Origin of the sequence: Streptomyces sp. NPDC093546, assembly GCF_044765045.1 — a bacterium.
In the GTDB taxonomy this organism is placed as follows: domain Bacteria; phylum Actinomycetota; class Actinomycetes; order Streptomycetales; family Streptomycetaceae; genus Streptomyces.
Window position 1 is genome coordinate 505131 of sequence record NZ_JBIWJG010000002.1, and the last position, 112563, is coordinate 617693.

105 protein-coding genes and 2 tRNA genes (2 of these 107 running past the window's edge) are annotated in these 112563 nt (G+C 72.8%); 69 read left to right on the top strand and 38 right to left on the bottom strand.

The window, feature by feature from the left end:
* From ACIRNI_RS05480 to ACIRNI_RS05500, 5 genes are all read left to right on the top strand, one after another.
* A protein-coding gene (locus ACIRNI_RS05480; RefSeq protein WP_403548538.1) for a YncE family protein crosses the window boundary here: on the top strand, nt 1-330 show its 3' end. Its footprint begins 702 nt before the window's first position; 330 of the gene's 1032 nt are visible here — the last part of the coding sequence; the start codon falls outside the window, past its left edge; its stop codon occupies nt 328-330.
* 183 nt (nt 331-513) lie between these two features.
* The gene (locus tag ACIRNI_RS05485; protein ID WP_031077638.1) at nt 514-1785 is read left to right on the top strand and encodes an aspartate kinase; all 1272 of its coding nucleotides are present in this window, start codon (nt 514-516) and stop codon (nt 1783-1785) included.
* A gap of 50 nt (nt 1786-1835) precedes the next feature.
* Nucleotides 1836-2897, top strand: a complete 1062-nt coding sequence (locus ACIRNI_RS05490; RefSeq protein ID WP_403548540.1) for an aspartate-semialdehyde dehydrogenase — start codon at nt 1836-1838, stop codon at nt 2895-2897.
* Nucleotides 2898-3174: 277 nt separating this feature from the next.
* On the top strand, nt 3175-3930 hold the full coding sequence (locus ACIRNI_RS05495) for a SigE family RNA polymerase sigma factor (protein ID WP_403548542.1): 756 nt from the start codon (nt 3175-3177) through the stop codon (nt 3928-3930).
* On the top strand, nt 3927-5129 hold the full coding sequence (locus tag ACIRNI_RS05500) for a hypothetical protein (RefSeq protein ID WP_403548543.1): 1203 nt from the start codon (nt 3927-3929) through the stop codon (nt 5127-5129). Before ACIRNI_RS05495 ends, ACIRNI_RS05500 begins: the two co-directional genes overlap by 4 nt.
* Nucleotides 5130-5139: 10 nt before the next feature.
* On the opposite strand, the gene ACIRNI_RS05505 is transcribed toward ACIRNI_RS05500, so the two are convergent.
* From ACIRNI_RS05505 to ACIRNI_RS05515, 3 genes are read right to left on the bottom strand one after another with little or no spacing between them, the layout of a single operon-like run.
* Nucleotides 5140-5958: an SURF1 family protein gene (locus ACIRNI_RS05505; protein WP_403548545.1), complete on the bottom strand. Its 819-nt coding sequence runs from the start codon at nt 5956-5958 to the stop codon at nt 5140-5142.
* A 22-nt stretch (nt 5959-5980) separates the two neighbouring features.
* Nucleotides 5981-7813, bottom strand: coding sequence for a prolyl oligopeptidase family serine peptidase (locus ACIRNI_RS05510; RefSeq protein ID WP_403548547.1), 1833 nt, complete (start codon nt 7811-7813; stop codon nt 5981-5983).
* Nucleotides 7814-7862: 49 nt separating this feature from the next.
* Nucleotides 7863-8219, bottom strand: coding sequence for a hypothetical protein (locus tag ACIRNI_RS05515; protein ID WP_403548549.1), 357 nt, complete (start codon nt 8217-8219; stop codon nt 7863-7865).
* A gap of 372 nt (nt 8220-8591) precedes the next feature.
* Between ACIRNI_RS05515 and ACIRNI_RS05520 the strand changes: the two genes are divergently transcribed.
* The gene (locus ACIRNI_RS05520; protein ID WP_403548551.1) at nt 8592-9455 is read left to right on the top strand and encodes an LLM class flavin-dependent oxidoreductase; all 864 of its coding nucleotides are present in this window, start codon (nt 8592-8594) and stop codon (nt 9453-9455) included.
* 397 nt (nt 9456-9852) lie between these two features.
* Here the strand turns inward: ACIRNI_RS05520 and ACIRNI_RS05525 are convergent.
* The 3 genes from ACIRNI_RS05525 to ACIRNI_RS05535 form a co-directional block, all read right to left on the bottom strand.
* Nucleotides 9853-9926 (bottom strand) — tRNA-Pro (locus ACIRNI_RS05525).
* A gap of 28 nt (nt 9927-9954) precedes the next feature.
* The gene (locus tag ACIRNI_RS05530; protein ID WP_403548552.1) at nt 9955-10548 is read right to left on the bottom strand and encodes a Pr6Pr family membrane protein; all 594 of its coding nucleotides are present in this window, start codon (nt 10546-10548) and stop codon (nt 9955-9957) included.
* A 243-nt stretch (nt 10549-10791) separates the two neighbouring features.
* Nucleotides 10792-11730: a metallophosphoesterase gene (locus ACIRNI_RS05535; RefSeq protein WP_403548554.1), complete on the bottom strand. Its 939-nt coding sequence runs from the start codon at nt 11728-11730 to the stop codon at nt 10792-10794.
* A 77-nt stretch (nt 11731-11807) separates the two neighbouring features.
* Between ACIRNI_RS05535 and ACIRNI_RS05540 the strand changes: the two genes are divergently transcribed.
* Complete coding sequence (locus tag ACIRNI_RS05540; protein ID WP_403548555.1) at nt 11808-12272, top strand: GatB/YqeY domain-containing protein; 465 nt, start codon at nt 11808-11810, stop codon at nt 12270-12272.
* An 88-nt stretch (nt 12273-12360) separates the two neighbouring features.
* Here the strand turns inward: ACIRNI_RS05540 and ACIRNI_RS05545 are convergent, their stop codons facing one another.
* Nucleotides 12361-14613 (bottom strand): transglycosylase domain-containing protein, encoded by a 2253-nt coding sequence (locus ACIRNI_RS05545; protein WP_403548556.1) that lies wholly within the window; start codon nt 14611-14613, stop codon nt 12361-12363.
* Nucleotides 14614-15020: 407 nt separating this feature from the next.
* Here ACIRNI_RS05545 and ACIRNI_RS05550 point away from each other — a divergent pair, with 407 nt between their 5' ends.
* On the top strand, nt 15021-15365 hold the full coding sequence (locus ACIRNI_RS05550; protein WP_355361744.1) for a WhiB family transcriptional regulator: 345 nt from the start codon (nt 15021-15023) through the stop codon (nt 15363-15365).
* An 81-nt stretch (nt 15366-15446) separates the two neighbouring features.
* On the opposite strand, the gene ACIRNI_RS05555 is transcribed toward ACIRNI_RS05550, so the two are convergent.
* Nucleotides 15447-16778 (bottom strand): ArsA family ATPase, encoded by a 1332-nt coding sequence (locus tag ACIRNI_RS05555; protein WP_403548558.1) that lies wholly within the window; start codon nt 16776-16778, stop codon nt 15447-15449.
* A complete protein-coding gene (locus tag ACIRNI_RS05560) occupies nt 16775-17740 on the bottom strand; it encodes an ArsA family ATPase (protein ID WP_403548559.1) in 966 nt (321 codons plus the stop codon). Before ACIRNI_RS05560 ends, ACIRNI_RS05555 begins: the two co-directional genes overlap by 4 nt.
* A 90-nt stretch (nt 17741-17830) precedes the next feature.
* Here ACIRNI_RS05560 and ACIRNI_RS05565 point away from each other — a divergent pair, with 90 nt between their 5' ends.
* From ACIRNI_RS05565 to ACIRNI_RS05585, 5 genes are all read left to right on the top strand, one after another.
* On the top strand, nt 17831-17989 hold the full coding sequence (locus tag ACIRNI_RS05565) for a DUF4177 domain-containing protein (RefSeq protein ID WP_003967454.1): 159 nt from the start codon (nt 17831-17833) through the stop codon (nt 17987-17989).
* The gene (locus ACIRNI_RS05570) at nt 17986-18468 is read left to right on the top strand and encodes a RidA family protein (protein WP_403548561.1); all 483 of its coding nucleotides are present in this window, start codon (nt 17986-17988) and stop codon (nt 18466-18468) included. The genes ACIRNI_RS05565 and ACIRNI_RS05570 overlap by 4 nt, the downstream gene beginning before the upstream one ends.
* Nucleotides 18469-18595: 127 nt before the next feature.
* On the top strand, nt 18596-19516 hold the full coding sequence (locus ACIRNI_RS05575; RefSeq protein WP_403548563.1) for an NUDIX hydrolase: 921 nt from the start codon (nt 18596-18598) through the stop codon (nt 19514-19516).
* Entirely contained in the window at nt 19513-20343 is an 831-nt protein-coding gene (locus ACIRNI_RS05580) for an MBL fold metallo-hydrolase (RefSeq protein WP_403548565.1), read from the top strand. Before ACIRNI_RS05575 ends, ACIRNI_RS05580 begins: the two co-directional genes overlap by 4 nt.
* Nucleotides 20344-20446: 103 nt before the next feature.
* Nucleotides 20447-21331 carry a prohibitin family protein gene (locus tag ACIRNI_RS05585; RefSeq protein WP_403548566.1) on the top strand — a complete coding sequence of 295 codons (885 nt, stop codon included), beginning with the start codon at nt 20447-20449 and terminating at the stop codon, nt 21329-21331.
* Nucleotides 21332-21435: 104 nt separating this feature from the next.
* On the opposite strand, the gene ACIRNI_RS05590 is transcribed toward ACIRNI_RS05585, so the two are convergent.
* Nucleotides 21436-22110, bottom strand: coding sequence for a Crp/Fnr family transcriptional regulator (locus ACIRNI_RS05590; RefSeq protein ID WP_010473292.1), 675 nt, complete (start codon nt 22108-22110; stop codon nt 21436-21438).
* Between the two features lie 183 nt (nt 22111-22293).
* Here ACIRNI_RS05590 and nth point away from each other — a divergent pair, with 183 nt between their 5' ends.
* The 3 genes from nth (at nt 22294) to ACIRNI_RS05605 (ending at nt 25479) form a co-directional block, all read left to right on the top strand.
* A complete protein-coding gene (gene nth / locus ACIRNI_RS05595; protein ID WP_403548568.1) occupies nt 22294-23346 on the top strand; it encodes an endonuclease III in 1053 nt (350 codons plus the stop codon).
* Nucleotides 23347-23451: 105 nt separating this feature from the next.
* Nucleotides 23452-24213, top strand: coding sequence for an NUDIX hydrolase (locus ACIRNI_RS05600; RefSeq protein ID WP_403548569.1), 762 nt, complete (start codon nt 23452-23454; stop codon nt 24211-24213).
* 66 nt (nt 24214-24279) lie between these two features.
* A complete protein-coding gene (locus tag ACIRNI_RS05605; protein ID WP_403548571.1) occupies nt 24280-25479 on the top strand; it encodes a MarP family serine protease in 1200 nt (399 codons plus the stop codon).
* Nucleotides 25480-25560: 81 nt separating this feature from the next.
* On the opposite strand, the gene ACIRNI_RS05610 is transcribed toward ACIRNI_RS05605, so the two are convergent.
* From ACIRNI_RS05610 to ACIRNI_RS05635, 6 genes are all read right to left on the bottom strand, one after another.
* Nucleotides 25561-25749 carry a hypothetical protein gene (locus ACIRNI_RS05610; protein WP_403548573.1) on the bottom strand — a complete coding sequence of 63 codons (189 nt, stop codon included), beginning with the start codon at nt 25747-25749 and terminating at the stop codon, nt 25561-25563.
* A gap of 121 nt (nt 25750-25870) precedes the next feature.
* Nucleotides 25871-26872, bottom strand: coding sequence for an alpha/beta fold hydrolase (locus ACIRNI_RS05615; protein ID WP_403548574.1), 1002 nt, complete (start codon nt 26870-26872; stop codon nt 25871-25873).
* Nucleotides 26869-27357, bottom strand: a complete 489-nt coding sequence (locus tag ACIRNI_RS05620) for a phage holin family protein (protein WP_355361721.1) — start codon at nt 27355-27357, stop codon at nt 26869-26871. The genes ACIRNI_RS05615 and ACIRNI_RS05620 overlap by 4 nt, the downstream gene beginning before the upstream one ends.
* A 39-nt stretch (nt 27358-27396) precedes the next feature.
* Nucleotides 27397-28836: a Na+/H+ antiporter NhaA gene (gene nhaA, locus ACIRNI_RS05625; protein WP_403548576.1), complete on the bottom strand. Its 1440-nt coding sequence runs from the start codon at nt 28834-28836 to the stop codon at nt 27397-27399.
* A gap of 194 nt (nt 28837-29030) precedes the next feature.
* Nucleotides 29031-30986 carry an acetate--CoA ligase gene (acs, locus tag ACIRNI_RS05630; protein ID WP_403548578.1) on the bottom strand — a complete coding sequence of 652 codons (1956 nt, stop codon included), beginning with the start codon at nt 30984-30986 and terminating at the stop codon, nt 29031-29033.
* Between the two features lie 330 nt (nt 30987-31316).
* Nucleotides 31317-33782, bottom strand: a complete 2466-nt coding sequence (locus tag ACIRNI_RS05635; RefSeq protein WP_403548580.1) for a SulP family inorganic anion transporter — start codon at nt 33780-33782, stop codon at nt 31317-31319.
* Between the two features lie 337 nt (nt 33783-34119).
* Between ACIRNI_RS05635 and ACIRNI_RS05640 the strand changes: the two genes are divergently transcribed.
* On the top strand, nt 34120-35397 hold the full coding sequence (locus ACIRNI_RS05640) for a hypothetical protein (protein ID WP_403548582.1): 1278 nt from the start codon (nt 34120-34122) through the stop codon (nt 35395-35397).
* Here the strand turns inward: ACIRNI_RS05640 and ACIRNI_RS05645 are convergent.
* Nucleotides 35385-36371, bottom strand: a complete 987-nt coding sequence (locus ACIRNI_RS05645; protein ID WP_403548583.1) for an ATP-binding protein — start codon at nt 36369-36371, stop codon at nt 35385-35387. The two genes, ACIRNI_RS05640 and ACIRNI_RS05645, sit on opposite strands and share 13 nt — an antisense overlap.
* Before the next feature lie 112 nt (nt 36372-36483).
* Here ACIRNI_RS05645 and ACIRNI_RS05650 point away from each other — a divergent pair, with 112 nt between their 5' ends.
* Nucleotides 36484-37338 (top strand): oxidoreductase, encoded by an 855-nt coding sequence (locus tag ACIRNI_RS05650; protein WP_403548585.1) that lies wholly within the window; start codon nt 36484-36486, stop codon nt 37336-37338.
* Nucleotides 37339-37703: 365 nt separating this feature from the next.
* Here ACIRNI_RS05650 and ACIRNI_RS05655 read toward each other — a convergent pair whose 3' ends face one another.
* Nucleotides 37704-38534, bottom strand: coding sequence for an HAD family hydrolase (locus ACIRNI_RS05655; RefSeq protein WP_403548587.1), 831 nt, complete (start codon nt 38532-38534; stop codon nt 37704-37706).
* Nucleotides 38535-39135: 601 nt separating this feature from the next.
* Here ACIRNI_RS05655 and ssd point away from each other — a divergent pair.
* From ssd to ACIRNI_RS05690, 7 genes are read left to right on the top strand one after another with little or no spacing between them, the layout of a single operon-like run.
* Complete coding sequence (gene ssd / locus ACIRNI_RS05660; protein WP_403548589.1) at nt 39136-40239, top strand: septum site-determining protein Ssd; 1104 nt, start codon at nt 39136-39138, stop codon at nt 40237-40239.
* Nucleotides 40236-41387: a TadA family conjugal transfer-associated ATPase gene (locus tag ACIRNI_RS05665; protein ID WP_403548591.1), complete on the top strand. Its 1152-nt coding sequence runs from the start codon at nt 40236-40238 to the stop codon at nt 41385-41387. The genes ssd and ACIRNI_RS05665 overlap by 4 nt, the downstream gene beginning before the upstream one ends.
* The gene (locus ACIRNI_RS05670) at nt 41384-42232 is read left to right on the top strand and encodes a type II secretion system F family protein (RefSeq protein WP_403548593.1); all 849 of its coding nucleotides are present in this window, start codon (nt 41384-41386) and stop codon (nt 42230-42232) included. Before ACIRNI_RS05665 ends, ACIRNI_RS05670 begins: the two co-directional genes overlap by 4 nt.
* Nucleotides 42229-42987 (top strand): type II secretion system F family protein, encoded by a 759-nt coding sequence (locus tag ACIRNI_RS05675; RefSeq protein WP_403548595.1) that lies wholly within the window; start codon nt 42229-42231, stop codon nt 42985-42987. Before ACIRNI_RS05670 ends, ACIRNI_RS05675 begins: the two co-directional genes overlap by 4 nt.
* A gap of 35 nt (nt 42988-43022) precedes the next feature.
* Nucleotides 43023-43211, top strand: coding sequence for a DUF4244 domain-containing protein (locus tag ACIRNI_RS05680; RefSeq protein ID WP_403548597.1), 189 nt, complete (start codon nt 43023-43025; stop codon nt 43209-43211).
* 31 nt (nt 43212-43242) lie between these two features.
* A complete protein-coding gene (locus tag ACIRNI_RS05685; RefSeq protein ID WP_403548834.1) occupies nt 43243-43572 on the top strand; it encodes a TadE family type IV pilus minor pilin in 330 nt (109 codons plus the stop codon).
* A gap of 38 nt (nt 43573-43610) precedes the next feature.
* Nucleotides 43611-44015 (top strand): Rv3654c family TadE-like protein, encoded by a 405-nt coding sequence (locus tag ACIRNI_RS05690; protein ID WP_403548599.1) that lies wholly within the window; start codon nt 43611-43613, stop codon nt 44013-44015.
* On the opposite strand, the gene ACIRNI_RS05695 is transcribed toward ACIRNI_RS05690, so the two are convergent.
* The gene (locus ACIRNI_RS05695) at nt 43957-46434 is read right to left on the bottom strand and encodes a DEAD/DEAH box helicase (protein WP_403548601.1); all 2478 of its coding nucleotides are present in this window, start codon (nt 46432-46434) and stop codon (nt 43957-43959) included. The two genes, ACIRNI_RS05690 and ACIRNI_RS05695, sit on opposite strands and share 59 nt — an antisense overlap.
* A gap of 79 nt (nt 46435-46513) precedes the next feature.
* Here ACIRNI_RS05695 and bldG point away from each other — a divergent pair, with 79 nt between their 5' ends.
* The 11 genes from bldG to ACIRNI_RS05750 all read left to right on the top strand — a co-directional run bounded on the left by bldG (nt 46514) and on the right by ACIRNI_RS05750 (nt 62642).
* Nucleotides 46514-46867 (top strand): anti-sigma factor antagonist BldG, encoded by a 354-nt coding sequence (bldG, locus tag ACIRNI_RS05700; RefSeq protein WP_403548603.1) that lies wholly within the window; start codon nt 46514-46516, stop codon nt 46865-46867.
* A 226-nt stretch (nt 46868-47093) separates the two neighbouring features.
* Nucleotides 47094-47555 carry an ATP-binding protein gene (locus ACIRNI_RS05705; protein WP_356646459.1) on the top strand — a complete coding sequence of 154 codons (462 nt, stop codon included), beginning with the start codon at nt 47094-47096 and terminating at the stop codon, nt 47553-47555.
* 282 nt (nt 47556-47837) lie between these two features.
* Complete coding sequence (locus tag ACIRNI_RS05710) at nt 47838-50228, top strand: sodium-translocating pyrophosphatase (RefSeq protein ID WP_403548605.1); 2391 nt, start codon at nt 47838-47840, stop codon at nt 50226-50228.
* Between the two features lie 186 nt (nt 50229-50414).
* Nucleotides 50415-51098 (top strand): small secreted protein, encoded by a 684-nt coding sequence (locus tag ACIRNI_RS05715; protein WP_403548607.1) that lies wholly within the window; start codon nt 50415-50417, stop codon nt 51096-51098.
* Nucleotides 51099-51211: 113 nt separating this feature from the next.
* Nucleotides 51212-52726 (top strand): methyltransferase, encoded by a 1515-nt coding sequence (locus ACIRNI_RS05720; RefSeq protein ID WP_403548609.1) that lies wholly within the window; start codon nt 51212-51214, stop codon nt 52724-52726.
* A gap of 211 nt (nt 52727-52937) precedes the next feature.
* The gene (locus tag ACIRNI_RS05725; RefSeq protein WP_361425937.1) at nt 52938-53135 is read left to right on the top strand and encodes a hypothetical protein; all 198 of its coding nucleotides are present in this window, start codon (nt 52938-52940) and stop codon (nt 53133-53135) included.
* Nucleotides 53136-53499: 364 nt separating this feature from the next.
* Nucleotides 53500-56364: a type I DNA topoisomerase gene (gene topA, locus ACIRNI_RS05730; RefSeq protein WP_403548611.1), complete on the top strand. Its 2865-nt coding sequence runs from the start codon at nt 53500-53502 to the stop codon at nt 56362-56364.
* 96 nt (nt 56365-56460) lie between these two features.
* Nucleotides 56461-59580: a dTMP kinase gene (tmk, locus tag ACIRNI_RS05735; RefSeq protein WP_403548613.1), complete on the top strand. Its 3120-nt coding sequence runs from the start codon at nt 56461-56463 to the stop codon at nt 59578-59580.
* 95 nt (nt 59581-59675) lie between these two features.
* A complete protein-coding gene (locus ACIRNI_RS05740) occupies nt 59676-60881 on the top strand; it encodes a DNA polymerase III subunit delta' (RefSeq protein WP_403548614.1) in 1206 nt (401 codons plus the stop codon).
* Between the two features lie 56 nt (nt 60882-60937).
* Nucleotides 60938-62476 (top strand): alpha/beta hydrolase, encoded by a 1539-nt coding sequence (locus tag ACIRNI_RS05745; protein ID WP_403548616.1) that lies wholly within the window; start codon nt 60938-60940, stop codon nt 62474-62476.
* A gap of 92 nt (nt 62477-62568) precedes the next feature.
* Nucleotides 62569-62642 (top strand) — tRNA-Thr (locus ACIRNI_RS05750).
* Nucleotides 62643-62726: 84 nt separating this feature from the next.
* Here the strand turns inward: ACIRNI_RS05750 and ACIRNI_RS05755 are convergent.
* Nucleotides 62727-63305: a vitamin K epoxide reductase family protein gene (locus ACIRNI_RS05755; protein WP_403548836.1), complete on the bottom strand. Its 579-nt coding sequence runs from the start codon at nt 63303-63305 to the stop codon at nt 62727-62729.
* A 68-nt stretch (nt 63306-63373) separates the two neighbouring features.
* Nucleotides 63374-63883, bottom strand: coding sequence for a DUF5949 family protein (locus ACIRNI_RS05760; protein ID WP_403548618.1), 510 nt, complete (start codon nt 63881-63883; stop codon nt 63374-63376).
* Between the two features lie 148 nt (nt 63884-64031).
* Between ACIRNI_RS05760 and ACIRNI_RS05765 the strand changes: the two genes are divergently transcribed.
* Together ACIRNI_RS05765 and ACIRNI_RS05770 are read left to right on the top strand one after the other, a co-directional pair.
* Nucleotides 64032-64379 carry a tyrosinase family oxidase copper chaperone gene (locus ACIRNI_RS05765; protein WP_403548621.1) on the top strand — a complete coding sequence of 116 codons (348 nt, stop codon included), beginning with the start codon at nt 64032-64034 and terminating at the stop codon, nt 64377-64379.
* Entirely contained in the window at nt 64363-65229 is an 867-nt protein-coding gene (locus tag ACIRNI_RS05770; protein WP_403548623.1) for a tyrosinase family protein, read from the top strand. Before ACIRNI_RS05765 ends, ACIRNI_RS05770 begins: the two co-directional genes overlap by 17 nt.
* Nucleotides 65230-65331: 102 nt before the next feature.
* Here ACIRNI_RS05770 and ACIRNI_RS05775 read toward each other — a convergent pair whose 3' ends face one another.
* The 5 genes from ACIRNI_RS05775 to ACIRNI_RS05795 all read right to left on the bottom strand — a co-directional run bounded on the left by ACIRNI_RS05775 (nt 65332) and on the right by ACIRNI_RS05795 (nt 68422).
* Nucleotides 65332-65679 carry a chaplin gene (locus ACIRNI_RS05775; RefSeq protein WP_403548625.1) on the bottom strand — a complete coding sequence of 116 codons (348 nt, stop codon included), beginning with the start codon at nt 65677-65679 and terminating at the stop codon, nt 65332-65334.
* 153 nt (nt 65680-65832) lie between these two features.
* On the bottom strand, nt 65833-66369 hold the full coding sequence (locus ACIRNI_RS05780; protein WP_403548627.1) for a hypothetical protein: 537 nt from the start codon (nt 66367-66369) through the stop codon (nt 65833-65835).
* A gap of 204 nt (nt 66370-66573) precedes the next feature.
* Complete coding sequence (locus tag ACIRNI_RS05785) at nt 66574-66846, bottom strand: hypothetical protein (protein WP_403548629.1); 273 nt, start codon at nt 66844-66846, stop codon at nt 66574-66576.
* Nucleotides 66847-67114: 268 nt separating this feature from the next.
* On the bottom strand, nt 67115-67795 hold the full coding sequence (locus ACIRNI_RS05790; protein WP_403548630.1) for a hypothetical protein: 681 nt from the start codon (nt 67793-67795) through the stop codon (nt 67115-67117).
* Between the two features lie 387 nt (nt 67796-68182).
* Nucleotides 68183-68422 carry a chaplin gene (locus tag ACIRNI_RS05795; RefSeq protein ID WP_403548632.1) on the bottom strand — a complete coding sequence of 80 codons (240 nt, stop codon included), beginning with the start codon at nt 68420-68422 and terminating at the stop codon, nt 68183-68185.
* A gap of 375 nt (nt 68423-68797) precedes the next feature.
* On the opposite strand from ACIRNI_RS05795, the gene ACIRNI_RS05800 reads away from it, so the two are divergent.
* The 8 genes from ACIRNI_RS05800 to ACIRNI_RS05835 are packed head-to-tail and all read left to right on the top strand — an operon-like array spanning nt 68798 to nt 78093.
* Nucleotides 68798-69979 (top strand): glycosyltransferase, encoded by a 1182-nt coding sequence (locus ACIRNI_RS05800; protein WP_403548634.1) that lies wholly within the window; start codon nt 68798-68800, stop codon nt 69977-69979.
* On the top strand, nt 69976-71448 hold the full coding sequence (locus tag ACIRNI_RS05805) for an exopolysaccharide biosynthesis polyprenyl glycosylphosphotransferase (RefSeq protein WP_403548636.1): 1473 nt from the start codon (nt 69976-69978) through the stop codon (nt 71446-71448). Before ACIRNI_RS05800 ends, ACIRNI_RS05805 begins: the two co-directional genes overlap by 4 nt.
* The gene (locus ACIRNI_RS05810; protein WP_403548638.1) at nt 71448-72737 is read left to right on the top strand and encodes an O-antigen ligase family protein; all 1290 of its coding nucleotides are present in this window, start codon (nt 71448-71450) and stop codon (nt 72735-72737) included. The genes ACIRNI_RS05805 and ACIRNI_RS05810 overlap by 1 nt, the downstream gene beginning before the upstream one ends.
* The gene (locus ACIRNI_RS05815; RefSeq protein ID WP_403548640.1) at nt 72730-74484 is read left to right on the top strand and encodes a lipid II flippase MurJ; all 1755 of its coding nucleotides are present in this window, start codon (nt 72730-72732) and stop codon (nt 74482-74484) included. Before ACIRNI_RS05810 ends, ACIRNI_RS05815 begins: the two co-directional genes overlap by 8 nt.
* On the top strand, nt 74453-75175 hold the full coding sequence (locus ACIRNI_RS05820) for a polysaccharide deacetylase family protein (protein WP_403548641.1): 723 nt from the start codon (nt 74453-74455) through the stop codon (nt 75173-75175). Before ACIRNI_RS05815 ends, ACIRNI_RS05820 begins: the two co-directional genes overlap by 32 nt.
* Complete coding sequence (locus ACIRNI_RS05825) at nt 75172-76305, top strand: glycosyltransferase (protein WP_403548643.1); 1134 nt, start codon at nt 75172-75174, stop codon at nt 76303-76305. The genes ACIRNI_RS05820 and ACIRNI_RS05825 overlap by 4 nt, the downstream gene beginning before the upstream one ends.
* Nucleotides 76306-76312: 7 nt before the next feature.
* Nucleotides 76313-77014 carry a lipopolysaccharide biosynthesis protein gene (locus ACIRNI_RS05830; protein ID WP_403548645.1) on the top strand — a complete coding sequence of 234 codons (702 nt, stop codon included), beginning with the start codon at nt 76313-76315 and terminating at the stop codon, nt 77012-77014.
* Nucleotides 77011-78093: a GNAT family N-acetyltransferase gene (locus ACIRNI_RS05835; protein ID WP_403548647.1), complete on the top strand. Its 1083-nt coding sequence runs from the start codon at nt 77011-77013 to the stop codon at nt 78091-78093. The genes ACIRNI_RS05830 and ACIRNI_RS05835 overlap by 4 nt, the downstream gene beginning before the upstream one ends.
* 7 nt (nt 78094-78100) lie before the next feature.
* Here the strand turns inward: ACIRNI_RS05835 and ACIRNI_RS05840 are convergent, their stop codons facing one another.
* The 4 genes from ACIRNI_RS05840 to ACIRNI_RS05855 all read right to left on the bottom strand — a co-directional run bounded on the left by ACIRNI_RS05840 (nt 78101) and on the right by ACIRNI_RS05855 (nt 82102).
* Complete coding sequence (locus ACIRNI_RS05840; RefSeq protein ID WP_403548649.1) at nt 78101-79297, bottom strand: glycoside hydrolase family 26 protein; 1197 nt, start codon at nt 79295-79297, stop codon at nt 78101-78103.
* 240 nt (nt 79298-79537) lie between these two features.
* The gene (locus ACIRNI_RS05845) at nt 79538-79798 is read right to left on the bottom strand and encodes a chaplin (RefSeq protein ID WP_403548650.1); all 261 of its coding nucleotides are present in this window, start codon (nt 79796-79798) and stop codon (nt 79538-79540) included.
* Between the two features lie 416 nt (nt 79799-80214).
* The gene (locus tag ACIRNI_RS05850; RefSeq protein ID WP_403548652.1) at nt 80215-81642 is read right to left on the bottom strand and encodes a cytochrome P450; all 1428 of its coding nucleotides are present in this window, start codon (nt 81640-81642) and stop codon (nt 80215-80217) included.
* Between the two features lie 79 nt (nt 81643-81721).
* On the bottom strand, nt 81722-82102 hold the full coding sequence (locus ACIRNI_RS05855) for a DUF6479 family protein (protein WP_403548654.1): 381 nt from the start codon (nt 82100-82102) through the stop codon (nt 81722-81724).
* 176 nt (nt 82103-82278) lie between these two features.
* On the opposite strand from ACIRNI_RS05855, the gene ACIRNI_RS05860 reads away from it, so the two are divergent.
* Both ACIRNI_RS05860 and ACIRNI_RS05865 read left to right on the top strand, forming a co-directional pair.
* Nucleotides 82279-82665 (top strand): rodlin, encoded by a 387-nt coding sequence (locus tag ACIRNI_RS05860; protein ID WP_403548656.1) that lies wholly within the window; start codon nt 82279-82281, stop codon nt 82663-82665.
* 160 nt (nt 82666-82825) lie between these two features.
* On the top strand, nt 82826-83212 hold the full coding sequence (locus ACIRNI_RS05865) for a rodlin (protein WP_403548658.1): 387 nt from the start codon (nt 82826-82828) through the stop codon (nt 83210-83212).
* Between the two features lie 83 nt (nt 83213-83295).
* Here ACIRNI_RS05865 and ACIRNI_RS05870 read toward each other — a convergent pair whose 3' ends face one another.
* Nucleotides 83296-84984: a bifunctional 3'-5' exonuclease/DNA polymerase gene (locus ACIRNI_RS05870; RefSeq protein ID WP_403548660.1), complete on the bottom strand. Its 1689-nt coding sequence runs from the start codon at nt 84982-84984 to the stop codon at nt 83296-83298.
* A 92-nt stretch (nt 84985-85076) separates the two neighbouring features.
* Between ACIRNI_RS05870 and ACIRNI_RS05875 the strand changes: the two genes are divergently transcribed.
* The 3 genes from ACIRNI_RS05875 to ACIRNI_RS05885 all read left to right on the top strand — a co-directional run bounded on the left by ACIRNI_RS05875 (nt 85077) and on the right by ACIRNI_RS05885 (nt 89063).
* On the top strand, nt 85077-85652 hold the full coding sequence (locus ACIRNI_RS05875; RefSeq protein WP_403548661.1) for a TetR/AcrR family transcriptional regulator: 576 nt from the start codon (nt 85077-85079) through the stop codon (nt 85650-85652).
* A gap of 168 nt (nt 85653-85820) precedes the next feature.
* A complete protein-coding gene (locus tag ACIRNI_RS05880; RefSeq protein ID WP_403548663.1) occupies nt 85821-86948 on the top strand; it encodes a DUF2786 domain-containing protein in 1128 nt (375 codons plus the stop codon).
* 69 nt (nt 86949-87017) lie between these two features.
* Nucleotides 87018-89063 carry an FUSC family protein gene (locus ACIRNI_RS05885; protein ID WP_403548665.1) on the top strand — a complete coding sequence of 682 codons (2046 nt, stop codon included), beginning with the start codon at nt 87018-87020 and terminating at the stop codon, nt 89061-89063.
* On the opposite strand, the gene ACIRNI_RS05890 is transcribed toward ACIRNI_RS05885, so the two are convergent.
* From ACIRNI_RS05890 to rpmB, 3 genes are read right to left on the bottom strand one after another with little or no spacing between them, the layout of a single operon-like run.
* Nucleotides 89060-89578 (bottom strand): hypothetical protein, encoded by a 519-nt coding sequence (locus ACIRNI_RS05890; protein WP_403548667.1) that lies wholly within the window; start codon nt 89576-89578, stop codon nt 89060-89062. The genes ACIRNI_RS05885 and ACIRNI_RS05890 overlap by 4 nt on opposite strands.
* Nucleotides 89579-89624: 46 nt before the next feature.
* Nucleotides 89625-89930 carry a 30S ribosomal protein S14 gene (gene rpsN, locus ACIRNI_RS05895; protein WP_355363119.1) on the bottom strand — a complete coding sequence of 102 codons (306 nt, stop codon included), beginning with the start codon at nt 89928-89930 and terminating at the stop codon, nt 89625-89627.
* A complete protein-coding gene (gene rpmB, locus ACIRNI_RS05900; RefSeq protein ID WP_344356933.1) occupies nt 89930-90166 on the bottom strand; it encodes a 50S ribosomal protein L28 in 237 nt (78 codons plus the stop codon). The genes rpsN and rpmB overlap by 1 nt, the downstream gene beginning before the upstream one ends.
* 73 nt (nt 90167-90239) lie before the next feature.
* On the opposite strand from rpmB, the gene rpmG reads away from it, so the two are divergent.
* The 5 genes from rpmG to ACIRNI_RS05925 all read left to right on the top strand — a co-directional run bounded on the left by rpmG (nt 90240) and on the right by ACIRNI_RS05925 (nt 92535).
* Nucleotides 90240-90404: a 50S ribosomal protein L33 gene (gene rpmG, locus ACIRNI_RS05905; protein ID WP_003999141.1), complete on the top strand. Its 165-nt coding sequence runs from the start codon at nt 90240-90242 to the stop codon at nt 90402-90404.
* An 8-nt stretch (nt 90405-90412) separates the two neighbouring features.
* Complete coding sequence (locus ACIRNI_RS05910; protein WP_355363116.1) at nt 90413-90676, top strand: type B 50S ribosomal protein L31; 264 nt, start codon at nt 90413-90415, stop codon at nt 90674-90676.
* Nucleotides 90676-91809: a CobW family GTP-binding protein gene (locus ACIRNI_RS05915; protein WP_403548670.1), complete on the top strand. Its 1134-nt coding sequence runs from the start codon at nt 90676-90678 to the stop codon at nt 91807-91809. Before ACIRNI_RS05910 ends, ACIRNI_RS05915 begins: the two co-directional genes overlap by 1 nt.
* A 4-nt stretch (nt 91810-91813) precedes the next feature.
* On the top strand, nt 91814-92062 hold the full coding sequence (rpsR, locus tag ACIRNI_RS05920) for a 30S ribosomal protein S18 (protein WP_355363112.1): 249 nt from the start codon (nt 91814-91816) through the stop codon (nt 92060-92062).
* Between the two features lie 233 nt (nt 92063-92295).
* Nucleotides 92296-92535, top strand: coding sequence for a DUF397 domain-containing protein (locus tag ACIRNI_RS05925; RefSeq protein WP_355363110.1), 240 nt, complete (start codon nt 92296-92298; stop codon nt 92533-92535).
* 79 nt (nt 92536-92614) lie between these two features.
* Here the strand turns inward: ACIRNI_RS05925 and ACIRNI_RS05930 are convergent, their stop codons facing one another.
* Nucleotides 92615-93157 (bottom strand): ATP-binding protein, encoded by a 543-nt coding sequence (locus tag ACIRNI_RS05930; protein WP_403548673.1) that lies wholly within the window; start codon nt 93155-93157, stop codon nt 92615-92617.
* 309 nt (nt 93158-93466) lie between these two features.
* On the opposite strand from ACIRNI_RS05930, the gene ACIRNI_RS05935 reads away from it, so the two are divergent.
* The 7 genes from ACIRNI_RS05935 to ACIRNI_RS05965 all read left to right on the top strand — a co-directional run bounded on the left by ACIRNI_RS05935 (nt 93467) and on the right by ACIRNI_RS05965 (nt 99225).
* Nucleotides 93467-94348, top strand: coding sequence for a helix-turn-helix transcriptional regulator (locus ACIRNI_RS05935; RefSeq protein WP_355363106.1), 882 nt, complete (start codon nt 93467-93469; stop codon nt 94346-94348).
* Nucleotides 94349-94451: 103 nt separating this feature from the next.
* Entirely contained in the window at nt 94452-95909 is a 1458-nt protein-coding gene (locus ACIRNI_RS05940; protein WP_403548675.1) for an aldehyde dehydrogenase family protein, read from the top strand.
* A 117-nt stretch (nt 95910-96026) separates the two neighbouring features.
* Nucleotides 96027-96566, top strand: coding sequence for a DinB family protein (locus ACIRNI_RS05945; protein WP_403548677.1), 540 nt, complete (start codon nt 96027-96029; stop codon nt 96564-96566).
* A 57-nt stretch (nt 96567-96623) separates the two neighbouring features.
* The gene (locus ACIRNI_RS05950; RefSeq protein WP_403548679.1) at nt 96624-97238 is read left to right on the top strand and encodes a PadR family transcriptional regulator; all 615 of its coding nucleotides are present in this window, start codon (nt 96624-96626) and stop codon (nt 97236-97238) included.
* A 45-nt stretch (nt 97239-97283) separates the two neighbouring features.
* Nucleotides 97284-98042, top strand: a complete 759-nt coding sequence (locus ACIRNI_RS05955; protein ID WP_403548681.1) for a MerR family transcriptional regulator — start codon at nt 97284-97286, stop codon at nt 98040-98042.
* A gap of 117 nt (nt 98043-98159) precedes the next feature.
* Complete coding sequence (locus ACIRNI_RS05960) at nt 98160-98429, top strand: hypothetical protein (RefSeq protein ID WP_403548683.1); 270 nt, start codon at nt 98160-98162, stop codon at nt 98427-98429.
* A 103-nt stretch (nt 98430-98532) separates the two neighbouring features.
* On the top strand, nt 98533-99225 hold the full coding sequence (locus tag ACIRNI_RS05965; protein ID WP_355363094.1) for a VTT domain-containing protein: 693 nt from the start codon (nt 98533-98535) through the stop codon (nt 99223-99225).
* A 54-nt stretch (nt 99226-99279) separates the two neighbouring features.
* Here the strand turns inward: ACIRNI_RS05965 and ACIRNI_RS05970 are convergent, their stop codons facing one another.
* Nucleotides 99280-103692 (bottom strand): HAD-IC family P-type ATPase, encoded by a 4413-nt coding sequence (locus ACIRNI_RS05970; RefSeq protein ID WP_403548685.1) that lies wholly within the window; start codon nt 103690-103692, stop codon nt 99280-99282.
* Between the two features lie 103 nt (nt 103693-103795).
* On the opposite strand from ACIRNI_RS05970, the gene ACIRNI_RS05975 reads away from it, so the two are divergent.
* The gene (locus tag ACIRNI_RS05975; RefSeq protein ID WP_403548687.1) at nt 103796-104317 is read left to right on the top strand and encodes a hypothetical protein; all 522 of its coding nucleotides are present in this window, start codon (nt 103796-103798) and stop codon (nt 104315-104317) included.
* A gap of 35 nt (nt 104318-104352) precedes the next feature.
* On the opposite strand, the gene ACIRNI_RS05980 is transcribed toward ACIRNI_RS05975, so the two are convergent.
* The gene (locus tag ACIRNI_RS05980; protein ID WP_403548689.1) at nt 104353-106005 is read right to left on the bottom strand and encodes a threonine/serine exporter ThrE family protein; all 1653 of its coding nucleotides are present in this window, start codon (nt 106003-106005) and stop codon (nt 104353-104355) included.
* 149 nt (nt 106006-106154) lie between these two features.
* Complete coding sequence (locus tag ACIRNI_RS05985) at nt 106155-106649, bottom strand: inorganic diphosphatase (protein WP_031077398.1); 495 nt, start codon at nt 106647-106649, stop codon at nt 106155-106157.
* Between the two features lie 110 nt (nt 106650-106759).
* Here ACIRNI_RS05985 and dacB point away from each other — a divergent pair, with 110 nt between their 5' ends.
* The 5 genes from dacB to ftsH form a co-directional block, all read left to right on the top strand.
* Entirely contained in the window at nt 106760-108211 is a 1452-nt protein-coding gene (gene dacB / locus ACIRNI_RS05990; protein WP_403548691.1) for a D-alanyl-D-alanine carboxypeptidase/D-alanyl-D-alanine-endopeptidase, read from the top strand.
* Between the two features lie 87 nt (nt 108212-108298).
* Nucleotides 108299-109432 (top strand): zinc-dependent metalloprotease, encoded by a 1134-nt coding sequence (locus ACIRNI_RS05995; protein ID WP_403548693.1) that lies wholly within the window; start codon nt 108299-108301, stop codon nt 109430-109432.
* Between the two features lie 209 nt (nt 109433-109641).
* Nucleotides 109642-110730, top strand: a complete 1089-nt coding sequence (tilS, locus tag ACIRNI_RS06000) for a tRNA lysidine(34) synthetase TilS (RefSeq protein ID WP_403548695.1) — start codon at nt 109642-109644, stop codon at nt 110728-110730.
* A 41-nt stretch (nt 110731-110771) separates the two neighbouring features.
* Nucleotides 110772-111311 carry a hypoxanthine phosphoribosyltransferase gene (gene hpt, locus ACIRNI_RS06005; protein ID WP_031077393.1) on the top strand — a complete coding sequence of 180 codons (540 nt, stop codon included), beginning with the start codon at nt 110772-110774 and terminating at the stop codon, nt 111309-111311.
* Between the two features lie 177 nt (nt 111312-111488).
* On the top strand, nt 111489-112563 hold the 5' portion of the coding sequence (gene ftsH, locus ACIRNI_RS06010) for an ATP-dependent zinc metalloprotease FtsH (protein ID WP_403548696.1). Its footprint extends 968 nt past the window's final position; the window shows 1075 of its 2043 coding nt (coding positions 1-1075); its start codon is at nt 111489-111491; its stop codon lies beyond the right edge, outside the window.

Sequence of the window (112563 nt, forward strand, 5' to 3'; positions counted from 1 at the left end):
CCGGTGCACACGACCTCCACCGGGCTGGTCCTGGCGGGCGAACTGCGCGTGACGGCGGGCGGATCGGCGCTGGGCGCCCAGGGCCCGGGGCTGCTGCACGTGTACGACGGCTTCGAGGAGCGCGCGCGGCTGGAGGTGGGCGCCTTCCCGTTGACGATCACCTCGTCGCCGGACGGCCGGTACGGATACGTCGCCGCGGTCACGTCGTCCACGGTGACGGTGGTGGACCTGGAGGCGCGGGCGGTCGTCACGATGCTGGAGGTCGGCAGGCCCGGCGAACCCGGGGCGCACGGCCTCGCGTACGTACCCTCCGTGTGCCCCTCCGCGTGACCCGCCCCACATTGCGCGTACGGCCGCTCGGGAGGGGCAGGTGCCAGCCCGAGCGGCCGTGGGGCCGTCCCCGGGTGCTGATCGCAAGCTGAGCGGGACATCTCACCATGTGATATCGGAGGGGCGAATCCCGGCCGCTCGTTAGACTGAGCTGACCGCAAACGGACTGAGCGAGGAGCGCACGTGGGCCTTGTCGTGCAGAAGTACGGAGGCTCCTCCGTTGCCGATGCCGAGGGCATCAAGCGCGTCGCCAAGCGAATCGTCGATGCCAAGAAGAACGGCCACCAGGTGGTCGTCGTGGTTTCGGCGATGGGCGACACGACGGACGAGTTGATCGATCTCGCCGAGCAGGTATCTCCGATCCCTGCCGGGCGTGAGTTCGACATGCTGCTGACCGCCGGGGAGCGCATCTCCATGGCCCTGCTGGCCATGGCGATCAAAAACCTGGGCCACGAGGCCCAGTCGTTCACCGGCAGCCAGGCGGGCGTCATCACCGACTCGGTCCACAACAAGGCGCGCATCATCGATGTCACGCCGGGCCGGATCCGTACGGCGCTGGACGAGGGCAACATCGCCATCGTCGCAGGCTTCCAGGGCGTGTCCCAGGACAAGAAGGACATCACCACCCTCGGCCGCGGCGGGTCGGACACGACCGCCGTCGCGCTCGCCGCGGCGCTGGACGCCGAGGTGTGCGAGATCTACACCGACGTCGACGGTGTCTTCACCGCCGACCCCCGGGTCGTGAAGAAGGCCCGGAAGATCGACTGGATCTCCTTCGAGGACATGCTGGAGCTCGCCAGCTCCGGCTCCAAGGTGCTGCTGCACCGCTGCGTCGAGTACGCACGCCGTTACAACATCCCGATCCACGTCCGGTCGTCCTTCTCGGGCCTCCAGGGCACGTGGGTCAGCAACGAACCGCGAGGGGACCGCAAGGTGGAGCAGGCCATCATCTCCGGTGTCGCCCACGACACCTCCGAGGCGAAGATCACCGTCGTCGGGGTGCCGGACAAGCCGGGCGAGGCCGCCGCGATCTTCCGCACCATCGCGGACAACGAGATCAACATCGACATGGTGGTGCAGAACGTCTCCGCCGCGTCGACCGGGCTGACGGACATCTCCTTCACGCTGCCGAAGGCGGAGGGCCGCAAGGCCATCGACGCCCTGGAGAAGCGCAAGGACGTCATCGGCTTCGACTCGCTGCGCTACGACGACCAGATCGCCAAGATCTCGCTGGTCGGCGCGGGCATGAAGACCAACCCGGGCGTCACGGCCGGCTTCTTCGAGGCGCTGTCCGACGCGGGCGTGAACATCGAGCTGATCTCGACGTCCGAGATCCGCATCTCGGTCGTGACCCGCGCCGACGACGTGAACGAGGCCGTCCGCGCCGTCCACACCGCCTTCGGGCTGGACAGCGACTCCGACGAGGCCGTCGTCTACGGAGGCACGGGCCGGTGACGGTCCTGGCGGCGTGGTGACGGCGCGGGCGACCGCGTGGTGACGGCGCGATGACGCACCGCAAGCCGGCGCTCGCGGTCGTGGGAGCGACCGGGGCCGCCGGCGCCGTCATGCTCCAGATCCTGTCGCAGCACGCCGACGTCTGGGGCGACATCCGCCTGGTCGCCTCCCCCCGCTCGGTCGGCCGCAAGCTGGCCGTGCGCGGGGCGGAGACCGAGGTGCTCGCGCTCGGCGACGAGGCGCTGGACGGCGTCGACGTGGCGGTGTTCCTGGCGCCGGAGGAGGTCGCCGCCCGGTGGGCGCCGGTCGCCGTGGCCAAGGGCGCGGTCGTGGTGGACGCCTCGCCGGCCTTCCGGGCGGACCCGGACGTGCCGCTGGTGGTCCCCGAGATCAACCCGCACTGCGTCCGCTCGCGGCCGCGCGGGATCGTCGCCTGCCCCGGCGACACCACGCTGGCGCTGATCGTGGCGGTGGGCGCGCTGCACGCCGAGTTCGGCGTCGACGAGCTCGTCGTCTCCACCTACCAGGCCGCCAGCGGCGCCGGGCACGCGGGCGTCGAGACGCTGCGCGCGCAGACGGTGCGGGTCGCCGGCGCGGAGCTGGGGACCGCCCCCGGAGACGTACGCCGGACCGTCGGCGACGACACCGGGCCCTTCCCCGCCCCGCTCGCGCTCAACGTGGTGCCCTGGGCCGGCTCGCTCCAGGAGGGCGGCTGGTCCTCCGAGGAGCTGCGCCTGCGCGACGAGACCCGCAAGATCCTCGACCTGCCGGAGCTTCGGGTGACGGCCACCTGCGTGCGCGTGCCCGTCGTGACCACGCACTCCGTCTCCGTCCACGCGCGCTTCGAGCGCGAGGTGACGGTCGCCCGGGCGCACGAGATCCTCGCCACCTCGCCGGGCGTGGTGCTGTACGACGATCCGGCCGCCGGGGACTTCCCGACCCCCGCCGACGTCGTGGGGACCGATCCCACGTGGGTGGGGCGGGTGCGGCGGTCCCTGGACGACCCGCGGGCCCTGGAGCTGTTCGTGTGCGGCGACAACCTCCGCAAGGGTGCCGCGCTGAACACCGCGCAGGTCGCGGAGATCATCGCCGCGGAATTGTCGGTGGTCTGACCACCGGCCTTTATAGGATCTGTGAACGCCCTGTGAGCAAGTCTTCGGACCGTACCGCTTGAACTGGGGCGATGGCATGTTCGACGATGCTTGTCCCCCTTGCTGCAACCGGTGGTCGGGCGGGAAGCGTCTACGCGGTCGCCCCTTGCGCGCTGCCGCGCGAAACGGGCAAAGGGGAAGAGCGAGTACGCATGAGGGTAATCGACGCACCGTCCGCACGGTCAAAACCGGTGACGTGCGCGTACAACCCTGACGGGGGGAAGCGTGTCCAACAGGCGTGGCACAGGTACTCGACATCACAGCGGTGGTCCCGCTCCGCGGCGCGGCCGTGGCCCCGCCGCGCCTCGGTGGCGGGCCGGCGCAGCCGCTCCGGCGGCCCCGTCAGCGCCGTTCGCCCGGCGGCATGCCGGTGATCGCGCCGATGCCCGCTGCTAGGCGTACCACCCGCATACCGTCCCCGCGCGGCGCCTCCGAGGCCGCCGACACCGCCGGCGTACCGGGTGCCGCCGGGAACACGGCCGCGGCCGCGACCGCGGCGGCCGGGACGACCGTCGACCACCTCACCGAGACCTACCGCGCCCACTACCGGTCGCTGCTGGGTCTCGCCGCGCTGCTGCTGGACGACACGGCCTCGTGCGAGGACGTCGTCCAGGAGGCGTTCATCCGCGTCCACTCGGCCCGCCGGCGCGTCCGCGACCCCGAGAAGACCCTCGCGTACCTGCGGCAGACCGTGGTCAACCTCTCCCGGTCCGCCCTGCGCCGCCGCATACTCGGGCTGAAGCTGCTCTCCAAGCCGATGCCGGACATGGCGAGCGCCGAGGAAGGCGCGTACGACCAGCTGGAGCGCGACGCGCTGATCAAGGCGATGCGCGGGCTGCAGCGCCGACAGCGCGAGGTGCTGGTGCTGCGGTACTTCGCGGACATGACGGAGGCGCAGGTCGCCGAGACCCTGGGCATATCGCTCGGGTCGGTGAAGGCGTACGGCTCACGTGGCATCGCGGCGCTGCGCGTCGCCATGGAGGCCAACGCATGAGCGAGCCGCACAAGGGCCCGGACGCCAAGGGCGAGGACGGGTTCGAGCTGTACGGGCCGGACGGACCGTTGCACGTGAACGACCACCGGACTGGGAACGGAATTGTGAACGAGGGTGACCGCCTGAACGGTCTGGACGGGCCGAGCGCTGTCGGGGACGACGCGTTCGGCGACGACGAGCTGGCCCTGCGCCGGATGCTCCAGGGCGCGGTGGAGGACCTGCGGCCCTCCGACGGCGCCCTCGACCACCTGCGCAAGGCCGTGCCGGCGCGGCGGGCCCGCAAGCGGCAGGCCCTCGTCGGCATGGCGGCCGCGGCGCTGCTGTTCGGTACGGCGGTGCCCGCGTTCGTGCACGTCGCGGGCTCCGGCGGCACCTCCGACGACCGCCCGGTCAACGCCGGGCACGGCGAACAGGTCCAGGGCGGCACGGGCGAGGAGACCGGCGGCGAGGGCGGCGAGACCGGCCCCGGCGGCGGTGTCACGGGCGGCGGCGAGGGCCCGGGCGGGCCCGGCGGCAGCGGCCGCGGCGACGCCCAGAAGCCGCCGGAGTCCGTCTCCGGCGCCTCGGACGGCACGGTCGGCGGCAGCGCGGCCGACCCGACCCGCCCCGTGCCGCCGAGTACACCGGTGTGCGCGGCGGACCAGCTGGCCGTGACCACGGCGCAGGCCGGGGAGCCGGACGCGGAGGGCAAGGTGTACGGCACCTTCCGCATCGCCAACGTCTCCGGCGCGGACTGCGCGATCGCGGGCGACGGCACCATCGGCGTCCGGACGAGCGGCGCGGCCGACAGCGCGAAGGTCACCCGCGTCCGCCACACGCCGGGCGACGCGGCGACGGGCCTCCCGGACGCCTCGGGCACGGCGGACGGGGCGCTGCTGCTGAAGCCCTCGGGGGCGTACGAGGTCAGGTTCGCCTGGGTGCCGAGCGAGACATGCCCGACGACGACGCCGGACGGCGACCCGTCCCCGGACCCGAGCCCCTCGACGGACGGCGGCACGGCCTCGACCGGCTCGACCGGCACGACCGGCACGGCCCCGGAGGGGACGCAGCCCCAGCTCGCCACGGAGGAGGGCACCCCGGCGGACGGCAGCGTCACGATCACCCACACCCCGGCCGCGGGCTCCCCGACCGCGGAGACCACGATCCCGAAGGCCTGCGCGGGCACGGTGTACTACACGGCGCCGATGGGCGCGGAGTAGCAGCGGCGCGTCAGCCCCGCGTCGCCGGGGCGGCCGGGGTGTGCGGGGCGGCGGCCTGGTCCTCCGGAGCCTGGTCCTCCGGAGCGAGGCCGAGGGCCGCGTCCCGCGCCGCCTCCGCCTCGCGGCGGAACAGACGGAACCACATGAAGAGCACGAAGCCCACGAAGGCGAACCACTCGCCCGTGTAGCCCAGGTTCTGGAACGCCTTCAGGTCCAGCCCGCTGCCCTGCGCCGCCGTCGCCGGCACCGGCTTCAGACCCGACGGCGACGTGGTGAGCGTGACCCACGCGTCGTACACGTCGTCCGGCACCAGGTTCACCAGCGACGCCGCGCTGATCATGCCGACCTGCCCCGCCGGCAGCCCGCCCGCCGCGTGCACGCCCTTGGTGCCGGTGTTCTCCGACGCCTGGAGCGCCCCGGTCACCGTGACCTCACCGGCCGGCGGCGCCGGGGCCTTGCGCCCCTCCGGGAGCCAGCCGCGGACCACCGGCAGCGTCTTGCCGCCGTCCGTACGCAGCAGCGTCAGCACGTACGCACCGGTGCGGCCGTCCAGCTCGCGCCCCGGCACCAGGAACTGCGGCCCGTACCGACCGGTCGCCGTCGCCTGGCGGCCCGACGTCTCCTTGGTGACCGGCAGCAGCTCGTCCAGCGGCTCGGCGGCCTGCGCCGCCGAGCCCGGATCGGGCCACCGCTCCGCCTCCTGGTGGGACTCGACGCGGTCCTCGAACCTGCCGAGCTGCCAGGTCCCCATGAAGATGCAGAAGGGGATCGCCAGCAGGACGAAGACGTTGATCCCCCACCAGCGGGGTGTCGTCAGGAACCGGTACACCCCTCCACGGTACGGAACGCCGTCACTTCCCCGGCGCCGGGGTCCCCGGCACAGGCGTCCCCGGCGCGGTCGTCCCCAGGTGCCTGGCGGCGAAGTCCAGCTCCAGCCGCACCTGCTTGATCCGCTCCTCCACCACCAGCGAGCCGTGCCCGGCGTCGTACCGGTACACCTCGTGCACCGCGCCCCGCGCCGCGAGCCGGTCGACGTAGTTGTCGATCTGCCGGATCGGGCAGCGCGGGTCGTTGACGCCCGCCGAGATGTAGACCGGCGCCCTGACCTCGTCCACGTACGTCAGCGGCGACGACACCCGGTACCGCTCCGGCACCTCCTGCGGAGACCCGCCGAACAGCGTGCGATCCAGCGCCTTCAGCGCCTCCATCTCGTCCTCGTACGCCGTGACGTAGTCCGCCACCGGCACGGCGGCCAGGCCCAGCGCCCACGCCTCCGGCTGCGTACCGAGCCCGAGCAGCGTCAGGTACCCGCCCCACGAGCCGCCCGCCAGCACCAGCTTCGCGGGGTCGGCGAGGCCGGAGGCCACCGCCCACTCCCGTACCGCCGCGATGTCCTCCAGCTCGATCAGCCCGATGCGGTGCTTGAGCGCGTCCGTCCACTCCCGCCCGTAGCCCGTCGAGCCCCGGTAGTTGACCCGGACGACCGCGTACCCGTGGTCCACCCAGGCGGCGGGCGCCGCGGCGAACGCGTCGCTGTCGTGCCACGCGGGGCCGCCGTGGACCTCGAACACCGTCGGCAGCGGGCCGTCGGCACCCGCCGGGCGCTGCACGAGCGCGTGGACGCGACCGCCGGGGCCGTCCACCCACACGTCCTCCACGGCCACCGACGCGGGCGCCTTCGCGCCCGGGGGCTCCAGCACGACACCGCCCGCGGTGGACCGCACCACCGGGGGCCGCTCGGCGGACGACCACAGGTACTCCACGGTCCCGTCCGGCCGCGCCGTCGCGCTGGACACCGACCCCGCGGGGGTCTCCACCCGCACCAGCTCGCGCGTGCCGATCTCGTACCGCCACAGGTCGCTGCGCGCCTCGAAGCCGTGCACGATCAGCAGCCCGGACCCGTCCGGATACCACTCCGCCGACACGTCGCCGGGCAGGTCGAGCCCCAGCTCGGTCTCGGTGCCGGTGGCCACGTCCCACAGCATCGGCTCCCAGCGCCCGCGCCGCTGGTGCCCGACCAGCAGCCGGGTGTCCCCGTCCACCGGCGCGAAGCCCAGCACCGCGAGCCCGAGCTCCTCCGTGCCGCCCTTGGTGTCGTCCAGCTCCGCCACGACCGCGCCGTCGAGCCGGACCACGCGCAGCGCCGCGTGCATGGCGTCGCCGTGCTCGGTGTGCTCGATCGCGAGCAGCGTCCCGTCGTGGGACAGGTCGCCGACCCCGGCGGACTCCCGGTGCCGGTAGATCTCCACGGGCGGCCGCCCGGGCCGTACGACGTGGATCGTCGAGCCCTCCTCGTCCGTGGAGCACCCGATCACCGCCGTCCCGTCCCGCCCGATCGCCAGGCCCGCCGGGTACGACGCCGCCAGCCCCGGCGCGGCCGGCTCGTCGTCGCCGCCCCCGAACGGTTGGCGCATCCAGCGCCCGAACTCGTCGCCGTCGGTGTCGGCGAACCACCAGATCCATGCGCCGTCCGGCGACAGCACGCCGTCGGTCGTACCGTTCGGCCGGTCCGTGACCTGCCGCTGCGCTCCGGTCGCCCGGTCCCAGGCGTACAGCTCGTACGTGCCGGTCGCGTTCGACGTGAACAGCGCGCGGTCGGGGGCGTCCTCGGCCCAGTCGGGCAGGGAGACGCGCGGGGCGCGGAACCGCAGCTCCCAGTCGGGCGTGGCGTGTGCATCCGTCATGCCCCTATCCAACCCGACGCCACGGGCCCGGGGACATGGAGCCCGGAGGTCAGCGCACGGCGGGCGGGGTGTCCTCCACGCACAGCGCCCAGATGACGAAGACGCCGATCGCGATCGAGATCACCGCCCAGACGGGCTGGTACGGCAACCAGACGAAGTTCGCGATCACGGCGAGCGAGGCGAGCGCGACACCGCTCGCCTTGGCCCATGTCGCCCCGCTGAGGATCCCGGCCCCGATGAGGGCGACGAGGATCCCGAGGACGAGGTGGATCCACCCCCACGCGCTGACGCTGAACTCGAAGACGTACTCGCCGATCCGCCCGTACACGTCGTCCTGGGCGATACCCGCGATGCCCTGCAGCATCCCGAGCACCCCCTCCACCAGCAACAACACCCCAGCAAACATCGCCCCGGCGGACCCCCACCCACTCCGCCGCGGCCCCTGGCCCCCGCCCGGCGGCCCGGCGTGATGCGCATACGCATGCTGCTCGGTCCCCCCGACACCATGCCCGTGCCCTCCGCCGGCCTGGCTCATGGCCGCCCCTCTCTGTCCGGTGATTCCCCTCCGAGCGTGCGGGGGGTGGGGCTGCACGTCGACCGGGGGCGTCTGACCGGGTGAGGGGCCGCGGGGTGGGGGCCGACGTGCGGTCCGGTGCGGGACCGGCGCCGCTCCAACGGGGTAGTGCACCACGGCGGTGGACGCGCAGCCCGCGGCAGTCGGTGCCGCCTGGCCAGGAATGTGATTGTCCCTTCACGGCTGGCTGCGCATCCTGCTGGGATGCGCTTCTCCATCAACATTCCCAACTTCGGTGACTTCGCCGACCCCCGTAACGTCGCAACCGTGGCGGCCGCCGCCGAACAGGCCGGCTGGGACGGGCTCTTCGTCTGGGACCATGTACTGCACCGACAACACCAAGGGCGTCCCTTCGGAGACCCCTGGATCCTGCTGACAGCGGCCGCGCTGGCGACCTCCCGGATCCGACTGGGCACCCTGCTGACGCCGGTCCCCCGTTACCGTCCGCAGCAACTCGCCCGTCAAGTGGCCACCCTGGACCACCTCAGCGGCGGCAGAGTGATCTTCGCTGCCGGCCTGGGCGGTCCGATCGAGGACGAGTACCGCAGTTTCGGCGACACCGCCGAGCCGCGCCTCCTCGCTGAGCGGCTGGACGAGGGCCTGGAGCTGTTGAGGCGTTTCTGGTCCGGCGACTCGGTGAACCACCACGGGCGGCACTATGAGGTCCGGGACGTGACGCTGCTGCCTGCCACGGTGCAGCGGCCCTGTCCGCCCGTATGGATCGGTGGATTCTGGCCGCGTCGCCCGCCCATGCGGCGGGCAGCGCGGTGGGATGGCGCGGTGCCGCTCTTCGAGACGGCCCGGCATGGTCATCTGCCGGATGTGGCCGAAGTGCGCGATCTGGTCGGATACGTGCGTAAACACCGTCCGGCCGGGGCCGAGCACCCCTTCGAGTTCGTACTCGGCGGAGCCACGCCCTCTGACGCAGCCAAGGCCAAGGACGTGATCGGTCCGCTGCACGACGCCGGCGTCACCTGGTGGGACGAGCGGCAGATCCAGACCGGCCCCGACCTGGACCGCCTGCCTCCAGTGCTGCGCCGCATCGAGGCAGGGCCGCCGCTGGTCTGATGTCTTGGCTCAACGTGCTGTCGGCTCCAGCCGCGACTCGTGGATCACGTGATCGCCCATGGTGGCCCTCACCGCTTCGGCACAGTGATGCTCAAGGAACTTCCTTCCAAGCGTGGTAGGTGACCACGTAGCCAACCAATCATCAAATCAGCTCGGTATCCGCAGGCTTGGGCACGTGGTGCATGTTCATCTGGTGAAAAGTAGACGTAACGACGCCCAGGGTGCCTGCATCCTGCACGTCAGCCTCCGGCGTCGTGATCTATTCGAGGAGCGCACCGAGCTGATCAGCGGGATGTTCGGGAGCTGGATTTCTGAATCCGGCTCCTGCGATGACAGAAAGCAGTCAGGGGCCTGACCCGCTCTTGCGGATCAGGCCCCTGACCTGGTGTTTCAGCTGTCGGGGTGGCGGGATTTGAACCCACGACCTCTTCGTCCCGAACGAAGCGCGCTGCCAAGCTGCGCTACACCCCGATGTCGTCCGGTGTCCCGGCGACGTCGTTTACTTTAGCCCACCGGCGCCCGGAGACGAAATCCGGTTTTCGCGGAGCCGTGGCGTGGGCCTGATCCGGTCCAGGCCGACGAGCGCGAAGGCCAGGGCGGCGAAGGGCAGGCCCAGCATCGCCGCGTCCGTCAGGGTGGCGGCGTAGCCGTGGGCGGCGACGTCGAGGAAGGGGTACGGGTAGCGGGCCGGGGTGTCGGGGGAGAGGAGGGCGCCGCGGGGGAGGGCGAAGGCGAGGTACGCCAGGGGGTAGAGCAGCCACAGGGCGGCGTGACGGGGGCGCAGGCCGTCCGGGCGGGTGAGGAGCAGCCAGTCGGGGGCCGCCGCGATCGGCGGCACCGTGTGGAGGAGGTGGTTGGCGAGGAGGTGCCAGCCGGTGGCGGTCGACGGGCCGCCGTCGGTCATCGAGAAGTGTGCCGCGTCGTCCGCCAGGAGCAGGTGGTGGACGGCGCCGGTGATGGTGATGAAGAGCAGGGTGCCTCCGGTGATCACCGGCGGCAGCGGCGGGCGGCGGCGCGACCAGGCGCGGTGGGCCGATGGGGCGAAGACCGCCGCGACCAGGAGGTTGCTCTGGATGGTGAAGTAGCTGAGCACCCGGCCCGGACTGCCGAGGGCCAGGTCGATGGCGATCCGGTGAGCGCGGCCAGCGCGATCAGGGCGCGGAAGGCGGCCGCGTACGGGCGGCGGACGGGAGGGACGACCGCCGATGCGGGCACATGCGTCGAAAAGGGGCAGTCATTCCTCCACCGTAGGGGGTCCTTGATCAGAACCTGGTGCCCCAGGGGGCTTGATCAACCCGCCCAGCCCGGGGCGCCCGGGCGCCCCGGGAGCCCGTGATCAGTCCCGGGCCGTCAGCGTCAGCAGCGTCGCCTCCGGCGGGCAGGCGAACCGCACCGGCGTGTAGCGGTTGGTGCCGCAGCCCGCCGAGACGTGGAGGTACGCGGTGTTCCCGCCGGCGCGGTGCGTGGAGAGGCCCTTCACGCGGTCCGTGTCCAGGTCGCAGTTGGTGACCAGCGCCCCGTAGAAGGGGATGCACAGCTGGCCGCCGTGCGTGTGGCCCGCCAGGATCAGCGGGTAGCCGTCCGCGGTGAAGGCGTCCAGGGAGCGCAGGTACGGCGCGTGGACGACGGCCAGGGAGAGGTCCGCGTCCGGCTCCGGGCCGCCGGCGACCAGGTCGTAGCGGTCCCGCTTGATGTGCGGGTCGTCCAGGCCCGTGAACGCCAGCTCCATGCCCTCCAGCTTGAGGCGGCCGCGCGTGTTGGTGAGGTTCAGCCAGCCCGCCTCGTCGAAGGCGTCGCGCAGCCCCTCCCAGGGGTTGTGTACGGCGCCGACGGCGGGCGGATTGCCGTTGAGGCCGTGGCGGCCCTGGGCCTTCTCGAGCAGGTAGCGGGCCGGGTTGCGCAGCTTGGGCCCGTAGTAGTCGTTGGAGCCGAAGACGTACACGCCGGGGAATTCGAGGAGCGGCCCGAGCGCGTCCAGGGCCTCCGGTACGCCGTCGGGGTCGGAGAGGTTGTCGCCGGTGTTGACGACGAGGTCCGGGCGCAGCCCGGCGAGGGACTGGAGCCAGGCCCGCTTCTTGCGCTGGCCGCTCACCATGTGGATGTCGGACACCTGGAGGACGCGCAGGTCGCGCATGCCGGGAGGCAGTACGGGGACGGTGACCCGGCGGAGCCGGAACGAGCGGACCTCGAAGCCGGCGGCGTAGACCAGGCCGGCCGCGCCGACCGCTGCGATTCCTGCGGTGACTTTCAGGGGGACTCCGTATCGCGCGCGCATGAGGCCATCGTCCCAGACGGAGCAGCGCGCGGAAATCAGCGGGCGTGCAGGTCATCGCACCTGCCACACTTGTGCGCATGACCACGCTCAAGTCCACGCTGCAGGAAGACCTCAACGCCGCGATCAAGGAGCGCGACGAGCTGCGCTCCTCGACCCTCCGGCTCACCCTCTCCGCCATCACCAAGGAGGAGGTCTCGGGCAAGGAGAAGCGCGAGCTCTCCGACGACGAGGTGCAGAAGGTGATCGCCAAGGAGGCGAAGAAGCGGCGCGAGGCCGCCGAGGCCTTCGCGCAGGGCGGCCGCGCCGAGCAGGCCGAGCGCGAGAAGGCGGAGGGCGCCATCCTCGACGCCTACCTGCCGCAGCAGCTGAGCGACGACGAGCTCCGCTCGATCGTGTCCCAGGCCATCGACGAGGCCAGGGCCGCCGGCGCCGAGGGCCCGCGCGCGATGGGCGCCGTCATGAAGATCGTCAACCCGAAGGTGTCCGGCCGCGCCGAGGGCGGCCGCGTCGCCGCGGTGGTCAAGCAGCTGCTCGCCGGCTGAGAGCCACTGCCGACCACGCGTCACGGCACAGGGGCGCCCACCGGTTTGTCGCCGGTGGGCGCCCCTTTGTCCGCAGACGATCAGCCGCTCAGCGGTCCCGGTCCCAACCGCCGTTGCCGCCGCCGTTGTTCCCCTGACCGCCGCGTCCGTTGCCGCCGCCGATCAGGTCCGGCGGGAGGGAGATGCCCGGCCACGGCGACTGGACTCCGCCGCCTCCGCCACCCGGCTTGGAGTCGTCGCCCGGCTTGCCCTTCCCCTTGTCGTCGGGCTTCGGCGCGTCCGGGATGTCGACGCTGACGAACTGCGGGGAGTCCTTGCCCTCCAGCGCGCCCGTCATCGCGTCCTTCCAGATCGGGCCGGGGACCTGACCACCGAAGACCTTCTCGTGGTACTGCCCGCCGATGGTGATGTACTCCATCTCCACCTGCTGGCTGGCGCTGCCGACCCACACCGCGCCGCTCAGGTTCGGCGTGTACCCGACGAACCAGGCGTTCTTCCGGAAGTCCGTCGTACCCGTCTTACCGGCGTTGTCGCGGTCACCGAGGCCCGCCGCCCGGCCCGTACCGGAGTCGACGACTCCGCGCAGCAGGTGGTTGATGGAGTCGGCCGTCCGCTCCGACATGGCCTTGGTGCACGAGCTCTTCGGCACCTCCAGGCTCTTGCCGTCCGCCGTCTTGATGGACTCGATGGCGATCGGCGTGCAGTACGTGCCCCGGTTGGCGAAGGTCGCGTACGCCGACGCCATCGTCAGCGGCGAGATGCCGGTGGAGCCGAGGGTGAGCGGCGAGGGCTCCTCGGGCAGCTTCTGGCCGTTGCCCTGCACCACACCCAGCTTGTTCGTCATCTCGACGACCGGGCACAGGCCGATGTCCTCGATCATCTGCACGAAGTACGTGTTGACCGACTTCGCCATCGCTTCCTTGAGCGCGTACGGGCCGACCTCGGTCTCGTTCTCGTTCTCCAGCCGCTGCTTGTCCCCGTAGTTCACCCACGGCTTGCCGCTGCACGTCGAAATCGAGCTCGGGTACGGCATCTCGTACGGCGCCGAGTACGTCTGCGTCGGCGGCCTGCCCTGCTCCAGGGCCGCCGCCGCGACGAACGGCTTGAACGTCGAACCGACCGGGAAGCCGTAGTTCGAGCCGCCCATGCGCTTGTCGACCGAGTAGTTGATCTGCGTCTCGTCCTTGCCGAAGCCGTACGGCTTGGACTGGCCCATCGCGAGGATCTTGCCGGTGCCGGGCTGGACCATCGTCACCGCCGTCGCGACCTTGTCGCTCTGGTAGACGTGTTCCGTTATCGACGCCTGCGTCGCCTTCTGCGCCTGCGGGTCGAGCGTCGTGCGGATCGTCAGGCCGCCGCGGTTCCAGATCTTGTTGCGCTCCTCCCGGTCCTTCCCGAAGACCGGGCTGGAGAGGAAGGCCTCGCGTACGTAGTCGCAGAAGAAGCCCGCGCCGTCGACGGCGGTGATGCAGCCGTTCTTCGGCTTGCTGACCTTCAGCTTGATCGGGGTGGCCTTCGCGCGGTCGGCCTCCGCCTGGCTGATGTTGCCGACGGCCGCCATGCGCTGCAGTACGACGTTGCGGCGCTTGGTCGCCTCCTCCACGTCGTTGACGGGGTCGTAGCGGCTCGGCGACTGGACGAGGCCGGCCAGCATCGCGGACTCCTCCAGGTTCAGGGCCTTGGCGGACTTGGAGAAGTAGCGCTTGGCCGCGGCCTCGACGCCGTACGCCTGCTGCCCGAAGAAGGTGATGTTGAGGTAGTTCTCGAGGATCTTCTTCTTCCCGAGCTCCTCCTCCACCTGGATCGCGTACTTCAGCTCCTGGATCTTGCGGCCGAGCGTCTGCTGCGTGGCCTGCGCGACCTTGTCGGGGTCGTCGCCGGCCTCCTCCACGAACACGTTCTTCACGTACTGCTGCGTCAGCGTCGAGGCGCCCTGCGCCACACCGCCCGACTGGGCGTTGCGGTTGAGCGCGCGCAGCACGCCCTTGAGGTCGATGGCGCCGTGCTCGTAGAAGCGCGCGTCCTCGACCGCGACGATCGCGTTCTGCATGTACGGGGAGATGTCCTTGAGCTCCACGACCGTGCGGTCGCGGGAGTAGACGGTGGCGATCTGGCCACCCTCCGCGTCGAGGATCGTGGTGCGCTGGCTCAGCGGCGGCCGCTTCAGGTCGGCCGGGATCTCGTCGAACCCCTGGACCGTCCCCTTCGCCGCGAGTCCCAGCACGCCGAAGGCGGGCAGTGCGATGCCCGCCAGTACGGCTCCGGAGAGCACGCTGACACCGAGGAACTTGGCGGCCTGCTGGGTGCCGGTCAGGCCTCCGCCCGAGCGCTTCTTTGGCATGGCAGCAGCCTACGTTCTCATTCGCCGGACACGCGTATATGCCTTGGCCTAAGCTGGTCACAACTGTCACAGCAGTCGCGGTTTTTTCGGCCCGACCACCGAAGGAACCTCACCCCGCCCTCTCGTCGTGCTCTCCGCCGGGCGATGTCCGTTTCCGTCGTATGCGTCAGCGGACGCCCGTTGTCGATCAGCGGACATGTCGTGTTGTGGGGGATCAGAGGGATATGTCCATCGGTCACTCCCCTGGGTGATCTGCCGCGTACGCATAGTCCGTTCGGGCCATTCAAGATTGGGCCCGAAGGGGGTGTTGCGCTGTGTCCACCTTCCGTAACGTCCTCAACTGGCGGCGGTGAATATGCCGCTCGCCGCCGTGGGGGAGCCTCGATTCGGGAGAGGACGGCGCCGGTATGGGCTGGGTAGCTGACTGGAGTGCGCAGGCGGCCTGCCGCACTACCGATCCGGATGAACTTTTCGTGCAGGGAGCGGCGCAGAACAGGGCCAAGGCGGTGTGCACCGGGTGCCCGGTGCGGACCGAGTGCCTGGCCGACGCCCTGGACAACCGCGTCGAGTTCGGCGTGTGGGGCGGTATGACGGAGCGTGAGCGGCGCGCGTTGCTGCGCCGGCGCCCCACCGTCACCTCGTGGCGCCGGCTCCTGGAGACCGCGCGCACGGAGTACGAGCGCAGCGCGGGCATCCTGCCCGTCGCGCTGAACGACGACGAGACGTACGAGTCGTACGCCGCCGTGGGCTAGCCACCGGTCGGCCACCGGCAGTCCGGCTCCGCCGAACGGAGGGCCGGAGGGCCCTCGTGGCTCCGCGTGGGCCCGCCGGTGCTAGGGCGTGCCCTTGGTGTGCGCCAGCCGGTCGCCGATGGCGCGAAGACCCGCGAGGTCGTGTACGTCGCCGGGCAGAGCGGCCACTTCGGCCACCGCCACCTCCGGGTGGAGCGCGGCGAAGCGGTCCCGCGTGCGGCGCTCGCGCGCGAGCACCTGCATGCGCTCGGCGTGCAGACGGAGCAGACCGGCCGTCACCTGGGCGACGGCAGGCGAAACCTCGGCGGATGACGCGGGGAGTGGCTCGGGAGAGACGGCCTCCGGGAGGCGGCCGGTGTTGTGGCTGGTGTCCTGGCCGTTGTCGTGGCCGTTGTCGTGGCCGCCACGAAGACCAGTCTTCCCGTGCCCCTGATCCACAATGCGGCTCTCGTCAAGATTTTCCGCCGCGTCCGCGGGCTCCCCGTCCAGGACCTCCGCCGCGGCCAGCGCCCGCTCGGCCGACAGCCGCGCGGCACCGCTCCCGTGGACCCGGTTGAGGACCAGACCGGCCAGCGGCATCTCCTCCGCCGCCAGCCGCTCCACGAAGTACGCCGCCTCGCGCAGCGCGTCCCGCTCGGGCGCGGCCACCACCAGGAAGGCCGTGCCCGGCGCCTGGAGCAGCCGGTAGGTGGCGTCCGCCCGCGTACGGAACCCCCCGAACATCGTGTCCATCGCCGCCACGAAGGTCTGTACGTCGCGCAGCAGCTGGCCGCCGAGCAGCTTGCCCAGGGTCCCCGTCATCATCGACATGCCGACGTTCAGGAACTTCATCCCGGCCCGGCCGCCCACCTTCGCGGGCGCCATCAGCAGCTTGATGAACGTCCCGTCCAGGAAGGACCCCAGCCGCTTCGGCGCGTCCAGGAAGTCCAGCGCCGAGCGGGACGGCGGCGTGTCGACGACGATCAGGTCCCACTCGTCGCGCGCCCGCAGCTGCCCCAGCTTCTCCATCGCCATGTACTCCTGCGTGCCCGCGAAACCGGCCGACAGGGACTGGTAGAAGGGGTTGCCCAGAATCGCGCGGGCCCGCTCCGGGTCCGCGTGCGCCTCGACGATGTCGTCGAAGGTGCGCTTCATGTCGAGCATCATCGCGTGCAGCTCGCCGTCGCCCTTGATGCCGTCGACGCGCCGCGGGACGTTGTCGAGCTGGTCGATGCCCATCGACTGGGCGAGCCGGCGGGCCGGGTCGATGGTCAGCACGACCACCTTGCGGCCGCGCTCCGCCGCCCGTACGCCCAGGGCCGCCGCGGTCGTCGTCTTGCCGACGCCGCCCGCGCCGCAGCAGACGATGATCCGCGTCGCCGGGTCGTCGAGGAGCGGGTCGACCTCCAGGGCCGGCGCCGGGTCCAGGGTCATGCGGTCCCCCCAAGCTGCTCGCGTAGGTCCTTGGCCAGCCGGTACAGCCCGGCGATGTCGACGCCCTCCCCCAAGAAGGGCAGTTCGTACGCCGGGACCTGAAGCTTCGCCAGCACCTCGCGCTGCTCCCGCTCCAGCTCCACCCGGCGCGCGTGCTCGGTGGCCTGGTCGAGGAGCGGGGTGACCAGCCGGGTCGGGGCGCTCACACCCGCCGCGGCGAGCGCCTTGGCGATGTCCTTGCGGTGGTCGCCGGCGGCCGCCCGTACCGCGTGCTCGTCCAGGACGTGCGGGCGGACCATGTTGACGATGACGTTGCCGACCGGGAGCGAGGCGTCGCGCAGCTCGGCGATGCCGTCCGCGGTCTCCTGGACGGGCATCTCCTCCAGCAGGGTCACCAGGTGCACGGCCGTCTCGGGGGACTTCAGCACCCGCATCACGGCCTGCGCCTGGTTGTGTATCGGCCCGATGCGCGCGAGCCCGGCCACCTCGTCGTTGACGTTAAGGAACCGGGTGATGCGACCGGTGGGCGGGGCGTCCATGACGACGTAGTCGTACGTGAACCCGCCGTGCTTCTCCCGGCGGCGTACCGCCTCGCACGCCTTGCCGGTCAGCAGGACGTCGCGTACGCCGGGGGCGATGGTGGTCGCGAAGTCGATGGCGCCGAGCTTCTTCAGCGCCCGCCCGGCCGAGCCGAGTTTGTAGAACATCTGGAGGTAGTCGAGGAGGGCGCGCTCGGCGTCGATGGCCAGCGCGTACACCTCGCCGCCGCCCGGCGCGACGGCGATCTTGCGCTCCTCGTACGGAAGCGCCTCCGTTTCGAAGAGTTGTGCGATGCCCTGTCTGCCTTCGACCTCCACGAGGAGGGTCCGCCTGCCCTCGGTCGCGAGGGCGAGCGCGAGGGCGGCGGCGACCGTCGTCTTACCGGTACCGCCCTTGCCGCTGACGACCTGGAGCCTGCTCACGCCTTCGAGCCTAACCAGTGCCCCGGCACGGCAAGCAGGAGGCTGCCCTTGGCGCCGTCGCCGTCGGTGGCAGCGGCTACAGTCGGCACCATGACCAAGTGGGAATACGCGACTGTGCCGCTTCTCGTGCACGCGACCAAGCAGATCCTGGACACCTGGGGCGAGGACGGCTGGGAGCTCGTCCAGGTGGTGCCGGGACCGAACAACCCCGAGCAGCTCGTGGCGTACCTGAAGCGGGAGAAGGCGTGACGGGCCGTGTCGAGGCGACGCTCGCCGAGCTCGGCCTGACGCTGCCGCAGGTCGTGCCGCCGCTGGCGGCGTACCAGCCGGCCGTCCAGTCGGGCGTGTACGTGTACACGGCGGGCCAGCTCCCGATGGTGGAGGGCAAGCTTCCGGTCACCGGCAAGGTGGGCGGCGAGGTCACGCCCGAGGAGGCCAAGGAGCTCGCGCGCATCTGCGCGCTGAACGCGCTGGCGGCCGTCAAGTCGGTCGCCGGGGACCTGGACCGCATCGCGCGCGTCGTGAAGGTCGTCGGTTTCGTCGCCTCCGCGCCGGACTTCACCGGGCAGCCGGCCGTGCTCAACGGCGCGAGCGAGCTGCTGGGCGAGGTGCTCGGCGACAAGGGCGTGCACGCGCGCAGCGCGGTGGGCGTCGCGGTGCTGCCGCTGGACGCGCCGGTCGAGGTCGAGATCCAGGTCGAGATCCAGGTCGAGCTGGTCCAGGACTGACCGGAGGACGGACCGGAGGACCGACCGGAAGTCGGATCCGGTGCCTGACCGGTGCCTGACCGGAGGCGGACCCCTGGGCTGACGGGTTCCTCTCGAACATCGGGCCGGATGCGCATAGCATCCGGCCATGTCCAATGGTCAGTGGTATCCACCGGAGTGGCCCGACCGCATCCGCGCGCTCGCCGACGGGTCCCTCGCGGTCGTGCCCCCGAAGCGGGCCGCGACCGTGATGCTCCTGCGCGACGGCGCCCACGGCACTCACGGCGCCGAGGGCACTCACGGCGTCGGGGGCACGCAGGTCCACATGCTCCGCCGGCGTACGTCCATGGCGTTCGCCGGCGGCGCGTACGCGTACCCCGGCGGCGGTGTCGACCCCCGCGACCGGACCCCGGTGCGCTGGGCGGGCCCGTCGCCCGCCGACTGGGCGGCCCGCCTCGGGGTCGCGGACCCCGCCGAGGCGCAGGCCGTCGTGTGCGCGGCGGTGCGCGAGACGTACGAGGAGGCGGGCGTCCTCCTCGCGGGGCCGACGGCCGGCTCCGTCGTCGCCGACACCACGGGCGACGACTGGGAGGCGGACCGGGCGGCCCTGGTGGCCCGGGAGCTGGCCTTCGCCGAGTTCCTGGACCGGCGCGGCCTGGTGCTCCGCTCCGACCTCCTCGAGGCGTGGGCGCGCTGGATCACCCCGGAGTTCGAGCCGCGCCGCTACGACACCTGGTTCTTCGTGGCCGCCCTGCCCGAGGGCCAGCGCACCCGGAACGCCTCCACCGAGGCCGACCGCACGGTGTGGATCCGCCCCGCGGACGCGGCGGCCGGGTACGACCGGGGCGAGCTGCTCATGATGCCGCCGACCATCGCCACGCTGCGCGCCCTCGCGCGGTACGCCACCACGCCCGCCGCCGCCCTCGACGCGGCCCGGGACCAGGACCTCACGCCCGTACTGGCCGAGGCGCGTCTGGAAGGCGACCAGGTGATCCTGAGCTGGCCGGGCCACGACGAGTTCACCAAGCGGGTGTCCGCGCAGACGCCGACAGGGGGGCCTTCCGCATGACCGACGCCGCCGCGCTTCCCGGACAGCCGCGCGGAGCCGTGATCTCCGGCCCCGCGACCCGGCGCGCCGTCAACGTACTCGCGCCCAACCCGTCCGCGATGACCCTCGACGGCACGAACACCTGGATCCTGTCCGAGCCGGATTCCGCGCTCGCCGTGGTCGTCGACCCCGGGCCGCTCGACGAGGGCCACCTGTCGCGGGTCGTCGAGACGGCCGAGCGGATGGGCAAGCGCGTCGCGCTCACGCTCCTCACGCACGGCCACGCCGACCACGCGGAGGGCGCGGCACGCTTCGCCGAGCTGACCGGCACGCCGGTACGGGCCCTGGACCCGGCGCTGCGCCTCGGCGACGAGGGGCTCCGGGCGGGGGAGGTGATCGAGGTCGGGGGCCTGGAGCTGCGCGTCGTACCGACGCCCGGCCACACCGCCGACTCGCTCAGCTTCCACCTCCCGGCCGACCGCGCCGTGCTGACCGGCGACACCGTTCTGGGGCGCGGTACGACGATGGTGGCGCACCCGGACGGCCGCCTCGGCGACTACCTGGACTCGCTGCGGCGGCTGCGCTCGCTGACGGTCGACGACGGGGTCCACACGGTGCTGCCGGGGCACGGGCCGGTGCTGGAGGACGCCCAGGGGGCGGTCGAGTACTACCTGGCCCACCGCGCGAGCCGGCTCGCCCAGGTGGAGACGGCCGTCGAGAACGGCCACCGGACCGCCCAGGAGGTCGTGGCGCACGTCTACGCGGACGTGGACCGTTCGCTGTGGCCCGCGGCCGAGCTGTCGGTACGGGCCCAGCTGGAGTACCTGAGCGACCACGGGCTGATCTGAGCCGGCACCGAGCCGAGGCGGCTCGGGCCGGCGGCCTCGGGCCGATGCCTTACCCTCCGCTTATTCGGCTCGTTCCTGGGGCCTGGCCATGGGGGGAATCCACGTGTTCATCCTGTCCATCCTGCTGCTCATAGCGGCGGCGGTGCTGTTCTTCGTCGGCCGCGGCGGCGACCGGCGCGGCCTGACGCTCGGCGCGGCCGGGGCGCTGCTCGCCGGGCTGTTCGCGGCGCTGAGCAGTTGCCTGCACGTCATCAGCGCGTACGAGGTCGGCGTACCGGTCACCTTCGGCAAGGTCGGCTCGCCGATGACGTCCGGCATGAACTTCACCTCGCCGTTCACGAACGTCACCACCTTCTCGACGCGCCCGGTGGACCTCAACCTCTCCGACAAGGACGTGGTCGAGGTCCGCTCGTCCCAGGGCGGCGTGATGTACGCGGAGGTGACGGTGAAGTGGTCCGTCACCCCGGCCAAGGCCGTCGAGCTGTACAAGCTGGCCGGCAGCGAGGAGGCGATCCAGCAGCGGCTGGTCTTCCCGGACAGCCGGGAGATCATCCGTAACGTCTTCGCACGTCACACGAGCGAGGAGGGGTACGCGTCGGCCCGCGAGAAGATCAACGCGGAGATCGGTGACCTCATCGAGGAGCGGCTCGCCCCGCGCGGCATCGCCGTGACGACGGTCAACCTGCGGAACGTGAAGCCGTCGGACCAGCTCCAGGGCCAGATCGACCGCAAGATCCAGCAGCAGCAGGCGACGGAGCGGGCCACCGAGGCCGCGCTCACGGCGAAGGCGGAGGCGGAGCGCCGCCGGGTCGAGGCGGAGGGCATCGCGAAGGCGAACAAGATCCTCAGTGACTCGCTGACGGACAAGGTCCTGCTGAACCAGTGCATCGAAGCCTTCAAGGAGGCGGCCGCGAAGAACCCGGTCTACGCCGTGCCGTGCGGCGGCGGGAGCGGGAACCCGCTGATCGTGGACGGCACGAAGAAGTGACGTGACGGCGCGACGCGCCGGACGCACGAAGGGCCGCTCCGCGGATCGCGGGGCGGCCCTTTCGTACGAACGGGGTACTGGCGCGGCGCCTGCCGGCGCGTGGGTCAGCGCGAGCGCTTGGCGAGCCGCTCCACGTCCAGCAGGATCACGGCGCGGGCCTCCAGACGGAGCCAGCCGCGGCCGGCGAAGTCGGCGAGGGCCTTGTTGACCGTCTCGCGGGAGGCGCCGACGAGCTGGGCCAGCTCCTCCTGGGTGAGGTCGTGCACCACGTGGATGCCTTCCTCGGACTGCACGCCGAAGCGGCGCGACAGGTCCAGGAGCGCGCGGGCGACGCGGCCCGGCACGTCGGAGAAGACCAGGTCCGACATCTGGTCGTTGGTCTTGCGCAGGCGCCGCGCGACGGCGCGCAGCAGGGCGCTGGCCACCTCGGGGCGGGCGTTCAGCCAGGGCTGGAGGTCGCCGTGGCCGAGGCCGAGCAGCTTGACCTCGGTCAGCGCGGTCGCGGTGGCGGTGCGCGGGCCCGGGTCGAAGAGGGACAGCTCGCCGATCAGCTCGCCGGGGCCGAGGACGGCGAGCATGTTCTCGCGCCCGTCGGGGGAGGTGCGGTGCAGCTTCACCTTGCCCTCGGTGACCACGTAGAGCCGATCGCCCGGGTCGCCTTCGTGGAAGAGCGCGTCGCCACGGGCGAGCGTCACCTCACTCATCGAGGCGCGGAGCTCCGCGGCCTGCTCGTCATCGAGCGCCGCGAAGAGCGGGGCGCGCCGCAGAACGTCGTCCACGAGTTCTCTCCTATGTCGACCTGCTCTGGGACGTTGGGTCCCATGATGCCGGACGGTAAAACAGTGCGATCAATCACAACAAGTTTGACGCACTGGTACGCGTGTCCGTGCGGCAGGGCCCCGATTGGGTCGTGATCGCCTGTGACCGGGGCGGATGTCGGTGTCGGCGCTTAGGCTGGCCGGGTGTCCAATTCGCCGGTGAGAGCGCAGGCCAAGGGGGCCGGGAGAGTGTCCGGGGAACAGAATTCCGCTGTGGGCGAACACGCGTCGCCTTCATCGAAAAAAACGGCAAAGGCAAGTAAATCAGGCGGTTCGTCCCGCGGGCGGTCGTCTGCCGAGCCGACCGGCGCGAGCGAGCCCGCTCGCACGCCGTCGGCGAAGGCCGCGCCCTCCAAGGCCGCCGCGCCGTCCAAGGCTGTCGGGGCGGTGAAGGCCGCCGGGACCGCGAAGGCCGCGGGCAAGGGTGAGTCGCGGCTGGCGATGGTGCGGCGCGCGCGGCGGATCAACCGCGAGCTCGCCGAGGTGTATCCGTACGCCCATCCCGAGCTCGACTTCCGTAACCCCTTCGAGCTGCTCGTCGCGACCGTCCTGTCGGCCCAGACGACCGACCTCCGCGTGAACCAGACGACCCCGGCGCTCTTCGCGAAGTACCCGACGCCCGAGGACATGGCCGCCGCCGTGCCCGAGGAGCTGGAGGAGCTGATCCGGCCGACCGGCTTCTTCCGCGCCAAGGCGAAGTCCCTGATCGGGCTCTCCACGGCGCTCCGGGACACCTTCGGCGGCGAGGTCCCCGGCCGCCTGGAGGACCTCGTCACCCTCCCCGGCGTGGGCCGCAAGACCGCCAACGTGGTCCTGGGCAACGCCTTCGGCGTACCGGGCATCACCGTGGACACCCACTTCGGCCGCCTCGTGCGCCGCTGGAAGTGGACGGAGCAGGAGGACCCGGAGAAGGTCGAGGAGGAGATCTGCGCGATCTTCCCGAAGTCCGACTGGACGATGCTCTCGCACCGCGTGATCTTCCACGGCCGCCGGATCTGCCACTCCCGCAAGCCCGCCTGCGGCGCCTGCCCCATCGCGCCGCTCTGCCCGTCGTACGGCGAGGGCGAGACGGACCCGGAGAAGGCGAAGAAGCTGCTGAAGTACGAGATGGGCGGCCTTCCGGGGCAGCGCCTGGCCCCGCCGCCGGACTATCCGGGACGGCCCGCGGCCCCCCTCGGCGCGGGCGACGACGAGTGACGGTACGGGTGGCGGTACGGGTGAGGGTGCGCGTGACGGAACGCGTGACGGACGGTGACGGAACGAACCAGGGGGCGGAACGCGTTGGGAAAGCCGGGGGTGCCTATGACGCGCGCTGAGCAGGACGCCCGGCAGGAGGGCGGAGGACAGGCCGACAGGGCCGGTACGTCCGGGTGGGCCGGTACGACCGGCAGGGCCGGTACGGCGGTGGCCGTCAGTGACGAGGGGCTGCCCGCGTGGCTGCGGCCCCTCGCCCGCGCGGCCCGCACCATCGCGCCCGAGCAGCTGAGCCGGTTCCTGCCGCCCGAGGAGGGGGGCCGCCAGGCCGCCGTGCTCATCCTCTTCGGCGAGGGCGACCGTGGCCCCGAGCTGCTCCTCATGGAGCGCGCCGGCAGCCTGCGCTCGCACGCCGGACAGCCGTCGTTCCCCGGCGGAGCCCTCGACCCCGAGGACGGCGACCCGGCCACCACCGGGCCGCTGCGCGCCGCGCTGCGCGAGGCGGAGGAGGAGACGGGCCTCGACCCCGCCGGCGTACAGATCTTCGGCGTGCTGCCGCGCCTCTACATCCCGGTGAGCGGCTTCGTCGTGACGCCCGTCCTCGGCTGGTGGCGGTCCCCGAGCCCGTTCCGCGCCGTCGACCCGGCCGAGACCGCCCGCGTCTTCACGGTGCCCGTGGCGGATCTCACGGACCCGGCCAACCGCGCCACGGCTCTCCACCCCAGCGGCCACCACGGCCCGGCATTCCTGGTCGAATCCGCCCTCGTGTGGGGCTTCACCGCCGGCGTCATCGACCGCATCGCCCACTTCGCCGGCTGGGAGCGCCCCTGGGACCGCACCAGGCAGGTCTCGCTCGACTGGCGCTCATGACAGGCTGATGACTCCGCTCCGAGGCCGGTCCGGGTGGCCGGAGACGAATCTGCGAGGCTAATGACGGTGAACGTGCTGGACATCCTGTTGCTGGTCGCCGCCGTCTGGTTCGCGATCGTTGGCTACCGTCAGGGCTTCGTCGTCGGAATCCTGTCGGTGATCGGTTTCCTCGGCGGCGGCCTCGTCGCGGTCTACCTGCTTCCGCTCGCCTGGGGACCGCTGACGGACGACGCCAAGGTCTCGACGACCGCCGCGATCGTCGCCGTCGTCATCGTCATCGTCTGCGCCTCCGTGGGCCAGGCCTTCACCACCCACCTGGGCAACAAGCTCCGCCGGCACATCACCTGGTCGCCCGCGCGCGCCCTGGACGCCACCGGCGGCGCCCTCGTCAACGTGGTGGCGATGCTGCTGGTCGCCTGGCTGATCGGCTCCGCCCTCGCCGGTACGTCCCTGCCGACGCTCGGCAAGGAGGTCCGCAACTCCAAGGTGCTGCTCGGTGTCTCGCGCGTGATGCCGGCCGAGGCGTCGACCTGGTTCGCCGACTTCTCCTCCGTCCTGGCGCAGAACGGCTTCCCGCAGGTCTTCAGCCCGTTCGCCAACGAGCCCATCACGGAGGTGAGCCCGCCGGACCCGGCGCTCGCCGGCAGCCCGGTGGCGGCCCGCGCGCAGAAGTCCATCGTGAAGGTCGTCGGTACGGCCCAGGGCTGCGGCAAGGTCCTCGAAGGCACCGGCTTCGTCTTCGCGGAGCGCCGCGTGATGACCAACGCCCACGTGGTGGGCGGAGTCGACGAACCGACCGTCCAGATAGGCGGTCAGGGACGGCTGTACGACGCGCGGGTGGTCCTGTACGACTGGCAGCGCGACATCGCCGTACTGGACGTACCGGACCTGAAGGCGACACCGCTGCAGTTCACGGACAAGGACGCGGTCAGCGGGGACAGCGCCATCGTCGCGGGCTTCCCGGAGAACGGCGCGTACGACGTCCGCTCCGCCCGCGTCCGCGGCCGGATCAACGCCAACGGCCCGGACATCTACCACCGCGACGAGGTGCGCCGCGATGTGTACTCGCTCTTCGCGACCGTCCGCCAGGGCAACTCCGGCGGACCGCTGCTCACCCCGGACGGCAAGGTCTACGGCGTCATCTTCGCGAGGTCCCTGGACGACGTGAACACCGGTTACGCCCTGACGGTCGACGAGATCCGCGACGACATCGCGCGCGGCCGCACCGCCAACCAGCAGGTCGACAGCCAGGCCTGCGCGCTCTGAGCCGCGAGCCGAGCCCCCCGCGCTGAGCCCCGCGCCGAGCCGTGCCTGCCGGCTCAGCCGCGAGGGCTCAGCCTCGCGGACTCAGGTGCGAGTGTGCCGCAGCCGGGCCGAGACCCAGCGGGCCCGGCGGCGCAGGATGCGGGAGATCCCGAAGCGGGGATCGGGTCCCTGGCCCTGCGGGCCGCTCCTCTGCGGATTCGGCGCGGAGGCCGAGGCCGAGGCGGAGCGGCGGTTGCGTGCTGCGTCAGCGTAGTCGTGCGTCCAGCCCATACCCGGACCTCTGCCCGGGCCCCAAGGTCGGTAACCGCCCGCAGCGCGGCCAATCGGCCTATGCGCCAGGCATTTGGCTGTTCGTAGGACAACCGTTCAATCCCGTTTCCGGTGCAACCTCCTACCGGTCCGGCTCGGGGTCCTTCAGCCAGTTGACGAGCTCGGTCGAGAAGGCCACCGGGTCCTCCTCGTGCGGGAAGTGGCCGAGCCCCTCGAACAGCCGCCAGCGGTACGGGGCTTCCACGTACTCGCCCGAACCGGCCGCGCTGCGCGTACGCATCACCGGGTCCAGCGCGCCGTGCAGGTGCAGCGTCGGCACCCGCACCGGCCGTTTCATGCGCCGGTTGAACTGGATGCCGTCCGGCCGGGCCAGCGACCGCACCATCCACCGGTACGGCTCGATCGAGCAGTGCGCCGTCGACGGGATGGTCATCGCCCGCCGGTACGCGGCGATCGCGTCCTCGTCCGGCTCGTCCGCCCCCGGCCCCGACCAGTCCCGGATGAGCCGGCCCACCAACGCCGCGTCGTCCGCGACGAGCTGACGCTCGGGCAGCCACGGCCGCTGGAAGCCCCAGACGTACGAGTTGGCCCGGGTCTGCGCCAAGTCGGAGAGCATCGCCGAGCGCCACCGGCGCGGATGCGGCATCGAGGACACCACCAGGCGCCGCACCAGCTTCGGCCGCATCACCGCCGCCGTCCACGCCAGGTAGCCGCCGAGGTCGTGGCCGACGAGCGCGGCGTCCGGCTCGCCCAGCGAGCGCACCACACCGGTGATGTCGAGGGCCAGGTTGGCGGGGTCGTAACCGCGCGGCGTACGGTCGCTGCCGCCCACGCCCCGCAGGTCCATCGCCACCGCGCGGAAACCGGCCTCGGCGAGGGCCGGCAGCTGGTGGCGCCACGTCCACCAGAACTGCGGAAAGCCGTGCAGCAGCAGCACCAGCGGCCCGTCGCCCATCTCGGCGATGTGGAAGCGCGCCCCGTTGGCCGCCACGTCCCTGTGCGTCCAGGGACCGTCCATCCGTACCGGACTGCCGGCAGGGCTGCCGGGGCCGCTCGTGCTGCCCGCGCCGCTCGTGCTGCCCGCGCCGCCCGTGCTGCCCGCGCTGCTCTCAGGGACCGTCATGCGGATGAGCGTGCCACACCCTCGGCCTCGCCCTTGACCGGAAGGGCGGGGGCGGCCGCGCGCGGGTGCGGTTTGGCGTTGCCCAGCACCGCCGCCGACCGCTTCGCCGAGCGAATGGACCGCTCCGGCGGCTTCACCTTCTTGAACTTGGTCACGGCCAGCAGCGCCGCCAGCGCCGCCAGCACCAGGTACGCGCCGCCCACGATCAGGAAGGACCAGGCCAGCCCGAGCCCCAGGTTGTGGATGCCGTACGCGGCGGCGAAGCTCAGCACCGGCAGCGAGAAGAGCGCGAACACGCCCGCGATGCTGAGGGCCGCACCGCCCATCGCGCCGCGCTTGACGTCCTGACGCAGTTCGGCCTTGGCCAGCGCGATCTCGTCGTGCACGAGCGCGGACAGCTCGGTGGTCGCCGAAGCGACCAGTTGGCCGAGACTGCGGTCCGTGCCAGCCGCGCCGAATGCACCGTTGCCGGCGGGGTCGCTCATCGTCTCGCTCCCTCTTCTCTCCTACGGTCCGACCTCAGATCATGCCGGACCGTCGCCGTCCCTGCGCGCTGCCCCCGCCACTTCGGCCCGGGCGGCGGCCGCTTCAGCCGCCTGCCGACGGTGGTCGGCGGCCTTCTTCTCGTACAGCTCGGCCATCCTGAGGTGGTACGCGGGGTCGCCGATCTCGTACACGTCCGGCACGCCGCTGAGGTCTTCGTCGCGCTCCTCCTCCTCGAGCAGCGCCTGGTACTTGCGGACGCGCAGCTTCAGCAGGACCGAGGCGAGTACGGCGGAGATGAGGGAGCCCATCAGGACGGCCGCCTTGACCTCGTCGGTCAGGGCCGTGTCCCCGGCGAAGGCGAGCTCGCCGATGAGGAGGGAGACGGTGAAGCCGATGCCGGCGAGCGTGGCGACGGCGAAGAGGTCCGCCCAGGCCAGGTCCTCGTTGAGCGACGCCCTGGTGAAGCGGGCCGTCAGCCACGTACCGCCGAAGATGCCGACGGCCTTGCCGACCACCAGGCCGAGCACCACACCGAGCGTCACGGGCTCGGTGAAGACCTCCCCCAGCGCGTCGCCGGAGACCGACACCCCGGCCGAGAACAGCGCGAACAGCGGGACGGCCAGACCGGCCGACACCGGCCGCACCAGGTGCTCGATGTGCTCGCCGGGGGAGTGGGCCTCGCCCTCGTGGCGGGTGCAGCGCAGCATCAGGCCCATGGCGACGCCGGCGATGGTGGCGTGGACGCCGCTGTTGTACATCAGGCCCCAGACGACCAGCGCCAGCGGTACGTACACGTACCAGCCGCGCACGCCCTTGCGCAGGAGGAACCAGAAGACGGCCAGACCGGCGACGGCGCCGCCGAGCGCGGCGAAGTTCAGGTCGTTGGTGAAGAAGACCGCGATGATCAGGATCGCGAAGAGGTCGTCGACGACGGCGAGCGTGAGGAGGAAGGCGCGCAGCGCGGACGGCAGCGAGGTGCCGATGACGGCCAGGACGGCGAGGGCGAAGGCGATGTCCGTGGCGGTGGGGACGGCCCAGCCGGCGAGGGAGCCGCCGCCGGCGGCGTTGGTCACGACGTAGACGAGGGCGGGGGCGATCATGCCGCAGAGCGCGGCGACCACGGGCAGGGCGGCGGCCTTCGGGTCGCGCAGCTCGCCGGCGACGAGCTCACGCTTGAGCTCGACACCGGCGACGAAGAAGAAGATCGCGAGGAGGCCGTCGGCGGCCCAGTGCTGCAGGGAGAGGTCCAGGCCGAGCGCGGCCGGGCCTATGTGGAAGTCGCGGACCGTCGCGTAGCTCGCGCTGATCGGGGTGTTCGCCCAGATCAGGGCGGCGACGGCGGCGAGCAGGAGGAGGACGCCGCCGACGGTCTCGGCGCGCAGCGCGTCCGCGACGAACGTCCGCTCGGGGAAGGGGAGCCGCCCGAGGAACTTCCGGGCGGCTGAGGTGTTCGAGGGGTTCGAGTGGGGCGCGGCCACAGGCGGGACCTCCGGACGGTACGGCGGCGGGCAGGACGAATAAACCTGCCGACCAGACTTCCCGGCGCACCTTCGAACTCTTGTCGCTTTGTTGACGTGATCCTTACCCTACCCGGCGCAGACGAAGAGGGCACCCGGCGCGATGTGCGCCGGGTGCCCTCCAGATGTCCTCCAGATGCCCTTTGGCCGCCGGGTCAGTCCTCGCTGGAGGCGGCCGGCAGCTTGGACTGGATCAGTGCCATAACGGACGAATCGGTCAGGGTGGTGACGTCACCCAGCTCCCGGTTCTCCGCCACATCGCGCAGCAGACGACGCATGATCTTGCCGGAGCGCGTCTTGGGCAGCTCGGCGACCGGGAGGATCCGCTTCGGCTTGGCGATCGGGCCGAGGGTGGCGCCCACGTGGCTGCGCAGATCGGCGACGAGGGAGTCGTCCTCGCTCGCCGTGCCGCGCAGGATCACGAACGCGACGATGGCCTGGCCGGTCGTCTCGTCGGCCGCGCCGACGACCGCCGCCTCGGCGACCTTCGGGTGCGAGACGAGCGCGGACTCGACCTCGGTGGTGGAGATGTTGTGGCCCGAGACCAGCATGACGTCGTCCACCCGGCCGAGCAGCCAGATGTCGCCGTCGTCGTCCTTCTTGGCACCGTCCCCGGCGAAGTACTTGCCCTCGAACCGCGACCAGTAGGTGTCGATGAAGCGCTGGTCGTCGCCCCAGATGGTGCGGAGCATCGACGGCCACGGCTCGGTCAGGACGAGGTAGCCGCCTCCGCCGTTGGGCACCTCGTTCGCGTCGTCGTCGACGACGGTGGCGGAGATGCCGGGCAGCGGGCGCTGGGCGGAGCCGGGCTTGGTCTCGGTGACGCCCGGCAGCGGCGAGATCATCATCGCGCCGGTCTCGGTCTGCCACCAGGTGTCGACGATCGGGGTCTTGCCGGCGCCGATGTTCTCCCGGTACCAGATCCACGCCTCGGGGTTGATCGGCTCGCCGACCGACCCGAGCACGCGGAGGCTGGACAGGTCGAACTTGGCGGGGATGTCGTCGCCCCACTTCATGAACGTACGGATCGCGGTCGGCGCGGTGTAGAGGATCGTGACGCCGTACTTCTGGACGATCTCCCAGAACCGGCCCTGGTGCGGCGTGTCGGGCGTGCCCTCGTACATGACCTGCGTCGCGCCGTTGGCCAGCGGCCCGTAGACGATGTACGAGTGGCCCGTCACCCAGCCGATGTCGGCGGTGCACCAGTAGACGTCGGTCTCCGGCTTCAGGTCGAAGACGGCGTGGTGCGTGTACGCCGTCTGAGTGAGGTAGCCGCCGGAGGTGTGCAGGATGCCCTTGGGCTTCCCCGTCGTACCGGAGGTGTAGAGGATGAAGAGCGGGTGCTCGGCGTCGAACGCCTCGGGCGTGTGCTCGCTGGACTGACGGCCCACGACGTCGTCCCACCACAGGTCGCGGCCCTCGGTGAAGGCGGTGTCCTGGCCGGTACGGCGGACCACGAGCACATGCTCCACCTGCGGGCACTTGGCCACGGCCTCGTCGATGGCCGGCTTGAGCGCGGACGGCTTGCCGCGCCGGTAACCGCCGTCGGCGGTGATGACCAGCTTGGCGTCGGCGTCCTGGATGCGGGAGGCGACGGCGTCGGCCGAGAAGCCGCCGAAGACGACCGAGTGCGCGGCGCCGATGCGGGCGCAGGCGAGCATCGCGATGGCGGCCTCGGGGATCATCGGCAGGTACACCGCGACCCGGTCGCCCTTGCGGACGCCGAGTTCGGTCAGCGCGTTGGCCGCCTTGGAGACCTCGTCCTTGAGCTCGGCGTACGTCAGGGCCCGACTGTCGCCCGGCTCGCCCTCGAAGTGGATGGCGACGCGGTCGCCGTGGCCGGCCTCGACGTGGCGGTCCACGCAGTTGTACGCGACGTTGAGCTTGCCGTCGGCGAACCACTTCGCGAAGGGCGGGTTGGACCAGTCGAGGATCTCGGCCGGCTCGGTGGCCCAGCTCAGCCGCCGCGCCTGCTCGGCCCAGAACCCAAGCCTGTCCGCCTTGGCCTGCTCGTACGCGTCCGCCGTCACGTTCGCGTGCGCGGCCAGCTCGGCGGGCGGAGCGAATCGGCGCTCCTCCCGCAGCAGGTTGGCCAAGCTCTCGTTGCTCACGACATCTCCCATTCCCAGGGCGTCCGATGTGTCCCAGCCCATAGCTCATCAGCCAGGTGCCCGGGATGACAAGGGTTTCCCGGGCATTGGTTTAGACCTGTTGGCGTCGGAGGTGGGCCGTTCGAGGTGGGGCGTTGATGTGGCTCCCCCTCCCCGGGCGGCGGGGAGAAGGAACCACACCCACGTCCACGGCCGCCGGCCGCCGGAGGTTCACCTGCGCCGGCGAGGCCATGGCCGGGGGTACGGGCCACGGCTTGGGCCCGGACCCCGGCGGTACGCCACCGGGACGGGCCCGGAATGCCACCGGGACGCCACCGGGACGGGCCCGGCTCATGCCGGGGCGCTCTCCCGGCGCGTGGGGGTCACCGGGTCGAAGACCTCGTCGAACCCGTCCGACCCCGACAGCAGATACGCCTGCGCCTCGCCGACGTGGAAGTACATGCCGTGGAGCTCCAGCGTCCCCTCGGCGAGCCGGCGTGCCACCGACTCGTGGGCCTTCAGGTGCTCCAGCTGCTGGACCACGTTGGTCAGGCACAGCTGCTCGACCGCGTCCGCCGGCAGGCGGCCGGAGAGCCGCGCCCAGGTGCGGTGCTTGCTCTTCATGCGGTCCACGCTCGGCTGCGCGTGCCGCAGCCAGCGCCGCAGCGGGGTCCGCGCTGCCGCCGGTGTGCCGGGCGCGCTGTTCAGCAGGGTCTGCATCGCGCCGCAGCCCGAGTGGCCGCACACGGTGATGGACTGCACCTGCAGCACGTCGACCGCGTACTCGATCGCGGCCGCCACCGAGTCGTCCCCGGACTCCTCCCCCGGCAGCGGCACCAGATTGCCCACGTTCCGCACGGTGAACAGGTCGCCCGGCCCGCTGGCCGTGATCATGCTCGTCACCAGGCGGGAGTCGGCGCAGGTGAGGAAGAGCTGCGACGGCTGCTGGCCCTCGCGCGCGAGCCGTGCCAGCTCGTCCCGCACCAGGGGGGCAGTGTTGCGCTGGAAGGAGCTGAGCCCGCTGGCCAGTTGGCGGCCGGTCGGGCCCGGCGGTGCTGTCGGCGACGGCGACGGCGACGAGCCCCAGGCGCCCGACGCGTCCGGCACGCCGCTCGCGGGCTTGGGCTCCTCGGCCTCCGAGTGGTCGCCGCAGTGGTGGTTGCGCCACGCGGTCCACGGCCGGCAGCAGGCGTGCCCACCGGAACCCAGCTCGCCGATCCTCACCCCGGAACGCCCGGCCACCTCGACCTGTCCGCCCCGCGCCAGATGGGTCATCTGCCAGTCCTGGAGCGTTTCGTAGGCGGCGTGGTCCATGAAGGACCCGTCCAGCTCGACGATGACGTACGCGCCTTGCGGGATCTGGTGCAGCGCCCGGCTCAGCCGCGGTACCGCGAGGAACGTCAACTGTCCGCGCACCCGCACGTGCTCGGCGTCGTCCCTGCTCTCGACGGTGATGCGGGTCTTGGACAGCCGGTGCATCGCGAGCCCCATGGCCGTCAAGATGCCGAGCGCCACGCCCTCCAAGATGCCGATCAGCACGACACCGGCCACCGTCACCGCGTACACGACGACCTCGCGGTGGCGTGTGACGCTGCGGATGTGGGTGATGCTGACCATCTGGATGCCGACGACCATCACCAGCGCGGCGAGCGCGGGCAGCGGGATCAGGTCCAGGACGGGGACGAGGAGGAGGGCGGCCAGCACGACCCACAGGCCGTGCAGCATCGTGGAGTTGCGGCTGACGGCGCCCGCCGACACGTTGGCGACGCTGCGCACCGCGACACCGGCGACCGGCAGACCGCCCAGCGCCCCGGAGACGATGTTCGCCGCTCCCTGCCCCGCCAGCTCGCGGTCGAGGTTCGAGCGCGGCACATGGACCTTGGGCTCCTTGCGGGCGGCCACCAGCTTGTCGACGGCCACGGCGGAGAGCAGCGACTGGACACTGGTGACGAGCGTGATCGTCAGGACGCCGGCGGCGATACCGAGAACCGGCCCCTCGGGCAGCCCGGGCAGCGCGTGGCTGGTCCAGGAGGGCAGGTCCACGCGGGGCACGCGCATTCCCGAGGCGACGGCCAGCAGGGTCGCCGTCCCCACCGCGGCCAGTGCGGCGGGCACCCTCCGCAGCATCCTGCCGACGGTCCCCGGGATCCGCGGCCAGAGCAGCAGGAGGGTGATGGTGACAGCGCTGACGGAGAGCCCCGCCAGGTGCAGGTCCATCAACTGGGCCGGTAGACCGAGTGCGTTGTCGACGGCCGAGCTCTGCGGCGTACCGCCGAGGACGACATGGAGCTGGGCGAGGGCGATCGTCGTCCCGATGCCCGCCACCATGCCGTGCACGATCGCGGGGGAGACGGCGAGTGCCGAGCGGGCCACCCGCAGTGCGGCCAGGCCGAGTTGGCCCAGTCCGGCGAGGACGGTGATGGCGCAGGTGGTGCGCCAGCCGTACTTCTGGATCAACTCGGCGGTGACAAGGGTCAGTCCGGCGGCGGGCCCGCTGACCTGGAGCGGCGAACCGCCGAACCGGCCGACGACGATGCCGCCGACCGCGGCGGCGACCAGTCCGGCCTGGAGCGGCGCTCCGGTGGCGAGCGCGATGCCGAGGGAGAGCGGCAGCGCGATGAGGAAGACGACGATGGACGCGGACAGGTCGGTACCCGCGACGTGGAACCGGCCGCGGAGGCGGGGCCGGCGGCGCGGTGTGCGGAACCGGCCGTCGCCGGGCGGGCTGTGGGGTTGCTGGGGTGGGGCGGGTGCGTCACCGTCCGCGCTGGACGTACGGCCAGAACGGGACAGGCGCGGGGGGATGCAGGCGGTCATGGTTCCCATGTCCTCCGGGGCGGCGCGGTCGCGGTACGTGCGATTCGAACGAACGTGTGGGGGTCGCGGCCGTGTGTCACGGCGGCCGTGGGCTACGGCGCTGGGTAGCAGGTTTGCCAACTCTCAGTAAATTGATCGTAATGCAGAGTAAAGATTCAGGCATGACTTTCGGGGCAAATAGTGCAGCGATTCACCTGATCCAGTGATTAATCGTTCTAGTCCGGCTTGTCATACATTCGTACTCCCGCCCGTGATGCGAGGTTGACGGCGCTCTCAGCAGGCCCTTGGGCCCCTGGGGGCACCCGAAAGCACCCCGTAAGCAGAGAAGGGCGGGCGGATGATGGCCGTCACGAAGAGGTTCACTGTCGGTACGGCCGCGGCCGCTGCCGCGACCGCGGCGGCGCTGGTCGCCGGACTGGCCGGATGCGGCGGCTCCGACGAGGCCGCCCGCACCGAGGGCGCCCCCGGTCCGAAGAAGGCGGCGGCCCCCCAGAACGCGGTCCGGCTCATCGGCGACGGCTCCACCGCCTTCACCGGCGCCCAGCCCGGGCTGCGCAAGCCGGAGCGCCTGAAGCCCGGTCAGCGGCCGCCACAGTTCGTCGTCTTCTCCTGGGACGGCGCCGGCGAGGACAGTCAGAAGCTGTTCTCCCACTTCCGCAAGGTGGGCAAGAAGTACGGCGCGACGATGACGTACTTCCTCAGCGGCGTCTACCTGCTGCCGGAGGAGAAGGCGGCGCTCTACCAGCCGCCCGGACACGCGCCCGGCCGCTCCGACATCGGCTTCAACGACCGCGAGGGCATCCGCGACACCGTGCGCCAGCTGCGCGGCGCCTGGCAGGAGGGCAACGAGATCGGCACCCACTTCAACGGCCACTTCTGCGGGCCGGAGTCGGGGGTGGGCACCTGGTCGGTCACCGACTGGAAGAGCGAGATCGCCCAGGCCAAGGCCTTCGTCAAGAACTGGAAGACCAACGCCGGCCTGACCGCGGAGCAACCGCTGCCGTTCGACTACGACAAGGAGCTCATCGGCGCCCGCACCCCCTGCCTGGAGGGCCGGGAGAACTTCGTGCGCGCCGCGAGCGAGCTGGGCTGGCGCTACGACACCAGCGGCATCAACAACCAGATGTGGCCCGAGAAGGAGCACGGGCTGTGGGACCTGGGCCTGCAGATGATCCCGGTCCCGGGGCGGCAGTTCGAGACGCTGTCCATGGACTACAACTTCATGGTCAACCAGTCGGGCACCGCCAAGGGCGCCCCCTCGATGCACGACTACTGGGGTGACCAGTTCCGCGACGGCATGATCCAGGCCTTCGACCGTGCGTACCACGGCAACCGCGCCCCGCTGATCATCGGCAACCACTTCGAGTCGTGGAACGGCGGAACGTACATGCGCGCCGTCGAGGAGACGATCGCGCAGGTCTGCGTCCGGGCGGAGGTGCGCTGTGTGTCCTTCCGGCAGCTCGCCGACTGGCTGGACGCGCAGGACCCCGCCGTCCTGGCGAAGATGCGCACGCTGAAGGTCGGGGAGGCGCCGAAGGGCGGCTGGGCGGAGTTCCTCGCCGCCCGCCCGGCCGCCCCGGCGGCCTCACCCGCCAAGGCCCGTCAGGCGGGCTGAACGGCGCCGATCCCCTCACCCAGTACGAAGGCGGGGTCGACCTGGGCCGCCAGGTCGGCGCCCGTCTTCGCATTGCCCCAGCTCTCCGCGTTCTTCAGGTGGAAGTGGACCATCTGGCGCGTGTAGCGCTCCCAGTCGCGGTGCGCGTACGCGTCCGCCGCCGCCCGGTGGAGCGTCCGCAGCGCCGCCCTGTTGTCGGACTCCAGCAGCTCGAACCGGGCCGGGCGGCCCTTCTCCATCGCGCGCACCCAGTCGGACTGGCCGACCGTCACCAGCAGGTCGTCGCCGACCTCCTCGCGCAGGAAGTCCACGTCGTCCTGGCCCTGCACCTTGTTGCCGACGACCCGGAGCGCGACACCGAAGTCGCGGGCGTACTCCTTGTACTGGCGGTAGACCGACACACCCTTGCGGGTCGGCTCTGCCACCAGGAACGTCATGTCGAAGCGGGTGAACATGCCGGACGCGAACGAGTCCGAGCCGGCCGTCATGTCGACGACCACGTACTCGTCGGACCCGTCGACCAGGTGGTTGAGGCACAGTTCCACCGCCCCGACCTTCGAGTGGTAGCAGGCCACTCCCAGGTCGGTCTCGGTGAAGGGGCCCGTCGCCATGAGCCTGATCTCGTCGTCGTCCAGCCGTACGGGACGGGCGCAGGCGTCGTAGACGGGGTTGTCCTCGCGGACCCGCAGCAGGCGCGAGCCCTCGCCGGGCGGGGTCGTCTTGATCATCGTCTCGGCGGACGCGATCCGGGGATTCGTCCCCCGCAGGTACTCCTTGATGAGGGGCAGGTGCGCACCCATCGCGGGCAGCGCGGCGGCCTCTGCCTCGTCCAGACCGAGAGCGGTGCCCAGGTGCTGGTTGATGTCGGCGTCGACGGCGATGACGGGCGAACCGGTGGCGGCGAGGTGGCGGACGAAGAGCGAGGACAGCGTGGTCTTGCCGCTGCCGCCCTTCCCAACGAAAGCGATCTTCATATTCATATAGAGTAGCGGTGCGTAGCGGTGCGATTGCGCCATGTTGTGGCGCGTATGAGGATCGCCACTCGGCGGTGGGTCGGAAGACGCCAGGCGCGTAGCCTCCCTACTTATGAGTACGAGTGCCGCTGACCCCTTGGCCGCCCTGGGCGCCCTGCCGGGTGTCCCCGATGCCGTGGAGTCCGTACGCAAGGCCGTCGACCGGGTCTACGGCCACCGGGTGATGCGCCGCCGGAGCAGCGAGATCACCTCCGAGGCCGCACTGCGCGGCGCGCGCGCCTCGGCGGCGCTGGCGGGTGCCGACTGGGCGCTGGAGGAGGTACGCCGGCGGACGGACTTCAGCGGTGACGCGGAGGCCCGGACGGTCGGTGCCGCACTGCGCCTGGGCGCCGAGGCCGGCCAGCTGCTGTCCATCTGGCGGCAGTCACCGCTGCGCGTGCTGGCGCGACTCCATCTGGTGGCGGCGGGCGACCCGGGCGAACCCGGGGACGCGGGGGTTTCCGCGGACACCGCCGACGCGGTGGGCAGGCCCCGGCAGGACGGCGAGGCCGTCGACGAGCCGCTGATCCGGGCGCCGCTGCCGGACGCCGCCGAGGTCGTCGGCCGCCTGGAGGGCCTGGCGGACCTGCTCATCGCGGGCAGCTCGGCCCCGGCGCTGGTGACGGCCGCGGTCGTGCACGGCGAGCTGCTGGCGCTGCGGCCTTTCACCACGTACAGCGGCCTGGTGGCGCGGGCGGCGGAGCGCATCGTGCTGATCGGCAGCGGGCTGGACCCCAAGGCGATCTGCCCGGCCGAGGTGGGCCACGCCGAGCTGGGGCGGGAGGCGTACGTGGCCGCCTTCGACGGCTATCTGTCCGGGACGCCGGACGGGATGGCGGCGTGGATCGCGCACTGCGGCCGGGCGGTGGAACTCGGCGTACGGGAGTCGACGGCGGTGTGCGAGGCGCTCCAGCGCGGCGCCGCCTAGCGGACAAGGTTGCCTGGCGGACAGGGTTGCGGCGGTACCGATATGCGGTACCGCCGCTGGCACGTCCGCCCAGTTACCATGCGTCCTCGAAATGTGCCCATCAGGCGGGGTGCTTTGCCCGACGCCTGGTGCGGCTGGCCCGTAATCGACGGGTCGACGTCGCGTGGGTGCTCGGCTTCTGTGCTTCGGTCCGTGGGGCCTTCTTGCTTAACAGGTGATCCTTTCGGATGTCCTCCGGTCTCGCGGGCCGTTAACTCCTTTGTACTCCCGTACCCGGGGAAGCGAAAGCCCTAGTTCCGCTTATTGGTTTTTCTTATCAAGCCGGGGTGAAACGGGCGCTGGGAGAGGGTGAGGTGAAGCGAGGCCTACGCCGGCTGGCGACGCCTGCTGGCGTACCAGACGAGCCCGGCCGTGGCCGCCGCCGCACCCACCGCGGCCGCCGCGACGAGCGCCGGGCGGGGCGGCATCCTCAGCGCGGGCAGGCGCTGCTTGAGCCGCACCGGACGGGTGAAGACGAGAACCGGCCATCCGCGGGTCAGCGCCTCGCGGCGCAGCGCCCGGTCCGGGTTGACCGCGTAAGGGTGCCCGACGGTTTCCAGCATCGGTACGTCGGTGGCGGAGTCGCTGTACGCGTAGCAGCCCGACAGGTCGTACCCCTCCGACTCGGCGAGCTCCCGGATCGCCTGCGCCTTCGTCGGTCCGTAGGCGTAGTACTCGACCTCTCCGGTGAAACGGCCGTCGTCGCCGACGACCATGCGGGTCGCCACGACCCGGTCGGCCCCGAGGAGCTCCCCGATCGGCTCGACGACCTCGGCGCCGGACGTGGAGACGATCACGACGTCCCGGCCGGCGGCGTGATGTTCCTCGATGAGGGACGCGGCCTCGTCGTAGATGATCGGGTCGATCAGGTCGTGCAGGGTCTCGGCGACCAGTTCTTTGACCTGCTGGACGTTCCAGCCTTTGCAGAGCGCGGAGAGGTACTCCCGCATCCGCTCCATCTGATCGTGATCGGCGCCTCCGGCGAGGAAGACGAACTGGATGTAGGCAGTCCGCAGGACGGCGCGGCGGTTGATCAGGCCGCCTTGGTAGAAGGACTTGCTGAAGGTCAGGGTCGATGACTTCGCAATGACCGTCTTGTCCAGGTCAAAGAAGGCTGCGGTGCGCGGCAAGGAGTGGTTTTCCACGAGCCTGAGCATAGGTGCCCGCCATTCGGCGTACGCTGGGGCGTGTGGGTTTGCCTGAGAGGCCTCTCGGGTACACCATGGAAGTCACGGATCGTTCGCGACCGTGCTAACCCGGTCCGACTCCTCCCCCCCCGAGTCGGCCGGAGAAGACGACCCCCGCTCTCCCCCCCGGCGGGGGTCGTCGCATGTCCGGACGCGTTTTCGTACGTCGGGCCCGCTTGCTTCCGATCATTCCGCCCTCCCCGGCGCTTTGGACGCGCCGACCTTCGGCGCGAGGTGTTGCTCACTCAGCGTAGCGGATGTGCTGCGCTCCGGAAGTCGCTGGTATGGGCTAACGGGATATTCACAAGCGGTGAGTTGTCCACAGTTTCCGAGCAAGATCCACTTTTTTTCCGGAAGCCGTGCACGGTGATTCCAGCCGCGAAGTCCGCGGTCGGCGGGATTCGCGGATCTCGCCTCCCGTACGAACGCCGTCGAAGGTGACGCGGAGACCGTGCGGAGGGTCCGCGAACGCGCCGCGAACAGCTCGCGAATGAACACCCGCACCACTCCTGCGCGAGCGCGGGAGGAAGTGCGGGCGAAGTGTGCGACACAGTGAGCAGGGGGCGGAATTATGGCCGGATCACACACATCCGACGGGGCGTCGGCATCCGAGGCGCGGCAGGCCGGGCCGCTGATCGTCACGGAGGACGCGGAGCTTCTCGACGACCTGCTGCGGCTGTGCGCCGCGGCCGGAGCGCACCCGGAGGTCCACCACACGGTGCCGGAGCACCGGACGGCCTGGGAGGACGCGCCGCTGATCCTGGTGGGGGACGACGCGGCCGTCCGGTGCCGCGGGGCCACGCGTCGCAGCGGCGTCCTGCTCGTCGGCCATGACCAGGACGATCCCGACGTGTGGCGCCGTGCGGTGGAGATCGGCGCCGACTGCGTGCTGCGGCTGCCCGATGCGGAGAGCTGGCTCGTCGACCGGATCGCGGACGTGGTGGAGGGCGTGGGACCGCAGGCCCTCACCGTCGGGGTGATCGGCGGCCGGGGCGGCGCGGGGGCCTCGACGCTGGCGTGCGCGCTGGCGGTCACCGCGGCCCGCGGCGGGAGGCGCACGATGCTCGTGGACGGCGATCCGCTGGGCGGCGGCCTGGACGTGCTGCTCGGCGGCGAGCAGGCGGAAGGCCGCCGATGGCCGGATTTCGCCGCCTCCAAGGGCCGTGTCGCGGCAGGTGCGTTGGAGGAGTCGCTGCCCGCGCTGCGGGGCCTGCGGGTGCTCAGCTGGGACCGGGGCGACGCCGTGGCGATCCCGCCCGAGGCGATGCGGTCGGTGCTCGGGGCGGCGCGCCGACGCGGCGGCGTGGTCGTCGTCGACCTGCCGCGCCGGATCGACGAGGCCACCGCGGAGGCGCTCGCGCAGCTGGACCTCGGCCTGCTCGTCGTGCCCGGCGAACTGCGCGCCGTCGCGGGCGCAAAGCGGGTGGCGTCGGCGGCCGGGATGATCCTGCGCGATCTGCGGGTCGTGGCACGCGGGCCGTACGCAGCCGGGGTGGACGAACAGTGGGTCGCCGATGTGATCGGGCTGCCGCTCGCCGGTGAACTGCCCCTGCAGCCCGGGCTCATGGTCGATATCGACGCGGGTGTCCCGCCGGGTGACGGCGCGCGCAGCCCGCTGGGCCGGTTCTGCGCGGCGTTCTGGGAGCGCGCGCTCGCCGGGCAGGGGGCGTCATGACGGCGGGACTGCTGGAGTCCGTACGCCGCCGGCTCGCGGAGAGCGGCTCCGAACCGACACCGGCCGGGGTGGCGGCCGCCCTGCGGGCGCAGGGCAGACTGCTGGGCGACGCGGAAGTGCTGGGCGCCGCGGAGGAGTTGCGGTCCGAGCTGGTCGGTACGGGTCTGCTGGAGCCGCTGCTGGCCGACCCCGCGGTGACGGACGTCCTGGTGTCGGCGCCGGACCGGGTGTGGGTGGACCGGGGCGGCGGGCTGGAGCTGACGGACGTGGCCTTCCCGGACGCGGCGGCGGTGCGCCGGCTGGCGCAGCGGCTGGCCGCGGTGGCCGGCCGGCGGCTCGACGACGCCCGGCCGTGGGTGGACGCCCGCCTGCCGGACGGGACACGGATGCACGCGGTGCTGCCTCCGGTGGCGGTCGGCTCGACGTGTCTGTCGCTGCGGGTGGTCCGCCCGCGGGCCTTCTCCGTGCGGGAGTTGGTCACGGCCGGGACGGTGCCACCGGGCGGGGACCGGGTGCTGCGAGCGCTCGTGGAGGCCCGTGCCTCCTATCTGGTCAGCGGTGGGACCGGCTCCGGCAAGACGACGCTGCTGTCGACCCTGCTGGGACTGGTCGGTGAGCGCGAGCGGATCGTACTGGCCGAGGACTCGGCCGAGTTGCGGCCCGACCATCCGCACGTCGTGCGGCTGGAGGCGCGTCCGCCGAACCAGGAGGGCGTCGGGCGGGTGACCCTGCGCGACCTGGTGCGGCAGGCGCTGCGGATGCGGCCGGACCGGCTGGTCGTGGGCGAGGTGCGCGGCGCCGAGGTGACGGACTTGCTGGCCGCTTTGAACACCGGCCACGAGGGCGGCTGCGGCACGGTCCACGCCAACACCGCGGCCGACGTACCGGCCCGGCTGGAGGCGCTCGGCACGGCGGCGGGGCTCGACCGGGCGGCGCTGCACAGCCAGGTCGCGGCCGGCCTGTCGGTGGTGGTGCACCTGGTGCGCGACCGGGGCGGGCGGCGGCGGGTCGCCGAGGTGCACGTGCTGGAGCGGGACCGGCAGGGGCTGGTGGTGACGGTGCCCGCGCTGCGGTGGGGCGCGGACGGGTTCCTGTACGAGCGGGGCTGGGAGCGGCTGCGCTCGCTGATCGGAGGTGCGCGGTGGTGACGGGACAACCGGTGTACGCGGTGGCGGTCTGCGCCGGTGCGGCGGCCTGGCTGCTGGTGGCCGGGGAGCGAGGGGTGCGGCGAGCGCGACTGCTGTTCGCGGGCGCGGGCGCCGAGGCACCGCCCGAGCCCTGGGCCTGGCGGCGGTGGTGGCCGGTGCTGCGGCTGCGGCGCGAGTGGCTGTGCCTGGCGGTGGGCGGTCTGATCGCCGTGCTCGGCGCCTCTGTGCTGCCGCTGCTGGCGGGCGGCGCGGCGGTGCCGCTGGTGAGGCGGCGGCTCGCGGCCCGGGAGCGCGGGCGGGCGCGCGACCGGCGGGCGGAGGCGGTGGTCGCGCTGTGCGGGGCGGTCGCGGGTGAGCTGCGCGCCGGGTGGCAGCCGGGGCAGGCGCTGCGTTTCGCCGCCGGTTCCACGGGCGCGTTGGGCGGCGAGGAGGCCGCGGTGCTGGCGGCGGCGCGGTTCGGCGGTGACGTACCGGAGGCGCTGCGGCGGGCGGCCCGGGAGGAGGGCGCGGACGGGCTGGCAGGGATGGCGGCCTGCTGGCAGGTGGCGGCGGACAGCGGCGCAGGACTGGCAGCGGGTCTCGACCGGCTGGAGGCGGCCCTGCGGGAGCGGCGGGACCAGCGCGAGCGGCTGAGAGCGCAGCTGACGGGCGCCTGGGCCACGGTGGGGCTGCTGGCTGTCCTGCCGGTGGTGGGGTTGGCCATGGGCTGGGCCATGGGGGCCGATCCGCTGCGGGTGCTCCTGCACACTCCGGCGGGCGCGGGGTGCCTCGTCGTGGGCGGGCTGCTGGAGGCGGCGGGCCTGTGGTGGGCCGGCCGGATCGTGCGGGCGGGGGAGGAGCCGTGAACGCCGAGCTTCTCCACAGGCTGGGGACGGTGCTCGCGCTCGCCGCCGGTGCGGCCTGGACGGTGTGGTCGCTGGCGGCCCTGCGCCGCGAGCGCCGGGGGCGCGGGCGGATGGCGGCCCTGCTGGGGGTGCGGTGCGCCCGGCGCCCGCCACGGCGTCCGCTGTACGGGGCGTGGGCAAGGCGCTGGACCGCTCCGGTGGCCGCGGCTCTCGCCGGATACGTGCTGGTCGAGGGGCTTGTCGGTGGGGCGGTGGCGGTGGCGTGCGCCTATGGCGTGTGGCGCTGGCAGCGGCGCCCGAGACCGCTGCCCGACGACGGGCGGGTGGTGCAGGGCCTTCCGCTGGCGGCGGACCTGCTGGCGGCGTGCCTGTCGGCTGGGGCGGGGCCGCGCGAGGCGGCGGAGGCGGTCGGGGAGTCCCTGGGCGGCCCTGTCGGGGAGCGGCTGGCCCGTACGGCCGCCGAGTTGCGGCTGGGTGGCGAACCGGCCGAGGCGTGGGGCGGGTTCGCCGCGATACCGGGCGCCCTGGGGCTGGCCCGCTGTCTCGAGCGGGCGTCGGCCTCGGGGGCACCCGCCGCCGACGCGGTGTCCCGGCTCGCCGCCGGGCTGCGCGCGGAGCGGGAGCGTGCCGCGGCGGCCCGGGCCCAGCGGGCCCAGGTGCTGATCACCGCGCCGGTGGGGCTGTGTTTCCTGCCCGCGTTCCTCGCGGTCGGGGTGGCGCCGGTGCTCGTGGGGCTGGCCGGCGGATTGCTGTGAACGGGTGAACTTCGAATCGATGAGTGGGGAATGCGATGTGGAAGCGGTTGAAGGCCGGGCTCGCCCGGCTGCGCGGGGACGCGGGCATGAGTACGTCCGAGTACGCCATGGGAACGCTGGCGGCCTGCGCCTTCGCGGCGGTGCTCTACAAGATCGTCACGAGCGACGCGGTGTCGGGACGGCTGGAGTCGGTGATCGGGAGGGCTCTCGATGCGCCGTTCTGAAGCCGGAACCGCCGCTGGTGACCGCGGCTTCGTGACCGCGGAGGCCGCGGTGGCGGTGCCCGCGCTGGTGGCCTTCACGATGGCGCTGATCTGGGCGCTGGCGGCGGCCGCCGCGCAGATCCAGTGTGTGGACGCGGCCCGGGCCGGGGCGCGGGCGGCGGCCCGTTCGGAGCCCCGCGAGACGGCCGTGGCGGCCGCCCGCTCGGCCGCTCCGACGGGGGCGCGTGTGTCGATGGAGCGCGCCGGGGAGCTCTGGCGGGTGCGTGTGGAGGCCCCGGCGCCGGGCCCGGGCGCGCTCGCCCTGACCCTGCGCGCGGAGGCGGCCGCGCTCGCGGAGGACACCGTGGGGGTGGGCCCGTGAAGGGGCCGGCCCGGCCGGTGGGCCGAACAGAGGTCCGCGTGACGGGCCGCGCGGTCGGGCGGAGCAGGGGCCGGGGTGCGGGCCCGGGCACCGACCGGGGTCTTGCCACCGTCTGGGTCGTCATGGCGGCGAGCGCGCTGTGCGTGGTCTTCGCGGTGGTCCTGGCCCTGGGCCAGGCCGTGGCCGCCCGGCACCGGGCGGGCGCGGCGGCCGATCTGGCCGCCCTCGCGGCCGCCGACACGGCCCTGTGGGGCGGCGAGCACGCCTGCGCCACGGCGGCCCGGGTCGCCCGCGCCCAGCGGGCGGAGGTGGTGCGGTGCACGGTGCGCGGCGAGATCGCCGACGTGACCGCACGGGCGGCCTTCGGGCCGTACGCGCCGGAGGTCAGGGCGCGGGCGGGGCCTCCTCGGGCGCTGCCGGGGCTCCCCGCAGCAGTTCCGTGAGGAGGCGCACGGCGCCGCGCTTGTGCAGCGGGTCGTTGCCGTTGCCGCACTTGGGCGACTGGATGCAGGAGGGGCAGCCCGCCTCGCACTCGCAGGACGCGATCGCCTCACGGGTCGCGGTGAGCCACTCGCGGGCGGTGTGGAAGGCGCGCTCCGCGAAGCCCGCTCCTCCCGGATGACCGTCGTACACGAAGACCGTCGGCAGCAGCGTGTCCGGATGGAGCGGGATGGACACGCCGCCGATGTCCCAGCGGTCACAGGTGGCGAAGAGCGGCAGCAGGCCGATGGAGGCGTGCTCGGCGGCGTGCAGGGCGCCGCCCAGCTGCTCCGGGTTCACCCGGGCGGCGTCCAGCTGGTCCTCGGTGACGGTCCACCACACGGCGCGGGTGCGCAGGGTGCGCGGCGGCAAGTCGAGTTTGGTCTCGCCGAGCACCTCGCCGGTGATCAGGCGGCGGCGCAGGAAGGAGACGACTTGGTTGGTGACCTCGACGGAGCCGTAGCAGAGGCGCCCGTCGCCCCACGGGATCTCGGTGTCGGTTTCCAGTACGGAGATGGAGGTGGTGTCGCGGGCGGTGGTGGAGTACGGCGGATTGGCCTCTTCGACCAGGGCCACCGAGTCCTTCAGGTCCAGCTCCTTCACGAGGTAGGTGCGGCCCATGTGGAGGTGGACGGCGCCTTCGTGAACGGCGGCGTGGGAGGCCGGCTCGTCGACCGTGCCGAGCAGCCGGCCCGTGCCCGCCTCGACGATCCGGACGGGGCTGCCGCCCTCGCCCCGGATGTCCGTCAGGTCGGCGGCCCGCTCCCGGCGCGTCCAGTACCAGCCCGACGCGCGCCGCCGGAGCAGGCCGGCCGACTCCAGCTGCGGCAGCAGATCCGCGACGGCCGGGCCGAACAGCGCCGTGTCGGACTCGGTGAGCGGCAGCTCGGCCGCCGCCGCGCACAGATGGGGGGCGAGGACGTACGGGTTGTCCGGGTCCAGGACGGTCGACTCGACCGGCTGGCGGAACAGCGCCTCGGGGTGGTGCACGAGATAGGTGTCCAGCGGGTCGTCGCGGGCGACCAGGATCGCGAGCGCCCCCTGGCCCGAGCGCCCGGCGCGGCCCGCCTGCTGCCACAGCGAGGCCCGGGTGCCGGGATACCCGGCGATCACGACGGCGTCCAGGCCGGAGACGTCGATGCCCAGCTCCAGGGCGGTGGTCGCGGCGAGCCCGAGCAGCTCGCCGGAGTGCAGGGCCCGCTCCAGCGCCCGGCGCTCCTCGGGCAGGTAGCCGCCCCGGTAGGCGGCGACCCGCTTCGGCAGGGAGCGGTCGACCTCCGCCAGGCGCTCCTTGGCGATGACGGAGATCAGCTCGGCGCCGCGCCGGGAGCGGACGAAGGCGACCGACCGGACGCCCTGGACGGTCAGGTCGGTCAGGAGGTCGGCGGTCTCCGCGGTGGCGGTACGGCGCACCGGGGCGCCCTGTTCGCCCTGGAGCTCGGTCAGCGGCGGCTCCCACAGGGCGAAGACCAGCTCGCCGCGCGGTGAGGCGTCGTCGGCGACCTCGGACACGGGCACACCGGTGAGGCGCCCGGCGGCCAGGGCCGGCTGGGCGGCGGTGGCGGAGGCGAGGAGGAAGACGGGGGAGGAGCCGTAGCGGGCGCACAGGCGGCGCAGGCGCCGCAGCACCTGGGCGACGTGGGAGCCGAAGACGCCCCGGTAGGTGTGGCATTCGTCGACGACCACGTAGCGCAGGGCGCGCAGGAAGGAGGACCAGCGGGGATGGGACGGGAGTATGCCCCGGTGGAGCATGTCCGGGTTGGTCAGCACGTAGTTGGCGTACTGGCGGACCCACTCCCGCTCCTCGACGGGCGTGTCGCCGTCGTAGACGGCGGGCCGGACGCGGGTCCCCAGCGGGGCGGCCAGCTCCTTGACCGAGCGGCGCTGATCGGCGGCGAGGGCCTTGGTGGGGGCGAGGTAGAGGGCGGTGGCCCCCCGGCCGTTGGGGGCCTCCGAGCCGTCGAGCAGCGCGGACAGGACGGGCGCCAGATAGGCGAGGGACTTGCCCGACGCGGTGCCGGTGGCGATGACGACCGACTCCCCGTCGAGGGCCAGCTCGGCGGCCTCGGCCTGATGGGCCCACGGATGGTCGATTCCGGCCGCCCGGATGGCCTTGATCACCTCCGGCCGGATCCGGTCGGGCCAGAGGGCATGCCGACCCGCCCGAGGGGGCAGGTGCTCCGTATGAGTGATGCGCGCAGCCCGGTTCGCCCCTGCGGTGAGCCGGTCGAGGACCGTACCGGGGGAGGGCCGGGAGCCCATGTTCTCGGGAGGTCGACTGGGGCGGTGATTCATGGCCATCGGCACCGAGTGTGTCACCGGCGTGACCGACAATGCTCCCAAGGCGTCGTGCATGGCTGCTGGTAAGTGATTGAATGCCATCGCGGCTGGCGATCCGTCCCCCGGCTCCGCTGGGGAGATCCGAGGGGCGACCGCTCGATAGCAAGGTGCTGGAGGATCCGTGGACCTGTCCCTGTCGACTCGCATTGTGCCCGGCCCTGCAGGCGACCGTACGGTCGTCGAGGTCGGTGGCGAGATTGATGTGTATACCGCGCCCAAGCTGCGCGAGCAGTTGGTCGAGTTGGTGAACGACGGCAGCTACCACCTGGTCGTCGACATGGAGGGTGTGGACTTCCTCGACTCGACCGGCCTTGGCGTGCTCGTGGGTGGTCTCAAGCGCGTGCGCGCGCACGAGGGTTCCCTGCGTCTGGTCTGCAACCAGGAGCGCATTCTCAAGATTTTCCGGATCACCGGTCTGACGAAGGTGTTCCCCATCCACACGTCGGTGGACGAAGCCGTCGCGGCGACCGACTGAGCCGGCAGGAGCCTTCCGGTACGAGCCTCCGGAGGCATGTCCTCCGGAGGAGCTCTCCGGGGTCCTGACCGTCGTCCGGACCAGGGTCCGGACCCGGTCCGGACGGAAGGGCCCTCCCAGGGGCGTACACAGCCCCCGCGAGGAGCCTTCCGGAGAGTAGGGCAGAGGTGCCGGGCGTCCAGCCCGGTCCTCTCAGACGCACGCTCTCATGTCCGAGGGGGATCGCATGGCCACCGTTGAACTCCGCTTCAGCGCCCAGCCCGAGCACGTCAGGACCGCCCGTCTGGTGGCAGCCGCCGTGGCGCGCAGGGCCGGAGTCGACGAAGCCGTGCTGGACGAGGTCCGGCTCGCCGTCGGTGAGGCGTGCTCCCGCGCGGTCGGGCTGCACCGCAGCAACGGCGTCACGGCTCCCATCCGCGTCGCGCTGACCGAGGAGGACAAGGCGTTCTCCATCGAGGTCGCCGACGACGTGCCGGGCGCGGCCGTCGCCGACGCCGACGCCGCAGGGGTCCCCGTCACCGGAGGCTCCACCGTGCCCGCCGAGGACTTCGACGACGCGGAGGGCGAGGACGAGATGGGCCTCGCGGTCATCAGCGGGCTCGTCGACGACGTGGAGGTATCGGCCGATGAGCACGGCGGTGTCATCCGGATGAGCTGGCCGGCGAGCTCCACCACCACGCTTCCCTGACCTCACCCGCCGCACCCGCCCCCGGCGGCGTGGGCAGCTCCGCAAGGCCCTGCTGAGCAGGGCCTTTTTCCATTTCCCGGACAATGGCCGATCACCGGAATTGATCGTCGATCACGGTAGGGAAGATCAAAAGTATTACTGCGTTCGAGTGGTTTCCCGAAACCGATCATTTGCCGACCGGCCAGGGAAGGTCAATTCTGTTCTACGGCGCCCTGTTTTGATCGGGTTCCGCTCCCTACAATCCGTCCACATCTTGAGCTCTTCTGACGTCAAGGAGGACGAATGGCGGGGCTCTTCGAAACACAGCTGTCCGGGCACCCCACTTCTCTCGCCGCCGCGGTACTCACCGACGAGAATCGCGTCATCGTGATCGTCATCGCGGCCGTGGCGCTCGCCGCCCTGGTCGTGGCGCAGCTCCTCGTACGGCAGGTCCTGGCCGCCGGTGAGGGCACCGACGCCATGAAAAAGATCGCGGCGGCCGTGCAGGAAGGCGCGAACGCCTATCTGGCACGGCAGTTGCGGACCCTCGCGGTCTTCGCCGTCGTCGTCTTCTTCCTGCTGATGCTGCTTCCGGCGGACAACTGGTCGCAGCGCGCGGGACGCTCGCTCTTCTTCCTGGTCGGCGCGCTTTTCTCGGCGGTGACCGGATACATCGGCATGCGGCTCGCCGTACGCGCGAATGTACGGGTGGCGGCGGCCGCTCGGGAGGCGACTCCCGCGCCCGGCCAGCCGGAAAAGGATCTGACGACCGTCTCGCACCGGTCGATGAAGATCGCGTTCCGTACGGGTGGAGTCGTCGGCATGTGCACGGTGGGCCTCGGCCTGCTCGGCGCCTCCTGCGTGGTCCTCGTCTACGCCGCCGACGCCCCCAAGGTGCTGGAGGGCTTCGGCCTCGGTGCCGCGCTCATCGCCATGTTCATGCGAGTCGGCGGCGGCATCTTCACCAAGGCCGCCGACGTCGGTGCCGACCTCGTCGGCAAGGTCGAGCAGGGCATCCCCGAGGACGACCCGCGCAACGCCGCCACCATCGCCGACAACGTCGGCGACAACGTCGGCGACTGCGCCGGCATGGCGGCCGACCTCTTCGAGTCGTACGCCGTGACGCTGGTCGCCGCGCTGATCCTCGGCAAGGCCGCCTTCGGCGACCTCGGACTGGCGTTCCCGCTGATCGTTCCGGCGATCGGCGTGGTGACCGCGATGATCGGCATCTTCGCGGTCGCCCCGCGGCGCGCCGACCGCAGCGGGATGACCGCCATCAACCGCGGGTTCTTCATCTCCGCGCTGATCTCGCTCGCGCTCGTCGCCGTCGCCGTCTTCGTCTATCTCCCCTCCTCCTTCGCCGCCCTCGACGGCGTCACGGAGTCCGCCATCCGCACCCACGGTGGCGACCCGCGCGTCTTCGCGCTGGTGGCCGTGGCCATCGGCATCGTGCTCGCCGCCCTGATCCAGCAGCTGACCGGGTACTTCACCGAGACCAGCCGCCGCCCGGTCAGGGACATCGGCAAGTCGTCGCTGACCGGCCCCGCCACGGTGGTCCTCGCCGGCATCTCCGTCGGCCTGGAGTCCGCCGTCTACACCGCACTGCTGATCGGGCTGTCGGTGTACGGGGCGTTCCTGCTCGGCGGTGCGTCGATCACGCTCGCGCTCTTCGCGGTGGCGCTGGCCGGCACCGGCCTGCTCACCACCGTCGGCGTCATCGTCGCCATGGACACCTTCGGCCCGGTCTCCGACAACGCCCAGGGCATCGCCGAGATGTCCGGCGACGTCCAGGGCGCCGGCGCCCAGGTCCTCACCGACCTCGACGCCGTCGGCAACACCACCAAGGCCATCACCAAGGGCATCGCCATCGCCACCGCCGTCCTGGCGGCGGCCGCGCTCTTCGGCTCGTACCGCGATGCCATCGCCACGGCGGTCGCCGATGTGGGAGCCCTGGCCACCGAGCGCAATCTCGTCATGGACATCTCCCAGCCCAACAACCTGGTCGGGCTCATCCTCGGCGCCGCCGTCGTCTTCCTCTTCTCCGGGCTGGCGATCAACGCGGTGTCGCGGTCGGCCGGGGCCGTGGTCTACGAGGTGCGCCGGCAGTTCCGCGAGCACCCCGGGATCATGGACTACAGCGAGAAGCCGGAGTACGGGCGCGTCGTCGACATCTGCACCAAGGATGCGCTGCGCGAGCTGGCCACACCCGGGCTGCTCGCGGTCATGGCCCCGATCGCCGTCGGCTTCACCTTTGGCGTCGGCGCCTTGGGCGCGTACCTCGCGGGCGCCATCGGCACCGGCACCCTGATGGCCGTCTTCCTCGCCAACTCCGGCGGTGCCTGGGACAACGCCAAGAAGCTCGTCGAGGACGGCCACCACGGCGGCAAGGGCAGCGAGGCGCACGCCGCGACCGTCATCGGCGACACCGTCGGCGACCCCTTCAAGGACACCGCCGGACCGGCCATCAACCCGCTGCTGAAGGTCATGAACCTCGTGGCGCTGCTCATCGCGCCCGCCGTCGTGCAGTTCAGCTACGGCGACGACGCCAGCCCCGGCGTACGGGCGGGGGTGGCGGCGCTGTCGATCGTCGTCATCATCGGAGCGGTGTACGTGTCCAAGCGGCGCTCCGTGTCCATGGGTGACGAAGACAACAACTCACCGGAACGGGTGGCGAGCGGGGCATCCGCCGTCTAGCGCCTGGTCAGCAGGTGGGCGGGCGGGGCGAACTGACGCCCCGTCCGCCCGTCCGCACGTCATCGTGAGCCGTCTCTCCCTTGATGCAAACGGCGCAAAAGCGTACGAAATGGTCGCGCGACACGCGGATGTCGCCCACTTGGCGTGTATGTTCCGGGGCCGAGAGCCTTGGAAGGGACCAATCCGGTGAACAAGAAGCTTGCGGCCGCACTGTCCGGCGGTGCGGTACTGATGCTCGTGCTGTCGGGCTGCGGCGGCGACGACGAGGACGGCGGCAAGGTGGACGCCTGGGCCAAGAAGGTGTGCGACCAGGCGCAGCCGCAGATCCAGAAGAGGGCCAACGCCCAGCAGGCCATCGTCTCCACGGCCGCCGACGGCAAGCCCGCCGACATCCAGGCCGCGGACTCGAAGGCCTTCCAGGACATCGCCGACGCCGACAAGGCGCTCGCCAAGGCCGTGCAGGAGGCCGGCGCGCCGCCCGTCGAGAACGGCGAGAAGCTCCAGCAGGACGCGGTCAAGGAGCTCAACGACACCGCCACGGCGTACGAGGCGCTGAAGAAGCAGGTCGACGCGCTCGACCCGAAGGACCAGCGGAAGTTCGCGGACGGGCTGTCCACGGTCGCCGACGGGCTGAAGCGGATCGAGAAGATGGACCAGGACGCGCTGGCCAAGCTCCAGTCCGGCGAGCTGGGCCAGGCGATGGCCAAGCAGCCCGGCTGCCAGAAGGCCAAGGCGACGGTCTCGCCGACGGTCCCGCCCGCCAAGCCCGGCTCCGCCGCCTCCCCTTCGGCCGCCGCGAACGCTTCCGCCGCCGCGAGCGCCTCGGCCGCTCCCAGCGCTTCGGCGAGCAGCGGCAAGGGCTCCGAGTAGCGGAGCCGCGAGCGGCGCGGCGCCCGCTCCGCTCGCGCCCGGCGCCGGCCCGGCGCCGGCCACGTGCGCCGGGCCGATCGGCGGTTGTCAGTGGTGGCGGTCACAATGAACGGGTGAGTACGACCAGCCTTCTCGCCAGCCTTCCGGTGCCCGACCGCGCCGCCCGCCTCCGCGACGCCCTGCTCGCGGCCGACTTCACCGCAGACGGGCTGCTGGAGCGCCTCGGCGCAGCCGCCTACGCCGCGCTCGCCCGCAGCGAGACGGTGCCCGCCCTGCGCGCCACCCGCGGGGACGGGCCGCTCGACACGCTCGTGCGGCTGTTCCTGCTCCAGCGGCCCGTGCCGCGGGACCGGGCGCGCGCCGCGCTGCCGCTGGAGGAGGCGCTCGCCGACGGCTGGCTCGCCGAGGAGGGCGGGGACGTCCGCGCGACCGTGGACGTACGCCCGTACGGCGGCCCGGAGGGCGAGGACTGGTTCATCGTCTCCGACCTCGGCTGCGCCGTGGGCGGTGCCGGCGGGGCGAGCGGCCACGGCGAGGGCGTGGTCCTCGGCGTCGGCGGCGCCTCCACCACGCTCGCCGGGCTCACCGTCCGCACGCCCGTCGCCGCCGCGCTGGACCTCGGCACCGGCTCCGGCATCCAGGCGCTGCACGCCGCGCAGCACGCCACCCGGGTGACGGCGACCGACCTCAACCCGCGGGCGCTGGGCTTCACCCGGCTCACGCTCGCGCTGTCCGGGGCGCCGGAGGCCGACCTGCGCACGGGCTCGCTCTTCGAGCCGGTGGAGTCGGAGTCGTACGACCTGATCGTGTCGAACCCGCCGTTCGTCATCTCGCCCGGTGCCCGACTGACCTACCGGGACGGCGGGATGGGTGGCGACGACCTGTGCCGCACGCTCGTCCAGCAGGCGGGCGACCGGCTCAACGACGGGGGTTACGCGCACTTCCTCGCCAACTGGCAGCACGTCGAGGGAGAGGACTGGCAGGAGCGGCTGCGCTCCTGGGTGCCGCTCGGCTGCGACGCCTGGATCGTGCAGCGTGAAGTGCAGGACGTCACCCAGTACACCGAGCTGTGGTTGCGGGACGCGGGCGACCACCGGGCGGGCCGGGAGGCGTACGAGGCGCGGTACGACGCGTGGCTGGACGAGTTCGAGGCGACCAAGACCAAGGCCGTGGGCTTCGGGTGGATCACGCTGCGCAAGTCCGGTGCCGAACGGCCGTCGATCGTGATCGAGGACTGGCCCCACCCGGTCGAACAGCCGCTCGGCGAGACGGTCCGGGCGCACTTCGCCCGCCAGGACTACCTGCGGTCGCGCGACGACGCGGCGCTCCTCGCCGACCGCTTCGTCCTCGCGCCCGAGGTCGTACAGGAGCAGGTCGGCCTGCCCGGCGCGGAGGACCCCGAGCACGTGGTGCTCCGTCAGCACCGCGGCATGCGGCGCGCCACCAAGGTGGACGCCGTCGGCGCGGGCTTCGCCGGCGTGTGCGACGGGTCGCTGAGCGCCGGGCGGATCCTCGACGCGATCGCGCAACTGCTGGGGGAGGACCCGGTGCTGCTGCGGGACCGCACCCCGCAGGCGATCCGGCTGCTGGTGGAGGAGGGCTTCCTGGAGCCGGCGGCGGCCACGTGACAGCAGGCACCGGGTCCGCACGCAGGTGATCACCAGGCAGGGGACCAGCAGGAGAAGGGAGGAAACCGGCCAAGATCGCGAAGGCGCCGCGCGGGTGAAACCGAGCCGTCCACCCCGCGCCGTTCACCCGCAATTCGCGCTCCTGACGTCCGAAGGTGTCAGCCTCGCCCCTGAGGGCAGCAGGCACCAGGGAACGGAACGGGGTACGGGCATGGAGAGCGGACCGGCCATCTTCGCCGGCGTGGCGTTCACGCTGTTCGGAGCGGCGCTGCTCGTGTGGACCGGAGCGCGCGTCCTGCACCGCGCGCCGGTCGCGTACGGCGTCAGCCCGGTGGCGGCGGTCACCTTCGCGACCTGCCTCGGAGCGTCCTTCGTGATCCTCGGGGCGTGGTGCTTCGGCCGGGTCTGACCATCGCTCCGGGGGAGCGAGAGCCGCGGCGGGCGCCGCGGCGAGTACCACGGGCCGGAGCCACTGCCGGAGCCACGGCGGAATGGGCGGCTCCGTGCCGTGAGGGGAGTCCGGGCGGCAGGAATGGCCGGACTCGGGTTACCGTTCGAGTGGCCGTTGCGGTCTTTTGCCGTTTGACACGGGGGCGGGTTGTACCGTCACACTCCGCAGCGACAGCAGCGTCACAGCTGTGAGCGAGCAGAGCGAGCAGAAGCGAGCACAGTGCGTGAGCAGTGTGTGAGCAGTGCACACGGTGTGCGGGCAGGTCATGCGCACGCACCGCGCCGCACACTCCACCGAGCGTCGACCGGAGAGAAGAGCGAAGTTGTCCCCGACCAGCGAGACCGCACAGGGCGGCCGCCGACTCGTCATCGTCGAGTCGCCTGCCAAGGCGAAGACGATCAAGGGCTACCTCGGCCCCGGCTATGTCGTCGAGGCGAGCGTCGGGCACATCCGCGACCTCCCCAACGGCGCCGCCGAGGTGCCCGAGAAGTACACCGGCGAGGTGCGCCGCCTCGGGGTGGACGTCGAGCACGACTTCCAGCCCATCTACGTCGTCAACGCCGACAAGAAGGCCCAGGTCAGGAAGCTCAAGGAGCAGCTCGCCGAGTCCGACGAGCTCTTCCTCGCCACCGATGAGGACCGCGAGGGCGAGGCCATCGCCTGGCACCTGCTGGAGGTCCTCAAGCCCAAGGTCCCGGTCCACCGGATGGTCTTCCACGAGATCACCAAGGACGCGATCCAGGCCGCCGTCGCCAACCCGCGCGAGCTGAACAAGCGCATGGTCGACGCCCAGGAGACCCGCCGCATCCTCGACCGCCTCTACGGCTACGAGGTCTCGCCGGTCCTGTGGAAGAAGGTCATGCCCCGGCTGTCGGCCGGCCGCGTGCAGTCCGTCGCCACCCGCCTCGTCGTCGAGCGCGAGCGCGAGCGCATCGCCTTCCGCTCCGCCGAGTACTGGGACCTGACCGGCACCTTCGCCACCGGCCGCGCCGGTGACCTCTCCGACCCCTCCACCCTGACCGCCCGCCTCGCCACCGTCGACGGCCGGCGTGTCGCCCAGGGCCGCGACTTCGGCTCCGACGGGCAGCTGAAGTCCTCCGCCGGCCAGGTGCTCCACCTGGACGAGGCGAACGCGCGCGCCCTGGCCGCGGCCCTCGCCGACACCTCCTTCGGCGTCCGGTCGGTCGAGTCGAAGCCGTACCGCCGCTCCCCGTACGCCCCCTTCCGCACCACCACACTCCAGCAGGAGGCCAGCCGCAAGCTCGGCTTCGGTGCGAAGGCGACCATGCAGATCGCCCAGAAGCTGTACGAGAACGGCTTCATCACCTACATGCGTACGGACTCGACGACCCTCTCCGAGACCGCCATCGCGGCGGCCCGGGCCCAGGTCACGCAGCTGTACGGCGCCGGCTACCTGCCGGACGCGCCCCGCGTGTACGCCGGGAAGGTCAAGAACGCGCAGGAGGCGCACGAGGCGATCCGCCCCTCGGGTGATCGTTTCCGCACGCCCGCCGAGACCGGGCTGACCGGTGACCAGTTCAAGCTGTACGAGCTGATCTGGAAGCGGACCGTCGCCTCCCAGATGAAGGACGCGGTCGGCAACTCCGTCACCGTCAAGATCGGCGGCCGTGCCGCCGACGGCCGGGACGTCGAGTTCTCCGCCTCCGGCAAGACCATCACCTTCCACGGCTTCATGAAGGCGTACGTCGAGGGCGCCGACGACCCGAACGCCGAGCTTGACGACCGCGAGCGCCGGCTGCCGCAGGTCGCCGAGGGCGACGCGCTGACCGCCGAAGAGATCACGGTCGACGGCCACGCCACCAAGCCGCCGGCCCGCTACACCGAGGCCTCGCTGGTCAAGGAGCTGGAAGAGCGCGAGATCGGCCGCCCGTCGACGTACGCCTCGATCATCGGCACGATCCTCGACCGCGGTTACGTCTTCAAGAAGGGCACGGCCCTCGTGCCGTCCTTCCTCTCCTTCGCCGTCGTCAACCTGCTGGAGAAGCACTTCGGCCGGCTCGTCGACTACGACTTCACGGCGAAGATGGAGGACGACCTCGACCGCATCGCGCGCGGCGAGGCGCAGGCCGTGCCGTGGCTGAAGCGCTTCTACTTCGGCGAGGGCGACGGCACCGGGGTCGCGGGCGGTGCCGCCGAAGCCGGGAACGGCGACGGCGACCACCTGGGCGGCCTGAAGGAGCTGGTCACCGACCTGGGCGCGATCGACGCCCGCGAGATCTCCTCCTTCCCCGTCGGCGGCGGCATCGTGCTGCGCGTCGGCCGCTACGGCCCGTACGTCGAGCGCGGTGAGAAGGACCAGGAGGGCCACCAGCGCGCCGACGTCCCGGACGACCTCGCCCCCGACGAGCTCACCGTCGAGCTCGCGGAGGAGCTGCTCGCCAAGCCGAGCGGCGAGTACGAGCTGGGTACGGACCCGGCGACCGGTCACACGATCGTCGCGAAGGACGGCCGCTACGGCCCGTACGTCACGGAGATCCTCCCCGAGGGCACCCCGAAGACCGGCAAGAACGCCGTCAAGCCCCGCACGGCCTCCCTCTTCAAGACCATGTCCCTCGACACGGTCACCCTGGAGGACGCGCTCAAGCTGATGTCGCTGCCGCGCGTCGTGGGCACCGACGCCGAAGGCGTCGAGATCACCGCGCAGAACGGCCGCTACGGCCCGTACCTGAAGAAGGGCACGGACTCGCGGTCGCTGACGGACGAGGAGCAGCTCTTCACGATCACGCTGGAGGAGGCCCTCGCGATCTACGCCCAGCCGAAGCAGCGCGGGCGCGCCGCCGCCAAGCCCCCGCTGAAGGAGCTGGGCACCGACCCGGTGAGCGAGCGCCCGGTCGTCGTCAAGGACGGCCGCTTCGGACCGTACGTCACGGACGGCGAGACCAACGCGACCCTGCGCACCGGCGACAGCGTGGAGACGATCACGCCGGAGCGCGGTTACGAGCTGCTCGCGGAGAAGCGCGCGAAGGGCCCGGCGAAGAAGACCGCGAAGAAGGCGCCGGCCAAGAAGGCCACCGCCAAGAAGACCGCCGCCAAGACGACGACCGCGGCCGCGAAGAAGACCGCGGCGAAGAAGACGACGGCGACGAAGACCGCGGCCAAGAAGACGACGGCCAAGAAGACCACCGCCAAGAAGGCCGCGGCCTCCAAGGCGTCGTCGGAGGAGTAGGGAGCGTACGGGGGGCTTGCGGGGGCGCCCCACGAGCACGGGCGTTTGTTCGGGTGGGGACGACTGGGTGTCGGTCCGGCCGGATAGGCTGAGGGGATGACGCGAGCCGAGCAGCCAACGGTCTTGAGCCCCACCTCAGACTCCGACGCCGCACTAGCCGCGGACTCCCGCGAGCGCGCCGTACGGGCACTGTTGCGCAACCAACCGCTACGGCGGTTGTGGAGCGCGCAGCTGGTCGGCGGGGTCGGAGACGCCCTCGCCCTGCTGGTCCTGGTGCTCCTGGCGCTGCAGGCCGCGGTCACCGAGGACGCGTTCGGCGGTGGGTACCGGGGCGCGGCGTTCGCCGTCGCCGCCGTGTTCGGGGCGCGGATCCTGGCCACCCTGCTCTTCGGTGCCGTCCTGCTGGGGCCCATGACCACGCTCACCGCGCCCGGCGGGCCGCTGGACCGGCGCTGGACCATGGTGGGGGCGGACGGCGTGCGCGTCGCGCTGCTGATCGTCGCACCCCTGTGGATCGACTGGACGCCGGGCAAGGCGCTCGCGTTCCTCCTCTCCACCGTCTTCCTGGCGGGCGTGGCCGAGCGCTTCTGGACCGTCGCCAAGGAGAGCGCCGCCCCCGGGCTGTTGCCCGCCCCGCCGCCCGAGGGCGCGGCCGTGCGCCCGCTGCCGGACCACATGGACGCGCTGCGGCGCCTTTCGCTGCGTACCGCCTTCGTCGCCATCCCCGCCGCTGCGGCCGCGCTCCTCGTCGCCACGCTCGTCGGGAACGTGCTGGGGGCGGGCATCGACTGGTTCTCGGACCACCAGGCGGCCCTCGGTTCGTACGTCGCGGCCGGGCTCTTCGCCGCCTCCGTCTCCGTCCTGTACTTCCTGGAACTGCCCGACACCCAGACCCCGCGCCCCCGCTCCCCGCTGGAGGGCCTGCGCCGCCCGTCGACCGGCAGCGGTCCGGACAAGGGCCGCACGGGCGCCATACCGCTGCTCGTACTGGGCTGCGCCGCCGTTGCCGGCGCCATCGCGGCCGCCGCCTCCGTCGCCGTACTGCACGCCAAGGACCTCGGTGGCGGGCCGGTCGCCTTCGCGCTGCTGATCCTCGCCCTGACGGGCGGGACGGGCCTCGGCATCCGGTCCGCGCGCGCCGTACTGCCGGCGCTGTCCCGCCGCCGCCTGCTGGCGCTCGCGCTCGCCACCACCGGCGTCGCGCTCCTCGCGACCGGGCTGGTGCCGGACACCGCCACCGTGCTGTTCCTCGCGCTCGGGGCGGGCCTGGCGGCCGGCGTCGCCGCCCACACCGGGCACGCGCTGATCGACCAGGAGAGCGAGGAGTTCCGGCGGCCGCGCGTCACCGCGCACCTCCAGGCGGTCGTACGGGTCGCCATCGCGCTCGGCGCGCTCGCCGCCCCGCTGCTGGCCGCCGCGATCGGACCGCACCGGCTCGCGAGCGGCGACTTCGTCTTCGCGCACGGCGGCGCGGCCTTCACGCTGATGCTGGCGGGCGCGCTGCTGCTGCCCGTCGCCGTACTGGTCCTGGCCAGGACCGACGACCGCTCCGGCGTGCCGCTGCGCCGCGACCTGCGCGACGCGCTGCGGGGCGCGGACCCGGCGCAGGCTCCCTCGAAGACCGGGTTCTTCATCGCCCTGGAGGGCGGCGACGGAGCCGGCAAGTCCACCCAGGTCGAGGCGCTCGCCGAGTGGATCCGCGCCAAGGGCCACGAGGTCGTCGTCACCCGCGAGCCGGGCGCCACGCCCATCGGCAAGCGGCTCCGCTCGATCCTGCTCGACGTCTCCAGCGCCGGACTGTCCAACCGCGCGGAGGCGCTGCTGTACGCGGCCGACCGCGCCGAGCACGTCGACTCGCTGGTCCGCCCCGCCCTGGAGCGCGGCGCGATCGTGATCTCCGACCGGTACATCGACTCGTCGGTCGCCTACCAGGGCGCCGGCCGCGACCTGTCCCCGACCGAGATCGCCCGCATCAACCGCTGGGCGACCGGCGGACTCGTACCCCACCTGACCGTCCTGCTGGACGTCTCCCCGGAGACCGCGCGGGAGCGGTTCACGGAGGCGCCGGACCGGCTGGAGTCGGAGCCCGCAGAGTTCCACCGGCGGGTCCGGGGCGGGTTCCTCGCCCTCGCGGCGGCCGACCCCGGGCGCTACCTGGTGGTGGACGCCGGTCAGGAGCCGGCGGCCGTCACCACCGTCATCCGCCACCGGCTCGACCAGATGCTGCCGCTCTCCGAGGCCGAGGTGAAGGCCGCCGAGGAGGCGCGGAAGGCGGCCGAGGAGGAGGCCCGGCGCAAGGCCGAGGAAGAGGCCGCCCGCAAGGCCGAGGAGGAGCGCCTGGAGCGCGAGCGCCAGGAGCAGCTCGCCAAGCTGCGCGCCGAGGAGGAGGAGCGCAAGCGCCGCGAGGAGGAAGAGGCGCGGCGCCGCGAGGCCGAGCGCCAGGCCGAGGAGGCCCGGCGGCGGGCGGAGGAGGCGCGCCGGCTCGCCGAGGAGGAGCGGCGGCGGCGCGAGGCCGAGGAGAAGGCCCGCCGCGAGGAGCAGGAGCGGCTGCGCAAGCTGAAGGAGGAGCAGGAGCGGCTCCGTGCCGAGGCCGAGGCGCGGCGCCTGGAGAAGCAGCGCAAGGCCGAGGAGGCCCTGCTGCGCGCGGAGGAGGCCCGCCGCCGCGCGGAGGAGGCGGCGGCCGCGGCCGCGGCTTCGGCGTCGCACGCCTCGGCGGGGGTGTCCGCCACCGAGACCACGGTGCCGACACCGGTCGTGAACCCGGACGAGGAGACCCAGGAGGTCCCGGTCCCGCGCGTCAACATGCGCAAGGACGACACGCGCAGGGACGACGAGACGACGGTTCTGCGGCCCGTCCGAGAGGAGCCGGGTCCCGAGTACGCCGGTGCGGCGGACGAGACGGCGGTCCTGCCTCCGGTGCGCGCCACCGGCCCGGACGCCGCCCTCGACGAGACCGCCGTCCTCCCGCCCGTACGGGCCGACCGGCCCGCCGACCGCGTACCGCCGGGGTTCTTCCGGGACGAGGAGCCGGACGGTGCCGCGCCGAGCGAGCGGACCCGCGAGCTGCCGCAGGTGGACGAGCAGGGGCGGCCGCGGCGGCGCTCCGACTGGGCGGAGGAGACGCCCCTCGACGACCTGCCGTCCCTCGCGGACGAGCTGCTCGGCCCGCACGACGACGAGGACGACGACCCGCGGGGCGGCCGCCGCCGGCGCTGAGGGGCGGGCGTTGTCAGACCCGTCCCCCACAATGGATCCACAGCGACACGAGCGGTACGTACGCAGGAACACCTATGCAGGAAAGGCGGTGACCCGTGCCCGTATGGGACGACCTGGTCGGTCAGGACCGTGTCCAGGCGCAGCTCGCCGCCGCCGCGCGTGACGCCGACGCGCTCGTCACGGCCGACGCGCAGGGCACGCCGCCGCCCGACGCGTCGAAGATGACGCACGCGTGGCTGTTCACGGGCCCGCCGGGCTCCGGGCGGGAAACGGCCGCCCGGGCCTTCGCCGCCGCCCTGCAGTGCGTCAGCCCCGACCGGGCGCTCGGCGCGGAGCCCGGCTGCGGGTTCTGCGACGGGTGCCACACCACCCTCGTCGGGACGCACGCCGATGTGGAGATCATCCGCACCGACCTGCTCTCCATCGGCGTAAAGGAGACCCGCGAGCTCGTCCGGCGCGCCCAGCTCTCGCCGGCCGGCGGGCGCTGGCAGGTCATCGTCCTGGAGGACGCCGACCGCCTCACCGAGGGCGCGGGGAACGTGCTGCTGAAGGCCGTCGAGGAGCCCGCGCCCCGCACGGTCTGGCTGCTGTGCGCGCCGTCCATCGAGGACGTGCTGCCCACCATCCGCTCCCGCTGCCGCCACCTCACCCTGCGGACGCCCCCGGTGGCGGCCGTCGCCGACGTCCTGGTCCGGCGCGACGGCATCGAGCCCGAGGCCGCGGCCGTCGCCGCCCGCGCCACGCAGGGGCACATCGACCGCGCCCGCCGGCTCGCCACCGACGAGCGTGCCCGCGCCCGCCGGGCCACCGTGCTCAAGGTGCCGCTGCGCGTCGAGGACGTCGGGGGCTGCCTCAAGGCCGCCCAGGAGCTGATCGACGCCGCGGCCGAGGACGCCAAGCAGGCGTCCGAGGAGCTCGACGTCAAGGAGACCGAGGACCTGAAGGCGGCGCTGGGAGCCTCCCAGGGCGGCCGCATGCCGCGCGGCACGGCGGGCGCCATGAAGGAGCTGGAGGACAAGCAGAAGCGCCGCAAGACGCGTACGCAGCGCGACAGCCTGGACCTGGCCCTCAGCGACCTGACGGGGTTCTACCGCGATGTGCTCGCCCTCCAGCTCGGCACCCGCACCGCCCTCGCCAACGAGGACGTACGGGACGCCCTGGACCGCATAGCCCGCGAATCCACCCCCGAGCGGACCCTGCGCCGGATCGAGGCGGTCCTCGCCTGCCGCGAGGCCCTCGACCGCAACGTGGCGCCGCTGCTCGCCGTGGAGGCGATGACGATGGCGCTGCGCGCGGGGTAGTCACCCGTACGGGTACAAAGAGGAACAGTCCGTCACCATCCGGCTACGCTCCGAGAATGGACTCCGCTCGCCTGTTCCGCGCCACCGCCGTCACCCTTTCGGCCTTCGGCCTGCTCGTCGCAGGCTGCACCGAGGGGGGAACCACCCTTTCCGCGTCGGCCACCGCGTCGCGCGCCGTCGCATCGACCGAGGAGCTCAAGGAGTACTACGGCCAGCGCCTGAGCTGGCGCGCGTGCGGCACATCCGGATTCGAGTGCGCCACCCTGCGGGCCCCGCTCGACTACGCGAAACCGCACGGCGACGAGGTGCGGCTGGCCGTCTCCCGGGTCAGGGCCACCGGCCCCGGCAAGCGCCTCGGCTCCCTGCTGGTCAACCCCGGCGGCCCCGGCGGCTCGGCCGTCGGCTTCCTCCAGGGGTACGCCGGCATCGGCTACCCGGCCAAGGTCCGGGCCCGGTACGACATGGTCGCCCTCGACCCGCGCGGCGTGGCCCGCAGCGAGCCCATCGAGTGCCTCGACGGCCCGGAGATGGACGCGTACACGCAGGTCGACCAGACGCCGGACGACCTCCGCGAGCGGCACCTGCTGACCGGGTCGTACGAGCGCTTCGCCCAGGGCTGCGCCAAGCGCTCCGGCAAGCTGCTCCCGCACGTCTCGACGGTCGAGGCGGCACGCGACATGGACATCCTGCGCGAGGTCCTCGGTGACAGGAGGCTGACCTACGTCGGCGCCTCGTACGGCACCTTCCTCGGCGCCACGTACGCCGAGCTCTTCCCGTCCCGCGCGGGCCGGCTCGTCCTGGACGGCGCCATGGACCCGTCCCTCCCGACCGCGGAACTCAACCGCGACCAGACGGCCGGCTTCCAGCGCGCCTTCGACTCCTTCGCCGCCGACTGCGTCCGGCAGCCGGACTGCCCTCTCGGCACCGGCTCGCCCGCCGACGCCGCCCACCGCCTCACCGCCTTCTTCCGGCGGCTCGACACCCGCCCGGTCGCGACCGGCGAGAACCGCCTCCTCGGCGAGTCCCTGGCCACCACGGGCGTGATCGCCGCCATGTACGACGAGTCCACCTGGCCCCAGCTGCGCGCGGCCCTCAAGAGCGCGATGGACGGCGACGGCGCCGGCCTGCTCTCCCTCGCCGACAGCTACTACGAGCGCGAGGCCGACGGCACCTACTCGAACCTCATGTACGCCAACGCCGCCGTGAACTGCCTGGACCAGCCGCCCGCCTTCACCTCCACCGCCGAGGTGGCCGCCGCCGTGCCGTCCTTCGAGAAGGCGTCCCCCGTTTTCGGCAGGGGCCTGGCCTGGGCCTCCCTGAACTGCGTCAACTGGCCGGCCAAGCCCACCGGCGCCCCGCACCGCATCGAGGCCAGGGGCGCGGCCCCCATCCTCGTCGTCGGCACCACCCGCGACCCGGCCACCCCCTACAAGTGGGCCGAGTCCCTCGCCGCCCAGCTCTCCTCCGGCGTCCTGCTCACCTACGACGGCGACGGCCACACCGCGTACGGCCGCGGCAGCGACTGCGTCGACACCACGATCAACGCTTACCTCCTCGCCGGCACGCTCCCCCCGGACGGCAAGCGCTGTCGCTAGCGCACCGGAGGGTGTGCGAGGCACCCCCGAGACCTGTGTAGACTTGGGCTCGCTGCTGCACCCCCTGGGAATCCACGGGGCTCGCGGGGCGTGCCGCCTTAGCTCAGTTGGCCAGAGCAACGCACTCGTAATGCGTAGGTCTCGGGTTCGAATCCCGAAGGCGGCTCAGCCGAAAGCCCGGCTCGGATCTCCTCCGAGCCGGGCTTTTTCGTTCAGCGCTGTCAGGCGTCAGGCGTCAGGCGTCAGGCCGTCAGCTCGTCCAGAAGTCCCACCAGCGGGTCAGGATCAGCATCCCGATGATCCCGAGGTGCAGGACGGGGAGCACCCAGGTGAACTCGTCGAGGAAGCTCCGCAGTGCGCGCGGTGCGGGCAGTAGGCCGCTGCGGATGCTGTGCGAGGTCACGTACCAGAACATGACGATCGTGGCGGTCCACGCCAGGGAGCACCACAGGCACAGGGCGTGGATCTCGTACAGGGACTGGTACATCAGCCACATGCAGAAGCCGACGCCGAAGAGCGTGCCCGCGTTCAGGCCGAGCCAGTACCAGCGGCGGTAGCGGGCGCCGGCGAGCAGCGCGACGCCGATGGCGATCACCATGGCGTACGTGACGAGGCCGAGCAGGGGGTTGGGGAAGCCGAAGACAGTGGCCTGCTCGCTCTTCATGATGTTGCCGCAGGAAACGACCGGGTTCAGGCTGCAGCCGGGCTGGAAGTTCGGGTCCTCCAGCAGCTTGAACTTGTCCAGCGTGATCACCCACGCCGCCAGGAGCCCCGCCGCGCCGGTGGTCACCAGCATCCATGCGAACGCCCGGCCCGCCCCCGTGCTCATGGTGGGGGCGGACCGGGCGTGCGACACCGTGTCCTTCGTGGTTGTCGTGGTCATCGTGGCGACGGCGATCAGACCCGTACCCGGCGGACCGGCAACAGGCAGTGGGCGCTGGACTGGAGCAGGCCCTCGTCGGAGACGAAGGCGCGCAGCCGGTCCGGGCTGACCTCTTTGCCCCCGACGGCGTCCGGCCAGGGGCGGGTCGCGATGATCAGGTAGACCGTGCCGGATTCGTGGGCGTCCTTCTCCCACTCCGGCGGCACGGGGCACTGCACCTTCATGAACGGCAGCTCGAGGACGGCCCGTTGCGCCTCCACCAGGACCGAGACCGGGATCTGTGGTGCGCGGCCCAGGTCGGTCAGACGATCCCCGATGGACAGGTCCAGCTTCTCCAGCTCGGCCCGCATCGCCTCCCCGCCGGCCTCGGGGCCTTCGGCGCCGTCCCCGAGTGAGTACACCATCAGGAACGGCGTGCGCGGTGTCTCGGATTCGGCGGTGGGGTCGCCGGTCCAGGCGATGACGGCGAGGGTTCCGAGAAGGGAACGCTGCCACCCCGGCGATTCGACGGTGGAAGAGGTCATGCCGCCGGATATTAGTGGTGTTGTCATGAGTGCTCCGGCGAGATTCCACCCGTTCGGCCGATGGCGCCGGGGCTCATTTCACTCTCCGGAACGGATTTCGCGCCCTGTCGTTGTGCCCGGTGAAAGCCACCGGTAAGGGAGGTCGTCGATGGTTGTCATGAGACGCCGCGCCGCGCTGCGCGCGGTGTTCGCGCTCACCGTCGCGGCGGTCACCGGCGCCGCCCTCTCCCGGGCCTCGCTCTCCCGCGCCCCGCTCTTCGACGAGAGGTACAAGGGACGGCGCATCCAGGGGCGGCGGATGTACGGGGACGAGCTCGACGTCCGCGTCGACGGGCGCCGTCTGCATCTGATGCGCTGCGCGGACGGCGGCTATCTCAGCCCGGTGGACCACTACCGCTCGTATCCCACGCCGCTCGCCGCCACCCGCGCCGCGGTGGACGAGCTGGGCGCCGCGCGGCTGGCCGAGGGAGGCGCGGCTCATGGCGTACACGCGTAAGGACCAGCGCGATCTCACCGGCGCCGAGCGCAAGCGGTTCGTCGCCGCCGTGCTGGAGCTGAAGCGCGCCGGCCGGTACGACGACTTCGTCCGTACGCACGTCGCGTACTACCGCGCGGACGGCGACAAGGGGCTGCGGGTCGCGCACATGGCGCCGTCCTTCCTGCCCTGGCACCGGCAGTACCTGCTGGAGTTCGAGCGGGCGCTGCGGGAGGTCGACCCGAAGGTGACCGTCCCGTACTGGGACTGGACGCGGGACAACACCCCCGCCTCCTCCCTCTGGAGCGAGGACTTCATGGGGGGCAACGGGCGCCGGCGCGATCTGCAGGTGACGACGGGCCCGTTCGCGTACGCCAAGGGGAACTGGACCATCAAGGTCGGCGTCACCGAGAACCGCTTCCTGACGCGCGACTTCGGCAATCCGGCGGACCCCATCGGGCTGCCCACCCGGCGGGAGCTGGCCGACGCGATGGACGAGACCGTCTACGACTCCGACCCCTGGGACTCCACGAGCCGTACGGGCTTCCGCAACAAGCTGGAGGGGTGGACACGGGAGCGCGGCAACGGGCGGTGGCGCAACCACAACCGCGTCCACCGGTGGGTCGGCGGGCTGATGCTCGGCGGCGCCTCCGTCAACGACCCGGTCTTCTGGCTGCACCACGCCTTCGTCGACCTGCTGTGGTCGCGCTGGCAGTCCGAGAACCCGAGGGCCGGTTACCTGCCCGCCACCCCGCCTCCGCGCGGCTCGGACCAGCACCGGCGCGTGGTCGCACGGGACGAGCGGATGCCCCCGTGGAACGTCACACCCGCCGAGCTCGCCGATCACCGCCACATCTACCGGTACGGATGAGAAGCGGACGGCGGTGACAGCCGAAGGTCCCCCGGCCGGTGCAGGTGCCGGGGGACCTTGGAGCAGAGCGCGGCTGGGGCGCGGGTCAGGCGTGGGTGGCGATCAGCGCATGCCGCTGTCGTCGCCGTACCCGTTGTTGTAGTCGCCGTGGCCCTTGCCGTTGTCGCCGTTGTTGTAGTCGCTGGTGTCGTCCTTCTTCTTCTTGTCGCCGTCGATGTTGGCGCAGAAGTTGCCGAAGGTCGGGTTCAGGAGACCAACGAGGTTGATCGTGTTGCCGCAGAGGTTGATCGGCACGTGGATCGGCACCTGGAGGACGTTGCCCGAGATGACACCGGGGCTGTTGACGGCGGCCGCATCGGCCTCCGCGGCGGCGACGGCCATACCGGTTCCACTCAGAGCGACAGCGCCCGTGCCGGCGATGATGACGGCAGCCTTCGCGATGCGAGACATCACAAACTCCTCGTACAGGGGGAAAACCGACCGCGGGCCTGCGGTCGTCACTCCTCTTACAACGTGGCCGTTATAGGGAGGTAACGGTCAGATCCGCCTGAAGAGCGCATAACGCGCTCAATGTCCCTCTTTCGGACGCGTTCGGTTACGGCGTCAGCTCTTGGACTCGGGGCTGGCGCCGGTCAGTCCGAGGTGCGTTTTCAGGACGCCCGCCAGGGCCGGCGGCAACACGCCGACCTGCGGCAGCTCGACGGCCGGCAGCCCCAGCGACTCCGGGCGCGGCAGGGTGATCGGGGCGTCGACCTTCGCGCCCGGGGTGGTGGTGTTCAGGTCGGAGGCGGGCGCGGAGAGCAGCGCCCTCGTCACCGGCTGGTCCTCGACGACCTCGGGCAGCGTGGCGGTGATCAGCGTCTCCGGCAGCGTGCTCGTGAACGGCACCTGCGGCACGTGCAGCGGCTGAACCCGGCCGTGGGTGGCCGAGGTCGGCCCCATGGGCGCGCCGGGCATGGGGATTGGTACGCCGGTGCTCACGGTCGGAGGCGCCATGGGGAGCACCATGCCGAGCGGCTGGAGCGGTACGTCCACGGGGGCCGCCGGCGCGGCGGCCGCGGGAGTCGCCAGGGCTGCCGACGCGGCCGAGGCCAGGGCTGTGACGACCATTCCCACGCCGACCTGAGTTTTCGGGTTCATGTGCTGCGTACGCCTTCCCGGGCTTGTGAGTACGTTGCTGACTGAATGAACGAGCACGCGCCGACAAACGCGTCAGAATTCGCCTGGTTGCAGCAATGGCAACGGTGACGTGCATGCGGACTTCGGCGCCGGGCGTGCGAAAGGGGCCGGGACCGGAACGACGTCGTTCCCGTCCCGGCCCCCGTACGGTGCCGTGTGTGACGCTTACTTGGCGCCCAGCGGCAGTCCGCCGAGCAGCGGCTTGCCCTTCGGCTTGAGGTCGCCGGCGGTGTCGGTCACCTTGCCGACGAGGTTGCTGTCGGCCGCCTTGCTCACCGCGTCGCTGGGCACGGCCTCGGTCAGGCCGCGCTTGCCCAGCGTGTCGACCGCGCCGTTCAGGCTGGTGGGGGCGAGGCTGTCGGCGGCGAAGGCCGGGGCGGCGGCGCCCAGAGCCATCACGGAACCGGCGACGACGGCGGCAACCTTCGTGGGCTTCATGGGTGGTGAGTCCTTTCCTGGAGTGGCGTCTGTTCACGACAACTCGCGCCTCGCGCAGGTCACTTGGCGTTCCCGCTGTGTGGCGCCCTGTTCTCTGTAACGAGCCCTCCGCGCGGCGGAAACTCCGGAAGGAAGGAATTCTCGACACTGCACCCGAACGATGAGGGTCGGTCCGATTCTCCGATCAAAGGGCAAGAGGAAAACAACGAGAGAACCCTGTTGGCTCAGCGTCACTGGGCCAACAGGGTTCATCCGGTGCAGCGCCGCGTCAGACCGCCGGCGTCTGCGTCATGTCGTTGGGCGCCGGCAGGTTGGTCGCGGGGGTGCCCTGCATGTTCTTGGCGGTCGCCGCGAGGAAGTCGGCGACGGCCTTCAGGGTCGACTGGACCTGGTTCGAGACGGCGGCCGTCTGGCCCTCGGTCGAGGCCTTGATCAGCTCGTCGACCCGCTTGTCGATGTCGGCGAGCGCCTGGTCCATGGCGTCCACGGCCAGGTCGATCTGCGTGTCGTCGGCGGTCGTCTCGTCGACCGGGGCGTTTGGCGCGGCCGGCTGGGCGGGCGCGTTCGGGGAGCTCGGCTGGCCCGGCTGGTTGGGCTGGTTCGGCTGGTTGGGCTGGTTGGGCTGGCTCGGGGAGGCCGGTGCCTCCGCCGCGTTCGCCTTCTTGATGGCCTCGATGACGGCGTCGATGTCCGCGTTGTACTTCGAGGCGACGGTGGTGCTCAGCCTGCCGTTGTCCGCCTTGACCACGGCGTTGAGCAGCTCGGCCACCGGGACGACGAGGTCACCCGTGTGGTCGACCGGCTGGACCTGCTTGAGCAGCGCGGACGCCTGCGGCAGCGGGGCGCCGGCGGCGGAGTCGGAGTTGGCGGAGGCGGCCCCGGCCGTACCGAGGGTGAGGGCGGCGCAGATGACCGAGGCCGCCGTACGGCGGGATGTCAGGAGACGCATGTGTTGTCCTTCCGGTGAGGATGCGTCGGGAACGTGACATCACCGTGTGTCGAGCCAACGCGGTTCGCAATCGCATCCGTTACGGACGGTGACTGCGCTCCGTGGGTGAAACAGCGGATCTGACCTGGGGAAACGCCGATGGAAGGGCCGCGTGGGGAATCGAGCGGAGCGCCGCCGATAGGGGGAAGAGGCCCTCGAAGAGGGGGGCGCGGGGCCGGAAACGGCACGGTGCGCCGCCCCGGAAGGGGCGGCGCACCGGAAGGGGCGGCGCACCGGAAGGGGCGGCGCACCGGATGTGTGACGCGTGGGCGCGTCGACTGCGTGGAAGCGTCGCTGCGGCTGACGGCTGACGGCTGACGGCTACGACGAACGCGGTCGCGGCTTCGGTCAGTCGTTGATGCAGACGTTGCCGAAGGCGGGGTTCAGCAGACCGATGATGTCGATGGTGTTGCCGCAGAGGTTGATCGGGACGTGGATCGGAACCTGGATCAGGTTGCCGGAGATGACGCCGGGGGACCCCACGGCCGCGCCGTCCGCCTTGGCATCGGCCGACGCGATACCGGTGGTGCCGGCCACGGACGCGGCGATGGCGGAGGTCAGGACGGCGGCCTTCGCGATACGGGACATGGTGAAGAGCTCCTAGTTCGATGATGCTGCGGGTCGACGTGCCCGGCTACATCAACAACGCCCCAGCATTTCCCCGGTTGCGCTACCGAACGGGTGAACCGTCGGACCGGCACGCGGGTGACGCGGCACGCCACGCGCGGTGAAGAGCTGCTGAAAACAAGGACGTTGTGGTGACCGTGTTTCACATCCTTCGTCCGTCCGGTTGTTGAGTTATAACGTTCTTGCTCGATTCCTTCCCGGATTCTCCATATTCGGCGCGCTCTTACGTGGTGCAGCGGAGCAGCTCGCCGATTCCGCGAATTCGCGCGCGCTTCGACAGCGCCGACCCCCTCACTGCCACCCGATTCTCAAAAGGCTTCGTAGAAAGGGTCACGCGTGCGTCTTCCTTTCACCGCACTGCATGTTGTCCAGCCCGGCGACGGCGGCGTGGCCCGGGTGGTCACCGACGTGGTCGGCGCACAAGTGGCACGCGGAATGCGGGTGGCCGTGGCGTGTCCGCCCGACGGTCCGCTGGCGGCGGCGGTACGCGCCGCGGGCGGCGAGGTGCACCCCTGGCGCGCGGGCCGGGACCCGGGGTGGCGGCTGCCCGCCGAGTGCCGCCGCGTCGCCGAGATCGTCGAGCTCGTACGCCCGGACCTGGTGCACGCGCACAGCGCCAAGGCCGGGCTCGCGGCCCGGCTCGCCGTACGCGGCCGCGTGCCCACCGTCCACCAGCCGCACGCCTGGTCCTTCGAGGCGGTCGGCGGCGTGACGGGTGCGCTCGCCCGGCACTGGGAGCGTTGGGCGGCCGCCCGCTGGACCGATCGCGTCGTCTGCGTGAGCGAGGCGGAGCGCGAGCGCGGCGTCCGGGCCGGGGTCCGGGCGTCGTGGTGCGTGGTCCGCAACGGCGTCGACGTGGCGCGCTTCGCCGCCGGCGCGGAGGATCGATTCGCCCCGGCCGGCGGTGGACCGGACGGCGGTCCGCGGTGGGGGCCCGTGCCGCCCGTCACCGCGTCACCGCTCGTCGTGTGCGTGGGGCGGCTGTGCCGGCAGAAGGGCCAGGACGCCCTGCTCCAGGCCTGGCGGACGGTGGTCGAACACGTCCCCCGCGCTCATCTTGCCCTCGTCGGCGACGGCCCGGCCGGTCCCGCGCTGCGCGCCGCCGCGCCGCCCGGGGTCATCTTCGCCGGGGCCGTCGACGACCCGGCGCCCTGGTACCGCGCCGCCGACCTCGTCGTCCTGCCGTCCCGCTGGGAGGGCATGGCCCTCGCGCCGCTGGAGGCCATGGCGAGCGGACGCCCCGTCCTCCTCACCGACGTCGACGGCGCCCGCGAGAGCCTGCCACCCGGCCAGGAGGTCCACTGCCTCGTCCCGCCGGACGACCCCGCCGCGCTGGCCGCCGCCCTGATCCGGCTCCTCCAGCGGCCGCTCCTGCGCCGGACCCTGGGCCGCCGGGCCCAGCACCACGTACGCGACGGCTTCGACGTACGCCGGGTCGGCGCGGCCCTCGCGGACGTGTACGACGAGGTGACCGCGAGGCGGTGCCCGCCCGTGCTCCGAGAGCCGGTCGCGCGGTGACCGCGGAGACGGAGAGCACCCGGTCCGCCGCGCACGTCACCGTCGGGCCGCCCCGGGCGGCGGCCGACCAGGTCTCCACCGGCGGGCCGCCCCGGCGCGTCCGGGCCGAGCCGCCGTCGTTCACGGCGTCGCTGGTCGCCGTGGACTGCGTCGCCGTCCTGCTGGCCGCCCTGCTGCTCACCGCCGAGCAGCGCGACTCCGCCCTCCTGATGCAGCTCACCGCCGGCGTGGCGGCGCTCAACGCGCACGCCGGGCTGTACCGGCCCGCCGCCTTCGCCCCTTCCGTACTCGACGAACTGCCCGCCCTCGCCGCACGCGCCGCCGTCGCGTGGTGCGCGGCCGCCGCCCTGCTCGCCGCGCAGGCGCCGCACCGTGCCTTCGGCCCGGCGGCGCTGACGTCGGCGTACGCCCTGCACATGGCGGTCGTGACCGGCTGCCGTGCCGTCCTCCACCACCGGCGGCGGCGCGCCGCGCGCGCCCATCCGCGCTCCGCGCTCGTCGTCGGGCCCGCCACGGCCGCGCAGCGCCTCGCGGGCACGCTGGCCCGGCACCCGGAGTACGGGATCCGGCCGGTCGGCGTCGTGGCCGTCGGGCCGCGGCCCGGGCCGGGCGGGGAGGAGCCTCCGCTGCCGGTGCTGACGACCACCGAGGAGATCCACCGGGCCGTCATCCAGAACGGTGTCGGCGACGCGGTCTTCACCGGCGCGGACGGCGCGGACGGCTCGAACGGCACGGTCCCGGCAGCCGAGCTCGTCGCCCTCTTCGGCCGGTACGGCTGCGCCGGCTGGCTCGTCGGGACCGGCCGCGGCACCCGGAGCGGCGCCGCGATGAGCCGGCACCTGTGGGGCTTTTCCTGGCGCCGCCTCGACCTCGGCGTGCCGGCCCACCGCCGTACGCCACCGGCCAAGCGGATCCTCGACATCGCCCTCGCCGCGCCCATGCTCCTGCTGCTCGCGCCGCTCCTGCTGCTGTGCGCCGCCGCCATCCGGGTCTCGGACGGGCCCGGGGTCCTCTTCCGCCAGGAGCGGGTCGGGCAGGACGGTCGGCTGTTCACGCTGCTGAAGTTCCGCACCCTGCGCCCGGCCGACGAGCTGGAGGCCGCGACCCGCTGGAGCGTCGCCGACGACGAGCGGATGAGCGCCGTCGGCGCCTTCCTGCGCCGAACCTCGCTCGACGAGCTGCCGCAGCTGTGGAACGTGCTGCGGGGCGACATGAGCCTGGTGGGCCCGCGCCCCGAGCGGCCGTACTTCGTCGCCGAGTTCAGCCGCGCCCACCCCGGCTACGCGGCACGCCACCGCATGCCCGTCGGGCTGACCGGCCTCGCCCAGGTGCACGGGCTGCGCGGGGACACCTCCATCGAGGACCGGTGCCGCTTCGACAACCACTACATCGACCACTGGTCCCTCTGGCAGGACGTGTGCATCCTGATGCGCACGGCGGCCTCCCTGTTCCGCCCGGCGGGCAGCTGATGCCGGTACCCGCCGCCTGGGCACCGCTCGTGCCGCTGCTCGCCGTCGTCGTGCTGCTCGCCGTTCCGCCCGGCGAGGACGGGGGCGGCGGCTCGGGCACGCCCGCGGACCTGGCGTCCGCCGTGCTCGTCGCCTTCTGCCTCGTCCGGGTCGTGCGCGCCCGGGCGCGGCCGCTGGACCGGGTGGCGGCCGTCGTCCTCGGGCTGCCCGCGGTGGGCGTCTGCGCGGCGGCCGTCACGGCCCACGACCCGGTCGGCGCGCTGCCCGGGGTGGTCCGCTACCTCCAGGTCTTCGTGCTCGTACCGGCGGCCGTGGTGCTGCTCGTGCGGGACCGGCGGGACTTCGCGCGGGTCGGCTGGGCGCTGGTCGGGCTCGCGGTCGTGGAGGGCGCGGTCGGCGTCGTCCAGTACGCGACCGGCACCGGCGCCTCGTACCAGGGCGAGGACGTACGGGCGGTGGGGACCTTCGGGCCCACGGACGTGATGGGCATGGCGACGGTCGTCGCGTACGGGCTGGTCGCCGCGCTCGGCATCGCGCTCGGGGCGCCGGACCGGCGGGCGCGCGCCGCCGCGGGGGTGTGCTGCGGGCTGCTGCTGGTGCCGCTCGCGGTGTCGTTCAGCCGGGGCGCGTGGATCGCGACGGTGGTGGCCTGCGGGCTGCAACTGGCCCTGTCCGGCGTACGCAGGGCCGTACGGACCGGGCTCGCGGCGGCCGCGCTGGGCGTGGTCCTGGTCGCGGGGTGCGGCGTCGGGTCGCGGATGCTGGAGGAGCGGGTGACGAGCATCTCGCGGGTCGCGGCCGCGCCGGACCAGTCCGTCACCGACCGGTACGCCCTGTGGGCGGCGGCGGGCTCGATGTGGCGCGGCGAGCCCGTCACGGGGGTCGGGCTGAAGGGATTCCCGCAGTACCGCGACGGCCACGCCTCGCTCGCCCTCTCGTCGGGCAGCGACACGGCGGGCGCGGGCCACGCCTTCACCCGGCAGCCGCTGCTGTCGCCGCACAACATGTACCTGCTGGTCCTCGCCGAGCAGGGGCTGCTGGGGGTGCTGACCCTGGTGGGCAGCTGGCTGGCGCTGCTGGTGTGCGCGCTGCGCAGGAGCCCGCCCGCGGGGACCTTCGACTGCCGGCTGATCGCGGTCGGGCTGCTGGTCTGGCAGCTCGTCGACTTCGCGTACGCGGACATCGGCGGACCTTCGACGGTCCTGACGGCGGTGGTGCTGGGGCTCGCCGCCCGGTGGGCGCTGGGGCCCAGCCTGATGGCCGGGGGGACGGTGGCCGCGCGTGGCTGACGACGCGGTACGGCTCGTCGCGCCGGCCACCGCCGAGGCACCGGATCCCGGCCCGTGGCGGCCGTCGAACCGCCTGCTCGCCCGCGCGGCGCTGCTCACGGCCGTGCTGACGGCGGCGGGCGCGGTGTTCGGGCTGATCAGGGACCAGCTGCTGGCGCACACCTTCGGGGCCGGTACGGACACCGACGCGTTCCTCGTCGCGTGGACCGTGCCGGAGTTCGCCGCCACGCTGCTCATCGAGGACGCGATGGCACTCATCCTGGTCCCGGCCTTCAGCGGCGCCCTGGCCCGGCGCACCCTCGGGCAGGACACCGATCCGGTACGGGCGCTGGTCAGGGCCACACTGCCGAAGGCGGTCCTCGGCATGGGCGTGGCCGCCGGGCTCACGGTGCTGGCGGCGCCCTGGCTCGTACCCGTCCTGGCTCCCGGGCTGCCGCAGCAGCGGCTCGCCGTCGACTGCACGCGGCTCACCGCCACGTGCGTGCTCACCTTCACGCTGGCCGGGTACTGCAGCGCGGCCCTGCGCGCCCACGGGCGGTTCCTGCCACCGGCCGCGATCAACGTCGCGTACAACACCGGCATCATCACGGCGGTCGTGGTGCTCGGCGCCCGGTGGGGGGTCCGCGCGGCGGCGTGCGGTGTCGCGGCGGGCGGGCTGCTGATGGTGCTGGTCCAGGCGCCGTCGCTGTGGCGGCAGTTGCGGGGCGGGCGCGCGGGGCGCGGGCGCGCCGGAAGCGGTCGGCCCGGGCGCGGGCGTGCCGGGAGGGAGGGCGCCGGGAGCGGGCGTGCCGGTGGGCTCGTCGTCGCACTGCTCGCGCCGGTGATCGTCTTCGCGGTGACCCGCCAGTCGCAGGTCCTCGTCGAGCGGTTCCTCGCCGCGCCGCTGCCCGCCGGGGCGATCTCGCACCTCAACTATGCCCAGAAGGTCGCGCAGTTGCCGATGGTGCTCTCGCTGATGATGTCCACGGTCACCTTCCCCGTCGTGGCGCGCGCGATGGCGGCCGGTGACACCGGCACCGCCCGCCGCCGGGCCGAGCGCGACCTGCTGCTCGCGGGCGTCATCGTCCTGGCCGGTGCCGCGACCGTCATCGCCGCCGCCCCGCAGATCATCGAACTGCTCTTCCAGCGCGGCGCGTTCGACCACGCGGACACCGCCGCGACCGCCGCCGTCATGCGCGTGTACGCCCTTGGGCTGCTGGGCCACACGCTGGTGAGCGCGCTGGTCCGCTGCTACTTCTCCGCCTCCGCGCCCCTTTGGTACCCGGCCGCCGTCATGACCGGCGGCGTCGCCGTGACCGCCGCGGCCGGGCTCGTCCTCGTCGGGCCCTGGGGCGCGGCGGGCATCGCCGCCGGCAACGCGCTCGGCATCACCCTCTCCGCCGCCCTGCTCCTGCTCGGCGTCCGCAGGCAGAGCATCCCCCTGGACACCGCCCTCCTCGTACGGGGCCTGGGCCGGCTCACCGCGGCCGCCGCCGTCGCCACCGCGGCGGGGTGGTGGTGTGCGGCCGGCCCGCCGCTCCTGGCGACCTTGCTGGCGCTCGTCGCCGTCACCGCCGTCTTCCTCGCCGCCGCCTGCCTGCTGCGGGCGCCGGTGGTGCCGTCCCTGGTCCGTTCCCTGACTCGTACCGCCGTACGGAGGCTCGCTCATGGCCCCTCGGAAACCCCGGACTCCTTGGAACCCCCGGAATCCCTGGAACACACGCCCGTGGGTCGCGATGTACCACTCCATCGACGACACCACCGATGACCCGTACCAGGTCACCGTCTCCCCGGCACGCCTCGACCGCCAGCTGCGCTGGCTGCGCGACCGCGGCCTGCGCGGCGTCGGCGTACGGCAGCTGCTGCTGTACGCCGCCCGCCACGGCGACACACGCGGCCTGGTCGGCCTGACCTTCGACGACGGGTACGTCGACTTCCTGGAGCACGCCGTCCCGATCCTGCGCCGCCACGACTGCACGGCCACCGTCTTCGTCCTCCCGGGGCGGCTCGGCGGCGACAACGACTGGGACCCGCGCGGCCCGCGCAAGCCGCTGCTCACCGAGGCGGGCATCCGCCGCTGCGCCGCCGCCGGGATGGAGGTCGCCTCGCACGGCCTGCGGCACGTCTCGCTGACGTCCGCCCGCGACGCCGTCGTACGCGAGGAGGTCGCCGGCAGCAGGGAGCTGCTCCGTACGATCACGGGCAGGGCCCCGGAAGGCTTCTGCTACCCCTACGGCCACCTCGACGCCCGCGCGGCGGCGGCCGTACGGGAGGCGGGGTACGCGTACGGCTGCGCCATCGACCCCCCGGCGGAGCTGGCCGGCGTCCTCGCGCTGCCCCGGGTCCACATCGGGGAGCGGGACGGCGCCTGGCGCCTGCACGCCAAGCGCCGCCTGCACGCGGTGCGGCGCGCCGCCGTGGACCTGGCGCCGGTGCCGGTGCCGGTGTCGGCGTCGTGACCGGACGGCTCAAGGTCCTGCACGTCATCACGGGCCTCGGCATCGGCGGCGCCGAGCAGCAGCTGCGCCTGCTGCTCCCGCACATGCGCCAGGCCACCACCAGCGGCGTCGTCACGCTCACCAATCCGGGCCCGGTCGCCGACGCCCTGCGCGCCGACGGCTTCCCCGTCACGCATCTCGGCATGCGCGGCAACCGCGACCTGACCGCCCTGCCCCGCCTGACGCGGCTGGTCCGGCAGGGCGGTTACGACGTCGTCCACACGCACCTGTACCGGGCGTGCCTGTACGGGCGGATCGCCGCCCGGCTGGCCGGGGTGCGCACGGTCGTCGCCACCGAGCACTCGCTGGGCGAGGACCAGATCGAGGGCCGCCCGCTCGGCGCCGGCGCCCGCGCCCTCTACCTGGCCGGTGAGCGGCTCGGCACGGCGACCGTCGCCGTCTCCGACGCGGTGGCCCGGCGCCTGGCCGCGTGGGGCGTGCACCCGGCGCGCGTCCGGACCGTGCCGAACGGCATCGACGCCGCCCGCTTCGCCTTCGACCCGAACGCGCGGCGGGCGGCGCGGCGGCGGCTGGGCCTGGCGCCCGACGCGTACGTCGTCGGCGGGGTGGGCCGCCTGGTGCCGGGCAAGCGGTTCGACACGCTGATCCGCGCGCTGGCCCATCTGCCGCCCGCGACCCGGCTGCTGCTGGTCGGCGAGGGCGAGCAGCGGGTGGCGCTGGAGCGGCTGGCCGTCGCGTGCGGGGTCGCGGAGCGGGTGGTGTGGGCGGGCGCGGTGTCGCGCGGGCTGCCGGAGCTGCTGGCGGCGATGGACGTCTTCGTGTCGGCGTCGGCGGACGAGGCTTTCGGGCTCGCGTGCGTCGAGGCGCTGGCCGCCGGGCTGCCCGTGCGGTACGTGGCGTGCCCCGCGCTCGACGGCCTGCCGCCCGGCGAGGCTCCGGGGGCGCGGCGGATCGGCGGGTCGGTCGCCGAGGTGGCCGCCGGGGTGGCCGCCGCGGTGGCCGCCGCGGTGGACACCCCGCCAGGCGGGCGGCTGCCCGTGCCCACCGCCGTACACCGCTACGACATCGCGCACACCGCGCGGCAGTTGCTGTCCCTCTATCACGAGTTGTCACGAACTACTGCGAAGTGAGTGAACGATGACCCCTCATTCCCTCGTCGTGCGCCGGGTGATCGGCTGGCTGACCAGACTGAGGAGCACCGTCCTGAAGGCGCGTCCCCGCCGGTGGTTCGTCCCGGTGGCCGTGCTGCTCGGGATCGCCTGCGGCGGCGCGTACGGCCTGCTGAAGACCCCGGAGTACGCGGCGACCAGCCATGTCGTCGTCGTGGCGGCCGAGGGGTCCGACCCGGCCGCGGCAATGGGGCTCGCGCAGGCGTACGGGCGGGTCGCCACCGATGTCGCCGTCACCGGCGACGCGCAGGTGGAGGCGGGCGTCCCGGCGAGCACCCTGCGCGCGAGCGTGCAGGCGGCGACTTCGCCCGACGCCCCGATGATCTCCCTCACCGGCCGGGCGGCGGACCCGGCGACCGCGGCCGCCCTGGCCGACGCGGTGGCGAGGGCCCTCGTACAGAAGGGCGGCCACACCGAGAAGAGCACCGGTGTGAAGGTCCTCCAGTTCGCCCGGGCCGCCCGGCCGACGAGCCCGGTGTCGCCGTCCGCGCCGCTCGCCGCGCTCGTCGGCGGCTGCGCGGGCGGCCTGCTGGGCGGGCTGGCGCTGCTGGTCCGGCCGCGCCACGGCGCCACGTGGGGCGGGCACCTGGCCCTGCCCGGCCCGGTGTCGCCCGCGGCGGCGCACGCGTCGGCCGGGCATCCGTCGGGCGCGCGGCCGGAGGCGGTATGAGCTGGGAGACGACCGTCTGCCGGGACGGCGAGGAGTTCGGGCGGCTCGCGGGCGAGTGGGCGGACCTGTACCGGCGGTGCGAGGCCGCCACCCCCTTCCAGGCGCACTCCTGGCTGCACTCCTGGTGGGTGTCGTACGGCACCCCGGGCCGTCTCCGTCTCGTCCTGGTACGCCGGCACGGGCGGCTCGTCGCGGCGGCGCCGCTGCGGCTGGTGCCGGGCCCGGTGCCGGTGCTGACCCACCTGGGCGGGAGCATCACCGACTTCTCGGACGTACTCGTCGACGACGCGTGCGCGCAGGCAGTCCCCGAACTGGCCCGGGCGCTCGGCGACCTCACCCGTACCGCCGTACTGGACCTGCGGGAGGTGCGCGCGGGGGCGGCCGCCGAGCGGGTCTACGCCTGCTGGCGCGGCCCGCGCCGCAGGCTGCCCGACTCCATCTGCCTGGAACTGCCGGCCCTCACCATCGACGAACTGGTCGAGCGCCTCCCGTCGGCGCGGGCGCAGCGGTCCCGCTCCAAGCTGCGCAAGATCGACCGGCTCGGCGTCCAGCAGCGCGTCGTCCCGGCCGCCGAGGTGCCGCTGGCACTGAAGCGCCTCCTGCACCTGCACGAACGGCAGTGGGCCGGGCGCGGGGTGACGGCGGAGCACCTCAGCGCCCGGTTCGCCGAGCACCTCGAACGGGCCGTGCGGCCCATGGTCGAGTCTGGCCACGCCATGGTGACGGAGTTCCGCATCGGCGGTGACGTGGTCGCCGCCGACCTCACCCTGATGTCGCCGAGGCTGTGCGGCGCCTATCTGTACGGGGCCGATCCGGCCCTGCGCGCCGGCAAGGTGGACGTGACGGCGATGCTGCTGCGCAACTGCGCGACGGAGTGCAGCGCGAACGGCCGGGCCACGCTCAGCCTGCTGCGCGGCACCGAGCCGTACAAGCGCCAGTGGCGCCCGGCGCCCGTCCGCAACCAGCGGCTGCTGCTGGCGCGCCGCCGGATGGCCCCGGCCCTGCTGCTGCGGGCGGCGTACGCGGGCGTCCGCGGCTGGGCGGCGGACGTGGCGCGCGCGCGGCGCGGCGAGGGCTGACCGGGGCTCAGGCCCGGCTGTGGTGCCACCACTCGGCGGGGACGCAGAGCGTGGTCCCGAGCCACGTGCGGATCCACGGGCCGAGGTCCACGACCCGGCACGCGGCCGACGGGGGCGCGGCGGGTTCGGGCGCCACGGGCCCCGGTTCGACGGGCACCGGCTTGGGCTCCACCGGCTCCGGTACGGGGCCGGGCTCGGTCTCCTCGGGCTTCGGCTGCGGCCGGGGCAGCGACAGCATCGTCCGGAACACCTCCGACGCCCTCGGATTGTCGTCGCACTGCCAGACGCCGTGCGGGCAGTAGTCCGTGATGGTGTGGTAGAGCGGTTTGTGTTCGGCGATCCAGTTCAGCATCCGCCGCATGTACTCGGGATTGTCGCCGTTGCGGAACAGGCCCCACTCGGGGTACGAGATCGGCTTTCCGCGGGCCGCGGCGAATTCCACGTGATGGCGCAGCCCGTAAGGCTGCTCCACCATCTCGTCGAAGGTCTCGCCCGGCGGCTGGTCGTAGGAATCCATTCCGACGATGTCGACGACGTCGTCCCCGGGATAGCACTCGGTCCACGGAACGGCGTCCGTCCCCCGGCTCGGCGCGAAGTCGAACCGGAACCGCTGCCCCGGCACGGCCCGCATGGCGGTGACGATGCGCCGCCAGTACGTCTTCCACGCCTCCGGGTCCGGCCCGCACCGGTGCGTGTACGTGATGCCGTTCATCTCCCACCCCAGGACGAGGACGGTGTCCGGCGCCTCCAGCCGTACGAGCCGCTCGGCGAGCGTCCGGAAATGGCGGTCGAACGCCCCCGCCGCGCCGAGCCGCAGCATCTGGCGCACGACCGGGTCCGGGAGGCGGTCCTCGTTGCGCGGCAGCATGGGGACGTTGAGCACGAACAGCCGGTCCTCGCGGGCGCGCCGCCACTCCGCCCAGGGCCGCAGGAAGCCGGGGAGGCCCTCGATGTTGCTCCACAGGTCGCCCGGCAGGTAGGTGTGGCCGACCCGCAGTTCGGTGCCGCCGAGCCACTGCTGCAGTTCCGTCATCCGCTGGATCCCGGGCGGGCCGTAGTGGAGGTACGCGCCCAGCGCCGGTGCCGTGACCGGGGGCGGCTCGGCGGCGTGGGCCGGTGGTGTCACGAAGGCTCCCGAGACGAGGAGACCGGCGGCGAGCGCCGTCGGCCACGTACGCGTTCTCCGTCTTTTCCGATCGGCCATGTCTGCTCCTTCGCGCGGCACGGCAACCGGGGCCGTCCGTCGGATGGATCAAAAGTATGACCAAGAGGCCGATCGGGAATGCGGGTCCGCCTTTCCGTAGACCGTTGGTGGAATTCATCGCCCGCTTGGGGCAGCGGAGCCCCGCGGACGTACGAAGCCGGTCCCGGATCACATGTCCGGGACCGGCTTCGGATCTCACTGACCGATCGGGGCAAAGGCGCTACATCACGCCCGCCGCGCTCACTTCGCCTTGTCGGAGCCGTCCTTCGAGGAGTTGATGCAGACGTTCCCGAAGGCCGGGTTGAGCAGGCCGACGATGTTGATCGTGTTGCCGCAGATGTTGATCGGCACGTGAATCGGCACCTGGACGACGTTGCCAGAGAGGATCCCCGGGCTGTTGGCGGCGACGCCGTTGGCCTCCGCGTCAGCGGCGGCGGGCGCGGCCGCGCCCAGCGCCATGACCAGACCGGCGATGGCCACCGCAGCCTTCTTGCACTTCATAGTTCGGCTTCCTTTCGCAGGAGGAAGTCATGCCACGGATTTCGTGACGATCGAGCCCGCGATGAGGGGCCCGGCTTCCACTGCGAAAATCAGAACGAAGGTGAAAGCAGAAAGACATCATTGAGGCTGATTTCCGCACTGTTTCACTCGAACGCGGAGGGGTGTGCCCGGCGAATGGCTCAACGGCTGGGCCAGACGGGTCGGGACACCAGAACCTGCCATTCGTGGTCCGGAACTCCGGGGACCGCACGCCCCTGCGCTCTCCATTCGCGCATCAGCGTGGAATAGACGGGCGACGGTTCGGACCCCGTCGCCTGCCTGCTCTGTGGAATGAGGGGCACGCGCTGCCATTTCCCGGAGCGAGGAGCCATGCCGGACCTTTCCGTTCACAGCCGTGGCGAGGCTCTCGCATCATGTCACAGCCACCCGCGCGAAATGTGCGGAAGTGCCACGAAGCGCAGGCCGAAGTGGTCGAGGGTGCGGGGCAGCGGCCGGTCGGGCCGCAGCAGGCCGGGCCGGTACGGCAGGTACGTGTGGCGCTCCAGCAGCGCGGCGAGCGTCGTCGAGGCGACCAGCAGCACCAGGTCCTGGCCCGGGCACTCGCCGGGGCCCGCGCCGAACGGCATCAGCGCCTCGGTGTCCTGCGCGGTCCCGTCCAGCCAGATCTCCGGCGTGAAACGGTGCGCGTACGGCAGGGCCTCGTCCCGGTGGAAGAGCGGCGCGTAGATCAGGAACTGTGTCCCGCCCGGAAGGGTTTCCTCGCCCCAGACGGTGTCGCGCACCGACTCGCGCACGAGGAACGGCGTGGTCGGCCACAGCCGTACGGACTCCAGGACGCAGGCGCGCGTGTACGGCAGGAGGTGCGGCTCGGTGAGGTCGGTGACGGCCAGTTCGCCCCGGACCTGCCCGGTCTGCGGCTCGTGCGTGGCGAGCACGGCGAGCGTGCGGAACGCCGCGGTGCCGGCCGCCTCGAAGGCGAGCAGCCAGTGCGGCACCTGCCCCACCGGGTCCACGGCCCCGGCGCCTCCCGCCGTGCTCGCCGCCGCACGCGCGATCTCCACGGCGAGGCTGCCCGGCTCCGCATGGTCCAGGTGGTCGCGCACCCTGCGCGCGAAACGGTCCCCCGGCCCGGTGGCCGTCCGGGTGGAGCGCAGCCGCCCCAGCGTCGCGGTGAGGTCGGTGTCGTCACGGGCGGCGTCGCCGAGCACGACGCGCCGCGCGGTGCGGTCCCACGCCTCCCGGAACGCGCTCCAGCCGATCTCGCCGTCGCCCGCGGTGGCCGCGCCGAGCAGCCGCCCGGTCTCCTCCCGTACCGCACGCACGAAGTGCGGAGCCAGGCTGTGCAGCTGCTGCCCGTACTCCAGCACTCCTTCGTTGAACGCCCGCCGCTCGTCGCGCCGCGTCCCGTGCGAGGTGAGCACGCCGTGCGGCCGGAAGTGCGGCGGGAAGTACGGGTGGACGTACGGCCGGAAGCGCACCGACGCGGCGCTCCCGGCGCCGGTCGCCGGGGCGTACGGGTCCGGCGTGCCGTCCAGGACGTGCCGGGCGTCCTCGGCGCGGAGGACGACCGCGATGTGCCGCCCGCCCAGGTCGAGCCGCAACGGGCCGGGGCCGTAGCGGTCGCGCAGCTCGGTGAGGAGCGCGATCGCGCGCCGGTCGGCCGCGGCCCGCTCGGCGAGCGCCATCGCGGCCCGGCGCCCGGTGGGGAGGCCCGCGGCGAGGGCCGGCGCGAGCAGCTGCGCGGCGACCCGCGCGGCATCGCGCCCGCCGGCCCGTGCGGGCGTGTGCGCGGCGCGCGCCTCGAGGTCCGTACCGAGGTCGCCGGCGGGGTCCGTGCTGGGCATGCCCCCCGGGTGCCCGTGCGGTCCGGCCCGAAACGATCCCCGCCGGTCCGGGGCGGGGATCGGTCGACAGGGGAGGGGCTCAGCCGCCCGTCGTGGGGCCGCCGCTGCCGAAGCCGCCGCTCGGCGCCCCGCGCCACTTCTGGTCGTCCTCGGTGCGCGGTGCCGTGTCCGGCTCCGTGTTCTCGTGCCTGAGCTCGTACGGCATCACCCGGTCCTCACGCTCGGACAGCTCGGCCGGCCTGCGGTAGCCCTCGGCCTCGCCCGGCAGGCCCGCGTCCGCCGGCCGGTGCGGCTGTTCCTCGGCCCTCGGCGGGGCGGGCTCCCGCGACCGGATGCGCCGGCCCAGCCAGAACGCGCCGATCAGGAACCCGACGAGGATGATCCCGGCCACGAGTGGGCCGATCCCCACAAGATGGTCCCTCTCGGCCAATTCCATGCTGTTCGTTATGAGAGCGTCCATACCGCATGTGTACCCGCTGGGGGCGGAGTCAGACAAAGACAAAACTATGGTCGTAAAAACGGTGAGTCCGTCTTTTCCTGATTGAGCTCTTCGAGTGACAACGCGCAACTGAAACCGCTCTGGGCTGTTGATCAGAACGACCCAAGCACAGGGTCTCTCGACGAGAAGGATGGACCATGATCAAGAAGGTTCTGGCTACCGCCGGCGTCGCCGCGGCCGTCCTGGGCGCCTCTGCTCCGATGGCCGCCGCGGTGGGCGACCACGGGGTGGACACGCAGAACGGCAACTTCGCCACCCAGTCGTACGGCAACACCTACACCGGCGGCTACATGAGCCCGCAGATCGGGCTCATTCAGGGCTCGCTCAACAAGCCCTGCGTCGCTCTGCCCATCCAGAACGTCCAGAACATCGTGGCCCTGATCAACATCGGTGTTCAGGACATCCTCAGCGACCGGCAGTACCAGCAGTGCACGGAGAACTCCACGGCGGTCAGGGGTGACGCCCCCCTGTCGCACATCCTCGAGAACGTCCTCTCGGAGAACGGCGCCGCCTCCGTCGACTAAGACGTGTGGCCACCGGTCCGCGAGACGTCCGCGCGGGCCGGTCCCCTCCGCGGCCACCACGGCCGCACGCACGAAGACTTCAGTAACCGCACGGCGCCCTCCCCGAGTGGGCGCGGCAGGACGACCCGAGCAGCGGGTCTCTCGACGAGAAGGATGGACCATGATCAAGAAGGTTCTGGCTACCGCCGGCATGGCCGCGGTCGTCCTGGGCGCCTCCGCGCCGATGGCCGCCGCGGTGGGCGACCACAGGGTGGACACGCAGAACGGCAACTTCTCGAAGCAGGTGTACGGCAACACCGTCACCGGCGGCCACATGAGCCCGCAGATCGGGCTCATTCAGGGGACGCTCAACAAGCCCTGCATCGCTGTGCCCATCCAGAACGTCCAGAACATCGTGGCCCTGCTCAACGTCGGTGTTCAGGACATCCTCAGCGACAAGCAGAACCAGCAGTGCGCGGAGAACTCCACGGCGGTCCGGGGTGACGCCCCCCTGTCGCACATCCTCGAGAACGTCATCTCCGAGAACTTCAGCGCCGCCGTCGACTAAGACGCGCCCAGCCTGTCGGTGTGACCACAGGGGCGGGCCCCGCATCCGAAGCCACGGATGCGGGGCCCGCCCCCGTCCGCGCCTCACTTGGCGTCGGCGTAGCACTCCACCGTCGCCGTCGTGAACGGAAACCGCACCGGCGTCTCGCCGAACGCGATCCGCCCGGCCGTCTCGCCGGCCGCGCGGATCGCCTCGGCGACCGCCGGGGCCTCCTCGTCCGGGCAGTGCACGATCACCTCGTCGTGCTGGAAGAACACCAGCTCGGCCCGCATGCCCGCCAGCGACCGGCGCAGCGCGGCCAGCATCAGCAGCGCCCAGTCGGCGGCGGAGCCCTGCACCACGAAGTTCCGGGTGAACCGGCCGCGCGCTCGGGCGTTCACCGACGCGTAGCCCGGCGTGAAGCCGTCGTCGGAGAGCGGCTCCTCCGTGCCGCCCTCCTGGGGGATGCCCGCCTCGTCCGCCTCGGCCGCGCCCGCCGCGCGGGGGCTCGTCCGGCCCAGCCAGGTCCGCACCAGCCGTCCCTCCTCGCCCGCCTTCGCCGCGTCGTCCACGTACGCCACCGCCCGGGGGAAGCGGCGGCGCAACGCCGCCAGGTTCTTCAGGCCGTCGCCGCTGGTCTGCCCGTAGATCGCGCCGAGCAGCGCCAGCTTGGCGTGCGCCCGGTCGCCGGAGAAGGCGCGGTCGGAGAGGCGCGTGTAGAGGTCGTCCTCGTGGCCGGCCACCTCCATCAGGCCCGGGTCGCGCGAGATGGCCGCCAGCACCCGCGGCTCCATCTGGTCCGCGTCCGCCACCACCAGCCGCCAGCCCTCGTCGGCGACGACCGCGCGGCGGATCACCCGGGGGATCTGGAGCGCCCCGCCGCCGTTGGTCGTCCAGCGGCCGCTGACCGTGCCGCCCGGCACGTACTCCGGGCGGAAGCGGCCGTCGTGCACCCAGTCCTGGAGCCAGCCCCAGCCGTGGGCCGTCCAGATCCGGTAAAGCTTCTTGTACGCGAGGAGCGGCTCGACCGCCGGGTGGTCTAGCTCGGCGAGCTCCCAGCGGCGCGTCGAGCGCACCTTGATCCCCGCCTCCGCGAACGCCTTGACCACATCGGCGGGCAGGTCCGGGCGCACCCGGCGCCCGAACGCCGCCGACACCTCGTCCGCCAGCTCCGCCAGCCGGCGCGGCTCGCCCCCGCCCGCGTACCGCTCGCCCAGGAGCTCACGCAGCACCGCCCGGTGGACGTCCGCCCGCCACGGCAGCCCGGCCCGGGACATCTCGGCGGCTACCAGCATCCCCGCCGACTCGGCCGCGGTCAGCAGCCGCATCCGGCCCGGGTGCTCGGCGGCCTCGTGTCGCCGCCCCTGGTTCGCGTACACCTCCAGCAGCGCCTCGAAGGGGACCGCCGACGGCCGCGGCTCGAACAGCGGGGTCTGCGAGCCGGGCTCGGCGGCCCTCTGCGGCGGATCGGGCGGTACGGGGAGGCCGTGCAGCCGCGCCCAGGCCGCGGCGGCCGAGCGCGGCTCGCCGAGGCGCCCCTCGTGCCCGAGCAGCAGCTGCTCGGCGGCCTCGATGTCGTAACACCGCTCCACCCGGACGCCGGCGGCCAGCAGCCGGGGGTGGAGCGCGGCCGTGGAGCGCCACACCCACCGGCCGACGTGCGGGCGGGAGCGCACCGCCTCGACGAGGTCCGGCTCGGTCAGCACGGGCCCGGCGGGCAGCCCGTCGGGCCCGAGGGGGGCGAGCCGCGCCCCGCCGCCCTCGGTGCCGTCCACGAGCCAGCGTTCGTTCACACGGGCGAGTCTGGCACCCGGCACTGACAATCCCGGCCATCCCGGGTGCCGGTAAGGTGGCGCGGAATTCCGGGACGGACGAAGGGTGGCTCATGGCGCGTGCCGGGTTGACGGCCGACCGGCTGACGCGGGCGGCGGCGGATCTGGCGGACGAGGTGGGCCTGGAGAAGGTCACCGTGTCGGCCGTGGCGCGGAGCTTCGGAGTCAAGGACGCGAGCCTGTACTCGCACGTCAAGAGCCTCGCCGACCTGCGCACCCGGGTCGCGGTCCTCGCCGCCCGCGAGTTCGCCGACCGCCTCACGTCCGCCGTCGCGGGCCGCGCGGGCGGTGACGCGCTGCGCGCCTTCGCCGACGCGTACCGGGCCTTCGCCCTGGAGCACCCCGGGCGGTACGCGGCGTACCAGCTGCGGCTGGATCCGGCCGTGATCGCCGAGTCGCCCGGCCACCTGCGCTCCATCGAGACCACGACCGCCGTGCTGGGCGGCTACGGCCTGACCGAGCCGGACCTGACGGACGCGGTCCGGCTGCTGCGCAGCACGTTCCACGGCTGGGCCGGCATCGAGGCGGCGTCGGGCTTCGCCCACCCGCGCGACGTCGACGCGTCGTGGAGGCGCGCGGTCGACGCGCTGGACGCGGTGCTGTCCCACTGGCCGCCGGCGGCGGCCTGACCGGGCCTGACACGGCCGGACGCCGGTTGTCGGTGGTGGCTGCGACCATGGTGTCCGGGTGGGGAAACGGCTGTGAGGAGGCACGTCGATGGCGGTGGGGTCGCGCAGGGGTGGAGGGACCGGGATGGCGAGCGGCCGGGCGCGCCGGGCGCTGGCTGAGCGGCAGCGATGAGCACCGCGGTCGACAAGGCGCTGGCCGCCGCGCTGTACGCCGAGGACGACGCGGCGCTCGACACCGGCGCGTCCCTGCTCGCCGCCGACCCGGCCGCGGACGAGGAGCTGGCGCGGCGCGGCGAGGAGTTCGTGCGCGGGGCGTGGCAGCGCGGCTGGCAGCCCGCCGATGTCGTCCGGCTGGTACGGCGCGAGCTCGACGAGCACCATGTGCGGTTGGTGTCGGAGCTGATCGCCGCCGAGGCGCGGGCGTACGCCGAGCTGCCGCCCCGCTGGGCCGCCCAGCTCGCCGAGCTGCCCGCCGGCGCCGCCTGGCGCGCGGACCGCTTCTCCTACGCGACGGCCGTGCTGGAGCTGTACCGGCTGCTGGCCCGGCTGCCCGCGATCGAGCCGGTCGGCCCGGCGCCGGGCGCCGCCGTGCCGTACGCGGTGCCGGTGCACGGCGAGCCGCGGATGCTCGCCCGGATCCGGGCGCTGCTCGCCAAGGCGGAGGCGACGGGGTATCCGGAGGAGGCGGAGGCGTTCACCGCGAAGGCGCAGGAGCTGATGGCGCGCCACAGCCTCGACGAGGCGGCGCTCGCGGCGCGCACCCACAGCGCGGACGAGCCCGCCGCGAGGCGCATCGGCGTCGACGCGCCGTACGAGACGGCGAAGGCGATCCTGCTGGACGCCGTCGCGGCGGCGAACCACTGCCGGGCCGTGTGGAACGAGGCCTTCGGCTTCTCGACGGTCGTCGGCTACGAACCGGACCTGGAGGTCGTCGAGCTCCTCTACACCTCGCTGCTGGTGCAGGGCACGGGCGCGATGACGAAGGCGGAGGCCGCGCAGCGCGCGGGCGGGCGGAAGCGTACGAAGACGTTCCGCCAGTCGTTCCTGCTGGCGTACGCGCAGCGGATAGGCGACCGGCTGGCGTCCACGTCGCGCCGGGTCGCCGCCGGCGAACCGACGCTGCTGCCGGTGCTGGCGGCGCGGGACGTGGCGGTGACGGCGCAGGCGGACCGGATGTTCCCCGCCACGACGACCACCCGCGTGCGCGGCGCGACGGACGCGGCGGGCTGGGAGCACGGCCGGGACGCGGCCGACCGGGCCAGGACCGAGCCCCCGGGAGGCGCGCTGCCGCGCTAGGGGGTGTCCGCGTCTTCGCCGTCGGGCCTTCTGTCCGGTATGTCGGGGTATGCCGTTACCCTCGTGCCCATGACCTGGCTCCGCGCGCTCAAGGCGACCGCCCGTGCGGGGCTGACGGTGGAGCGGCGGCGGCTGGAGCCGCTGGTCGCGCTGCGGGGGGCCGTCGGGCTGGCGCTGGTCGTCGGGGTGAGCCTCACGGCGTTCGGGCCCGCCGTGGCGGTGAGTTCGGCGTTCGGGGCGTTCCAGGCGGCGGTGGCCACCTTCCAGCGGAGCTGGCGGCCCCGGCCGACGCTGGCGCTCGCGTCCGGGGTGAGTCTCGCCGTGTCGACCTTCATCGGGTACCTGACGGGCGCTCACCCTGTGCTGTTCCTCTGCCTGCTCGTGGCGTGGACGTTCCTCGCCGGTCTCGCGTGGGTCGCCGGACCGACCGCCGGGGTCATCGCGTCGTCGAACGTCGCCATCATGCTGGTCACCGTCACCCTCCCCACCTCCGTCGCCGCCGCGGCCGGCCACGCGCTCGTCATCGCCGCCGGCGGGCTCGTCCAGGCCGCGCTCATCGTGCTCGTGCCCCTCCGCCGGTGGGGCCCGCACCGCGACGCGCTCGCCGGCGCGCTGGCCGCCGAGGCCGACTACGCGCGGCGGCTGCGGCACGACCCGCACGCGCCCTTCGACCCGGTGCCGCTCATGACGGCCCGCAGCGCCGCCGCCGTCACCCGCCGCCAGGCCCGCCGCCGGCCGGCCGAACTGCACGGGGCGCGCGGGCTCGCCGAACGCATCCGGCCGGTGCTCGCCTCGCTCGCCGACCCGGCGATCGGCGTCCCGCGCGAGGGCCCGCAGCGCGACCGGGTGCGCGAACTCCTCGGCGCCGCCGGGACCGTCCTCGACACCGCCGCCGACGCGATCCGCCACGGCCGCCCGGCCACCATCCCGCCCGCAGCGCTCGCCGCCCTCCGCACGCCCGACACCGGGGCGATCCTCACCGGCCCGGCCCGCCGCGCGGCCGTCCGCCTCGCCGCGCTCCTGGAGGACGTCGTCGAGACGGCGGCGCCCAGCGGCCGGGCCGAACCGGGCGAGGCCCGCGCACGCCCCCCGCTCCTGAGCCTCCTGCCCGGCGTCGTGCGCGACGTCCGGGGCGAACTGCGCGGCGGCTCACCGGTCTTCCGGCACGCCGTGCGCGTCTCGGCCGTCGCCGGGCTCGGCTACCTCCTCGGCGCGGCGCTGCCCTTCGGGCACGGCTACTGGGCGCCGATGGCCGCCGTCATGGTGATGCGCCCCGACTTCACGCAGACCTACGCCCGCTCGGTGGCCCGCTTCTGCGGCACCCTGCTCGGCGTGGCGCTGGCCACCGCCGTCGTCCGGACCGCGACCCCGGGCACGTACACCTCCGCCGCGCTCGCCGTGTGCTGCGCCTTCGGGATGTTCCTGCTGATGCGTACGGGCTACGCCGCCGCGCAGGTCTGCGTCTCGGCGTACGTCGTGTTCCTGCTCGGCATGGGCGGCGAGACCTGGGACCAGACGGTCCCGGAGCGGGTGCTGCTGACGCTGCTCGGCGGCGTGCTGGCGATGGTGGCGTACGCCGTGTACCCGGCGTGGGAGACGCCCCGGCTGCGCGGGCGGCTCGCCGACTGGCTGGCGGCGGACGGGCGGTACGCCGCCTGCGTGCTCGCCCACTACGCGAACCCGGCCGCCGGGCGCGACGGCGAGGCCGCCGCCGACGTACGGGAAGCCGTCCTCGCCACCCGTACCGCCCGGGTCGCGTGGCAGGAGGCGCACGCGCGCGCCACCCACGAGCCGGTCAGGCACCGGGGCCTGTCCCACGCCGCCGCCGACGGCGCGGAGCAGGCCCTCGCGCAGCTGGGCCGGGTCACGATGCTGATGGAGGCGCACCTCCCGGACCGCGACGCCGCCCCGCTGCCCGCGGCCGCCGCCCTCGCCGACACCCTGCGCCGCGCGACCGCACGCGGCGCCAAGGACATCCGCGAGCGCCGCGTGCCGCGCTGGGACGAGGTGCGGGTCGGGGACGCCGAGGTCCCGGACCCGGTCGTCCGCGACGGCGTGCGCCTGCTGCGCGAGGCGCTGGAGTCGCTGTCCGACGCCCTGCGGGACAGTCCTTAGGGCTGCGGCGGCAGGGACGGCAGCGAGGTCGGGACGTTCTCGCCGACCGTCGCCCTGGTGAGCGTGTCGGTGGTGCCGCCGTCCCAGGTCACGACGAGCTTTCCGCCCGCGGCCTCCCGCGCGGTGCCGCGCGCCCGGTCCGTGCCGCCGTCCCGGCACTTCACCGTCAGGGAGACCACGCCCTGCCCCGCGTCCTTCGCGAAGCCCTGGCAGAGCCGGGACTCCGCGAGCACGACGGCGTGGCCCTTCTTGACGGTGAGGTTCACGGCCTTGCCGTCGGTGACGCCGAGCCAGGCGCCTTCGAGGGCGGGCGGGGGTGCGGGCGCGGCCGTCGGCGTGGCCGGGGAAGCCGCCGGGGACGGGGTGCCGGGCGAGGGTGCCGGGGACACGCCGCCGTCGGTCTTCCCTCGGCCGTCGCCCGGGTCCGCGCCGCCGCCGCAGCCGGTCAGTGCGAGCGCGGCCGCGCAACCGGCTGCCGCGACGGCCGCGTTCCGTACGAGCCTCTGCGCGTTCACGGCGCCAAGCTACCAGCCGGTACGGGCCGGCGGGCGTGTCCGCGTACTACCAGGAGGACTTGCGCACCCCCGGCAGGAACCCGGCGTGCGCCTGCTGCCGCACGTTCACCCGGGACATGCCGAACTTCCGCAGGTGGCCGCGGGGCCGCCCGTCCACGCTGTCCCGGTTGCGTACGCGCGTGGGGCTGGCGTCGCGCGGCTGGCGCCGCAGCTCCGCCTGGGCGGCGAGGCGTTCGGCCTCCGGCGTCGAGGGGCGGCGGATGAGCGCCTTCAGCTCGGCGCGCCGGGCCGCGTACCGCTCGACGACCGTCTTGCGCTGCTCGTTGCGCGCGATCTTGCTCTTCTTGGCCATCAGACCTTCACCCCGCGGGCGCGGATACGGGCCACCGCCGCCTCGATGCCGATGGTGTCGACGGTCTTGATGCCCTTGGTGGACAGGGTCAGCCGGACGTACCGGCCCTCGCTCGGCAGCCAGTAGCGCTTGCGCTGGATGTTGGGGTCGAAGCGGCGCGACGTACGCCGGTGGGAGTGCGAGATGCGGTTGCCGAAGCCCGGCTGGGCGCCGGTCAGCTGGCAGTGGGCGGACAAGGTGACCTACCTCTCGTGAGCCTTCCAAGACTGTGGCTTGGTAATGGAAACCATTTTCACATACTCTCGCCCCATGGCCCGCAACGAACTCCGACCGGTCATCAAGCTCCGGTCCACCGCCGGCACCGGCTACACCTACGTGACCCGCAAGAACCGCCGTAACGACCCCGACCGCATGACGCTGCGCAAGTACGACCCGGTCGTCGGACGGCACGTCGACTTCCGAGAGGAGCGCTGAGCCCAGCGATGAAGCCCGGAATCCACCCTCCGTACGAGCCCGTCGTCTTCCGTGACAAGGCCGGCGGCTTCGCCTTCCTGACCCGCTCGACCGCCACCAGCGACAAGACGGTCGAGTGGGAGGACGGCAACACCTACCCCGTCATCGACGTCGAGATCTCCTCCGCGAGCCACCCCTTCTACACGGGCCAGGCGCGGGTGCTGGACACGGCCGGGCGCGTGGAGAAGTTCCAGAAGCGCTACGGGGCCGACGGCCGCCGCGGGGCGCGCTGATGTTGGCCGTCGCGATCGTCGGCGGGCTGCACGCGGACGCCCGCGCCGCCGCCGTGGAGCGGCTGCTCGCCACCGTCCCCGGCAGCGTGGCGCTCCACCACGACCTGTCGACGGCGCCCGAGGGCACGGTCGTCCGTACCGTGCGGGACGCCACCGGTGTGCTGTCGACGGGTGAGACGCCGCTGGTCAACGACTGCGCGTGCTGCGCGCTGCGCGAGGACCTGGTGCCCGAGCTGGAGCGGCTGGCGGATGCCGGGCTCACCCGGCTCGCGGTCGTCGAGCTGTGGGACTCCGTCGAGCCCAAGGCGATGGCCGAGGTGGTCGCGGCGGCCGGACTGCGGGTCACGTCCGTCATCACGGCCGTGGACCCGGCGCTCCTCCTGCCGTACCTCGGCAACGGCGACGACCTGATGGAGGCGGGCCTCGCCGCGGCCGCCACCGACCAGCGCACGGTCGCCGACACCTGGGCGCGCCAGCTGGAGTACGCGCCCGTCCTCGCCGTCCTCGACAGCCCCGAGGCCGACGACGAGGACCGGGCGCTGCTCGCCCAGCTGCACCCGACCGCCCGCCGGGTCCCGGTGGAGGGGGACCCGGCGGGGGACCTGGCGGCGGCCGCGCTGGCCGGCTTCGACGTCGAGGCCGCGGCGGCGGCGCAGCACCCGGCGTGCGCGCTGCTGCCGCAGGACGCGGACGCGCACGGCGTCGGTACGTACGTGTGGCACCGGCGCCGGCCGTTCCACCCGGGCCGGCTGTACGCGGCGCTGGAGGACCTGTGCTGCGCGGCCGCCCGCAGCCGGGGGCGGTTCTGGCTGGCGGACCGGCCCGACACGCTGCTGGCGTGGGACGCGGCGGGCGGCGCGCTGTGCGTCGAGCCGGCCGGGCCGTGGCTCGCCTCGCTGCCGGACGCCGCCTGGGAGATGGTCCCGCCGGTGCGCCGGGCGGCCGCCGCGCTGGACTGGGACCCCGAGCACGGGGACCGCTGCCAGCACCTCGTCTTCACCTCGCCGGGCCTGGACCGCGAGGGGCTCGCCGAGCTGCTCGACTCCTGCCTGCTCACCGACGCGGAGTACGCCGCGGGCCGCGAGGCCTGGCAGCGGCTGCCGTCCGCCTTCGACGCCCTCCTGGAGGTCTGACCCCATGTCCCCCCGCCGCTCCGCCGCCGATCGCAAGCCCGCGAAGAACCGGCCCAACCCGCTGGACCGCGACGGCATCACGTACGTCGACTACAAGGACACCGACCTGCTGCGGAAGTTCATCTCGGACCGCGGCAAGATCCGCAGCCGGCGTGTGACGCGCGTCTCGGCGCAGCAGCAGCGGATGCTCGCGCGGGCCATCAAGAACGCCCGCGAGATGGCGCTGCTGCCGTACTCGTCGTCCCCGCGCTGACGTCTCCGCGCGCCCCGTACAGGCCCCCCGCTCGCCCAGGCGGGGGGCCTTCGCGTGCATACCTGCGCAGGTGCGGGAGCCAGAAAGGCCTTTCGTGCGTCTTTACTCCTGGACGGGGGGTGTAACGGAAGGACCACCCGGCGTGCACGTGCATCTGCTCATGCAGGTGCATATGAACGAAGCTATGATCGCGCATAGTTGACATCTGCACCATGTATCTCGGGGAGCGTCCTGTGCACCACGTGTACAACGGCATGGCGGCCACAGAGCTTCACGGGGTCGTCTGGCAGAAGAGCAGACACAGCAACTCGCAGGGCTCCTGCGTGGAGTTCGCCAAACTGCCCGGCGGCGACGTCGCCGTACGCAATTCACGGCACCCGGACGGGCCCGCGCTGGTGTACACGCCGGCGGAGATAGAGGCGCTGCTGCTGGGCGTGAAGGACGGCGAGTTCGACCACCTGGTCGGCGGCTGAGGCGCGGCGGCACGGCGAGCGTGGCGGCCCGGCGGGCGCGGCACGGCCGCGCCCGCCTGGCTCTTCATAGGGCCTGGGCCTACGGCGCCGGGGTCGCGGCGGGTGCGCCCGGCGGGGTGTCCGGCAGCCGGAACAGCGCCCAGACCACCTTCCCGCGCAGCGTCCCGGCCAGCGGGTGCCAGCCCCAGCTGTCGCTGAAGGACTCGACCAGGAGCAGGCCCCGGCCCGACTCGGCCGAGAAGTCCTCGGCGGACTCGCGCGCGGTCGGGCTGTCCGGGCTCGGGTCGCGGACCGCGCACACCAGTCGGCTCGCCCAGCGCATCAGGTGCAGCCGTACCGGGGGCGACTCGCCGGGGGAGAGGGCGTCCCGGCCGGGCGCGTCCGCGGGCAGCGCGTGCCGCAGCGCGTTGGTGACGAGTTCGGAGACCACGAGCGAGACGTCGTCGAAGCGGTCGTTCAGATCCCATTGGGCGAGCGTCGCCGCGGTGAACCGGCGTGCGCCGCGCACCGCTTCGTAGCGGGCCGGCAGGGCGCAGGAGGCGGAGCTGGAGACGGAAGCGGCATCGATCGGCGGAAGCCCCTGCCTTAACGGCTCGAGCATGGTCGATCCATTCGTCCCCATGCGAGGCACTCCCGGGATTCGCGGCTGTGGTGCGACAACACGAACGAGTACGCAGGTGCGCGGGGACCATGGTTCCGAATGCGACCACCTGATGCAAGGGCAGATGCACGTGCACGTGCCCGACCTGTCCACCCCCGTGACGGTTACTGGCCATATCTTCCGGCAACGGATTTCACTTCACCGCTCGTCACGGCGGCTCCGCACGGTCAAGGCTTCGCCTATCCGTAACCGATCGAGTACACGCTGAAGCGTTTGGTGGCAGAATCCGGCATCTCGGGGCTCGGGGGTGCTCCGTCGTACACATCAGCGATGGGGAGGGTTGGAGACGTGACCGCAAGTGAATCGAGCGGTTCCGTGGTGCGGCGCATCCTGCTGGGCTCGCAGCTGCGGCGGCTGCGCGAGTCGCGCGGCATCACCCGTGAGGCCGCCGGCTATTCGATCCGGGCGTCCGAATCAAAGATCAGCCGCATGGAGTTGGGACGGGTGAGCTTCAAGGCGCGGGACGTCGAGGACCTGCTCACGCTCTACGGCGTCACCGACGAGACCGAGCGCGAGTCGCTCCTCGGGCTCGCCCGCGAGGCCAACCTGGCCGGCTGGTGGCACAGTTACGGCGACGTGCTGCCGGGCTGGTTCCAGACGTACATCGGTCTGGAGAGCGCCGCCTCGCTCATCCGGATCTACGAAGTGCAGTTCGTCCACGGCCTGTTGCAGACCGAGGAGTACGCGCACGCCGTCGTCACGCGCGGCATGCCCGACGCCCCCCGCGCCGAGATCGACCGCCGGGTCGCGCTGCGCCTGGAGCGCCAGAAGATCCTCGTCTCCGAGCGGGCACCGCACTTTCACGCCGTTCTCGACGAGGCGGCCCTGCGCCGCCCGTACGGCGACCGCGCCGTGATGCGCGACCAGCTCAAGCACCTGATCGAGGTCTCGGAGCGGCCCAACGTCACCCTCCAGGTCATGCCGTTCAGCTTCGGCGGCCACGCGGGCGAGAGCGGCGCCTTCACCCTGCTGCGCTTCCCCGAGTCCGACCTCTCCGACATCGTCTACCTGGAGCAGCTGACGAGCGCGCTGTACCTCGACAAGCGCGAGGAGGTGGCCCAGTACGAGCGGGTCATGGGGCGGCTGCATCAGGACAGCCCGGGGCCGGAGGAGAGCCGGGATCTTCTCAGGGGTCTCCTCCAACTCACCTGACTCGTCAGTACGATGACGACACGTCAACACAGCGGAACTGACCACCCCCTGAGCCCGCACGCCCGCACGCCTACGCGCCTGCCTGCCTGCCGGAAGGAATGGCATGTCGTACTTCACAGACCTGGCCCTGCAGTACATAGACGGTGAGTGGCGGGCCGGCGGCGGCTCGTGGGACATCATCGACTTCAACCCGTACAACGAGGAGAAGCTCGCCTCCATCACCGTCGCCACCGTCGACGAGATAGACCAGGCCTACCGCGCGGCCGAGCGGGCCCAGCGCGCGTGGGCCGACACCAACCCGTACACGCGCCGCGCCGTCTTCGAGCGGGCGCTGCGGATCATCGAGGAGCGCGAGGGCGAGATCACCGAGGCGATCATCGCCGAGCTCGGTGGCACGCGCACCAAGGCCGCCTTCGAGCTCCACCTCGCCAAGGAGTTCCTGCGCGAGTCGATCCACCTGGCGCTGCGGCCCGAGGGCCGCATCGTGCCGTCGCCGGTCGACGGCAAGGAGAACCGCCTCTACCGCGTCCCGGTCGGGGTCGTGGGCGTCATCAGCCCCTTCAACTTCCCCTTCCTCCTGTCGATCAAGTCGGTCGCCCCGGCCCTCGCCCTCGGCAACGCGGTCGTCCTCAAGCCGCACCAGAACACCCCGATCCTCGGCGGCACCCTGGTCGCGAAGGTCTTCGAGGACGCGGGCCTGCCGCCCGGCCTGCTCAACGTCGTGATCACCGACATCGCCGAGATCGGCGACGCGCTGATCGAGCACCCGGTGCCCAAGGTCATCTCCTTCACCGGCTCCGACCGGGTCGGCCGCCACGTCGCCACCGTCTGCGCCGCCAACTTCAAGCGCGCCGTCCTCGAGCTCGGCGGCAACAGCGCCCTCATCGTCCTGGACGACGCGGACGTCGACTACGCCGTGGACGCGGCGGTCTTCAGCCGGTTCGTGCACCAGGGGCAGGTCTGCATGGCGGCGAACCGGATCCTGGTGGACCGGTCGGTGGAGCAGGAGTTCACCGAGAAGTTCGTCGCCAAGGTGCGCACCCTCAAGGCCGGTGACCCGGCCGACCCGGCCACCCACCTCGGGCCGCTCATCAACTCCACGCAGGCCGAGGCGGTCTCCTCGCTCGTCGACCAGACCGTCGAGGCGGGCGCGACGGCGCTGGTGCGCGGCGCGACCGCGGGCAACGTCGTGGCGCCGACCGTCCTGACCGGTCTGCCGGCCGACTCCCCGGTGCTGAGCCAGGAGATCTTCGGCCCGGTGGCGATCCTGATCCCCTTCGACGGGGAGGACGAGGCGGTACGGATCGCCAACGACACCCCGTACGGGCTGAGCGGCGCCGTCCACACGGGCGACGTGGAGCGCGGCGTACGGCTCGCGCAGCGCGTCCACACCGGCATGATCCACATCAACGACGGCACCGTGCACGACGAGCCGATCGTGCCGTTCGGAGGTGAGAAGCACTCCGGTGTCGGGCGGTTGAACGGCGAGGCGACGGTGGACGCGTTCACCACGTACAAGTGGATCTCGATCCAGTACGGCCGCAGCCGCTTCCCGTTCTGAGAAGTCTTCCGGAAACCGGGGATAGAGGACGGTATCTGTCCTCAACGGTTCGTAGTGTGGCGGGTGTTGGAGGGGTGCGGACGGTGCCCCTCCCCCCGGTCGGAAGGCGGACGGATCATGGTCACTCACGTTCCCGCGGAGGCTCACGGCGACGAGCGCGGCGCGCTGCTCGCCTTCATCGAGGCGCAGCGCGGCGGCGTCCGGCGCGCGGTGCTCGGACTGACGGACGAGCAGGCGGCGTCGCGGCCCAGCGCCAGTGAGCTGTCGCTCTCGGGCCTGGTCAAGCACGTCGCCGAGGCGGAGCTGAGCTGGCTGCGGATGGCGCAGCAGAAGCCGAACGAGCGCGCCCGCACCCAGGAGACCTGGGGAGACGCCTTCCGGCTGACGGAGGACGAGTCGGTCGCGGACGTGCTGGCCTTCTGGGACCGGGTGGCGAAGGAGACCGAGGAGTTCCTGCGGGCGGTGCCGAGCCTGGACGACACCTTCCCGCTGCCGCCGGCGCCCTGGTTCCCGAAGGACGGGCGGGTGTCGATGCGCTGGATGGCGCTCCACCTGGTGGAGGAGATCGCCCGGCACGCCGGTCACGCCGACATCATCCGGGAGTCGCTGGACGGGAAGACGGCGTTCGAGCTGGTGGACATGGAGCGCGACGTGTGACCCCGCCGCCGGGTCCGGCTGCGTAGCCTGGTCGGAAGCGACCAGGAGGAAACGGCGATGTCAGCGATCCGGCTGCTGGTCCTCGGGGCCGTACGCCAGCACGGGCGGGCGCACGGCTACCAGGTCCGCAACGACCTGGAGTACTGGGGCGCGCACGAGTGGTCCCACGCCAAGCCCGGCTCGATCTACCACGCGCTCAAGCAGATGGCGCGCCAGGGGCTGCTGCGCGCGTACGAGACCGCGCCGAGCACGGCCGGCGGGCCGCCGCGCACCGAGTACGAGCTCACCGAGCAGGGCACCGAGGAGTACTTCGCGCTGCTGCGCGCGTCGCTGACCTCGTACGACCAGAAGGTCGACGTCCTCACCGCGGCGGTCGGCTTCCTCGTCGACCTGGAGCGCGAGGAGGCGCTCGCGCTGCTGGGGCGGCGGCTGGCCGCCATCGAGCGGTGGAAGGCCGACGTCCTGGAGCGCTACACCCCGGAGGAGGGACCCGAGGCGCTGGGTCACATCGGCGAGATCATGAACCTCTGGGTCCACTCGGCGGACGCGGGGGCCGCGTGGACCCGCGGCCTCATCGAGCGGATCGAGCGGGGCGCGTACACCTTCGCGGGCGAGGGCCCGCCCTTCGTCGGCGTCCTCGGAGAATCAGGACTTGCACCTCACGTCGCGTGAGCCCTCAGGCTGAGGGACGTACCGATCAGTGAGGAGCGGGAAGCGATGAGCTACTCCGTGGGACAGGTCGCCGGTTTCGCCGGGGTGACGGTGCGCACGCTGCACCACTACGACGAGATCGGGCTGCTCTCCCCGAGCGCCCGCAGCCACGCGGGGCACCGGCGTTACGACGACGGTGACCTCGACCGGCTGCAGCAGATCATGTTCTACCGGGAGCTCGGCTTCCCGCTCGACAAGGTCGCGGCCCTCCTCGACGACCCCGACGCGGACCCGCGGGAGCACCTGCGGCGCCAGCACGAGCTGCTGACCGCGCGGATCGCCGAGCTGACGAGGATGGCCGAGGCCGTCGAGCACGCCATGGAGGCGAGGCAGATGGGCATCAACCTCACGCCCGAGGAGAAGTTCGAGGTCTTCGGGGACCACGACCCGGAGCAGTACGCCGAGGAGGTCGAGCAGCGCTGGGGCGACACGGAGGCGTACCGCGAGTCGCAGCGCCGCGCCGCCCGCTACACCAAGGCGGACTGGCAGCGCATGCAGGACGAGAACGCCGACTGGGGCGCCCGCTACCAGGCGCTGATGGCGGAGGGCGAGCCGCCGACGGGTGAGCGCGCGATGGAGCTGGCGGAGGAGCACCGGCAGCAGATCGGCCGGTGGCACTACGCGTGCTCGTACGAGATGCACCAGTGCCTGGCGGAGATGTACGTCACGGACGAGCGCTTCACGGCCTACTTCGACGCGATGACCCCGGGCTTCGCGGCGCACCTCCACGACGCCATCGTGGCGAACGCGGCCCGCCGCGGCTGATCCGCCGCGCGTGGCAGAGCCATTCCGGACGACATCCGGAATGGCTTGCTCCGTTTTGGGCACCTCGTCGCGTACGGCCATCGGTACCACCCTCGGTACCGCCGGAAAGGAGCCACCATGGTTATCAGGAAGCTGCACGAGATGGGGGTCCGGAGCGAGCACGCCTACCTGGCCGCCTTCGCGTCCATCGGCCTCTCCGTCGCCACCTGGGCCGCGTCCCTGAACATGGAACCCGGGACGGGGCTCGCCCGCGCCGACCGGTGGGGCATCTTCGTCGGTGAATGGGCGCCCACCTTCTTCGGCCTCGGGCTCGCGCTCTCCCACTACGAGCAGCACGACGGCACGCTGATCGTCGACACCCGGGAGTACCGCGAGCAGTCCGCGTAGGCGCGGGACCGACCATGGGGGGGGCGGTGGAACCGGGACGGGGCCGGAAGCGTTGATAGCTTTGGGCAGCCGTCCCGCCCACCAACCCAGGAGCCCCGGAACCGTGAATACGCTTGCGCTCGGACCGAGCTGGCTGGACCCGGACTATCTGATCCAGACCTTCGGTCTGATCGGCGTCCTGGTCATCGTCTTCGCCGAGTCCGGCCTTCTCATCGGCTTCTTCCTGCCGGGTGACTCCCTGCTGTTCACCACCGGCCTGCTGGTGACCACCGGCAAGCTCGACACGCCCCTGTGGGCCGTGTGCTCGCTCATCGTGGCCGCCGCCATCATCGGCGACCAGGTCGGATACCTCTTCGGCCGCAAGGTCGGCCCGGCGCTCTTCAAGCGCCCGGACTCGCGCCTCTTCAAGCAGGAGAACGTCGAGAAGGCGCACGAGTTCTTCGAGAAGCACGGCCCCAAGTCGCTGATCCTGGCCCGCTTCGTGCCGATCGTGCGGACGTTCACGCCGATCATCGCCGGTGTGAGCCGGATGAACTACCGCTCGTTCATCACGTTCAACATCATCGGCGGTGTCCTGTGGGGCGCCGGTGTGACGCTCCTCGGCGCGTCCCTCGGCAAGATCGACTTCGTGCACCAGCACATCGAGAAGATCCTCGTCCTGATCGTGCTGATCTCGGTCGTCCCGATCGTCATCGAGTACCTGCGGGCCCGCTCCCAGAGCAAGAAGCAGGCCGCCGCCGACGAGCGGAACGGCACCCTGCCGCCCGCCCAGCGCGGCCGCCACGCCAAGCGCTGAGTCTGCCGGGCCCGGCGCCGAGCCGGGCCCGGATCACCGCTCCCGTACCCGCGCTCACCGCTCCCGTACCACCGGTGACAGCACCATCCCCAGCACCGTCGCCGTGGCGATCGCGCTCAGGGCGATGCCCCAGCCGACCGGCCCCAGCGGCGTACAGCCGAAGAACTGGCTCACCCCCGGCGTCTGGATCACGGCGGCCAGCACCGCCGCCGACCCCAGGCTCGCCGCCAGCACGTTCCGGTCCAGCCCGCCCGTCGCGAGCGTCTGCGCCAGCTGCGTACCGACGACCGCGGCCAGCGCGACCGTACTGGCCCGCTTCCCGCGCCCGGTGAGGCGGGCACCGGTCCACGCCAGCCCCGCGCCGGTCGCGGTGATGGCCCCGCGCAGCAGCATCTCGTTCGTCAGGGCGCTGCCCAGCGAGCGGCTGGGCCCCTCGGACATGAGCCGCTCGGCGTTGTGGGCGGCCGGCTCGCGCACCGCGATGGCCAGCGAGGGCGCCAGGTCGGTCAGCAGGTTGACCAGCATGATCTGGCGGGCGTTCAGCGGCGTGGAGCCGGTCAGCGTGGAGATCAGCACGCTGAAGGTGACCTCGCCGAGGTTGCCGCCGATGAGGATGCCGAGCGCGGCCCGCACCGACGCCCACATGGCCCGGCCCTCCATCAGCGCCTCGACGATCGTCTCCAGCCGGTCGTCACCCACGACCAGGTCCGCGGCGGCGGTCGCCGCGGGCGTGCCGCGCCGCCCCAGCGCGATGCCGATGTCGGCGAGCCGGATGGCGGGCGCGTCGTTCGCGCCGTCGCCGGTCATCGCGACGACCCGCCCCACCCGCTGGTACGCCTGGACGATGCGCACCTTGTGGTGCGGGCTGCACCGCGCGATGACGTCCACCGTGGGCAGCAACTCGTCGAGCGCGTCGTCGTCGAGCTCGTCCAGCTCCGCGCCGGTGCAGACCTTCGGGTCGGTGACGTCGCTGATCGTGGACGCGATGGCGTCGGCGGTGGCCGGGTGGTCGCCGGTCAGCATCACCGTGTGCACGCCCGCCTCCCGCAGCCGCGCCGTCGCGGGCGCGGCCCCGGCCCGTACCGGGTCCGCCAGCGTGAGGAACCCCAGGAACACCAGGTCCCGCACGCTGTCGTCGGCGAGGTCCTCGTCCTCGCCCATCCGCCGCTCGGCCACCGCGAGCACCCGCCGTCCGGCGCCCGCGAGCTGCTCCGCCTCGGCGGTCAACCGCGCGTTCCCCGCCTCGTCCAGCGGGCCCTCGCCGTCCGGGCCGCGGCGCCGGGCGCACCGCTCCAGTACGTTCTCGGGCGCGCCCTTCACACTGAGCAGCAGCCCGTGCGTGGTCCGACCCGACGTCGCGTGGTACGCCCGCGACGGCTCGAACGGCAGCGTGTCCAGCCGCCGCCAGCGCGCCGCCCCGTGCCGCACGGTCACCTTCCCGGTGCGCGCGCCCGCCGTCACGGCGCGGTCGGTCTGGTGGGCCATCGGCTCGGACTGCCGGGCGGGCGGGGTGGCGCGCAGCGCGGCGGCGAGGACGTCCTTGCGCCGGTTGTCCAGCCGGTCCGGCGCCAGGGTGCCGTCCCCGTCGCTGACGCCCGCGAGCTGGAGCTTGCCCTCCGTGAGCGTGCCGGTCTTGTCGAAGCAGAGCACGTCGGCGCGGCCGAGCGCCTCGATGGTGCGCGGGTTGCGCACCAGCGCCCCGACGTCAGCGAGCCGCCGCGCGGCGGCCAGCTGGGCGGCGTTCACCAGGAAGGGCAGCCCCTCCGGTACGGAGGCGACGGCGAGGTTCACGGCGGAGGCGAGGTTGTCCGCGAGCGGCCGCCCGTGCACCAGGCCCGACGCCACGACCGCGCTCGCCGACCCGAGCGCGATGGGCAGGCTCGTACGGGTCAGCTTCGCCAGCCGCGCCTCCACGCCCGTCTCGGGCGCCGCCTGCCGCGCGGTGGCGAGGCTGCGCCCGACCTCGGTGCTGGACCCGGTCGCGACCACGACCGCCACGCCCCGCCCGGAGGAGACGGTGGTGCCCTCGTAGACCATGGAGCGGCGGCCGGTGAGGTCCGTGGCGACCACCGGCGCCGGGTCCTTGTGGACCGCGAGCGACTCGCCGGTCAGCGACGACTCGTCGACCTCCAGCCCCTCGGCCTCCAGCAGACGGCAGTCCGCCGGTACGACGTCCTCGGGCCGCAGCAGGATGACGTCGCCCTCCACCAGGTCGCCGGCCGTCACCAGCCGCTCGCGCCCTCCGCGGCGTACGCGCGCGCCGATCGCGGAGCGGCGGAACAGCTCGGCGAGGGCGCGCTCGGTCCGGACCCGCTGGAAGCCGCCGATGAGGGCGGAGGTGCCGGTGATGGCGGCCACCAGCATGGCGTCGGTGCGCGAGCCGACGGCGGTGGCGAGCGCGGCGCCACCGGCCAGGACGGGCGTCAGGGGGTTGGACAGCTCCTCGATGAACGCCGACGGCAGGGTCAGCCGCGCGGGCTCGTTGCCGCCGCGCGGACCCCCGCTGCGGTCGGCCGCCTCCTCGGCGCTCAACCCCTCCGCGGTGGTGTTCAGCCGCTCCAGGACCCGTTCGGTGGGCATCAGGTGCCACGGCACCGTGGTCACGGGCGGCGCGAGGGGCCGGGAGAGCAGCTGCCGGGCGCGCCAGGTGCCCAGGCAGAAGGCCACGCTCGCGGCCGTCGTACCGGCCGTCATGCCCCGGGCGGTGGCCTGGGCGGGCGGCCCCTGGAGCGCGGCGACCGCGCCGACCCCGCTGCCGCCCGCGGCGAGCACGGCGCTGTCCCGGTCCACGCGGGCGGCCATGCCGACGGCGTCCACGATGATCCCGGCCGATTCGAGGTCGGAGCCGACGATCAGGTGCGCGCCCCAGGCGGGCGGCTCGCCGTCCCGGTGCACGCCGACGCCGCAGTCCGCCGCGCCGAGCGCGCGCCGGTTGCCGGAGACCAGCAGCACCACCGCGCCGTCGGCCTGGAGGCCGCGTACGGAGGCGACCAGGCGCTTGCCCGCCGGGACCACCGCGTCGGCGAAGGTGAACGCCGGTGCCTCGCGGTCGGTGGCCAGCACCACGCGGGCGCCCGCGCGGCGGGCCGCCGCCGCGACCGCCTCGGCGCCGGGCGCCGTCTGCGTACCGAGCCCGGCGACCGCCATCAGGCGGCGGCCCTTCGCGAGGCCCAGCGTGCGCTCGGCGCCCCGGCGCCGCAGTCGGGCGTCGGCCTGCTTCCCGGTCCGGCCCGTCAGGTCCAGCTCGTCCAGCGGGCCGAGCACCCAGCCGTCGTCGTCGCGTGCTGTCCCGAGCGGCGCGTCCGCGTCGAAGAGCGTGAACAACCGCCCGGCCGTCGCCTCCGGGTCCGCGCCGCTGAGCAGTTCCAGGTCGACCGGCTCGTACCGGTCGCTGCGCAGCGCGTCCTCCTCCAGGACGACGGTGTCCACCTGGCCCAGCCGCCGCAGGGCGCTCCGGTCCATGGTGACCACGCCCCGCATCGCCAGGGCCCGGCCCAGGCTGGTCGCGAAACCCTCGCGGCCCGCCTCCGGTGCCTTCGGGACGGCGGAGAGCGCGACGGCGATGCCGCGGCGCAGCCCGGCGAACGGCACCGTCAGGGCCCCGGCCGCCAGGCCCGCCGCCATGGCCCGCTCGGCGTACCGGTCGACCGAGTCCTTCGGCGTCGGACCGGCGCGGTCCACGACGAGCGGCTCCGCCTCGGCGTCCTCCGGCCCCCGCACCAGGTCCGGCTCGGCGTCGGCCCACGCCTTGCGCTCCGCGGTGGCCTCGCGCCACTGGGCGACCCGCTCGAACACGTCCAGGGCCAGCCCGCCGCCCCGGGTGGCGACGCCCTGCGCGAGGGCGCTCACCACGGGAAGGACGGACTCCGCCTGCTCGGCGCTGCTGAGGTCGGCGACCAGGTGGCGCAGCTTCGGGTGGTGCTGGAGGGCGCCGAAGACCGCCGCCACCTCCGGGGGCAGCCGGATCCAGGGCGCGAGCTGCCGTACGGCGGTGATGCCGAGACCCACGGTGTCCGCCGCCAGCACGGGCACCGACTGGCGGGTCCGGGGGCCCTCGCAGGGGTGGTGCGGCTCGGGGCACCACTCGTCGAACTCGTCCGGGTGCGCGTCGCCCTCCGCCTGCTTGACCAGCGCGACCAGCTCGCGCTCGGCGGGCGGCGGCGAGGAGACGGCCACGACCACGCGCTCGGAGGGCGCGTTCACGCGCGCCCACAGCACGCCGGGGTGGCCCTCCAGGGCCCGCTCCACCCGCGTGGCGACCCGCTCGCCGCCGACGCCGTGCACCCCGTGGACCTCGATGTAGCAGCGGCCGGGCCGCCACCAGACGCCGCGCTGCGGCAGGCCGATCAGCCGGCCGGCGACGTCGGCGGCACCGCGCACCCCGGCGGCGACGCCGTACGTCACGCCCGACGCCACCGGCGCGAGCAGACCGGGTGACCACAGGTGGGGACTTGGCAACGGTGACATGGGCACTGCCTCCGGTCCGTCCGTCATTCCGATTCAACCGTCCCGGAATGGCTACCCTAAATATAGACAAACTGCCCATACCAGATGTGCGGATGTGAGACCTGTGGCCACATCTCCAACGCCTCGTAAGCGCTCCTCCTCGACGAAGTCCGCCAGTGCGACCAAGTCCACCAGTGCGGCGAAGTCGGGTAGGACGAAATCCGCCACGACCAAGTCCGCTTCGGCGAAGTCGCGCTCGACCGCCCGCGCCAAGAAGGTGGCCGCGGAACCGCCCAAGGAGCGGCAGACGGTCCCCGAGGCGGTCGAGACACCCGTGAAGTCCGTGAACTCCGGCGATGGCGGCGGCGGGCGCACGGTCAGCTTCACCGTGCCGTCCTTCGACCGCGTCGCGAACGGCGCGGCCAACGCGGCGATGCTCCCGGTGGCGGTCGCCCGCCAGGTCCTGCCCGCCAAACGGGGCCTCCCGGTCTACCTGGGCCTCGGCGTGCTCGGCGTGGCGGACGTCATCGAATGGCCGGTCGCCATCGGCCTGGGCGTCGGGTACGCGTTCCTGCGCCGCACGGGCGTGATGCCCCAGGGGACCCCGGGCTTCCAAGGCGCCGGGCGGGCCCCGCGCGCGGCCTGAGGCGGCTCGCAGCCGCTCGAAGACCGCCCAGCCGCTCAGAAGCCGCGCGTCCGCTTCGCCGCGCGCCGGGCCGCCGCCGACCCCGGCGCGCGGATGAACATGCGCGCCATCTCGCCCCCGAGGTTCACGCCGATCGCGATCGCCAGCGCGAGCGCCGCCGCCCGCGCCAGCGAGGCGAACCCCGCGTCCAGGTTGTTCTGCGCGATGTTCAGCACCCCCAGGTACGTCGCGCTACCCGGCAGCAGCGGCCCGATCGCCGCCGTCACGTACGGCATCGACGACGTGTGCTCGTACCGCGCGAACAGCTGCCCGAAGAGGCCCACCAGCCCCGCCGCGACCGCCGTCGCGAGGACCGTCGGCCCGTCCGCGGTCACCGCGATCGACGCGTACACGACCCATGCGACGCCGCCGTTGAGCGCCACGAAGAGCACGGTGGAACGATCCTGCTGCAGCAGCACCGCGAAGGTCACCGACAGCAGCACCGCCGCCAGGATCTGCATCCACGGCCGCTCGACGGCCTGGAGCGCCCCCTCCGGGTTCAGCTTCGCCTGGAAGAACTCCACGCCCACGTACAGCACGGTGAGCACGCCCACCACGATGGCGACGAAGAAGTACGCCACCTCCAGCAGCCGCGCCGAGGCGGTGATGTAGAAGCCGGTCAGGCCGTCCTGGACGGCCGCCACCAGCGCCCGCCCCGGGATCAGCGCGAACAGCCCACCGGTGATCACGGCGTTCGGCTGGAGCCCCGCGTGCAGCAGGCTCACCACCACCCCCAGCGCCGCCGGCGGCACCGCCGCCACCGCGAACTGGTAGAACTCCGGCAGCCCGCGCCCCGCGCACAGCCACGCCAGCCGGTCGCCGAGCATCGCGCCCGCCGCCGCCACCGCGAAGACGGCCATGTCACCGCCGAGCAGCATCGACGCCGCGCCGGCCAGCAGACCCGCCGCCAGCGTGAGGACCCACCCCGGATACGGGTGCCGGTTGCGCCGGATCTCCGCGAGGCGCCGGTACGCCTCCTCCAGCGTGACGTCGTAGTCCTCGGTGTTGATGTCGGCGACCAGCGCGTACACCGCCACCAGCCGCGTGTAGTCCGTCCCCCGCCGCCGCACGGTGCGGTTCGCCGTCACCGGGTCGTCCACCAGCGACGGCTGGTACGTGATCGACAGCAGCGTGAAGGTCACGGTCGGCTCGCAGCGGTCGAGCCCGTACGAGCGGCAGATCGCGAACATCGCCGCCTCGACGTCCTCGGCGCCCTCGCCGCCCGCGAGCAGCAGCTCGCCGATACGCAGCGTCAGGTCCAGCACGCGCGGAACCGCCGGGCCGACCTCCTCGTGCCGCTGCACCGGCTCCGGCACCGGCCGCTCGCTCACCGGCATCCGCAGCATGGTGCGCATCCGGTCCTGCCAGGGCGCGTCCCGCGACAGCTTCACCGCGGGAAAGCCGTGTGCGGGCGTGAACGCGGGCGGAGACTGCTTCGCCCCGTACGTCGACGGCGGCGCGAACGCCGAGCCCTCCGGCTCCGCCTGGGTCTCCGGCGCCAGGCCGCGCGGAACGGCGAACTCCGACGTCGGCTGGTCCTCCTCGGGCCCGAGGGGCTGCTCCACCCCCGGTGGCGGAGTGAAGGCGCTGTGCGCCTCGTCCGACTGAGGCTTCCGGTCCTCCGGAACGCCCGCTTCCTCCGCCGTCACTACCCTGTCCCTCACTCCCATCCGACCCGTCTGCCCAGTATGCGCATGGGCAAGGGGCTAGGTCGTGTCCGGAGAGTGTCCGGACGCACGACGGGCGGTGCACCTGTGAAGGTGCACCGCCCGTGCGCGTACCGACTGCGGTACGGGGCTCAGTGAGCGCCGCCCTGCGCCTCCAGGCGCTTGATGGAGGCCTCGATCTCGGCCTCGGCCTCGGCGCGGCCGACCCAGTTGGCGCCCTCGACGGACTTGCCGGGCTCCAGGTCCTTGTAGACCTCGAAGAAGTGCTGGATCTCCAGGCGGTCGAACTCGGACACGTGGTGGATGTCCCGCAGGTGCTCCATGCGCGGGTCGGAGGCCGGCACGCACAGCAGCTTGTCGTCGCCGCCCGCCTCGTCCGTCATGCGGAACATGCCGATGGCGCGGCACTTGACCAGGACACCCGGGAAAGTCGGCTCGTCCAGGATGACCAGCGCGTCCAGCGGGTCGCCGTCCTCGCCCAGGGTGCCCTCGACGAAGCCGTAGTCGGCCGGGTAGACGGTCGACGTGAAGAGGTGGCGGTCCAGTCGGATACGACCGGTCTCGTGGTCCACCTCGTACTTGTTCCGCGACCCCTTCGGGATCTCGATGGTGACGTCGAACTCCACGGGTGGCTCCTCCAAGATCAACACAAAGCGGGGGTGCCGTGCTCACGGCACAGCTCAGTGATTAAGTGTCCCTCACGCTACTGAGTGCTCGCGAAAGGGGCTGGTCGGCCGTGCCGGAGCCGAAGGTCTTGCAGCTCGCCGCCGGCTCGGCCCTGCTCGGCCTGGTCCTCTCGGCCGGCGCGGCGGGCCTCGCCGGTCCCTGGGACTCGGGTCAGCGTACGGCGGAGCGCGCCCGCGCCGCCGCCGGGGCCCGCGCGGGTGGCGCAGATCACGGCGCGGCCGCCCCCGGAGGCCCGGCCGCCCGCCCCGACCGCCCCGCCCGGCCCGACGCCCCCGCACCCGCCCCGAGCGCCGCCGGCGTGCTCACCGCCGTCGCCGCCGCCACCGCTCCCGACAAGGCCGCCGCCCCGCCGCCCGCCACCGCGCCCACCGCCCTCGCGGCCGCCCTGGAGCCGCTGCTCGCCTCGCCGGACCTGGGCCCGCTGCGTACGGCGGCGGTCGTGGACGTCGCCACCGGCGAGCAGCTGTACGGGAACGGGGCCGCGGCCCCGATGACACCCGCCTCCACCGTGAAGGTCGCCACCGCGGCCGCCGCGCTCTCCGCCCTCGGCCCGGACCACCGCATCCCCACCACCGTCGTGGCCTCCGCGGACTTCCGCACCGTCACCCTGGTCGGCGGCGGCGACCCGACCCTCGACGGGCGCCGGCTCGCCGCCCTCGCGAGGGACACCGCCCGCGCCCTGCGCGACCGCGGCGCCACCACCGTCCGGCTCACGTACGACACCTCCCTCTACTCGGGCCCGGAGCGCCACCCCATCGGCGTCAACGACAACATCGCCGCGGTGACGCCCCTGATGACCGCCGAGGGCAGGGGCGACGGCCCCGGAACCGGCCCCGCGCCCCGCTCCGCCGACCCGGCCGGGGACACCGCCCGCGCCTTCGCCGGGCTCCTCGCCGAACTGGACGTCACCACCGGCAAGCCGCCCGCCCGCGCCAAGGCGCCCAAGAAGGCCACCCGGCTCGCCAGGACCTACTCCCAGCCGCTCTCGGCGCTGGTCGAGCACACCCTGACCCACAGCGACAACGACCTCGCCGAGGCCCTGGCCCGCCACACCGCCCTCGCCACCGGCGAGCCCGCCAGCTTCGACGGCGCCGGCCGCGCCGTCCGCGAGCGGCTGGACAGGCTCGGCGTCCCGCTCGCGGGGGCGCGGTTCGCCGACGGCAGCGGCCTCGACCGGCGCGACAAGGTCTCCGCCGCGCTCCTGACCGCGGTGCTCGCCCGCGCCGCCGACCCCGCCCGCCCCGAACTGCGCCCCGTCCTCACGGGCCTCCCGGTCGGCGGCTTCAGCGGCACCCTGAAGGACCGTTACGCCGACGGTTCCCCGGGCGCCGGTCTGATCCGCGCCAAGACCGGCACCCTCACCGGCGTGAACTCCCTCGCCGGGACCGTGGTGACCGCGAACGGACGACTGCTCGCCTTCGCGTTTCTCGCCGGCGAGACCCCGTCCGCGCACGCCGCCCAGCCCGCTCTGGACCGCCTCGCCGCCGCGCTGACCCGCTGACGGCTCCGTGACGGGACCGGCGAGCGGCTGCGAAGGGCGCCGTCCCATCCCTCACCCTCCACGCGGCCGAGCACGTACGGTTGACGCATGACGAGCATCGGTGGTGCGGAGATGGTCGACTGGAACCTCGCGGTGGCGACCGCGACCCGGCTGGTACGGCCCGGGCCCGAGGTGAGCCGGGAGGAGGCGCGGGCGGTCGTCGCCGAGCTGCGGCGCCACGCGAAGGCATCGGAGGAGCACGTCCGGGCGTACACCCGGATGATCCCCGAGGGCCACCTCCCGGAGGACACCCCGATCCTGGTCGTCGACCGGCCCGGCTGGGTGAGGGCGAACGTCGCGGGCTTCCGCGAACTGCTCAAACCCCTGCTGGAGAAGTTGCAGGAGCGCCGCTCGGCCTCCCCGGGCGGGGCCGTGCTGGGCGCGGTGGGCGGCAAGGTGACCGGCGTCGAGCTCGGCATGCTGCTGTCGTTCCTGGCCTCCCGGGTCCTCGGCCAGTACGAGACCTTCGCCCCGGCCACGCGCGAGTTGCCCGCCGGGCAGAACGGCGGCGGGCGGCTGCTGCTGGTGGCGCCGAACATCGTCCACGTCGAGCGCGAGCTGGACGTGGTCCCGCACGACTTCCGGCTCTGGGTGTGTCTGCACGAGGAGACGCACCGCACGCAGTTCACCGGCGTGCCGTGGCTGCGCGACCATCTGCAGGGCGAGATCCAGTCATTCCTGAGCGCCACCGACGTCGATCCGGCCACCGTGCTGGAGCGGCTGCGCGAGGCCGCCCAGACGCTCGTGGGGGCCCGCCCCGAGGGCGAGGAGGGCGAGGGCCGCTCCCTGGTCGAGCTCGTCCAGACGCCCGAGCAGCGCGAGATCCTCGGCCGGCTGACCGCTGTCATGTCCCTCCTCGAAGGGCACGCGGACTACGTGATGGACGGGGTGGGACCGCAGGTCGTCCCGTCGGTCGCCGAGATCCGCGAGAAGTTCCAGCAGCGCCGGGCGCGCGGCGCGTCCCGCCTCGACCTGGCCCTGCGCAAACTGCTCGGCCTGGACGCCAAGCTGCGCCAGTACCGGGACGGCGAGAAGTTCGTCCGGGCGGTGGTCGACGAGGTCGGCATGGACGGCTTCAACCGGGTGTGGACCTCCCCGAACACGCTGCCCACCAAGGCGGAGATCGCCACACCGGCGGACTGGGTCGCGAGGGTGCACCGTAAAGCAGAGGGAGCACCGTAAAGGGAAGTGACGAGTCCGATCCGGCCGAGGGCAGAAGACGCCCCTCCAATCACCCATCCGAGGGACCGTGGGCGGTGGGTAGGCGTGCGATGCTCGGGTATCGGCCGTGTTCTGTCACGATCGATGCACCGTGAGTGACCGAACCCTCCGGTCCGACCGTTAAGACTCCGACCGAGGCACCCCCCAACTTCACACGAAGGGCACCGGACATGGGTCCCCATCCTGCGGTCGCGGCGATACGCCTGGCGGTCCGCCGCGTTCTCCACGACGTACTCACCGAGCACACCGCGCAGCACACCGTCCCCGAGCTCAGCACGACCGCACCGACCGGACAGGCCGCACCGACCGCACCGAGCGCACCCCCGGGCGCCCGCGACGCGTCGTGGACGCCGCTCGTGCTGGTCGCCTGTTCCGGCGGCGCCGACTCCATGGCGCTCGCCTCCGCCCTCGCCTTCGAGGCCCGCAAGCTGCCCGTCCGCGCCGGTGGCATCACCGTCGACCACGGCCTCCAGGACGGTTCCGGCCTGCGCGCCGCCGAGGTCGCCGTCCGGCTCACCGCCATGGGGCTGGACCCGGTGGAGGCCGTCACCGTGACCGTCGGCCGCGACGGCGGACCCGAGGCCGCGGCCCGCGACGCCCGGTACGCCGCGCTGGACGAGGCCGCCGAGCGGCTGGGCGCCGCCGCGGTGCTGCTCGGGCACACCCGCGACGACCAGGCCGAGACGGTGCTGCTCGGCCTCGCCCGCGGCTCCGGCATCCGCTCGCTGTCCGGGATGGCCGCCGTCTCCGGCGCCGAGGGCCGCTACCGCCGCCCCTTCCTCCAGCTCGACCGGCAGACGGCCCGCAAGGCCTGCATGGTGCAGTCCCTGCCCGTCTGGGACGACCCGATGAACGCCGACCCGGCCTACACCCGGTCGCGGCTGCGCCACGAGGGCCTGCCCGCCCTGGAGAAGTCGCTCGGCAAGGGCGTCGTCGAGGCCCTCGCCCGGACGGCCCAGCTCTGCCGGGACGACGCCGACGCGCTCGACACCTGGGCCGCCGACGTCGAGCCCTCCGTACGGGACGAGACCGGCCATCTGGTCTGCGCCCGGCTCTACGCGCTGCCGCCCGCCGTCCGCCGCCGCGTGCTGCGCCGCGCGGCCATCGCCGAAGGCGCCCCGGCGGGCTCCCTCTTCGCCCGGCACATCGAGGAACTCGACCGGCTGATCACCAGCTGGCGCGGTCAGGGGGCCATCAATCTGCCCGGCCGCGTCGAGGCACGCCGACAGGGTGGCAGACTGGTCATTCGGCAAGGCTGACGCAGGCTGCAACGAAAGTGACCCGGGTGAACGAGAAAGACATGGGCGCCGACCTCCAGTCGGTGCTCATCACCAAGGAAGAGATCGACGCGAAGCTGGCCGAGCTGGCCGCGAAGATCGACGCTGAGTACGCGGGCAAGGACCTGCTCATCGTCGGCGTCCTCAAGGGCGCCGTGATGGTGATGGCGGACCTGGCGCGCGCGCTGTCCACCCCCGTCACGATGGACTGGATGGCCGTCTCCTCGTACGGGGCGGGCACCCAGTCCTCCGGCGTGGTCCGGATCCTCAAGGACCTGGACACCGACATCAAGGGCAAGCACGTCCTGATCGTCGAGGACATCATCGACTCCGGCCTGACCCTGTCGTGGCTGCTGTCGAACCTCGGCTCGCGCGAGCCGGCCTCCCTGGAGGTCTGCACCCTGCTGCGCAAGCCCGAGGCGGCGAAGGTCGCGATCGACGTGAAGTGGATCGGCTTCGACATTCCCAACGAGTTCGTCGTCGGATACGGCCTGGATTACGCGGAGAAGTACCGCAACCTCCCCTTCGTCGGGACGCTGGCGCCGCACGTCTACGGCGGCTGATCGGGTTGGCCCCCTGATGTCCCGGCGCCGTACGGGAACCCCGGCCCCCTTCCCGCCGTTGGAGCATGGGAAGGCGGTCGCGGGTGACAATGCTGGGGTACCGTCCGAAGAACAGTCTTTTCTCATAGCAGCATTTACCTACGGGCAGGAGGGACGGGGCGTCATCGCTCCGTATGGATGGACGTGAAGCGATACTTCCGTGGGCCGGTCATGTGGATCGTGCTGGCCGTCCTCGCCGTGGTCGTGTTGATGCAGGTCGTCGGCTCGTCGGGCGGCTACAAGACGGTGGACACCGGCGAGGTCGTCCAGGCGATCGACAAGAACCAGGTCGACCAGGTCAAGCTGACCACCGGCGACGAACAGATGATCAAGGTCGACCTCAAGGACGGCCAGAAGGTCAAGGGCAGCGACAAGATCCAGGCGAGCTACATCGGCACGCAGGGCTCCGACCTCGCCGCCACGCTGCAGAAGAAGTACGAAGCGGGTGACATCGACAAGGGCTACACCGTCGCGCCCTCCAAGCAGAGCCCGTTCGTCTCGGTGCTGCTGTCGCTGCTGCCCTTCGTACTGATCGTCGTGGTCTTCCTGTTCCTGATGAATCAGATGCAGGGCGGCGGCTCCCGGGTCATGAACTTCGGGAAGTCCAAGGCCAAGCTGATCACCAAGGACACCCCGAAGACGACCTTCGCCGACGTGGCAGGGTCCGACGAGGCCGTCGAGGAGCTCCAGGAGATCAAGGAGTTCCTCCAGGAGCCGGCGAAGTTCCAGGCCGTCGGCGCCAAGATCCCCAAGGGCGTGCTGCTGTACGGCCCGCCCGGTACGGGCAAGACGCTCCTCGCGCGCGCCGTCGCGGGCGAGGCCGGCGTGCCGTTCTACTCGATCTCCGGCTCCGACTTCGTCGAGATGTTCGTCGGTGTCGGTGCCTCGCGTGTGCGCGACCTCTTCGAGCAGGCCAAGGCGAACGCCCCGGCGATCGTCTTCGTCGACGAGATCGACGCCGTCGGCCGGCACCGCGGCGCGGGCCTCGGCGGCGGTCACGACGAGCGCGAGCAGACCCTGAACCAGCTGCTCGTCGAGATGGACGGCTTCGACGTGAAGGGTGGCGTCATCCTGATCGCCGCCACCAACCGGCCGGACATCCTCGACCCGGCGCTGCTGCGCCCGGGCCGCTTCGACCGGCAGATCGCCGTCGACCGCCCGGACATGCTGGGCCGCCTGGAGATCCTCAAGGTCCACCAGAAGGGCAAGCCGG

Excerpts from the sequence above, each read along its gene's own strand:
- ACIRNI_RS05490 (WP_403548540.1), top strand. The coding sequence starts at position 1,836 with ATGACGCACCGCAAGCCGGCGCTCGCGGTCGTGGGAGCGACCGGGGCC.
- ACIRNI_RS05500 (WP_403548543.1), top strand. The coding sequence starts at position 3,927 with ATGAGCGAGCCGCACAAGGGCCCGGACGCCAAGGGCGAGGACGGGTTC.
- ACIRNI_RS05510 (WP_403548547.1), bottom strand. The coding sequence starts at position 7,813 with ATGACGGATGCACACGCCACGCCCGACTGGGAGCTGCGGTTCCGCGCC.
- ACIRNI_RS05515 (WP_403548549.1), bottom strand. The coding sequence starts at position 8,219 with ATGTTTGCTGGGGTGTTGTTGCTGGTGGAGGGGGTGCTCGGGATGCTG.
- ACIRNI_RS05520 (WP_403548551.1), top strand. The coding sequence starts at position 8,592 with ATGCGCTTCTCCATCAACATTCCCAACTTCGGTGACTTCGCCGACCCC.
- ACIRNI_RS05535 (WP_403548554.1), bottom strand. The coding sequence starts at position 11,730 with ATGCGCGCGCGATACGGAGTCCCCCTGAAAGTCACCGCAGGAATCGCA.
- ACIRNI_RS05540 (WP_403548555.1), top strand. The coding sequence starts at position 11,808 with ATGACCACGCTCAAGTCCACGCTGCAGGAAGACCTCAACGCCGCGATC.
- ACIRNI_RS05545 (WP_403548556.1), bottom strand. The coding sequence starts at position 14,613 with ATGCCAAAGAAGCGCTCGGGCGGAGGCCTGACCGGCACCCAGCAGGCC.
- ACIRNI_RS05550 (WP_355361744.1), top strand. The coding sequence starts at position 15,021 with ATGGGCTGGGTAGCTGACTGGAGTGCGCAGGCGGCCTGCCGCACTACC.
- ACIRNI_RS05555 (WP_403548558.1), bottom strand. The coding sequence starts at position 16,778 with ATGACCCTGGACCCGGCGCCGGCCCTGGAGGTCGACCCGCTCCTCGAC.
- ACIRNI_RS05565 (WP_003967454.1), top strand. The coding sequence starts at position 17,831 with ATGACCAAGTGGGAATACGCGACTGTGCCGCTTCTCGTGCACGCGACC.
- ACIRNI_RS05575 (WP_403548563.1), top strand. The coding sequence starts at position 18,596 with ATGTCCAATGGTCAGTGGTATCCACCGGAGTGGCCCGACCGCATCCGC.
- ACIRNI_RS05580 (WP_403548565.1), top strand. The coding sequence starts at position 19,513 with ATGACCGACGCCGCCGCGCTTCCCGGACAGCCGCGCGGAGCCGTGATC.
- ACIRNI_RS05600 (WP_403548569.1), top strand. The coding sequence starts at position 23,452 with ATGACGCGCGCTGAGCAGGACGCCCGGCAGGAGGGCGGAGGACAGGCC.
- ACIRNI_RS05610 (WP_403548573.1), bottom strand. The coding sequence starts at position 25,749 with ATGGGCTGGACGCACGACTACGCTGACGCAGCACGCAACCGCCGCTCC.
- ACIRNI_RS05615 (WP_403548574.1), bottom strand. The coding sequence starts at position 26,872 with ATGACGGTCCCTGAGAGCAGCGCGGGCAGCACGGGCGGCGCGGGCAGC.
- ACIRNI_RS05620 (WP_355361721.1), bottom strand. The coding sequence starts at position 27,357 with ATGAGCGACCCCGCCGGCAACGGTGCATTCGGCGCGGCTGGCACGGAC.
- ACIRNI_RS05635 (WP_403548580.1), bottom strand. The coding sequence starts at position 33,782 with ATGACCGCCTGCATCCCCCCGCGCCTGTCCCGTTCTGGCCGTACGTCC.
- ACIRNI_RS05640 (WP_403548582.1), top strand. The coding sequence starts at position 34,120 with ATGATGGCCGTCACGAAGAGGTTCACTGTCGGTACGGCCGCGGCCGCT.
- ACIRNI_RS05645 (WP_403548583.1), bottom strand. The coding sequence starts at position 36,371 with ATGAAGATCGCTTTCGTTGGGAAGGGCGGCAGCGGCAAGACCACGCTG.
- ACIRNI_RS05650 (WP_403548585.1), top strand. The coding sequence starts at position 36,484 with ATGAGTACGAGTGCCGCTGACCCCTTGGCCGCCCTGGGCGCCCTGCCG.
- ACIRNI_RS05655 (WP_403548587.1), bottom strand. The coding sequence starts at position 38,534 with ATGCTCAGGCTCGTGGAAAACCACTCCTTGCCGCGCACCGCAGCCTTC.
- ssd (WP_403548589.1), top strand. The coding sequence starts at position 39,136 with ATGGCCGGATCACACACATCCGACGGGGCGTCGGCATCCGAGGCGCGG.
- ACIRNI_RS05665 (WP_403548591.1), top strand. The coding sequence starts at position 40,236 with ATGACGGCGGGACTGCTGGAGTCCGTACGCCGCCGGCTCGCGGAGAGC.
- ACIRNI_RS05680 (WP_403548597.1), top strand. The coding sequence starts at position 43,023 with ATGTGGAAGCGGTTGAAGGCCGGGCTCGCCCGGCTGCGCGGGGACGCG.
- ACIRNI_RS05695 (WP_403548601.1), bottom strand. The coding sequence starts at position 46,434 with ATGGCATTCAATCACTTACCAGCAGCCATGCACGACGCCTTGGGAGCA.
- ACIRNI_RS05705 (WP_356646459.1), top strand. The coding sequence starts at position 47,094 with ATGGCCACCGTTGAACTCCGCTTCAGCGCCCAGCCCGAGCACGTCAGG.
- ACIRNI_RS05710 (WP_403548605.1), top strand. The coding sequence starts at position 47,838 with ATGGCGGGGCTCTTCGAAACACAGCTGTCCGGGCACCCCACTTCTCTC.
- ACIRNI_RS05725 (WP_361425937.1), top strand. The coding sequence starts at position 52,938 with ATGGAGAGCGGACCGGCCATCTTCGCCGGCGTGGCGTTCACGCTGTTC.
- tmk (WP_403548613.1), top strand. The coding sequence starts at position 56,461 with ATGACGCGAGCCGAGCAGCCAACGGTCTTGAGCCCCACCTCAGACTCC.
- ACIRNI_RS05745 (WP_403548616.1), top strand. The coding sequence starts at position 60,938 with ATGGACTCCGCTCGCCTGTTCCGCGCCACCGCCGTCACCCTTTCGGCC.
- ACIRNI_RS05755 (WP_403548836.1), bottom strand. The coding sequence starts at position 63,305 with ATGAGCACGGGGGCGGGCCGGGCGTTCGCATGGATGCTGGTGACCACC.
- ACIRNI_RS05760 (WP_403548618.1), bottom strand. The coding sequence starts at position 63,883 with ATGACCTCTTCCACCGTCGAATCGCCGGGGTGGCAGCGTTCCCTTCTC.
- ACIRNI_RS05765 (WP_403548621.1), top strand. The coding sequence starts at position 64,032 with ATGGTTGTCATGAGACGCCGCGCCGCGCTGCGCGCGGTGTTCGCGCTC.
- ACIRNI_RS05770 (WP_403548623.1), top strand. The coding sequence starts at position 64,363 with ATGGCGTACACGCGTAAGGACCAGCGCGATCTCACCGGCGCCGAGCGC.
- ACIRNI_RS05775 (WP_403548625.1), bottom strand. The coding sequence starts at position 65,679 with ATGTCTCGCATCGCGAAGGCTGCCGTCATCATCGCCGGCACGGGCGCT.
- ACIRNI_RS05780 (WP_403548627.1), bottom strand. The coding sequence starts at position 66,369 with ATGAACCCGAAAACTCAGGTCGGCGTGGGAATGGTCGTCACAGCCCTG.
- ACIRNI_RS05785 (WP_403548629.1), bottom strand. The coding sequence starts at position 66,846 with ATGAAGCCCACGAAGGTTGCCGCCGTCGTCGCCGGTTCCGTGATGGCT.
- ACIRNI_RS05790 (WP_403548630.1), bottom strand. The coding sequence starts at position 67,795 with ATGCGTCTCCTGACATCCCGCCGTACGGCGGCCTCGGTCATCTGCGCC.
- ACIRNI_RS05795 (WP_403548632.1), bottom strand. The coding sequence starts at position 68,422 with ATGTCCCGTATCGCGAAGGCCGCCGTCCTGACCTCCGCCATCGCCGCG.
- ACIRNI_RS05810 (WP_403548638.1), top strand. The coding sequence starts at position 71,448 with ATGCCGGTACCCGCCGCCTGGGCACCGCTCGTGCCGCTGCTCGCCGTC.
- ACIRNI_RS05820 (WP_403548641.1), top strand. The coding sequence starts at position 74,453 with ATGTACCACTCCATCGACGACACCACCGATGACCCGTACCAGGTCACC.
- ACIRNI_RS05830 (WP_403548645.1), top strand. The coding sequence starts at position 76,313 with ATGACCCCTCATTCCCTCGTCGTGCGCCGGGTGATCGGCTGGCTGACC.
- ACIRNI_RS05835 (WP_403548647.1), top strand. The coding sequence starts at position 77,011 with ATGAGCTGGGAGACGACCGTCTGCCGGGACGGCGAGGAGTTCGGGCGG.
- ACIRNI_RS05840 (WP_403548649.1), bottom strand. The coding sequence starts at position 79,297 with ATGGCCGATCGGAAAAGACGGAGAACGCGTACGTGGCCGACGGCGCTC.
- ACIRNI_RS05845 (WP_403548650.1), bottom strand. The coding sequence starts at position 79,798 with ATGAAGTGCAAGAAGGCTGCGGTGGCCATCGCCGGTCTGGTCATGGCG.
- ACIRNI_RS05850 (WP_403548652.1), bottom strand. The coding sequence starts at position 81,642 with ATGCCCAGCACGGACCCCGCCGGCGACCTCGGTACGGACCTCGAGGCG.
- ACIRNI_RS05855 (WP_403548654.1), bottom strand. The coding sequence starts at position 82,102 with ATGGACGCTCTCATAACGAACAGCATGGAATTGGCCGAGAGGGACCAT.
- ACIRNI_RS05860 (WP_403548656.1), top strand. The coding sequence starts at position 82,279 with ATGATCAAGAAGGTTCTGGCTACCGCCGGCGTCGCCGCGGCCGTCCTG.
- ACIRNI_RS05865 (WP_403548658.1), top strand. The coding sequence starts at position 82,826 with ATGATCAAGAAGGTTCTGGCTACCGCCGGCATGGCCGCGGTCGTCCTG.
- ACIRNI_RS05875 (WP_403548661.1), top strand. The coding sequence starts at position 85,077 with ATGGCGCGTGCCGGGTTGACGGCCGACCGGCTGACGCGGGCGGCGGCG.
- ACIRNI_RS05880 (WP_403548663.1), top strand. The coding sequence starts at position 85,821 with ATGAGCACCGCGGTCGACAAGGCGCTGGCCGCCGCGCTGTACGCCGAG.
- ACIRNI_RS05885 (WP_403548665.1), top strand. The coding sequence starts at position 87,018 with ATGACCTGGCTCCGCGCGCTCAAGGCGACCGCCCGTGCGGGGCTGACG.
- rpsN (WP_355363119.1), bottom strand. The coding sequence starts at position 89,930 with ATGGCCAAGAAGAGCAAGATCGCGCGCAACGAGCAGCGCAAGACGGTC.
- rpmG (WP_003999141.1), top strand. The coding sequence starts at position 90,240 with ATGGCCCGCAACGAACTCCGACCGGTCATCAAGCTCCGGTCCACCGCC.
- ACIRNI_RS05910 (WP_355363116.1), top strand. The coding sequence starts at position 90,413 with ATGAAGCCCGGAATCCACCCTCCGTACGAGCCCGTCGTCTTCCGTGAC.
- ACIRNI_RS05915 (WP_403548670.1), top strand. The coding sequence starts at position 90,676 with ATGTTGGCCGTCGCGATCGTCGGCGGGCTGCACGCGGACGCCCGCGCC.
- rpsR (WP_355363112.1), top strand. The coding sequence starts at position 91,814 with ATGTCCCCCCGCCGCTCCGCCGCCGATCGCAAGCCCGCGAAGAACCGG.
- ACIRNI_RS05930 (WP_403548673.1), bottom strand. The coding sequence starts at position 93,157 with ATGGGGACGAATGGATCGACCATGCTCGAGCCGTTAAGGCAGGGGCTT.
- ACIRNI_RS05935 (WP_355363106.1), top strand. The coding sequence starts at position 93,467 with ATGGGGAGGGTTGGAGACGTGACCGCAAGTGAATCGAGCGGTTCCGTG.
- ACIRNI_RS05940 (WP_403548675.1), top strand. The coding sequence starts at position 94,452 with ATGTCGTACTTCACAGACCTGGCCCTGCAGTACATAGACGGTGAGTGG.
- ACIRNI_RS05945 (WP_403548677.1), top strand. The coding sequence starts at position 96,027 with ATGGTCACTCACGTTCCCGCGGAGGCTCACGGCGACGAGCGCGGCGCG.
- ACIRNI_RS05950 (WP_403548679.1), top strand. The coding sequence starts at position 96,624 with ATGTCAGCGATCCGGCTGCTGGTCCTCGGGGCCGTACGCCAGCACGGG.
- ACIRNI_RS05955 (WP_403548681.1), top strand. The coding sequence starts at position 97,284 with ATGAGCTACTCCGTGGGACAGGTCGCCGGTTTCGCCGGGGTGACGGTG.
- ACIRNI_RS05960 (WP_403548683.1), top strand. The coding sequence starts at position 98,160 with ATGGTTATCAGGAAGCTGCACGAGATGGGGGTCCGGAGCGAGCACGCC.
- ACIRNI_RS05970 (WP_403548685.1), bottom strand. The coding sequence starts at position 103,692 with ATGTCACCGTTGCCAAGTCCCCACCTGTGGTCACCCGGTCTGCTCGCG.
- ACIRNI_RS05995 (WP_403548693.1), top strand. The coding sequence starts at position 108,299 with ATGACGAGCATCGGTGGTGCGGAGATGGTCGACTGGAACCTCGCGGTG.
- tilS (WP_403548695.1), top strand. The coding sequence starts at position 109,642 with ATGGGTCCCCATCCTGCGGTCGCGGCGATACGCCTGGCGGTCCGCCGC.
- hpt (WP_031077393.1), top strand. The coding sequence starts at position 110,772 with ATGGGCGCCGACCTCCAGTCGGTGCTCATCACCAAGGAAGAGATCGAC.